Here is a 112,246-nt window from a genome sequence, read left to right on the forward strand (position 1 = left end):
GCTCGTCCGCACGCCGTTCCGGGCTCACGGAGAGCAATCCGCCCCGCCCTTCACCTCTCGTGCACGACGCTGCCGCGTCCACCGCAAGCCCGGCTCGCGAACATGACGACCACACGATCGCCCCTCAAGAATGAGCCGGGATGAGCGACACATACGACAAATCCGAATTTCGGTAAAGTGGAATATTTTCGAGGAAGGCGATTGACAGGCCAGCGAAACAGCGCGGACGACGGCTGCCCGCGAGCAACGAAGAGGGGCGGTGCCAAGGCACCGCCCCTCGCGAATCCGGAAAACGCCTTCCGCGGATCAGGGCGAAAACGCCCGCCTAATAAGGCTGGTAATAGTGCGGCGCGCCATAATAAGGACCGCCGCCGTAGTAGCCGGGGCCGCCGTAATAGGGACCTGGCCCATAATAATAGCGGTTCTCGTAGTAGTCGCGACGTCGCTGCTCGGCGATCACCCCTCCGATGATGCCCGCCGCCGCGCCCATGAAGGCGAGGCCTGCTGCACTCGGTCCGCGTCGATGGTAGTGACGACGACGGGCTGCGCTGAAATCGGTGACGTCGGCGGAGGCCTGACCTGCCGCGGCAGCCTTTGGGGACACCGCCCGGGCCGGACCGGAGGATGCCGCAGCCGAGGGCGACACCGAGGTAGCGAGCAATGCCATGCCTGCAAACGCAGCCAGGACCGCGTTGCGGCCGGCTGCGGAAATCGTCGGTCCATCACTCATCTTGATCTTCCTCTGCATCTTCCTCTGTTCTCGCCCAAAACGTACGCAAGCAAACAGTCTACAACACGCGCAAACCATTGAAATGGTTTCATGATCGCGGCGATCTGCCACGCTTTGAACAATTGTAAACCGAACGATCAGGTCCAGCTTGAACCATTCAACCTGAGCGGTTAATGAACAGCCGCGCCGTTTCTCGGTCGCCGTAAGCGTTTCACGTGAACCAACGCATCAACCGACGTCGTCGGGATCGATGCCATTTCCAGGGTTCAACGTGATCGACGCGTCCTTTTCCTCGAAAGAAGTCAGATGATTGCGGTTCGCAAACTGCCGGCGCGCTATGCGCCGATCGTCATGCCGTTCGTGCTGTCCATTCTCATGACGGCGGTGGTCTCGGTCATATCGACGCTGCGAAGCCTCGGCGCAACGCCGGCCTTCCTGGCGACCTGGCCAGGCGCCTGGGCGCTGTCCTGGCTCGTCGCGTTTCCGACGCTGCTCATGGTCCTGCCACTCGTCCGCCGGATCGTGGCCTGCCTCGTCGCGGCGCCACCCGGCCGATAGCCGATCCTTACGAGAGCGCCCCAAGCACGCCCCTCGTCGCCTTGTCGATCTCCTCGACGTAGCGGCGACGGGCGAAGCTCTCGGTGAGGAAGCCGACAACCTTGCGGCTGTCGGTGGAATCGACCACGGCCAGCATCTCGGCCTCGGCCTCGTCGAACACCGCCATCGCCGATTTCACGTTCATTTCCGGGATCAGCACGATGTCGATCAGGCGGGCAAGCTCGATCACCTGGATGTCGTCGGCGATGCTGTCGAGATCGTTGGAGAACAGGTCAGGCAGCATGACCAGCCCGACATATTCGTCCGCATTGTTGACGATCACGATTCCGGGCCGCGAGCCCAGCGCGAACTCGCGGCGGACCGCAGCGATCGTCGTGGTCGAGGGCACCTTACCGACGTCGGAGCGCATCAGCCGCTCGACCGTGAGATTGCGCAGCCAGCCAACGTCGTTGGCGCTGCGGATGGTCTCGCCGCGCAGATGCAGCCGCCAGGTCGAGAAGGAGTGGCCGAACATGAAGCGGACGCAGATCGAGGTGACGATGCAGCCGGCGAGCACCACGGCGGTGACGTCGACATTGCGGGTCATCTCGAGCACGAGGAACGACATCGTCAGGGGGCCGCCGACGATGGCGACACCGAGCGTCGCCATGCCCGTCAGCATCGCGACCAGCGGATCGATCGCGAAGTTCGGGCTGATGAGCAGCAGCACCGCGGCAAAGAACTTTCCGATCAGGCTGCCGACGAACAGCGAGGCGAAGAACAGGCCGCCGCGGAAGCCCGAGGCGAGCGAGATCAGGCAGGCCGTCACCTTCAAGGCGATGACCAGCGCGATCAGGCCGATCGTCATCTCGTGAAAGAGATCGAGCACCATGGCGCCGTGGCCGGCTGCCAGCACTTGCGGCGTGATGATCGCGAAGCCGCCGACGATGAGGCCGCCGATCACCGGACGCAGCCAGACCGGCATCCAGGCGAACAGGCGCTCGAACATCGGCGAGGAGCGCATCACGGCGATGCCGACGCCGCTGGTGACGAGGGCGAGCCCGATCAGTGCCAGATACTGCTCGACGCCGACGGCGCTGACCTTCGGGATCTCCAGCGAATAGGGTGCACCGCCCAGCCATTGCGCGGTCAGGGCGCCCGCCAGCGAGGCCGCCAGGATCGGCGCGGCGCTGCCGACCGAATAGACGCCGACGATCAGCTCGCAGGCGTAGAAGGCGCCGGTGATCGGCGCGCCGAACGCCGCCGCGATCGCGGCCGCCGCGCCGCAACCGACCATCAGGCGCAGATCGTTGCGGCGAAGATTGAAGAACTTGCCGAGCAGCGAAGCGATTCCCGAGCCGATCTGGGTATAGCCGGCCTCGAGGCCGACCGAGGCGCCGCAGCCGTTGGAGATCAGCGTCTGGCTCGACACCACCACGCTGTCCCGCATCGACAGATTGCCGCCGCGTAGCGCATTGGCCTCGATCGGATCCACCGCGTTCGAGATCTTCATGCGCCGCCGCGACCATTCCATGATGCCGAGCGAGAGCCCTCCGAGCGCAGGTGCGATCAGCGCCGCCCACGGGCTGACGCTCTCGTGAGCCGAGAGGTGAACATCAATGGGAATGCCGTAGATTACCACATGCGCGAGCTGGGCAATCTGGGCCATCAACGTCACGACCGAGCCCGCGAGCGTACCGATCACGAGCGCAAGCGGGATCAGGTAGAACTCGTTGCTGCGTAGCAGGGCGCGCAGCCGAACCATGGTACGGTTCGTCCCCTTGCGATCGACGAGATGCCTGATCCGCACGAACACCCTCTGCCCGCCCCTACCGTTCCGCCAGTCCGTAGCCGGCCATGCGCTGGCGGACCCGCTCGATCTCGTCGCTGGAGAGCAGCGGCGGCCGTCCGATCTGGAGGCAGCCGTGATATTGCCGCGCCAGCGTCTCGACCTCGACGGCGAGCCACATCGCCTTGTCCAGCGTCTTACCGATCGCGATCATGCCGTGGTGGTCGAGCAGGCAGGCAAGCCGGCCTTCCAGCGCCCGCACCGCATGTTCGGAGAGCTCCGCCGTCCCGAACGTCGCATAGGGCGCGCAGCGGATGCTGTCGCCGCCGGCCGCCGCGATCATGTAGTGCACCGGCGGAATCTCCATGCCCATGATCGCCAGGATGGTGCAATAGGTCGGATGGGCGTGCACGACGGCATTGACGTCGGGCCGCGACTTCAGGATGTCGCGATGGAAGCGCCACTCGCTCGAGGGCTTCTGGTCGGGCGCGTGGGCGCCGTCCATGGTCATGAAGACGATCTGGTCCGGACGCATGGCCTCATAGGGCACGCTGGTCGGCGTGACCAGGAGCCCGTCCACATGCCGGACGCTGATATTGCCCGAGGTGCCCTGGTTGATGCCGAGCGCGTTCATGCGCCGGCAGGCGTCGATAATGGCCTGTCTCTTGGCGAGCTCGTCCGCTGTCATCGACATGTCGCTTTCCTGTCGAGGGCTTGTTGGATCGAGTTACGTCAAAGCCACATGACAGTGCAAGCGAAAGCGTCCCGAATCCCGTGACACTCCGGCCGAACGCGATAGCAACAGGTTAACAGATTGTCGCAGCTCTAGCAGGCCGGTCCGGACCGCCGCGACCCCGTTGATGAGTGAACTGCACGGAATAGGCGGCGAGCAGCATGCAGAGCACGCGCGAGAGCCATAACAAAAGTTAAGTCCGGTGCGGAGGCAATGAGATCGAACGGTGCAATCGCAAAGCAACCATTCCCCACGATTGCCGTTTCACTGTGCATCGATACACGAACAGAAGCAGCCGAATCAATTGCACGAGCCCCGTTCCAGAATTGATCCGCACGATCCCGTTGCCTGCAGCCGTTGGGCGCTTCGATTAGGGACAAACGTCAGAGAGCTCAAGGCGGCGATTCATCAATTCGGCAGAGCAGCGGATGCCGTGGCGTACGGCCTTCAGCAATGGCGGCGTAGCGCCTCGCGTTGGCAGTGGCAGGGGCGCAGCCGCGCGCCGCAGGTCGGCATTCTCTCCGATTCCATGATCGCGCGCGGTGAGCAGCTCGCCTCGGTTGCACTGATCTGCGTCAATGCCGTCGCTCTCGTCGCCGGGGCCGTGCCACGCATCCTGCCCGTCGCGCCGGCATCTGATGTCGATGCATATCTCGATGGCCTCGACGGTGTTTTCGTCGGCGGCGGGCAGACCAATGTTCATCCGTCGCGTTATGGGCGAATGGCCGATGAGACGCGCGACGGCCCGTTCGATGAATTCCGCGACGAGGTCGCGCTGCGCCTGATCCCGCGGGCGCTGGCGCGGGGCATCCCCACTCTGTTCGTCTGCCGCGGCCTCCAGGAGCTGAACGTCGCCTTTGGCGGCACGCTTGCGAAGGAGCCGGACGATTTGCCCGAGGACCAACGCCATGGCACGCCCGAGGCGGACAACGAGGACGCCCGCTACCGGTTGCGGCAGAAGGTGACTCTGCGCAAGGGCGGCGTCCTGCAACAGATCTGCGGCGCGGATTCCATCACCGTGAATTCGCTGCACATCTTCCTGATCGCCGATCTGGCTCCGGGGCTCGTCGCCGAGGCTGTCGCTGAAGACGGCTCGATCGAGGCCGTCAGCGTCGAGGGCGCGAGCGATTTTGCCCTCGGCACCCTCTTTCATCCGGACTATTGGGCGAGCTCCGACCACGCCTCGGCGCGCGTTCTGTCAGCCTTCGGGGACGCGGTTCGCCGGCACGCGAAGGCGCAGGGGGCAGCGTAGACCATGCACCGCTACCGCTTCGGCATCGAGGAAGAGTATTTCCTGGTCAACCGCCAGTCCGCGGCGCCGCGATCCGAGCTGCCCAAGCCCTACATGGCGGCGGCCCAGAAGCAACTCGGCGAACGGCTGACCACCGAAATCCTGCAATCGCAGATCGAGGTGGCGACCCCGCCGCTGACGTCTTCGGCCGATGCGCTGGCCGAGCTCGCGCATTATCGCTCGGTTCTGACCGAGGTCGGCAAGGACCACGGGATCGGAATCGTCGCGGCCGGCACGCACCCGCTGGCTCAACCGCAGCAGCAGCGCATGACGCGCAAGCGCCGCTACAGCAAGGTCATCAGCGACCTCGGAATGGTCGGCCTCGGCAACCCGATAAGCGGGCTGCACGTCCACGTCGAGGTGCCCGAGCCCGACCTGCGCGTCGAGATCATGCACCGCCTGGTGCCGTTCCTGCCGCTGCTGCTGGCGCTCTCGACCTCGTCCCCGTTCTGGTGCGGCTACCCCACGGGATTGCTGGGCTATCGCAATGCCGCCAATGACGCCCTGCCCCGGACCGGGTTTCCCGAGATGTTTCGGAACCTGGCCGAATACGAGACCTATGTGAAGGCATTGGTCGATGCGGGCATCGTCCCCAACGCCACCTATGTGTGGTGGGCGCTGCGGCCCTCGCTCCAGCATCCGACCCTGGAGCTGCGCATCACCGACTGCTGCACGGCCATTGCGGACTCCGTGGCGATCGCGGCCCTGTTTCGTGCGCTGGTCCGGCACGCGGTGCACCATCCCGATCTGAACGCCACCTATTCGGCCGTGCACCGCGCACTAGTCGAGGAGAACCGCTGGCGGGCCCAGCGCTACGGAACCGACGGCACCTATATCGATCTGGTGTCGTTCGAGCCGATTTCATTTCGAAGCTGGCTCGAGGCGGTGATCGCCATGCTGGCGCCCAACATCGCGCATCTGGGCATCGAAGACGATATCCAGCATCTCAAGACGATCCCCAAGCGCGGCACTTCGGCACATCTTCAGCTCGAATATTTCCGTAGCTTGAGGAAATTCGGCCGGTCGCCGCGGGAAGCGATCGGCGATGTGACGAAATGGCTGCGGACCTCGACCGAAGCCGGTGATTTCGCCGCCCGGGGCGGCGAGCCGAAGGCGCCTCCGGCGCGGCAACCGCTGGCGGATCCGGTCTGACGCCGCAGGCGCATGGAACGACGTTTCGGCCGCCGACTTAGCTCAGCATGACCGCAATGGACATCGGTGGAGACTATCATGAGCGACAGCGGAGTTAGCATGCTGCTGGGCCATGCGTCGGCCCAGATGCTTTGGCTCTGGTTCATCGGCGCGTTCGTGCTCGGCGGAGTCCTCGTCTACGGGGTGATGAAGGCCGGCCACCTGCGCCGCGGCGAGCGGGCACGCCTCGATCGCGCGACGGAAGAGCGGCAGCGCCAGGAAGACCCCTACAAGCGCCCGACCTGAACAATCGCCGCGAACGCCGGTTGCAGTTTGGAACTTTCGTTCTCCGCAGGTCTTGATCGCCCGAGGATTGAGGAAGGCGACGCCTTCCTGTGGCACCTCATGAGGAGGACGTATGGCTAAACGAACGAAGAAGCGCACGACCAGGAAAACCGCGGCGCGCCGACCGCGACAGGCGCCGAAGATGCTCAGCGACCTGTTTCTGGCGACGCTGAAGGACATCTATTTCGCCGAGAACAAGATCATCAAGACCCTGCCCAAGATGGCGAAGGCGGCGCACTCGAAAGAGCTCTCAGCCGCCTTCAACAAGCACCTGCGTGAGACCCAGGGCCAGGTCAAGCGGCTGGATCAGGTCTTCAAGATGCTGGGCAAGCCTGCACGCGGCAAGCCCTGCGAGGCCATCAACGGTATTGCCGACGAGGGCGCCGAGATCATGAAGGAGTTCAAGGGAGCGCCGGCGCTGGATGCGGGACTGCTCGCGGCCGCCCAGGCGGTCGAGCATTACGAGATCTCCCGCTACGGCACGCTCCGCACCTGGGCCGAGGAGCTCGGCATGCAGGACGCGGCAAGGCTGCTCCAGGAGACGCTGGACGAGGAAGAGGCGACCGATCACGCCCTGACCGAACTCGCCACCTCCGTGATCAACCTGGAAGCGGAAGAAGAGTACCGGGCCGCGGCCTGACCCGCATCCCCTGCCAATGACGGAACGTCGCGGTCCATGCCGCGGCGTTCGTTTGCCTGGACGCACGACGGCGCATATGGCCCATCGGCGCCACGCTCTGGATTTCCCCGGAACCAGCCCCATATGCAGGCTTTCCCACCCTGAGCCCGCATCATGCAACCCAAAAATCCCTTCAACTGGATGCTCTCCGAAGCCCTGGACTCGCTGACCCGCGCCGATCGGCTGCGCCAGCAGTTCGGTCGCCAGGAAGCCTGCTGGGAGCCGCCGATCGACGTGCTCGAAACCGAGCGTGAGCTCCTGATCCTGGTGGCGCTTCCCGGCGTCAATCCGGACAATGTCGAGACCGTCATCCATGACGGCGTTCTCGTCATCTCCGGTCAGCGCACCCTCCCGCCGGAGCTTCGCAAGGCCCGCATCCATCGGCTCGAGCTGCCGCAGGGGCGTTTTGAGCGCCGCATTGCATTGCCCCTCGGCCGGTACGCGATCAGCCGCTTCGTGATGGACGGCTGCGTCGCACTGCGCCTCGCCAAATCCTGAGGTCGATCATGGCCAACGAACAGATGAACAACGAACAGACCAATAACGACGTGAAAATCCCCGAGGACGCGCTGATCATCATCCCCGTGCGCGAGATGGTGCTGTTTCCCGGCGCCATCGCGCCGATCACGATCGGCCGCGCGAAGTCCATCGCCGCCGCGCAGCAGGCGCTGCGCGAGCAGCGGCCGATCGGCATCGTCCTGCAACGCAGCCCTGAGACCGAGGAGCCCGGGCCGGACGACCTCTACAGGGTCGCCACCATCGCCAACATCGTGCGCTACATCACCGCGCCCGACGGCACCAACCACATCGTCTGCCAGGGCGTGCAGCGCGCGCGCCTCCTCGACTTCCTGCCGGGGACGCCGTTCCCGGCCGCCCGCTTCCAGCAGATCCCCGAGCCGACCACGACCTCACCCGAGATCGAGGCGCGCGCGCTGAACCTGCAGCGTCAGGCGATCGAGGCGATCGAGCTGCTGCCGCAGGCGCCGCCCGAGCTGGCCGCGGTCTTCCAGGGCACCAGCGCGCCCGGCGCGCTGGCGGATCTGGCGACCTCCTTCATGGACATCAAGCCGCAGGACAAGCAGGAGGTGCTGGAGACCATCGACCTCGCCCTGCGCGTGGAGAAGGTGTCGAAGCACCTGGCCGAGCGGCTGGAGGTGCTGCGCATCAGCAAGGAGATCGGCCAGCAGACCAAGGCCTCCTTCGACGAGCGGCAACGCGAGGCAATCCTGCGCGAGCAGATGGCGACCATCCAGCGCCAGCTCGGCGAAGGCGACGGCAAAGCGGCCGAGGTCACCGAGCTGACGGCGGCGATCGCCAAGGCCAACATGCCCCCGGAGGCGGAGGCGCACGCCAAGAAGGAGCTGCGCCGCTACGAGCGCATGCCGGAAGCCGCCGGCGAAGCCGGCATGGTCCGCACCTATCTCGACTGGCTGATCGAGCTGCCCTGGGCGCTGCCTGCGGAGAAGCCGATCGACATCAAGGAGGCGCGCCGCATCCTGGATGCGGATCATTTCGGCCTGGAGAAGATCAAGAGCCGGATCATCGAATATCTGGCGGTGCGCAAGCTCGCCCCGCAAGGCAAGGCGCCGATCCTGTGCTTCGTCGGCCCGCCCGGCGTCGGCAAGACTTCGCTCGGCCAGTCCATCGCACGCGCGATGGATCGCCCCTTCGTGCGCGTCAGCCTGGGCGGCGTGCATGACGAGGCGGAGATCCGCGGCCACCGGCGCACCTATATCGGCGCGCTGCCCGGCAACATCATCCAGGGCATCAAGAAGGCAGGCAGCCGCAACTGCGTCATGATGCTGGACGAGATCGACAAGATGGGCCGCGGCGTGCAGGGCGACCCTTCCGCCGCCATGCTGGAGGTGCTCGACCCCGAGCAGAACGGGACGTTCCGGGACAATTACCTGGGCGTGCCCTTCGACCTGTCGCGCGTGGTGTTCATCGCGACCGCCAACATGCTGGACCAGATCCCGGGTCCGCTGCTGGACCGCATGGAGCTGATCAGCCTCGCCGGCTACACCGAGGACGAGAAGCTGGAGATCGCGCAGCGCTATCTGGTGCGGCGGCAGCTCGAGGCCAATGGCCTTTCGGCCGATCAGGCTGAGATCGAGCCGGAGGCGCTGAAGCTGGTGGTCAAGGGCTATACCCGCGAGGCCGGCGTGCGCAATCTCGAGCGCGAGATCGGCAAGCTGTTCCGCCATGCCGCGGTGCAGGTCGCCGAAGGCACCGCAACGAAGGTCGTGATCACGCCGAAGGACATCGCCACCGTGCTCGGCCAGCCGCGCTTCGAAGGCGAGATCGCACTGCGCACCAGCGTTCCCGGCGTGGCCACCGGCCTTGCCTGGACGCCGGTCGGCGGCGACATCCTGTTCATCGAGGCGACGCGTGTGCCCGGCAAGGGCGCTCTGATCCTGACCGGCCAGCTGGGCGACGTCATGCGCGAGAGCGTGCAGGCTGCGATGACGCTGGTGAAGAGCCGAGCTCCACAGCTCGGCATCGATCCGCAAGTGTTCGAAAAGAGCGACATCCACGTTCACGTCCCAGCGGGCGCAACCCCGAAGGACGGGCCGAGCGCCGGCGTCGCGATGTTCACGGCGCTAACGTCCCTGCTCACCAATCGCACCGTGCGCAGCGACACCGCGATGACCGGCGAGATCTCGCTGCGCGGCCTGGTGCTGCCGGTCGGCGGCATCAAGGAAAAGGTGGTGGCTGCGGCTGCTGCCGGATTGAAGCGGGTGATGCTGCCGGCGCGGAACAAGCGGGATTATGACGATATCCCGAAGAGCGCGCGGGACGATCTTGAATTCATCTGGCTGGAGCGCGTCGACGAGGCGATCGCCGCGGCGCTCGAGCCGACCGAGTTCAAGGTCGAAGCTGCGGAGTGAATGCGATGAAGAAACTGCTGGAGAAAGCGAAGAGATCGCGGAAGACGCAGCGGCTGCGTCAATTTCTCGATCGCGCGATCGACCGGGTTCGCGATGCGCTTGCGGCACCTGCGCCGCGGCTCCAACCCATTCCGGTCCGGGTGAAGCGCCGCAAGGGTTGAGCCCTCCGTCCCAGGCCCTCGCGGCTGCCCCAAACAAAAAGGCCCCCTCGACCCGAGGGGGCCTTCGCGTCGTTAGCCCACGGCGTCCTTGGCCGCCTTGACCGGACGGGCGCGGACGATCTTGCGGGCCGGCTTGGCCTTGAACATCATCTCTTCACCCGTGAACGGGTTGGTGCCCTTGCGCGCCTTGGTGGCGGGCTTCTTGATGACCACGAACTTGGCGAAGCCCGGCACCAGGAACAGGCCGTTCTTCTTGAGCTCCTTGTGACCGACGTCGGTCAGGGTCTCCATGACGTTCTTGACGTCGCGCTTGGAAAGCTCTGTGGCGGTCGCAATCTTTTCGATCAACTGCGATTTGGACATTTGGGTTGCCATCGTGTCTCCTCTGATTCGTGACGGCTGCATATTAGACCAACCGGCGAAGGCCTATAGCCTTCTGCACAGTTTTGTCGCGATTTTACGGGCTTTTCTGTCCCCCTGTGACAAAAAACCCTGCTTTTTAGCTACTTCCGGAGCGGGAAGAACCTCGGGCAGCGGTTTTTGCCTTGTTTCAAAGGCCCGTACGCCATCCTGCTAAAACTGATTCGCAGCTTTCGACAAGCGACGACCGGCCTCTTTGTGAAAGGCCGGTCGTGTTTCACCCTGAAAAATAAGGGTCGGATCGCAGGTCGCCGGTCTTTCTCCCCATAAATACAGCGAGAAAGTGAGGGGGCAACTGGCTAGACGCGTTCGATGATGATGGCCGGCGCCATGCCGCCGGCGGCGCACATGGTGACGAGCCCACGCTTGAGGTCGCGCCGTTCGAGCTCGTCGAGCACGGTGCCGATCAGGATCGAGCCGGTGGCGCCGATGGGATGGCCGAGGGCGATCGAGCCGCCATTGACGTTGACCTTGGCGCGGTCGAGCTTGAGGTCGCGGATATATTTTTCCGCCACCACCGCGAACGCCTCGTTGATCTCGAACAGGTCGATGTCGTCGATGGTCAGGCCCGCCTTCGCCAGCACTTTGCGGGTCGCCGGCACCGGCGCGTTCAGCATCAGGGTCGGCGAGTCCCCCATGTTCGCCATCGCGACCACGCGGGCGCGCGGCCTCAGGCCGTGTGCCCTGGCGTAAGCCGGCGAAGCCAGAAGGATCGCGGCAGCACCGTCGACGACGCCGGAGGAGTTGCCGGCGTGATGCACGAAGTCGATCTTCAGATCAGGATATTTCTGCAGGATCAGGCTGTGATAGGTCGTGCCCCTGTCGTCGAGCGCGTAGTCGGCGATCGCCGGGAATGCCGGCTTCAGGCTGCTGAGGCCCTCCATCGTGGTCTGCGGCCGCGGATATTCCTCATGGTCGAGCGCGAGGCTGCCGTCCTCGCGGTGGACGGGCACGAGGCTCTTCTTGAAGTGGCCGTTCGCGATCGCATGCGCGGCGCGCTTCTGGCTCTCCAGCCCGAACGCGTCGACATCCCTTCGCGTGATGCCTTCCATGGTCGCGATCGCATCGGCGCAGACGCCCTGATGCGACTGCGGATGCCGCGCGCGCAGGCGCAGATTGCCGCCGTCCATCATCATCGGACCGCCGCCGCGGCGTCCGTCCATCGACATCATCTCGCAGCCGCCGGCGATGACGAGGTCCTCAGTGCCCGCCATGATCGAGCTCGCGGCCATGTTGACGCTGGTGATGCCGGAGCCGCAGAAGCGGTCGAGCGTCACCGCGCTGGCGCGCACGTCGTAGCCGGCATCGAGTGCGGACATGCGGCCGAGATCACCGCTTTGCGTTGCGACCTGCGCGCTGCAGCCCCAGACGATGTCGTCGACGTCTGCCGTATTGATGCCGGTGCGATCGGCAAGCGCGCGCAGCACGGTTGCCCCGAGTTGCTGCGGATGAATCCCTGAGAGCGCTCCCTTGCCGGCCTTGCCGATGCCTCGCGGGGTCCGGCAGGCATCGATGATCAGCGCGTCAGCCATTGGCGTTGTCCTCTCGTTTATGGGTGTTGGGACGGTTTTGAATAAGGGGAAGAGTGGAGTCAATGCGCGGCGCTGCACGCCTTCTCCCGCCCTCAACCGGATTTTCCGCTACGCGAAAGCCTCAGCGACGTCGGGGCCGGGCTTGTCTCGGCCATCCACGCTTTACTCGGGGCAGGAACAACGTGGATGCCCGGGACAAGCCCGGGCATGACGATCTCTCAGGTGGCTCTAGATGGAAGAAGACCGCTACACCCCCGCCGCGTTCTTCGCGATCACGTTGCGGTAGAAGCTGGCGCTGAGTTTGGGGGTGCGAACCTGGGTGTCGAAATTGACATGGTACAGCCCAAAACGCTTGTTGAGGCCATAGACCCACTCGAAATTGTCCATCAGACTCCAGAGGAAATAGCCGCGCACCGGTACGCCCTCGCTGGTGGCGCGCTCGAGCTGGGCGAGATAGTTGCGCAAATACATGATGCGATCGGTGTCGTAGATCTTGCCGTCCGGCGTCACCGCATCGTCGCCGGATGCCCCGTTCTCGCTGATGTAGATCGCGTCTGTTTTCCATATCTTGGCGGCAAGCTTCGGCACCCAGTAGATCGTCTCGGGCCCGACGCGCAGCCAGTCCGAATTCATGTGCGGAAACGATTTCGGGATCGGCAGCGGCATGAAGCCCGCGCCCTTGTCGGAGGCCACGACGTAATTCTGTGGCGCGTAGATGTTGAGACCGAGGAAGTCGACCGGCGAGGAGATGATCTTGAGCTCCGCATCGGTGAATTTCGGCGCGTTGGGCCCGGCGAATTTCAGGAAGGCGTCGGTATAGCGCCCCGTCATGATGACGTTGAGATAGCCGGCATTCATCTCGCGCAGCGCGATCTCCGCGGCGCGAACGTTCTCCGGCGTGTCGATCGCGGGCGCGCAGGCATCGACGTTCTCGGCCGGCCCCACCCTGGTGCCGCGGCGGCCGTGAGCCCGCACCGCCTGCACCGCGAGCCCGTGCGCCAGCGCGCTGTTGTGCCTGATCTGGTTGATATCGGCTTGCGGCAGCGTCAGGCCCGGCGCGTCGATGCCGATGCCGTAACCGAAATAGACGAAGCGGCCGCTCTCGTTCAGCGTGAACACGTTCTTGACCCGGTCGGTCAGACGCTCGGCGACATAGGCCGCGTAATCGCCAAAGATCTTGCAGGTTTCCGTCGAACGCCAGCCGCCAAACCGGTCCTCGAGCGATTGGGGCAGGTCCCAATGATAGAGCGTCAGCCACGGCTCGATGCCGTTCTTCAGGAGCTCGTCGACGAGACGATTGTAGAAGTCGAGCCCCTTCGGGTTGGGCTTGCCGTCGCCGTCCGGAAACAGCCGCGGCCAGGCCACCGAGAAGCGATAGGCCCTGCAGCCGAGCTCCTTGATGAGCGCGATGTCCTCCTTGTAGCGGTGATAGTGCTCATTGGCGCGGTCGCCCGTGGTGCCGTCCTCGATCTTGCCGGGGATGCGAACGAACTTGTCCCAGATCGAGGGTCCTCGCCCGTCCTCGTCGACCGCGCCTTCCACCTGGTAGGACGAGGTCGCCGTGCCCCAGACGAATCCCGACGGAAAGCTGCTTCCACCGCGCGGCGGCCGAGCCGGCTTGGCTTCGGCTGCGTCGAGCGCGCCAGTCATCCCGGCTGCGGACAGCCCCGCGATCTTCGCAAGCTGGCGACGCGAGACCTTGTCCGTCATGAATGCTTCTCCGCTTCCGGGTTGTTGCGGACGCACAATGGCGAGTCGTGGGCGGTTTGAAAAGCAAGCTTTGGCGAAAGCCGGATACAGAATCTGACCGTCTTGGCGCGACATATGGATGCGGGCCGGCCGACGCGCTTGCTTCCGCTCAGCGCAAGCGCTTCGGCAATTTTCGCAGCTTGTCGGGATTGAACGCCGGCACCTGCTCGGCTCGTTCGCGTGCGGGCGGCTGCTGTTCCGTCAGAATGAGCGTGCCGTGGAGAATCATTCCCGGCACCTGCTGCGCCGTCGCGGTGTAGCTCGCGATCCTGCCGGGGCAATATCCCTCGATGGCCAGCGTGAGCTCATCTTCGATGCCGAAGACCGTCGAGCGCCCATCGGTATGACGCTTCGTCGATACGGTCGCAGTGAAGCGGTCGCCATCGACCGTGCAGGAGCCATGATACGTCATCAGGCTGTCACGGCCCCAAATCTGGCCGTCTGCGACGTGAACGATCCCGGTACCCTGGTCGAGCGGCGTCCTGTACCACGCCGCGTAGGTGCCGTCCTTCAGCATGGGAGCAGTCTCTCCTGATATTCCCACGCGGACCATTGGCATCATTTAACGCCAAGAAACAGTTAATGACCCTGCCCGTGCCAATCCGGTCTTTCCTTGCGCAGCTCGGCCTCGAGCTCCTCGATGATGCTGTGAAGCAGATGCGCGGCAAGCGGGTCGGTCACTTCGCGCTCCAAGTGGCGGTAACGCGCGATCAGGAACTCCTGCTCTTTCAACTGGCGTTCTGTCATCAGATGGGCCCTCCGACAAACCGACGCGGAGAGGACCGAGCAGTTTCATTAAAATTTTCAAACCATTTTCTATGGTTTCTGATGGGTTAAAGGCGCCAGGCTTCGCCGGCGGGGCCGGCGGTAGCGCCGCTCATCGTGCGTTCGCGAAACCGCGCGATCGCCTGGAGCAGGATCGGGCAAAACAGAACCGCTTCAGGCAAGACCCGGAGCCTCTGCACCGCATAGAACCCGCGCCGACCCGTAAGAGCACGGACACCTGATCTGAGGCAGCAAGCGATCAGAAGGAGCCTCGCAATGACCGGGAGCACCGCACCCATGCGCAATCCCTCGTCCAGGGGCCAGCCGCCCCTCCCCGGCGCACAACCCGTCGACATCGCCACGACCGAGCGGCGCGCCGCCGACTTGGAGATGGCGCGGGTGCTCAGGACCGAACCGACCCGCATGGCGCTGGACGCCTCCGGCGCCGGGATCGCGTACTGGAAACACGATCCATTGCATGACGTCGTCGAGCCCATGAGCCACCACGTGATCATGGCCTATAACGGCGTGATGCAGCGCATGGAGCGCCGGTCGGGAAAATCGGTTTCGATCGGCACGTTTCGTCCCGGAGTCGTGATCATCATTCCGGAAGGATCGAGCTCCCGATGGGACATTCCGAAGCCCGTCGATGTCGTTCAACTCTATCTTCCGAATGCGACACTGAAGCGCGTTGCCGGCGAAGCCGGATCGCAGGAGCGGCCGACCTGCTGGAGCGGACGGCGCACCCCGACCCCATTACATCCCGGCTGCTCTTGAGCGCAGCGGATGCGCTCGACGGCAATGGCGTCCTGGATACGCTGTTCCGGCACCAGGTGACGGATCTTCTTGCCACCCGCGTCCTGGCTGCGCACACGGGCTCGCCGGTCGCGTTCCAACCGACCATGGGCGGGCTGTCGCCGAAGGTCCTGCTCCGCGCGATCGAACGGTTGCGCTCGGACAGTGATGCGGACGTCTCGCTCGATGCGCTGGCGTCCGAGGCCGGCCTCTCGCGCTTTCACTTCTGCCGCGCCTTCAAGGAGAGCACCGGACTCTCGCCGCATGCCTGGCTGCGCCAACACCGGCTCGAGCAGGCCATGAAGATGCTGCGGGAAAGCGACGACCCGGTCGTCTCGATCGCTGTGGCGCTTGGCTATTCCTCGCAGACGGCGTTCGCCGCAGCCTTCAGGAAGCTCACCGGCGAAGCGCCGAGCGAATGGCGCAGGCGCATGCGTTAGCAGCAATCGCTCGATGGCGACAGCAATCGCTCTGGGGCAGCGGCACGCCTGATCGGTTAGACCATCACCATGTCCAATCCCACGACGGAGGCAAATGATGATCGGGAAAGGCTTCGTCCACCGGCTGGCAATCACCTCATCACGCAAGGGTCTCGCCACCGCGGTCGTGTACGGACTTACGCTGACTGTTCGCTTCACTTCAGCAACAGGTGACGACATTCCGCCGCAATCGGCACAACGCGCCCACCCGGTGATTTCGGTGATCACCGGGGACAGCTTCCGCCTGCCCTATCAGGACTGGAGCCGCAAGTCCGCGCGGTCGATCGTCTTTCGTCAGGGCTGGCCGCCCGGCTGTCCGCTCCAATAGGCGTCAGCAAGCTCGCTTCAACCATTCGCATCGTCGCTGACCGCAACAGCACTTGCCGCGAACCCGCAGCGGCGGCGGCAACGCGCCTGTGCCCAGGAAGATCAACCAAAGGAGACCGTCAATGCGACTAGTCATCATCGGCGCCGGCTTCGCCGGCATGTATGCCGCCCTTTCCGCTGCCCGCCTTCGCGATATCCAGGGCGTCTCGCCCGACGAACTCGAGATCGCGCTGGTCGCACCCGAGCCGACGCTGGTCGTCCGCCCGCGGCTCTACGAGAAGAATCCGGAGACCTTGACGGCACCGCTCCTCGATGTGCTCGAGGCGATCGACGTCACCTATGTTCAGGGCAGCGTCGAGACGGCCGAAACCCAATCCCGCATGGTGAGGGTCGCCACGGCCAAGGGCTCCAAGGAGACGCTCTCCTACGATCGGCTCGTGGTCGCCACCGGGAGCCGGCTGTTCCGCCCGAACATCCCGGGTCTTGCCGAGCACGGGTTCAGCGTCGACTCGCTCGACGATGCGATCGCGCTCGACAGGCACCTGCATGGGCTTGCCAAGCGGCCGGCCGCGAACGGGCGCGACACGGTCGTCGTCGCCGGCGGCGGCTTCACCGGCATCGAGGCGGCCACTGAAATTCCGGCGCGGCTCCGCGCAATCCTGGGGACGAACGCCAAGACTCGCGTCATCATCGTCGAGCGCAACAGCGCGATCGCACCCGACATGGGTGCAGGCCCGCGACCGATCATCGAGGGCGCCCTCCACAAGCTCGGCGTGGAGACCCGCCTCGGTGCCGGCGTCGCCTCGCTCGACGAGTGCGGCGTCACCTTGTCCAGCGGCGAACACATCGAAACCGAAACCGTGATCTGGGCTGCGGGTATTCGTGCGGCCCCTCTGACGGCGCAAATCCCTGCCGAGCGCGACAATTTCGGCCGGCTGCTGGTCGATCGCTGCCTGCGGGTGCCAGGCGTCGAGGGCGTCTTCGCGACCGGCGATGCGGCCCGCGCCGCGTGCGACGACGAGGGCAATTACGCACTGATGTCCTGCCAGCACGCCACGCGCCTGGGCGCCTTTGCGGGCAACAATGCCGCAGCCGAGTTGCTCGGCGTTCCGACCAGGCCCTACCACCAGAAGGCCTACGTCACCTGTCTCGATCTCGGCGAAGCCGGCGCACTGTTCACCCGCGGCTGGGATCGCAAGGTCGAGATGGTCGGTGATGTCGCCAAGAAGACGAAGCAGGAGATCAACACGGTCTGGATCTATCCGCCGAAGGCCGAACGCGCCGCTGCACTCGCGTCAGCCGATCCGGAACGCGTGACCAGCCTCTAGCTAGTGCGCGACGCCATGGCAGGCGGCGCTCCCCTGGCGGCGCCGCCTGCTCAAACAAAGACCAGCCAGAACAAGAACCGCAACAGGAGACCAACATGAACCTGCACAACACCTCCTCCCCCGCGACATTGAAGCCCGAAGAGCTTGTCCCGTCGCGCTACGCGCTGAAGGTCGGCGACATCGACGTGCTGGTGGTGAGCGACGGCGTGCTGCCGCTACCCTCCGAGATGTTGGCGCACAATGCCGACCCCGCGGTCCGCGCGGCCTGGCTGGAAGACATGTTCCTGCCGCCGGACGCGTTCGACTGGGCGTTGAACGTGGTCGTGGTGCGTAGCGGAGCGCAGACCATTCTGATCGACGCCGGGCTCGGATTGGACCCGGACCTGCACCTCCCGCGAGCCGGGCAGCTGGTCAAGCGACTGGAGGCCGCCGGCATCGATCTGGCATCCGTGACCGACGTGGTGCTGACCCACATGCACATGGACCATGTCGGCGGGTTGCTCGTCGAAGGCGTGAAAGACCGGCTGCGTCCGGACCTGCGGATCCATGTGGCAGCCGCCGAAGTCACGTTCTGGGAGTCGCCCGATTTCTCCCGCGTCTCCATGCCGCCGGGATTCCCCGACGCGCTTCGACAGACGGCCAAGCGGTTCGCGCACGAATATCACAACCAGCTCCGGACGTTTGAAGCCGAATTCGAGGTCGCGCCGGGGGTGGTGGTCTGCCGCACCGGCGGTCACACCCCCGGGCACAGCGTGGTCCGCCTGACCTCCGGCGGCGAGCGACTGACATTCGCCGGTGACCTCGTGTTCACCGTCGGGTTCGAACACCCAGACTGGCACAACGGCTTCGAACACGATCCCGAGGAAGCCGCCCGCGTCAGAGTGAACCTTTTGCGGGAGCTTGCGGCGAACCGCGAGCTGCTGGTGGCCACGCATATGCCGTTCCCGTCCGTCGGTCATGTCGCTGTCGCCGGCGACGCTTTCCGCTGGGTGCCCGTGTCCTGGGACTATTGAGCCTCGTGCGCCCCGTGCTTCCTTCTCCTTTTAGGAGAAGGAAGCATCAGCGCTTGCTGTAACTCAGAACGTCACCCGCATTCCCGCGTAAAATGCCCTTGGCCTCGCCGGGCTCAGCGAGCGCGGGTCGACGAACTCCGCGCCGCCATTGGTGAAGTTGGGCAGGGCCTCGCGGTCGAAGAACTGGCCGTAGGTCGCGTAGCGCTTGTCGAACACGTTGTCGACGCGGCCGTAGAGCTGGATGTTCTTCGTCACCTGGTAGGAGGTGTGGAGATTGAACACCGTATAGGACGGCAGCTTCGCGAACTGGTTCGACTCGTCGCCGACGATGTATTGGCTGGAGACGAACAGGGCGTTGCCGCCGACCTTCCAGACATCGGTCACGGCGTAGTCGACGCCGACCTTGACGCGGTGGCGCGGGATCGCGGGGATCTGGTTGCCGGGTCTGACCTGGATGGTCTCGGTGGCGTCATCGGCGAACGGGCTTTCCGAGCCGAGTTCGAGCGGATCAAGGAAGCGCGCATCGACGAAGGCGTAGCTCGCCTGGAATTGCAGCGTGGGCGACTTGATGTTGACCTCCGCTTCCAGCCCTTGCCGCCGTGTCCGGCCGACATTGGTGAAATAGCCAAAGCCCGTCCGCCCGACGGCGGGCACCGCTACGATGTCGTCATGGTTGGTGGCGCGAAAGCCGCCGATTTTCCATCCCAGCGTGCCGATATTCAGCTCCCTGGTGCCGCGGAAGCCGGCCTCCACCGTTTTGGAGACGACCTGCTTCAACGGCGGATCCGCAACCAGGAAGGCCGCGATGAGACAGGGCCGGGCGGGATCCGCACAGCCGAGCTCGAGCGGTGTCGGCACGCGGTTGGCCTCGGAATAGCCGGCATAGGCGGTCAATCCCGGCGTGATCTTGTAGGTGCCGCCGATCATCGGATTGAAGCGGGTATAGGTGTGATCGCCGTTCAGCGCGGTGCCGAGCTGGTCTTCCAGCGAGATCCGCGCCGCGTTGAAGCGGCCGCCGCCGGTGATGGCGAAAGCGTCCGTGACGTTGAACGTGTCCATCGCGTAGAGACCGTTGTATTGATTGACGGTCCGCAACGAGACGGGGCCGGCAACGGGATCTGCCGCGGGAGTCGCCCCCAGGAAAACACCGCTGCCGCTGACGACGTAGTTCTCTCCCATCGATCCGAGCTCGGAGCTGGCGTTGTAGCGCGTGGTGCTGGCGTCATAGGTTGCGCCCATCACGAAGCGGTTGTCGTGACCGAACAGTTGATCGGTGTTGGTGGCCTGCCCTGACACGCCGAACGTGGTCGAACGGATCGAGCTCCGGTCGATCGCGCCCAGGATCGTTCCCGGCGCGAAGGGGTTGGCGAGTTGCACGCCGCCCGCGCCGTTGGCGGGTGTGGTGTCGTCGCCGAAGCAGAGCAGCGCCGCATCTGCAGCGCACTCCTCCACGTCGGTTGGATTGCCGTCGACGATGTTCTGCTCGAACCTGCGCACATGGGCGGTGCCTTCGAGCGTCCAGGTCGGCGTCGCGTCGGCCTTTCCGGTCAGGTTGAGATAGCCGACGCGGTTGGCGGTGGTCTGCGGTGTGGTGTAGGTCGCGCCCCAATATTTATCCAGCAACTCGGCCGGGACGGTGGCGCTGGCGCCGAAATTGTTCTTTGCGACACCCATGTTGGCGTGGAATTTGCTGTCGCCGGCCTTGTAGCCGACATCGCCGTAGAAGCGCCGAACGGTCGATTGCGAGAAGTTGCGGAAGCCGTTGTCATGCAAGCCTTCGAGCGCGGCATAGACGGCGTAGTTCTTGTCGACCTGCTTGCCCCATTGCGCCGAGCCCTGGATGCGGCCGAACGAGCCACCCATCACGTCGATCTCGGCGCCCTGATAGGTGAAGCCGTCCTTCATTTGCAGGTTGATCGCGCCGCCCAGCGCGTTGAGGCCGAAGGCGGGATTGTTGGTCACCAGCGTCACCGACCTGATCGCGGCGGTGGGAATCAGGTCCCAATTGACGGCGTCCGAGAAGGCTTCGTTGATGCGGACGCCGTTCTGATACACCGCAAGGCCTTGCGGCGTCCCGGTCACGGGCGAGGCGACGAAGCCGCGGAACTCGACATCAGGTGTGAACGGATTGCCGGTGACTTCGCTGATGTTGATGCCGGCGATATTGTCGCGCAGGGCGTCGGTGACGTTCAGCGAATTGGTGCGCCTAATCTGGCTGGCATCGACGGCATTGATCGAAGACGGAACCTTGTCGACGTCGAGGCCGCGGCCGGTACCCGGCGCGGTTGGAAAGACGTATAGGCGTGTCCTTGGACTGGCGGAGCCCGGCGCCCCCACGCGTGCGATTGGTCGCGATGGCGCGGCGCGTCTCGCCGCCGCAGGCGGTGGCGCCGCAACCTCGACCGGCGGCAGGTTCTGGATGTTGGTCTCCTCGTCCTGCGCGGCTATCGCGCTGGTCGCAACAACCATTCCCGTGGAAACTGAAATGATGACCAGACCACGAACGCCCATTCTTGCCCGCCTCCACCCGTATCGTCCTGCTCTCTCGTTTCCCCGCCGGTTGGGCGAACGATACAGGCCAACAGCCGAAGAGCACCAGCCGTAAAGTGTCCGCCCGGTCCGGAGCTTAAATTCCCGATAAAATCGGGAATTATTCCCGATCCACCCAGCGGCGTGCGCGCGCCTCATCGGGATCGGCTGGGAACTATTCCCGGCCGCCGCGAGACTTTTTGCCGAACTTCGCGAAAGACCTTCGTGCAATCCTTGGCTCGACATCGCGATCTGATCGCGAGTCATTCATCCGTAGACTCACCCCGCCCTCCTGGGCGGGGTGCCTTTACGGCAAGCAAGAATACAGGAGGACATGATGACGTTGGGGGAACGCTTTTCCGTTCGATATTCATCGGCTCGGCCAGGTAGCCTCGCCTTGGGTCTTCTCGCAGGCTTGGGCCTCGCCGCATTCATCACCGCCGCGCCTGCACAGGATTCGGCAAAGAACCCGACGCCGGAGAGCATCAAGGCGATCACCTCGCAGGTCGACGGCGCCTACATCAAGGCCAACGCCGCGACTTCCAACAACTGGCCGACGATCGGTCTCGACTACGCCGAGACCCGCTTTTCGAAGCTCAATCAGATCACGAGCGCCAACGTCAAAGGCCTCGGCCTAGTCTGGACCTACAATCTCGAATCCTCGCGCGGGGTCGAGGCGACGCCGGTCGTCGTCGACGGCATCATGTACCAGACGGCCTCCTGGAGCGTCGTGCATGCCATCGACGCGCGCACCGGCAAGCGCATCTGGACGTTCGATCCGGAAGTCAATCGCGAGCTCGGTTACAGGGGCTGCTGCGACGTCGTCAACCGCGGAGTCGCACTCTACAAGGGCAAGGTGTTCGTGGCCGCCTATGATGGCCGCCTGATCGCGCTCGACGCGGCAACCGGCAAGAAGGTCTGGGAAAAGGACACGCTGATCGACCACGAGCATTCCTACACGATCACCGGCGCACCGCGCGTCTTCAACGGCAAGGTCGTGATCGGACAAGGCGGCGCCGAATATGGCGCGCGCGGCTACGTCACCGCCTACGATGCCGAAAGCGGAAACCAACTCTGGCGCTGGTTCACCGTCCCCGGCGATCCGTCGAAGCCGTTCGAAGACGAGTCGATGGAGAAGGCGGCCAAGACCTGGGATCCCGCCGGCCAATATTGGCTCAACGGCGGCGGCGGCACGCCATGGGACACCATCACCTTCGACCCCGATCTCAACCTCGTCTACATCGGCACCGGCAACGGCTCGCCCTGGAATAGGAACGTTCGCAGTCCCGCCGGCGGCGACAATCTCTACCTCGCCTCGATCGTGGCGCTGAACGCCGATACCGGCAAGTATGTCTGGCATTATCAGGAGACGCCCGGCGACCACTGGGACTACACCTCGACCCAGCCGATGATCCTCGCCGACATCAACATCGACGGCGCGCCGCGCAAGGTGATCCTGCACGCGCCCAAGAACGGCTTCTTCTTCCTGATCGACCGCACCAACGGCAAATTCATCTCGGCGAAGAATTTCGTCGATGTGAACTGGGCCACCGGCTACGACGTCAACGGCCGCCCGATCGAGGTGCCGGCCGCGCGTGGCGACGCCGCGTACGACTCGATCCCGGGACCCTACGGCGCCCACAACTGGCATCCGATGTCGTTCAACCCGCAGACCGGGCTGGTCTATCTGCCGGCGCAGAACGTGCCGCTGAACCTCATTCCGGAAAAGAAATTCAAGCAGAATGCCGCAACGCCGGGCAAATTCGGCGGCGCCACCGGCTGGAATGTCGGCTTCGTGCTCAATGGAGAGCCGCCCAAGAGTCTTCCGTTCGGACGCCTGATCGCGTGGGACCCGGTCAGACAGAAGGAAGCCTGGCGGGTCGAATACCCCTCGCCATGGAACGGCGGCACGCTGACCACGGCCGGAAACCTGGTGTTCCAGGGCACGGCGGATGGACGCTTCGTCGCCTATGACGCGATGACCGGCAAGGCGCTGTGGGAAACACCGACCGGCACCGGCGTCGTCGCGGCGGCTTCGACCTACATGCTCGATGGCGTGCAGTATGTCTCGATTGCCGTCGGCTGGGGCGGAGTCTATGGCATGGCACAGCGGGCGACCGAGCGGCAAAGCCCTGGAACGGTCTACACGTTCGCGCTCAACGGCAAGGCACCGCTGCCGGAGTTCGTGAAGTACCAGACCGAGGGCCTTCTCCAGGGCGTGAAGTACGATCCGAAGGACGTGCCGGAAGGAACGGCGCTCTACGTCGCCGCCTGCGCCACCTGCCATGGCGTGCCCGGTGTCGACAAGGGCGGCAACGTCCGCAACCTCGGCTACGTGCCGGCGGAGGAGATCGCCAACCTCAAGAACATCGTCTTCAAGGGGCCGTTCCGCGACAAGGGCATGCCGGACTTCACGGGCAGGCTGACCGAAGCCGACGTCGTGAAGATTCAGGCATTCATCCAAGGCACGGCTGACGCAATACGGCCGAAGAAGTGACGCGGCGATACGGCTGCGGCAGGCATTGCCGCAGCCGGCTCATCCGACGCACGCGGCACGCTTCAATGCTTTGGAACATCATGCATTTCAGAGAGATCCATTGAGTCCCATACTCGTCGTCGACGACCATCCCATCATCGCCGAGGCCTGTCGTATCGTGCTGGGGGAGGTCGAAGATGTGGTCGCTGCGCGCGACGTGCCGAGCGGCTATGAAGCATTCCTGGAGCACCGCCCTGGGGTCGTCATCCTCGATTTGACGTTTCCGGGAGAAGCACTAGGCGGTGTCGACTTGCTGCACCGCGCGATCTTGCCGGCGGAGAAGACAGGTCGAACTGACGCGCGACCACCTGATCTATTGCAGGAGCTGAAGCAGCGCGCGTCCGGCAGGCGTCTTCAGTTCTTTCTCATCCAGCGTTCCGTCGTGATCCGGATCGGCTGCCTCGAAACGCTGCGAGACGACGGCGAGATATTCATTCACCGAAAGCGTTCCATCGTGGTCGGGATCTGCTGCAGCGATCTCTTTGGCGGATAATCTGCCCCGCAACTCCCGCACGTCCAGCGTGCCGTCGTGATCCGGGTCGAGCCTGGCGAAAAGCGCCGTCGCTGCCCTCCTGACCTCGATGTGGTCCAGCGTCCCGTCGCTGTCGGTATAGAACTTCCTGACAGGATCACCGCGGGAAGCTGCCAGCGCAGATCCCGACACCATCACGACGGCCAGAATCGAGACCATCCATCGGCCAGATTTCGGCATTTCGAGCTCTCCCGGAGGTCGTAGACGTCACATTCAGATCAGGACGAGGCGGTCGGAATCAAGGCCTCCACGGTCAAGCCGGCATCGCCGGAGACGACGTTGAGCGTGCCGCCCAGCGCCAGGATCCGCTCACGCATCCCGACGAGGCCGAAGCCGAGCTTCTGGCCCGGCTCCATCCCGCGGCCGTTGTCGCTGACCCGCACCCGGGCGCAGCCGCGGCCGTCGTGAGCCATCTGCTCCACCGGTTCGATGACGACATTGACCGAGGTCGCACCGGCGTGCCGGAACACATTGGTCAGCGCCTCCTGCACGATCCGATAAATGGTGAGATCGGCGGTCTCGCCGGTTGCGCCCAGCGCCGGCGAGATCACGGTCTCGATCGCGACGTCGGGATGCGACTCCCGCCACAGCCGCGACAGGGATTCGAGCGCCTTGCGCAAGCCGAGCTCGGCAAGGCCCACGGGCCGAAGGCGCTCCAGCACGCGGCGGTTGAACTGCTGGAGTGCATTGATCTGCTCCAGCATGGCGCTGCCATGCTTTCGCACGGCATCCGCACTCGGGTCGCGTCCCTCCGCCAGCTTGGCCAGCGCGCTCGCATGCGCGCGCAGCGAGAACAAGTAAGGCCCGAACTCGTCATGGAGCTCGCGCGCAATCTCCTTGCGCTCGACATCCTGCAGCGATACCGCACGCTCGGCAAGACGCCGCTTGTCCTCGACCGCCGCACCAAGCGTTGCGGCAAGGTGGTTGAGCTTGGTGCAGATCGCGGCGAGCTCCGGCGCGCCGCCCGGCGCGACACGGGCGTCGTAATGTCCGCCTTCGAGCTTCCCCATTGCCTCCGCCAGCGACTGGAGCGGCGCCAGCGCCCGGCCGACCACGTTCATCATCAGGAAGAACAGAGCGAGCGCGATCACCGAGCCGACCTCGAGCTGGGTCACGATCCCGTCCCAGATCTCGGCGATCTCGTCGTCGGGATGCGAGGTGATCACGAGTGAGGCGGGCTTGCCATGGATCGAGACCGGCACGCTGACCGCGGTCTGCTCGGGATGAACCAGGGCGACGAACCAGGCCGGCGGCGCGCGCGTGTCGGCGTCGGCGTCAAGCCGGGGGGGCGTCAGCGGCTGGCCGCCGGCGCCCCGGAGCGTAATGCTGACATGGCGCAGACGGCTGAGATCGCGTGCGATCTGGTTGAGCCTGGCATCCGGATCGGGAGCCTCGTTGAGATCCGCCACGATCATCTCGATGAACTCTCGGGCAAGGCGGATCACGCTCTGGTCTTCGGCCTGCACGCGCGGCCCGGCTTCCGCGACCTGCCGGCCGATATTGACGGCGAGCCCCAGCGCCAGCAGCAGCGCCAGCAAGAGGTTGATGCGCCCGCGCAAGGATAAATTCTGCCACATTGGTATCGCCTATGCCTCGCGAAGGATGCCCGCACCTGTCCGATGGCGTTGACAGAGGCGAAGCGCCCGATATCTAATCGGAAGCGTACAGCAATCCCAGCCGGGTTGCATGAGGCCACATGAGGCGCGCAGCTCCTCATGCCGGCAACATGCGGCGCAAGACAGGCAAATTCCAACACGGGAACGCGCTGTCGCGGGGAACGCCTATGCGCATTCTGATCGTCGACGATCATCCCATTGTCGCCTCCGGCTGCCGTGCCGTGCTGGCCGACGAGGGGGAGATCGAGATTTTGGAGGCCGCCGACGCCGAAGACGGCGAGTGCGTCTTCATCGTCGAACGTCCCGACCTCTGCATCATCGACATCAACCTGCCGACCGTCTCAGGCTTCGAGCTCGCGCGCCGCATCCTCGAGCGCACGCCCGAAGCCCGCATCATCATGTTCAGCATGAACGACGATCCTGCTTTCGCCGCGCGGGCGATCGAGTGCGGCGCCAAGGGCTATGTCTCCAAGACCGGCGATCCCGACGATCTCGTCCAGGCGATCCGCGCCGTCGGCGGCGGCGGCACGTACCTTCCGACCGCGATCGCGCGCAGCATCGCCTTTGCTGGGCCGACTCTGGCGCAAAGCCCGCTGTCGAAGCTGAATGCCCGCGAAATGGAGATCCTGCGGTTGCTCAGCGCCGGCAAGAGCCTGTCCGAGATCGCCTGGCTGGTGCAATCGTCCTACAAGACGGTGGCCAATACCTCGTCCATCATGCGCCAGAAGCTCGGGGTGAAAACCTCCGTCGAGCTGGTGCGGCTGGCGATCGACAGCGGCGTCGCCTGACGACGCCGCAAATTTCGGTCACATAAGCGCTGCAATGTTGATGTCGTGAGATGCCACGGAGTTTCAGGCATGACGATCCAGACCGTCTCGACGAATAAATCCTACGGCGGTGTGCAGGGCGTCTATCGCCATGCAAGCCAGGCGACCGGAACCGACATGGTGTTCTCGGTCTACGTTCCGCCGCATGCGGACGACGCCAAGCTGCCCGTGGTCTGGTACCTCTCCGGGCTCACCTGCACGCATGCCAATGTCACGGAGAAGGGCGAATTCCGCAAAGCCTGCGCCGACCTCGGCCTGATCTTCGTCGCGCCCGATACCTCTCCGCGCGGGCCGGATGTGCCTGGTGATGCCAACAACGCCTATGATTTCGGCCTCGGCGCCGGCTTCTATGTCGATGCGACGCAGGAACCGTTCGCGCGCAATTATCGGATGTGGAGCTATGTCACCGACGAGTTGCCCAAGCTGGTCGCGGAAAACTTTCCGGTCGACGCCAAGCGGCAATCGGTGATGGGACACTCGATGGGCGGCCACGGTGCGCTGACGGTTGCGCTGCGCAACCCGCACCGGTTTCGCGCGGCAAGCGCGTTCGCGCCAATCGTGGCGCCTTCGCAGGTGCCTTGGGGCATCAAGGCCCTGACCGGCTATCTCGGACCGAACAAGGATTCCTGGCGCAACCACGATACGGTGGCGCTGATCGAGGACGGTGCGAAATTCTCGGGGTTCCTGGTCGACTATGGCGATGCCGACAATTTCTTGAAGGAGCAGCTCAAGCCGGAGCTGCTCCAGGAGGCCTGCACCAAAACCAATATCCCGCTGACGCTGCGCCGGCAGGTGGGCTACGACCACAGTTACTATTTCATCTCGACGTTCATGAGCGACCACCTGCACTGGCACGCGGCAAGATTGACGGCGTGATCTCTGCGCGCCATGCCTTCTTCCTTCTCCCCTTGCGGGTGAAGGTGGCGCGAAGCGCCGGATGAGAGGTATCTCTCCGCGTCCCAAGGCGTGAATTGGATTCGCGGAGACATACCCCTCACCCGGCTCGCCGCTTCGCGGCGAGCCGACCTCTCCCGCAAGCACCCCGCAAGCACACCGGCGCTCGCGGAGAGAAGAACTACTCCGGCCTTCCAAAATTCGGCGCCAGCAGGCGGTTGCGGATCAGGTAGCTCATCGTGCGCGACCAGGATTCGTCGGTGTTGCCGCGCATGTCGGCGCTGGCGACGGTGATCATGTTGCCGGTCTTCACGTCGCGCAAATAGATGTTGAGATTGATGATCAGGTTCGAGACCTTCTGCACCAGGCCGGTGATCTCCAGGTCGGCGCCGAGCTGGCCGGCGAGCTTGAGATCGCAGCCGCCGCAGGCCTGCAGATTGGCGTGACGGGCGGCATCCCGAACCGGCGCGATATCGAGCACCTGGAACTTGCCTGAATCTGCCAGTTCCTTGCGCAGCTGCTCGCTGATGCGCTCGAGCCGCGCCTGCTCGGGCTTCGAGCCGTAGAACTCGCCCGGCAGGCTGGTGTCGATCAGCTCGAAATCGAACACCGCGAGTTTCGGCGGATCTGCAAGCGCGACCGAGCCCGTCAACAGCAAAGCGGCGAGACATATCAATGCTCGCATGATCGTGAATCCTGGTCTCGCGCGCGCGAGGACGAAATGCGGGGTTGCAAGGCGGGCCAAATCGGTCATGCTCGAAGCAGAAACAATTCTCCACCGGCGGTCAAGCCGGGGAGAATGCCTGGAGGAAACATGATTCGATGGTTGGTCGGCCTGATCGGCTGGAGTCTTGCCGCAACGAGCGCGCTCGCGGCCGACCCCGTCACGATCGGCGTCGGCTATCTCGGCACCGCCGGCACCAGATCGACGCTGTCGCTGGTCGAGCTGCCCGCCGAGAATGACGGCCTCGCCGGCGCCCGCCTTGCCATCGAGGACAACAACACCACCGGGAAATTCCTCAACCAGCGTTTCGCGCTGGAGGAGCGCCGCATCAAGGAAGGCGAGGACGTTGTGCAGGCGGCGACCGCACTCGCCGAGAAGAACGGCTTCATCGTCACCAACCTGCCGGCCGACGCGCTGCTGAAGATCTCGGACGCCTTGCGGGAGCGCGGCACGCTGCTGTTCAACGTCGGCGCTATCGACGAACGGCTGCGCGAGGCCGATTGCCGCGCCAACGTCATCCATACCGCCCCGACCCGTGCCATGCTGGCGGATGCGCTCGGCCAGTATCTCGTTTGGAAAAAGTGGTCGCGCTGGCTGCTCGTGGTCGGCTCGCATGACGAGGACAAACTGTTCGCCGACGCGCTCCGGCGCACCGCCACGCGGTTCGGCGCCAAGATCGTGCAGGAGCGCACGTTCGAAGACAAAGGCGGCGCACGCCGTACCGATAGCGGCGTGACGCTGATTCAGCGCCAGATGCCTGTCTTCACCCAGCAGGCGCCGGCCTACGACGTGCTGGTCGCGGCCGACGAGAGCGAGGTGTTCGGCGCGTACCTGCCCTATCGCACCTGGGATCCGCGCCCCGTCGCGGGCTCCGCCGGCCTCGTGCCGCGCAGCTGGGACGCCGCGCAGGACCAGTGGGGCGCGATCCAGATGCAGAACCGCTTCTTCAAGCTTAATTCGCGGCGCATGACCGCGCTCGACATGCAGGCCTGGACCGCGGTGCGCATGATCGGCGAGGCCACGTCGCGCACCAATTCCGGCGACGTCAAGAAGGTGACCGATTTCATCAAGGGCCCGGATTTCTCGGTCGCCGCGTTCAAGGGCACGCGGCTCACCTTACGCGACTGGAACTTGCAGCTGCGCCAGCCGATCCTGCTGGTCGACGGCCGCATGGTGGTGTCGGTGTCGCCGCAGGAAGGTTTCCTGCATCAGGTCTCCGAGCTCGACACGCTCGGTTACGATCGCCCGGAGAGCAAATGCAAGCTGAAATGAGCGATGTGAAATGAGTCCAAGCTGGCACCGTAACGATGCTGCGCCCCCTCCCCCGCTTGCGAGGGAGGGTTGGGGAGAGGGTGTCTCCACAAGCGACGGCCCCCGAGAGGAGAGAGCCCTCTCCCGCATCGCATCTTGCGATGCGATACGACCTCGCCCGCAAGCGGGGGAGGTGAGGACCGCCCGCGGACGGAGATCGCACCTGCTAAGAGCAGCGTTGCTGATGGTTCTGGCGACCGCCGCAGCGCCCGCGTACGCGTTCATCGCCTATGTCTCTAACGAGAAGAGCAACACGGTGTCGGTGATCGACACCGACAGCTGGACCGTGACCAAGACCATCAAGGTCGGCCAACGCCCGCGCGGCATCGATTTCACGCGCGACGGCAAGTTCGTGATGGTCGCGGTCGGCGACGACGACACCATCCAGGTGATCGACGCCAAGACACAAAGCGTGGTGGACAGCTTGCCCTCCGGACCCGATCCCGAGCTGTTCGCCCAGGATGCGGCCGGCAAGATCCTCTATGTCGCCAATGAGAACGACAACACGGTAACCGTGATCGATCTCGAAAAGCGCGCACGCATCGGCGACATCCAGGTCGGCGTCGAGCCCGAGGGCATGACCATCAGTCCCGACGGCAAGACGCTGATCAACACGTCCGAAACCACCAACATGGCGCACTTCATCGACACCGCCTCGCGCCAGATCGTGGCCAACGTGCTGGTCGACGCGCGTCCGCGCTTCGCCGAGTTCAAGCATGACAGTTCGGAAGTGTGGGTGTCCTCGGAGATCGGCGGGACGGTGTCGATCATCGACCCCAAAAAGCGCGAGGTGATCGGCAAGGTCACTTTCGAGATCCCGGGGCTGCGGAAAGAGGCGATCCAGCCCGTCGGCATCGGCATGACCAAGGACGACAAGACCGCCTTCATCGCGCTCGGCCCCGCCAATCGCATCGCCGTGGTCGACGTCGCCACGCGCAAGGTGACGAAATACCTGCTGGTCGGGCAGCGAGTCTGGCACGTGGCGTTCACACCGGACGAGAAGTACCTGCTCACCACCAATGGCGTGTCGAACGACGTCTCGGTCATCGACGTCGCCGCGCAAAAAGTGATCAAGACCATTCAGGTGGGCGAACTGCCCTGGGGCGTCACGATCGCGCCATGACCAGCCCCGCCCCGATCGCCGAACCACACGACGCCGCACCAAGGCCTGATCCCGTCGTCGTACCGGCGCTGGCGATCGAGGGCGTCAGCCACGCCTATGCGCCGCGCCGCGCGCTGATGGACGTCTCCTTCAATGTCCGGCCCGCGAGCTTCACTGCACTGCTTGGGTTGAACGGCGCCGGCAAGAGCACGCTGTTCTCGCTCGTCACACGCCTGTTCGGCATCCAGTCCGGCCGTATCGCCATCTTCGGCCATGACATCAGCAAGAGCCCCGGCGAGGCGCTGCGGCTGTTGGGGGTCGTGTTCCAGCCGCGTACGCTCGATCTCGATTTGTCGCTGACCCAGAACCTGCTCTATCACGCCGCCCTCCACGGCATCAGCCGCCGCGAGGCCGCCGCGCGCAGCGCCGAGCTGCTCGGCCGCATCGGGCTCGAAGAGCGCGCCGGCAGCAAGGTGCGCGATCTCTCCGGCGGCCAGATGCGGCGGCTGGAAATTGCGCGGGCGTTGCTGCACCGGCCCCGGCTGCTGTTGCTGGACGAGCCGACGGTCGGCCTCGACGTCAAGGCGCGTGCCGACATCATCAGCCATGTCCGCCAGCTCGTGACCGAGCAGGGCATCGGCGTGCTCTGGGCCACGCATCTGTTCGACGAGATCAATCCCGCTGACGATCTCGTGGTGCTGCATCAGGGCAAGGTGCTGGCGAAGGGGCCGATGAACCGCGTCATCGCGGAGGCCGGCGCGCAGGACGTCAACACCGCCTTCATGCGCCTAACCGGCGCGCAAGTGATGCCGGGAGGCGGCGCATGAGCAGCATCACCACGCGTGACGCCCCCCGCGGCTTCTCGGTCCAGGAGTACCTGACCTGCCTCACCGGCATCGTCTGGCGCGAGGGGCTGCGTTTCCTGCATCAGCGCGAACGTTTCGTCTCGGCGCTGGTGCGGCCCCTGGTGTGGCTGTTCATCTTCGCCGCCGGCTTCCGCCAGGTGCTCGGAATCTCCATCATCCCGCCTTACGAGACCTACATCCTCTACGAGGTCTATATCGCGCCTGGGCTGATGGCGATGATCCAGCTCTTCAACGGCATGCAGTCCTCGCTCTCGATGGTCTATGACCGCGAGATGGGCAACATGCGCACGCTCCTGGTGAGCCCGTTGCCGCGCGGGTTCCTGTTGTTCTGCAAGCTGCTTGCGGGCACGGCGGTGTCGCTGCTCCAGGTCTACGCATTTCTGCTGATCGCCTGGCTCTGGGACATCACCCCTCCGGCCCCGGGGTATCTTACCGTGCTGCCGGCACTGATCCTGTCCGGATTGATGCTGGGTTCGCTCGGCATGCTGATCTCCTCGGGCATCAAGCAGCTGGAAAACTTCGCCGGGGTGATGAACTTTGTCATCTTCCCGATGTTCTTCGCCTCCTCCGCCCTCTATCCGCTCTGGCGGGTGCAGGAGGGCAGCCCCTATCTGTACTATCTCTGCGAGGCTAATCCGTTCACCCATGCGGTCGAGCTGATCCGCTTCGCGCTGTATGGGCAGATCAACTGGATCTCGCTAGGGGTGGTGGCAAGCTGCACAATCGTCTTCATGGTCGGAGCGATTTTGGCCTATGATCCCTCGCGCGGGCTGGCGCGACGCGGGCCTGCGGGAGGCGAAGGATGAAGGTCTGGTTCCTGGCTGCCATGGTAATCGCGCTGGCCGGCACGGGCGCGCGCGCGGCCGATCCGCGCTATCCGGACTGGCCTTGCACCCAGGCCAAGGTGCCGGAGATCTCGCTCGCCGCCGTGTGGGCCGGTCCGCCGCTCGGAGATGTCCAGAGCAAATGGAAGGACGACGCCAAGGTCAGCGCGCTGGTCGCAAAGCTGTCGGCGCGCAAGACGCCGCTGGACGAGGCCGAGAAATCGGTGAAGGAGTTTCTCGCCGCGTCTGCGAGCGACAAGACCACGAATGCAAAGCTGCTATTCGCAGGCCTGTTCGACACGCTCAACGCCCAGCGCTCCCAGGTCATGAACGGGCTCGAACGCGTCAGCCGCAAGCAGCGCGAGGCCGCCGACGAGATCCGTGAGGAGACACTCCAGCTTCAAGCGCTGCAGGGCGCAACGCCGCGCGACGAGGCCAAGGTCGAGGCATTGAGTAACGAACTGATCTGGAAGACCCGCATCTTCGAGGACCGTCACAAGGTCGTGCGCTTCGTGTGCGAGGTTCCAACCTCGATCGACCATCGCCTGTTCGCGCTCGGCCGCGTGATCCAGCAGGAAATGGAATAGCGGCGGCCATGCTGACGGCTTCCGCGAAAGTTCCGGCAATCGTTAACCTTCTGCCGCGCTATCTGCCGGAACCAAATCGATCCAGGATGCCTTGTCGAAGTGAACCCCTTACGTCGGGAGGCCTTGATGGGAACAACAAAATTCATCTTCGCGGGCACCGCGGCCCTTGGCTTGCTCGCATCCAGCGCATTTGCCGAAGACATGACCGGAATGATCAAGCGGATCGACCGTCTCAACGGCACGATCTTGATCGAGCAGGTGCAGAAGGGCACCGTCGGCGCCAGCTCAGGCAGCGCTGGCGCGCTCCAGGAGTACAAGGCCAGGGACGCCGCGATGCTGGATGCTGTTCATGCCGGCGACAGGGTGAGCTATTCTGCGACCGCCACGAATGGCACGGGGACGCTGACGAAGCTGCAGAAGCAGAAGTAATAGCATTGGTTCGACCTCTCTCCGCTTGCGGAGAGAGGTCGCTCATCTTCGCTTGATCACTGTTGCTCGGGCCGCGGGTCCGGCTGCGCCTCATCGGTCGGAAGCTTCGCGCGCTCCCAGCCGTCAGTGCCGTCTGGGTACCAGGCGACGTTGGAATAGCCGTTGGCCAGCGCACGCTTGGCGGCGTTCCAGGACATCCAGCAGTCGGCGAGGCAATAGATCACCAGCAGTGCGGCCTTGTCGCCGCGTGATGCGCGCGCGAGGCCGCGCTGGAGATAATCATCCATGGCCGGCGGCAGCGTGCCGTAGCCGGTGTCGGGCAGCCAGATGCTGCCCGGAATGTTCCGGCGCGGCGCATCGCGCCACACCGTGCCCTCGGGAAGGTTTTTCGGTTTCGGCGGGCGCGGCATCACGTCGACGAACGCGCCGGTGTTTGCGCGCCAGATCGCTTCCGCCTCCTCGGTCGTCAGCACGCGCGCGCCGGCAAGCGTCGCCGGCACCGGCGCGCGATAATTGTCGGTGCGATAGCCTTCGGGCTCGAACGGCTCCTGCTGCTGCGCCAATGCCGGTGCCACGAGCAGAGCAACGGCGATCACAGCGGCAAGCGGCCGTCTCATGGCGTCTTCTTGGCCGCCTCCGCGCCGAGCGGCCGATTGCTGTCGTCCAGCAGCGGTACGCCGAAATCTAGCAGTATCTTGTTGATCTCGCCCTGGCTCTCCTGGATCAGCTTGTTGAGCTGCCGCTTCCAGTTCTGGTCGGCAGGACGCACGCCCATGCCGATGCGATAGACCAGCTTCGGCCCGGTGGTTTCTTTCACCAGCGGCGTGACGTGAAGCGAGGATCCTGCCTTCTTCGCATGGTAACCGGCCATCGGGCCCCACAGCACGCCGGCGTCGATCTTGCCCGCGGCAAGGTCGTCGATCATCGCCTGCGCCGAATTGTCGAAGCGCGTGTCGATCATCAGCGGATAGGGCTTTGCATCACCCATCAGGCCCGCCAACGCCATGTTGGTCGCAGGCGGCGTGCCGGCGACGATACCGATATGCTTGCCTTTCAGACGCGCGTCTTCGAGCGTATCGACATCCTCGAGCCCGCTGCCGGCCTTCGAGACCAGCGCATAGCTCGTGCGGTAATAGGGATTGGTGCCCTGCACGAGGTCGTCACCTTGCGGGAAGCCCATGATGACGTCGCAGCGATGCGCACCAAGGGTCATTCGCACGAAACCGCTGGCCTGCGGAAAGAAGACGTAGTCGAGCTTCTTGTGGAGCTTGTCCGCAAGAAACTCGGCGAGCTTGTTCTCAAACCCCTCGCCCTTCTCGTTGGAGAACGGCAGATTGCGCGGATCGGCACAGACACGCAGCACCTTGGGATCGACCAGCTCGAATGAGAGATCGCCGGTCTCGTTGGTCTGCGCGACGGCAACATCGCCGAACGCACAGGATGCGACCACGACCCATAGTGAAAACAACCAGCGACGATGTCGCCCGACCTCCGTCATCGCGCTTCCTCCTCGTTTTGGTTGGATGTTATCCATGCAACGCATGACGCGCCATGTGGGCCAACTTTGTGCTGGCCTTGCTTTGCTGCAGTGCAACGAGAAGACCCCCTTTTGAACTGAGGCAGAAAAGTGTCTCGCATCGCTCCAATGATCGCAGCCTTGTGCCTGCTCCGGGCAACGCTAGCATGCGCCTGGGCAGCCGAATTGCCTGTGAGCGAAGTCGCACCGGGAATCTTCGTACACTCCGGGACCATCGCCCTGATGACCCGCGAGAACGAAGGTGACATTGCCAATGTCGGCTTCATCGTCGGCGATGAGGCCGTGGCCGTGATCGACACCGGCGGCAGCCTTCGCGAGGGCGAGGCGCTGCTGGCCGCCGTGCGGGCCCGCACGTCCAAGCCGATCCGCTATGTCATCAACACCCACGGCCATCCCGATCATGTCTTCGGCAACGCCGCCTTTGTTGCGGAGGGGGCGAGCTTCGTCGGGCACGGCAAGCTGCCGCAGGCGCTCGCGGCGCGCGGGCCGTTCTATCTCGACAATTTCCGCCGGATCATGGGCAGCGAGCTGATCGATCCCGTCAAGATCATTGCTCCCGCCCTGCTCGTGACCGACACGATGACCCTCGATCTCGGGTCGCGCCGCCTGAGCTTGCGCGTCTGGCCGGCCGGACACAGCGACAGCGACTTGATCGTGTACGACGAGACGACCAGGACCCTGTTCGCTGGCGACCTCGTCTTTCTCCGCCACATTCCGGTCATGGACGGCAGCATCCGCGGCTGGCTCGAGACATTGAAGCGGCTTGAGGCCATCCCGGCGCTACGGGTCGTTCCCGGTCACGGCCCCGTGAGCGACTGGCCCGCGGCGCTGATCGATGAACGGCGCTACCTGTCAACGCTGCTGTCCGACGTTCGCACGCTGAACAAGAACGGCGACCCGATCCGAACCGCCGCCGACAAGGCGGCCGCCTCGGAACGGCCGCACTGGCAGCTGTTCGACGATTACAATGCCCGCAACGCAACTGCAGCATTCTCTGAAATTGAATGGGAGTAGCGGGCGCGCTAGGCTGTTGCCAGCGACTGTTTCGTCCGAGCGGGATGATGACCATGACGGAATGCACACGCCGCCTGACACTCACCGCCCTCCTGCTCGGCCTCGCTTTCGCGATGCCGGCGCAGGCGGAAGAGGCCTACGATCCCTGGCCCGGCCTGGTGCAGGACATTTTCAAGAGCCGTCCGATGAATGACGGCAGCGCCGTCATCGGCATCGAGATGCCGTATCGCGCCGAGGACGCGGCCATCGTGCCGGTGACCTTGCGCAGCAAGCTGTCGCCCGGCGATGCGCGGCGCATCCGTTCAATCACGCTGGTGATCGACCGCAACCCCGCGCCGATGGCGGCGAAGTTCGAGCTCGGGCCGGACGCCAATGTCACGGAGATCTCGACGCGCGTGCGCGTCAACAACTACACCGATGTCCACGCGGTCGCCGAGCTCAGCGACGGTCAGCTCTATGTCTCCAAGACTTACGTGAAAGCGTCCGGCGGCTGCTCGGCGCCGGCAGGAAAGAATGTCGAGGAGGCCAGGAACCGGCTCGGCCAGATGCGCTACCGGCAATTCGCGCGCGAGGAGGCACCGGCGAGCCGCGTGCGCGAGGCGCAGATCATGATCGGCCATCCCAACAATTCCGGGCTGCAGATGGACCAGGTGACGCAGCTCTATATTCCCGCCTTCTTCATCAACCAGTTGAAGCTGACGCAGGACGACAGCCTGGTGCTGTCGATGGACGGCGGCATCTCGATCTCGGAGGATCCCAATCTGCGCTTCACCTATGTCTCCAACGGGGCCAAGCGTTTCCGCGCCGAGGCGAAAGACACGGACGGGCACGTGTTCCGCAACGAGTGGGATGTGGAGAAGCCGGGGACGTGATAGCGAGCCGTCATTCCGGGGCGGTCCGCAGGACCGAACTCTGGTGTGCAATCGCGCACCTGAGAATCTCGAGATTCCGGGCTCGCGCTTGGCGCGCCCCGGAATGACGGCAGCAAACTAAAAACACCTCACCTCGGCTTCCGCCTGCGCGCGGCGCAGATCGTTCACTGCCGAGTTCGCCTGCTCAGACGTGCGGAACTGGACGCCGAGATTGCCGCGCACTTGCGACATGCTGAGCGCGGTCTCGGCGGTGACATAGCGCTCGTAGGGCATGATCGAAGCCACCACGTCGATCGAGCAGGAACATTGCTCGATCGCAGCCCGCGTCTCGCCGTTGGCCTTCATGCAGCCATAGACGTATTCGGCGCGCGCCGAGGTAGGATAGTCATTGGCCTCCTCGGCCCGTGCCACGCACGTGGTCGCAGCCAGCATCACACATGCGGCGACAATCGGTCGTAGCTGTCCCGCCAGATTCATGCGCATCCTCCCGCTGGTTGCGACCAAGGCTATGCTATGCGTATTGTCCTGAAAAGGCACTCTGTCAGAGGAAACGGCTCACAAGGTGATGAGAGCACTTGGTGTGACTAGGGTATTTGGTCGAGCATTGGCGCTCGCGACGACGCTGGCGCTGACGTTGGCCGCGCCCGGCCGTGCCGCGGACGCGATCCGCCTTGCGGTGCAGAAAACCGGAACATTCTCCTGGGAGCTGGCAGCGATCCGCGCGGGCGGTCTCGACAAGGAGGCCGGCCTGTCGCTGGAGGTCACCGAGCTTGCGAGCACCGAGGCCGGCAAGATCGCGATGCGCGCCGGCAGCGCCGACATCATCCTGTCGGACTGGCTGTGGGTGTCGCGCGAACGCGCGCTCGGCGCCAAGCTCACTTTCTATCCCTACTCCAGCGCGCTCGGCGCGGTGATGGTTCCGGCCTCATCGTCGATCAAGTCGCTTGCCGATCTCAGGGGGCGCAAGCTCGCCGTCGCCGGCGGGCCGATCGACAAGAGCTGGCTGCTGCTCCAGGCGCGGATGAAGCAGGACGGGATCGACCTGAAGTCGGAGGCAACCATCGCCTATGGCGCCCCGCCCCTGATCGCCGCGAAGGCGCTCGATGGCGAGATGGAAGCGAGCCTCAACTTCTGGAATTTCTGCGCCCAGCTCGAAGCCAAGGGTTTTCGCCGCCTCGCCGGCATCGAGGACATCCTGCCGAAGCTCGGCGCCAAGGGGGCTGTCTCCGCCGTCGGCTATGTCTTCGACGAGAGCTGGGCCGCGGGCCATCGCGACGCCGTGGCGCGCTTCATCGCGATGACCCGCAAGGCCAAAGAGCTGCTGGCGACCTCGGACGCGGTCTGGGACAAGGTCGCGCCGCTCACCGGCACCAGCGATCCGGCCGTGCTCAAGACCTACCGCGACCGCTACCGCGACGGCATTCCGCGCCGGAGCATCGACGACGAGGAAAAGGACGCACGCGTGCTCTACCGCGTGCTGGCCGAGATCGGCGGCCGCGATCTCGTCGGCCCTGCGGCCGAGCTCGATCCCGGCACGTTCTATCACGCAGTCCCCGGAGACTGAGGTGCTGCGTCTTCTCTCGTTCGCCCTGTTTCTAGCAACCTGGTGGACCGCCGCGCTGTTCGTCGGTGGTGCGAAGCTGCCCTCACCGCCGGCCGTGCTCCAGGTGATGATCGCGGAAGCCTCGTCCGGCGCGCTGTTCCTGCATCTCGGCGCCACGCTGGCACGCGTCACGCTCGCCTTCGTGTTGGCGATGTCGCTCGGCAGCGCGATCGGCTACCTGATGGGCCGGGTGAGGCTCGCCGACCGGCTCGGCGATCCCTGGCTGATCCTGCTGCTCAATTTGCCGGCCCTGGTCGTGATCGTACTGGCCTATATCTGGGCCGGCCTCACCGAGGCCGCCGCGATCGCGGCGATCGCCATCAACAAGCTGCCGACCGCCATCGTGACCTTGCGCGAGGGCGCCCGCGCGCTCGACCGCTCGCTCGACGAGATGGCGAGCGTGTTCGCGATGCCGCGCTGGCGCGCCTTCCGCCACGTCGTGCTGCCGCAGCTTGCGCCCTATATCGCGGCCTCCGCGCGCTCCGGGCTGTCGCTGGTGTGGAAGATCGTGCTGGTCGCCGAGCTCCTGGGTCGTCCGAACGGCGTCGGCTTCGAGATCGGCGTCGCCTTCCAGCTGTTCGACACGCCGCGACTGCTGGCCTATTCCCTGACCTTCGCCGCCGTCGTGCTCGTCATCGAAACCTTGCTGGTGCAGCCGTTCGAAGCCCGCGCAAACCGATGGCGGCCCCGTGCGGCTTGAGGTCGAGATTACAGGCAAGTCCTTCAGGAGTGCTGCGGGCGAAACGCACGAGGTGCTGGCGCCGGTCCAATTCGCGCTTCAATCCGGCGAGGTCGGCGTGCTGATCGGCCCGTCCGGCTGCGGCAAGAGCACGATGCTGCGCATCATCCTCGGCTTGGACCACGACTTTGCAGGCCGCGTCGCGCGACCGCCAGAGGCGCGGATCGGCATGGTGTTCCAGGAGCCGCGCCTGCTGCCATGGCGCTCGGTCGAGCAGAATGTACGGCTTGCGGCACCGGAGGTTTCCGACGCGAAGCTGTCAGAGCTGTTCCGGATCCTGGAGCTGGAAGCGCATCGCGGCCACTTCCCCGGCGAATTGTCGCTCGGCCTTGCCCGCCGCGTCGCACTGGCCCGCGCCTTCGCGGTCGAGCCCGATCTCCTGGTGCTCGACGAGCCCCTCGCCTCGCTCGACGACGCGCTCGCGGGCCGCTTGCGCGACGAGATCGCAACGCTGGTCGCGAGCCGTCCGGTGATGACGCTGCTCGTCACCCACAGTCTCGACGACGCGATCCGGCTTGGCGACCGGCTGTTCTTCCTGTCGCCGCGCCCCGCGCGGATTATGCGGGAGGTGCCGATCGCCATCCCGCGCGCCGCGCGCAGCGAGGCCGAGATAGCGGCGATCAGGAGCGAGCTTGCACGGCGCATCCAGGCGGAACAAGGCGACGTTGACGCCGGGCGGGATGTCTCATAGGCAACCGCGCGAGGCCCGTGCTAAATTAAGCCGCAGCGGAGTCTGCCGATGAAGCGAAGGATCGCCCTGACGGCACTTGGCCTTGCTTTGCTCGCGACAACGATGCGCGCGCAGGACATGATGCGCGATCTCGATCTGACATCACCCGCCATGGTCTCCGCCGAGATGAGCCGGCAGGAGGTCGAGGCCGCGCTGGCCAAAGCGACCCCCGGGGCCCCCGCCGATTTGACCGGCAAGCGGTTATCGGGGCTCGATCTCAGTGGTCTCGACCTGGCCAACGCAATTCTCCGTGCGGCACGGCTCAACAAGACGAAACTCGCCGGTGCCCGGCTTGATGGGGCGATCCTCGATCAGGCGTGGCTGCTGGATGCAGATCTCACGGGCGCGAGCCTGAAGGGCGCCAACTTGTTCGCGTCACAGATGGCACGTGCTCGCCTCGACGGCGCCGATCTGACTGGTGCGCGCGTCACGGCAGATCTCACCGGCGCGAGCATGGTCGGCACGTCGATCGCGGATGCGCATCTCGGTGCCGACATGCGCAACCAGTCGATGGGGCTGATGCGCGCGGTGCTGAGATCCGCAAATCTGGAACGGCTGAACGCGCGCAACGCCGATTTGTCACGCGTCGACCTTGAATTCGCGGTCCTCAGGGGTGCCGACCTGAGCGGTGCATCGCTGAAGAACGCCCAACTCGGCGGAGCCGACCTGACCGGCGCCATCGTCACCGACACCGATTTCGACGGCGCCGATCTCGCCTCGGCGAAGCTGATCGCGCCGAACGGCCTTGACCGCGCCAAAAATTTCGACAAGGCAAAGAACCGCGAACGCCTGATCAGGGAATGACGGCGCGCCTGTGGGAGGACTGCTTGATGCGTTTGGTTCTGGCATTGATCGCGTTGTTGACGCTTGCCGGCGACGCCGCCGCGCAGGCCAAGGGCAAGGGCGTACGGCTCTGGAACCTGACGACCGAGACGATCTCCGGTTTCCAGCTCGCGCCGGCCGGCAAGACCGACTGGGGTCCGAACCAGTGCTTGAACGACAAGGACAAGGAGGTCGACCATGACGAGCGGCTGCGCATTACCGGCATCGAGCCGGGCCGCTATGACGCGAAGGTCAGCTATCCCAATGCGCGGCAGTGCATCGTCCGCGACATCGAGATCAAGGCGGATGCGGTGTTCTCGATCGCCGACAAGGATCTGAAGGACTGCACGAAGTAGCGCTCGACCGATCCCTGCGCCTTATGCCCTGTCGTTCCGGTGTGGGTATTCGCAGCGCCACCGCACCGCTTGCCACTTCGGATGCTCGCCGACCCATTGCGCGATATAGGGCGGCGCGGCCATCACGCATTGGCGGGGCGACCCGGAATAGTTGAACACCAGATGCTGCTCCTCGCAGGTCGCAGGCGAGAGCACCGCACACACAGTCACCACCAGGTCAATCGGGTTCATGCCAGGATCCTCTCGCAAGGGGCGCTGGAGATTAGCACGAAAGATTACGTTGCAAAGGAGGGAGAAGTTTCAGGCGGACGTGAGGAATGGCGACGGGAACCGCTTCCGCTCCTCGCTGCTCTGGCGAAGCAAACGCCGAATTCTCCAGAGTCATGGCCGTGCTGTCCCCGCCATGACGATCCCGCAGCTAGAAGTTGATCCCGAACACCATCCGGGCCTGGTGCCGCTCGTAATTGACGAGGTCGAGATTGCCGCCCGATCCGGCCGGACGCCCCCAAGCCTGCATGCTCCAGCTCAAGGTCAGCCGCGAGCGCTCGGATAGCTGAAAATAGGCGGTGGGGCCGACGAACAGGGCCTGGCCTGCGAATTCTCCGAGGCCGATCCCCTCATATTGCCGGAAATAGCGCAACTCCCCACCGAGCAGCACATTCGGCCGCACGCGCACCAAGCCGGCAAACGCCGCGCCGATCGTTGAGCTCTTTTCGGATACCCCTCCAACCTCGAAGCGCGCCCATTCCGGCTGATAGATCAGGTTGAGGGCGCCGATGGCGAAGTTCGGGATGAGCTCGCGGTCGAAGGCTAGCGTGAACTCGGTGCCATACATTCGCCCTTTCGCGCCGCTGGTCTCGTCAATGCGGTCGCCGTGTAGCTCGGCAGCGATGGTGAGGCCGAACGGCGCGCGGCGGCGATCCAGCAGGCGATAGCGCAGGTCGAGCGAGGCGCCCTGGAAGTTGAACTGGCGGCGGTCGTCGATATCAGGGACGCCGGTGATGTCGTGCAAGCTGGCAGTGCCGCCGAGTTCGATACGAAAATTCGGCAGTGGCACGATCTCGATCTCGACCTCGTGCTCGAGTGCGCGATAAGCCGCCCCGCCTTTGCCGACGCGCCCTGTCGTTTGGGTCTGGAATTCGCGCTCGCCGACATTGCCGACATCGGTGCCGATCATGAAGCCGAAGATATGCTCGGTATCGAAGCCTTCCTCGGCGCTGCTGCGTGCCGGCGCCAGCGCCAGCGCGCACCCGATCACCATCCAGAACTTACAGGTTCTTCCGCCCATCCCGTGCCCCGAAGGCGCGCGCCGCTCTAAACGGCAGCAACGCTCGCCGAGCATCAGCGTAACACACTGCCGCGGAGCATGGTCGAGATTCTCGTGGGGATTGAAGCCTGCATGTGCGGCTGCGCGTCAATCGCGAGGCACGGAGCGCCAGGTCGGGGCCGAAACCAACACTGCCGCGGCTTCGACGGCCTTCGCCATCGAACCCGCGGCAGGTCGTCAGTCTTACTTGCGCGCAGCGCAGGCGTACATGTTGATTTCCATGCCCACCGGCACTTCCACGATCTTCGGAGCTTTCCAAGCCATTCGGGGTCTCCCAAGGTATTGAGCGCGACATCGCGCGGCGCAAAACGTAGGGCTGCCTCAGGTGCAGTTCAAGCCTCGATTCGACTGCCGAGCGCGTCTGTGTCGATTCTTCGCGGCTGCATTTCTCTCCCGGACAAAGCCACTTCCCTCTTGGTCAAACACGACCAGCGAGACAATAACTTGTGCAACGCACCGCGCGTCGAACGACAACGGCGCCGTCAGCAGCCCTTGTCGGCCATTTCGGCATTCGGCTTGGCGCCTTCGGCGCGCTGTGCCGCCGTCGGCTCACTCTGCATTTGCCGCTGCGCATCCTCGGACGAAGCCGGCGTTTCACCGCTCGCCCGATTCATCGTGCTGGTCGGCGGATGCTGGCTGGTATCGCTCGTCGAGCTGGACGAGTGCGATTGAGCGGAGCCCACGGTGACCGGACCAGAACCAGCATCCTTGTCGGTTTTGTCGGTGCTGGCGCTTCCGGTGTTGCACGGGCCGGCGATGGCAACGCCGGCGCTCAATGTCAGGATCGCGCAGGCGGTAAGAACGGAACGTTTCGTGTTCATCTGCATCTCCTCTTCGCCTGCCGCGCAGCCCCGGCGCCAGGCAGGACGTTGCGGAGAAAACAGGCCGAGCAGCCCGATGTTCCCGAGCGTCAGGCCGGAATGATCGCAAACCTGCCCTCGTCACGTCAGTTCCGATTGCGGCGCTCACCGCAACAATTTCAGCAGGGCGCGACCTGGGCGCGAGTTCAGCTCCTTCGCATCCAGCGTTCCGTCCTTGTCGGGATTCGCCGCATTGAAGCGTTGCTCGACCACGGACAGATATTCGTCGATCGTAAGCGTGCCGTCCCGGTCAGGATCGGCGGCGGCAAGTTCTTTCGTTGTCAATCGCCCTCGCAATTCGCGTGCATCGAGCGTGCCGTCGCGATCGGGGTCGAGCTTTGTGAACAACGCGGACGCCGCTTTCTTTACCTCGGCAAGATCGAGCGTGCCGTCATTGTCAGGATCGAACATCTTGATCGCGTTTCCGGGAGCCGGCCACGCCGGACTGGAGAGCAATGCAATCGCGAGGGCAAGCGCAGCTGGGCGAAACGAAATCATCAAGACCTCCCACACAGAGAGCCCCGGGTCGGGGCGGACAGAAACAAGATAAATCCACAAGCGCACGCCGGTTCAAGTCCAATTGCAACTTGCACGCGCCACAACTCGCGGAACACCTAACGTCCACCAAGGCCGCCGGCGTCCGGAGGCGCTTCGTGTCGTGGATTTCCGCAGCGTCTCCGCGCAAGTTGGCGTCCGTTGCGGTCAGGTTTTGTAGAAGTGACTCGCTCCCCCGCCCGATATCGGCACGGCACTTACGACTTTCGTATTGACGAGTTTTGCTTTCGGGCGGAGTGTTGCAATCGCAGCGTCAAAAGGCGCGCATATTGGGAGGAACGGATGAAACGCTTTGCGATGGCCGCAGGCCTCGTCATGCTTGCGTCGACTTGTGCAAGCGCACAGACCACCGAGCAGCTGGTCAAGGGCGCCACCGACACATCGAATGTTCTCAATTACGGTATGGGCTACCATCTGCAGCGTTTCTCGACGCTGAACCAGATCAACAAGGATACGGTCAAGAATCTCGTCCCGATCTGGAATTACAGCTTCAATGACGATCGTAGTGAGGAATCCCAGCCCCTTGTCTATCAGGGCGTCATCTACGTCACCTCGCACAATGCCACCATGGCAGTCGATGCCAAGACCGGCAAGCAGATCTGGAAGAGCAAGATCGAATATCCCGCCGAGACGCCCCGGATCGTCTGCTGCGGCATCATCAACCGCGGCGCTGCGATCCATGAAGGCAAGCTGTTCCGGACGACGCTCGATGCGAACGTGATTGCAATCGACGCGAAGAACGGCAAGGAGCTGTGGCGGCAGAAGGCGGCCGACATCAAGGAAGGCTATTCCATGACGGTGGCCCCGCTGGTCGCCGACGGCGTCGTCATTACAGGCGTCTCAGGCGCCGAGTTCGGCACCCGCGGCTTCATCGACGGCTGGGATCCGGCAACCGGCAAGCACCTCTGGCGCACCCACTCGATCCCTTCGCCGGACGAGCCCGGCGGCGACACCTGGAAGGGCGACACCTGGAAGCTCGGCGGCGGCTCGACCTGGATCACGGGCTCATACGATCCTGAGCTGAAGACTGTCTATTGGGGCATCGGCAATCCCGGCCCGTTCAATTCGGCGGTACGGCCCGGCGACAATCTCTATACCTGCTCCGTCCTGGCGATGGATCCCAAGACTGGCAAGATCAAGTGGCACTACCAGTTCTCGCCGAACAATCCGTTCGATTACGACGCGGTCGCAGAGATGGTCCTCGCCGACATGAACGTCGAGGGTAAGCCGACCAAGGTGCTGATGAATGCCAACCGCAACGGCTTCTTCTACGTGCTCGACCGCACCAACGGGAAGCTGCTCGCGGCCAATCCTTACGTGAAGGTCAACTGGGCGACCGGCATCGACATGAAGACGGGGCGCCCGATCGAGACCGACATTTCCAAGGACGCGCGGGAGGGCAAGAAGGTGACAGTCTATCCCTCCATCCTCGGCGGCAAGAATTGGGAGCCGATGTCGTTCAATCCGCAGACCGGCCTCGCCTATGCCAACACGCTCACTTTCGGCGGCAAGTACAAGGCGGAGCCCGTCACCTTCAAGCAGGGTGAATGGTATCTCGGCATGGACCTGACCGATCCCTGGGAGTTCGGGGACGGACCGCGCGGCTACCTCAAGGCGATCGACCCCATGACCGGCAAGGCCAAGTGGGAGGCGCCGAGCGACATTCCGCGCTTCTCGGGCGTGCTGTCGACGGCCGGGGGCGTCGTGTTCTCGGGTCAGCTGACCGGCGAGTTCGAGGCCTTCGACGCCGACACCGGCAAGAAGCTCTGGCAGTTCCAGACCGGGTCCGGCATCGAGGGACAGCCAGTGACCTGGCAGCAGGATGGCGTGCAGTATGTTGCGGTGACGAGCGGCTATGGCGGCGTCTACTCGTTGTTCTCCGGTGACGAACGGCTGGCTCAGGTGCCGCCCGGCGGCTCGCTCTGGGTCTTTGCGGTCAAGCAATAAGCACGACACGATGCTGAGAGAAGTATCACACAGGACGGTGGCGACGATCGCCACCGTCGCGGTGCTGACGGTCGCGCTTGCGGCGACCGTTCGCGCCGCGGATGACGCAACCGGCAATCCACTGCAGGCGCAGATCGACCACGGCAAGTCGACCTATGCCGAGAAATGCTCACACTGCCATGGCCCCAACCTGATGAACTCCGGTACCATCACGCCAGACCTGCGCGTCTTCCCCGACGACAAGACGCGCTTCGTGACGACGGTCAAGAACGGCAAGAACAACAAGATGCCGCCCTGGGGCGACATCCTCAGCGACGACCAGATCGGGGACCTCTGGGCCTTCATTTCCAGCCGGAGGAAGCCATGAGCGGCCGGCGCGTTGCATGGAGCGTTGCGGCCTTTCTATCCACGATGGCGTCGGGCGCTTTTGCGGCAGACGATCCCCTGAAGATCTGCCTCGACGAAGACCGGCCGCCGCTCTCGGTGCATCACCGCGGTCAGCCGGAGGCCGGCTTCGACGTGCTGCTGGCCAAGGCGATGGCGGAGCGGCTCGGACGGCCGCTGGCGATCCAGTGGTTTGAGAGCAGGCTGGACGAGGATTCGAGCCCGCAGCTCGAAGCCAACGCGCTGCTCTCGGATGGGCGCTGCTCGCTCGTCGGCGGCTACGCGCTGACGCAGGATTCGCTCGTCGCCCCCGGGATGAAGACGGCGCGCTTGCCGGATTTCGCCGGGGCCACACGCGACGATCGGCGCCGCCGCGTCCCGCTGGGCGTGCTCGCGCCGAGCCGGCCTTACGTCTATTCCCCGATGACGGTGGTGCTTGGGCCGAAGGCCCGCGGCCGCAAGGTCGGCCACATCGGCGATCTCGCCGGCCTTCGTCTTGCCATCGAAAGCGGGTCGCTCGGCGACGCCATCCTGATGAACTTCGACAAGGGCCGATTAATCGACAACATCACCCATCTCGTCCCCGGTCGCGACGACCTCCTCGACGCGCTCCAGCGCGGCGACCATGACGCGACGCTGATCGACCTTGCCCGTTTCGACGCCCATCGCGCCGCGCACCCCGACACGGCGATCACGGCGTCCGGCTACTACTACCCGATCGGCGCCAATCGCGGCTATGTCGGGCTCGCCAGCGATGGCGCGCTGATCGAGGCCGTCAACAAGGCGCTCGGCCAGCTTGCTGCCGAAGGCAAGATCGCCGAATTCGGCAAGCAGGCCGGGCTCACCTATCTGCCGCCGCGGGAGCCAGCGATTCTGGGCGACGTCTGGACGCAAATCATTCAGCGGTGATTGCAAGGGCGCTCATGTCCCGGACGGCAGGCAGTGACGCTCCGCAGGGCCTGCGGCGTCACGCTACGCATTTCGCTGCGGCCGACGCCACGCGCAGCAGCACACCGTCGTAGTCGCGTTGCGCCGGGTCCCTGCGGGCACGAATTCCCTGTGCGCTGCGTCCGCATCCCGGAGTGAAAGATGGATCCGATGCGCCAATCTGTCTCGCCTGCCGGGCATGCCAGGCGCCAGCATGATGCAGTAGGTTCCGCAAAAATCCGGGAGAGAATCATGTCCGCCAAACTCGATCGCCGCCACTTCATCGCCGCCGGTACCACCGCACTGGCGATGCCATTCGTCGCACGCGGCGCCTCGGCGCAAGGCACATCACAAGGCACCTGGCCTGCGCGGCAGATTCGCATGATTTGCAGCTATCCCGCCGGCGGACAGACTGACCTGCTGGCGCGCGCCTATGGCGAATTCATCTCCAAGCAGACCGGCAAGACCGTCGTCGTCGAGAACAAGCCCGGCGCCTCCGGCGCAATCGGCACGGCCGAGGTCGCCCGCGCGGAGCCCGACGGCCACACCATCCTGTGCTCGATCTCGACCACCTACATCATGAACCGGGTGGTGATGAAGAATCCCGGCTACGACATGGACAAGGATCTGATGCTCGTCAGCGTCATTCCGGGCGCCGGCCTGTTGCTGGTGGCGAACCCGAAGACGGGGATCAAGACGCTGGAGGATTTCGTCGCTTTCTCGCGCAAGAGCGGCAAGGTGAATTTCGGCACCTACAGCGCGGGCTCGGCTCCGCACATGACGATCAACGAGCTCAACAAGCAGTACGGCCTCAATATCGAGCCGGTCCATTATCGCGGCGAAGCGCCGATGTGGACTGGCATGCTCGAAGGCACGCTCGATGCCGCCATGGGTAGCTACACGGCCGCGCAGTCGGTCCTGCAAAGCGACCGCGGCACCGTGTTCGCCGTGCATTCGAAGAAGGTCGACGCGATCCCGAACGTGAAGACGTTGCCCGAACAGGGCGCGACGTCAAAGTTCTTCACCGTCAGCGGGTTCACCGGATGGGCCGTGCCGAAAGCGACGCCGCAGCCGGTAGTCGATCGCATCGCCGAGCTCTGCGTCGCCGCCAACAACGATCCGAAAGTGAAGGAGGTTCTCGCGACCTTCGTGCTCGAACCCGCAATCGGCTTCAAGGAAACCAATGCGCTGTATCAGCGCGAGCTGCCGATCTGGATCGAGAGCGCGAAGTCATTGGGCCTTGAGCCGGCCTGACCTTCACGCCATGGCCGGTAGGCCGGTTGCTCGCTTTCCGGCCCGGAGTCCGACCAAAGCCCAGTGTCGGAAGCGCGTTTTCCCGTTATGATTGTACCCTTCTGCGGACAAGGAGGGCCGATCCCATGACACCGGATGCCGTCGCCGTCGCCGTTATGATCATCCTGCTCTTTCCGATGAGCTATTTCACCCTGGCATCGCCGGCCTTCCTTCTGGTGAGGCTCGATATCCAGCCTGTCGCCCAATTGCTGCGCGGAATGTTCAACGCTCATTTTCTGGTCATGCGCGCCGTCGGCATCATTGGGACGGTGGCTCTCCTCCTCGATGGCCGCCCGCTTGCTGCCGTTGGCGTCGGCATGATAGCAGCCCTGGCGATTTGGGGACGACGCCGCTTCATGCGACGGGTAGACGACCAGCTCAGAGCGAGCGACGCCGGGGATGCCGATGCTGCACGACGGTTGCGCCGGCTGCACTGGAGCGTGATGCTGGGGAACGCGGTGCTGCTGGTCGCTTTGGTGGCCGGCATTCCCTACATCGCAACGTCGGCGTGAGCTTCAGCCTGCGCCGCGCGCGTGGTTCGCTCAAGACGTCTAATGCCCGCCCGAATTCACGGCACCCTGCTGCGACTTATGGATCGAGGACGGCACCACGCCGAAATATTTCCGGAACACCCGGCTGAAATGCGACGAGCTGGAGAAGCCCCAAGAGAACGCGACGTCGGTGATGGTCTTGCCGGCGTGGGCCTCGAGTTCCTGGCGGCAGTTCTGCAACCGGGCCTGCCAGATGTAGTCGCTCACCGTGGTGCCGCGCTCCGAGAACAGCATGTGCAGATAGCGCTTGGAGCAGCCGAGCTCGGCCGAGATCTGGTCGATGCACAGATCCGGATCGCGCAAGTGCTCGCGGATGAAGAACTGCGCGCGCACATACATCGCCTCGGGCCCGACACGATCGAACATCGTGTCGGCTTCGCGCAGCGGCAGCAACAGCAGGTCGATCAGGGAATCAGCGACGCCGACCGCGCTGTTCGCTGACAGCTTTGCCGCCTCGTCGAAGGTCGCATGGACGAAATCATGGGCGATCCGCCCCGTGCCTGTCTTCGAGGACAGCTTGCAGGCGGGCATCCGCTGCGATGGGAAGCCGCGGTCGCGCAGCAGTGCCTTCGGCACGATCACCACGTCGTGACGCGTGAAGGCCGGGCTGATGATCGAATGCGGGCAGGAGACATCATAGGCGATGATGTCGCCGGGGTTGATTTCGATGTGGCGGCCTTCTTGTTCGAAATAGGACACCCCGTAGGTCTGGAAGTGGATCTTGATGTACGGGTGTTCGTTGGCCTTGGCGCGCGCCAGCGTGTGCGCGATGCGATGCTGGCTCACCTCGATCTGGCAGAGCTTGAGGCGCGAGACGCTGGTGTAGTCGATGCGACCTTCCAGCGAGGACGCTTCCAGTGGATCGACGTCGAAATGCCCACACAGGCTCGTCAGCCCGTCGATCCAGCTCTGGATCTGCCGCTTCGGCGTCATTCCGGTCGTCGAGAGCGTGTGAATTGTGTCGGACATTAATCCAGCCACTGGTTTGATCCGGAGATTCGACGCGAATCGCGACCAGCGCTGCCGGAGCCCTCAGCCGTGATTGCGCGACGTTTACCTCGAATTTGAGCGATCTTGTGGAACAAGCGCCACCGTTCCATTGCCACCCTTGAAGCCATAATCCTCCGCCTTAGTTGCAGCGCCGTCAAGGGGAACCTGAGCGTTGAGCGCGGCCCGCCGCGGCGCGGAAACAACTGAATTCGCTACTGCAAAATCAAAATCTTTGTCGCCGTGCGCTGTCGAGCAAACCGGCTTCTCTCTTGGGCAAGTTTCCCAATGGCGAAGGCGTTAGGGATTGCGGCAGGAACAACAAGAACGGGCCGCTCCTGCACGTGGACCCGTGGCTCTCATCAGGAGGAGGAAACAGCCCAGCATCGTTTCTGGTCCCAATCGTGACCGCCCTGCACGAGCAGAACGCCGGACGAGGAGCCCGGTGATTGAACAATGGTTCGGAAACAATAAACGAGATCAACGGAGGAATGACTATGCGCAAGGTGCTACTGGCGACCTATCTAGGCTCAGCGGCGGCTCTCGCCGCTGGCAGCGCTGCAGCCAATGACGAGCTGATCAAGATGTCGCAGAACCCGAAGGACTGGGTGATGCCGGCAGGTGACTATGCCAACACCCGCTATTCCAAGCTGAACCAGATCAACGCTCAGAACGTTGGCAAGCTCCAAGTCGCCTGGACGTTCTCGACCGGCGTGCTGCGCGGCCATGAAGGCGGCCCGCTGATCATCGGCAACATGATGTACGTCCACACGCCGTTCCCGAACAAGGTGTACGCTCTTGACCTTTCCAACGAGAACAAGATCGTCTGGAAGTACGAGCCGAAGCAGGATCCGAACGTCATCCCCGTGATGTGCTGCGACACAGTCAACCGTGGCCTGTCATACGGAGACGGCAAGATCATCCTGCATCAGGCCGACACCAACCTCGTCGCGCTCGACGCCAAGACCGGCCAGGTGGCATGGTCGGCGACCAACGGCAACCCGGCGAAGGGCGAGACCGGTACATCGGCGGCGCTGGTCGTGAAGGACAAGGTCCTCGTCGGCATTTCGGGCGGCGAATTTGGCGTGCAGTGCCACGTCACCGCTTACGACCTCAAGAGCGGCAAGCAGGTCTGGCGCGCCTACTCCGAAGGTCCCGACGATCAGATCAAGCTCGATCCCGTCAAGACGACGTCGCTTGGCAAGCCGGTCGGCCCCGACTCCTCGCTGAAGACCTGGCAGGGCGACCAGTGGAAGATCGGCGGCGGCTGCACCTGGGGCTGGATCTCCTACGATCCCGCTCTGAACATGGTCTATTACGGCTCGGGCAACCCCTCGACCTGGAATCCGAAACAGCGCCCCGGCGACAACAAATGGTCGATGACGATCTTCGCGCGCGATGCCGACACCGGCATGGCGAAGTGGGTCTACCAGATGACGCCGCACGACGAGTGGGACTATGACGGTGTTAACGAGATGATCCTCACTGATCAGCAGATCAACGGCCAGAACCGCAAGCTGCTGACGCACTTCGACCGCAACGGCCTCGCCTACACCATGGACCGCGAGAACGGTGAACTGCTGGTCGCCGAGAAATACGATCCGAAGGTGAACTGGACCTCCGGCGTCGACATGAACAAGAGCTCTCCGACCTATGGCCGTCCGAAGGTGCTCGACGCAGCTTCGACGGACAAGGCGGGCGAGGACGTCAACGTGAAGGGCATCTGCCCGGCCGCGCTCGGCACCAAGGACGAGCAGCCGGCAGCCTACTCGCCGGACACGCAGCTGTTCTACGTTCCGACCAACCATGTCTGCATGGACTATGAGCCGTTCAAGGTGAGCTATACCGCGGGCCAGCCCTATGTGGGTGCGACGCTCTCGATGTACCCTCCCCCGGGTGAAAGCCACATGGGCAACTTCATCGCCTGGGACGGCAAGACCGGCAAGATCGTGTGGTCGAACAAGGAGCAGTTCTCGGTCTGGTCGGGTGCGCTCGCAACGGCCGGCGGCGTGGTGTTCTACGGCACGCTCGAAGGCTACCTGAAGGCCGTCGACGCCAAGTCCGGCAAGGAGCTCTACAAGTTCAAGACTCCCTCCGGCATCATCGGCAACGTCACCACCTATGAGAACAATGGCAAGCAGTACGTTGCCGTGCTCTCCGGCGTCGGTGGCTGGGCCGGTATCGGTCTGGCGGCGGGTCTGACCGACCCGACCGCAGGTCTCGGCGCAGTCGGTGGCTACGCCGCCCTCAGCAACTACACGGCGCTCGGCGGCACGCTGACCGTGTTCTCGCTCCCGAACTAGGCCCTTCAGCATCGCTCCGGCGCGTGGATCACTCCACGCGCCGGCTCGTCTCCACCGAACGCCTGCCGAGGAAACAATCTCTTGCGTAAAATCTGCTTTGTCATTGCTGCCACGATCTTGGTCGCGTCCGGAGGACTTGCGGTCGCGGACGGCCCGGGCGACCCCACCGCCGTGAAGAAGGAAGACGACGGGAAGTGGCTCGATAAGGAGGGCAATCCCACCTACAAGATTTCGGCCGATGGCACCGTGGACTGGTTCACCTATTCCGGCTACCGCCGCTATCACTCCGACTGCCACGTCTGCCATGGCCCCGACGGCATGGGCTCCACCTACGCGCCGGCGCTCAAGGATTCGGTCAAGAGCATGAGCTATGGCGACTTCCTGGGCGTGATCGCCTCCGGCCGCAAGAACATCTCGACCGCGCAAGAGAACGTCATGCCGGCGTTCGGCGACAACCCGAACGTCGCCTGCTACATGGATGATCTGTACGTCTATCTGCGCGCCCGCTCCACCGAAGCATGGGGCCGGCAGCGTCCCGCCAAGAAGGAGGAGAAGACAGAGGCGTACAAAAAGGCGGAAGACGCCTGCATGGGTAACAAATGAACGTTACGAGGACTGCCGAGACCACGTCTTGGCTCCCTTCGAGATCTGAGGAGTCTGACTATGAAAACACGTGCCGCCGTCGCCTTCGAGGCTAAGAAGCCGCTCGAAATCGTCGAAGTCGATCTGGAAGGCCCAAAGGCCGGCGAGGTCCTGGTCGAGATCAAGGCCACGGGCATCTGCCATACCGACGCCTACACGCTCGACGGCTTCGACAGCGAGGGAATTTTCCCGTCGATCCTGGGACACGAAGGAGCGGGCATCATCCGCGAGATCGGCCCGGGCGTGAGCTCGGTGAAGCCGGGCGATCACGTCATCCCGCTTTACACGCCGGAATGCCGGCAGTGCAAAAGCTGTCTTAGCCAGAAGACCAATCTCTGCACCGCGATCCGTGCGACACAGGGCAAGGGCGTGATGCCTGACGGCACCAGCCGTTTCTCCTACAAGGGCAAGCCGATCTACCACTACATGGGCTGCTCGACCTTCTCGAACTTCACCGTGCTGCCGGAGATCGCGGTTGCCAAGATCCGCGAAGACGCGCCGTTCGACAAGAGCTGCTACATCGGCTGTGGCGTCACCACCGGCGTTGGCGCCGTGGTCAACACCGCCAAGGTCGAGCCCGGCGCCAACGTGGTCGTGTTCGGCCTCGGTGGCATCGGCCTCAACGTGATCCAGGGCGCCAAGATGGCTGGCGCCGACAAAATCATCGGCGTCGACGTCAACGACTCCAAGGAGGAGTGGGGCAAGCGGTTCGGCATGACCCACTTCGTGAACCCGAAGAAGATCACCGGCGACATCGTCCAGCATCTCGTCGGCCTCACCGACGGCGGCGCCGACTACACCTTCGACTGCACCGGCAACACCACGGTGATGCGCCAGGCGCTGGAAGCCTGTCATCGCGGCTGGGGTACCTCGATCATCATCGGCGTCGCCGAAGCCGGCAAGGAGATCGCCACCCGCCCGTTCCAGCTCGTCACCGGACGCAACTGGCGCGGCACCGCCTTCGGCGGCGCGCGCGGCCGCACCGACGTGCCGAAGATCGTCGACTGGTACATGAACGGAAAGATCCAGATCGATCCGATGATCACCCACGTGCTCAAGCTCGAAGAGATCAACAAAGGCTTCGATCTCATGCACGAGGGCAAATCCATCCGTTCAGTCGTCGTGTTCTAGCTCGAAAGACATCACACCAAGGAGGATCGACCCATGACTGTTGCACTCCATCCCTCGATCGACAACGGCATCAAACAAGGCAGCGGCAACTTCGCAGGCGGCACGCTGGTCTGCAAATGCACGGACCACCCGGTCAAGGTCGGTATCAAGGGCGACGTCGCCCACAACCACGCATGCGGCTGCACCAAGTGCTGGAAACCGCAGGGCGCGACCTTCTCCGTCGTCGCCGTAGTACCGCGCCAGAACGTCACCGTGCTCGAGAACGGCGATAAGCTCCAGATCGTCGACCCCTCAGCGGTGATCCAGCGCCACGCCTGCAAGGCCTGCGGCACGCACATGTACGGCCGCATCGAGAACAAGAACCACCCGTTCTACGGCCTCGACTTCATCCATCCCGAACTGTTCCAGGAACAGGGCTCGCAGGCGCCGCAATTCGCCGCCTTCGTCTCCTCGGTGATCGAATCGGGCGTGAAGCCCGAGCAGATGGCGGGCATCCGTTCGCGGCTGAAGGAGATCGGCCTCGAGCCCTATGACTGCCTGTCGCCGGCACTGATGGACGCGATCGCGACCCATGTGGCGAAAGCCAAAGCCGCCTGAGTTGGGCCGCCGAACCTTCGCCGGTCTCCCTATCCGCTCGCTGGCGCCTGTCGCTGCCAGCGAGCCGGACCGGTCGCCGTCCCGGGACCAGCGCGGCTATGCCGCCACCCGTATATATGAGGGCCGTCAGTTCCTCAGTCCTGGTCTCTGAATGACTGCGCAGGGCCGCTTCGTGCTTGAAGTTCGCGGTGCTTGCGTTTCTCCCTCCCTCGACTGAGGCATCCTGCTTCGTCCGCGCGGTCTTCCTGGCGGACGAAGCTTTTTTGGTTGGGCCCGTTGCGCAAGCGTGCCGCGCGATGACCGCGCCCTGCTTTTGACAAACCATCGATGCAATCTTTTCCCGGTGAGAACACTCGGCTGTGAACGCCGGGCCGGAGCGATCTCTGTTACGATCGCGCCGTCACGATGCCGCGCGAAATACAATCAATGAAGAACAAGACGGGAGGTATCGAAGACATCCAGACATCGCCATTGGCGTTCCTGCCCCTCCGGGATTTGCCCGCGCGGGATGACGGCGGAATGCGGCGAGACGACGCGCGAACCGTCGCCCACCGGCGTCGGCGAACTTTGAATTTGGCATGCTTATGAAGAGCGAGGGACGATCATGATCAAGGTGAAGATCAACGGCCAGGAACAGAGCTGGGACGGCGACCCGGATCTCCCGCTACTCTGGTTCCTGCGTGACGAGGCCGGGCTGACCGGCACCAAATACGGCTGCGGCCAGGCCCTGTGCGGCGCCTGCACCGTGATCGTCGACAAGGAGGCCGTGCGGGCCTGCATCACGTCGGTGAATGACGTCGCCGGACGCGAGGTCACCACGATCGAGGGATTGCATCCCAATGGCGATCACCCGGTGCAGAAGGCCTGGCGCCAGGTCAACGTGCCCCAATGCGGCTTCTGCCAAGCCGGCCAGATCATGCAGGCCGCAGCCCTCCTGATGGAGAACCCAAAGCCCTCGCACGACCAGATCCGCGAGGCGATGTCCGGCAACATCTGCCGCTGCGGCTGCTATCAGCGCATCGAGAACGCCGTCCATCTCGCATCGACGGGAGTGTGACATGAACTTCATCGACAATCACCGCAAGCTTCGCGGCTTCGAGAAGCATATCAGGGTCGAGAAGGTCTCGCGGCGCAGCATCCTGAAGGGGCTCGGCGTCACCGGCGGCTTCGTCCTCGCCGCCCCCGTGATGTCGCGCCAGGCGTTCGCCTATGAGACCGGCGCCGGCAAGATGCCGCACGGTGTCGTGGTCGATCCGCGCGTATTCGTTTCGGTCGCCCCGGATGGCATCGTCACCATCGTCGGGCACCGTTCGGAAATGGGCACCGGCGTGCGCACCAGCCTGCCGCTGATCGTGGCCGAGGAGATGGAAGCCGACTGGTCCAGGGTCAAGGTGCAGCAGGCTCATGGTGACGAGGTCAAGTTCGGCAACCAGGACACCGACGGCTCTCGCAGCACGCGGCACTATTTGATGCCGATGCGCCAGATCGGCGCCTCCGCCCGCACCATGCTGGAGCAGGCCGCGGCCAAGCGCTGGGGCGTACCGGCAACCGAGGTCAAGGCGGTCAACCACGAGGTCGTCCACAGCGCCAGCGGCCGCAAGCTGGGCTTCGGCGAGCTCGCCGCGGACGCAGCCAAGGAATCGGTGCCGAGCATCGAAGGTCTCAAGCTGAAGGACCCCAAGGACTTCCGCTATCTCGGCAAGGGGCAGGTCGGCATTGTCGATCTTCATGACATCACTACCGGCAAGGCGCATTACGGCGCGGACGTCCGCTTGCCCGGTATGAAATACGCCGTGATCGCGCGGCCGCCGGTGACCGGCGGCAAGCTGGTCAAGTTCGAGCCGGACGAGGCGCTGAAGGTGCCCGGCGTCGAGAAGGTGATGCAGGTGCGCGGCTGGCCGTGGCCTTCGAAGTTCCAGCCGCTCGGCGGCGTCGCCGTGATCGCACGCAACACCGGCGCGGCGATCAAGGGCCGCGATGCGCTGAAGCTGACCTGGGACGACGGCCCCAACGGCAAATACGAGTCCGTCGCCTATCGCAAGGAGCTCGAGGAGGCCTCGCGCAAGCCCGGCCTCGTCCTGCGCCAGGAGGGCGATGCGGACGCCGCCCTGAAGGGCGCCGACAAGGTCATCGTCGGCGAGTACTACATCCCGCATCTCGCCCATGTCAGCATGGAGCCGCCGGTGGCGGTTGCCGACGTCAAGGGCGACAAGGCGGAGATCTGGGCGCCAGTGCAGAGCCCCGGCGGCACGCGCGAGGACGTCGCCAAGACGCTGGGCATCCCCGAGGCGAACGTCACCGTCAACGTGACGCTGCTCGGCGGTGGTTTCGGCCGCAAGTCGAAATGCGACTTTACGCTCGAAGCCGCGCTCCTGTCGAAGGAGCTCGGCGCACCGGTGAAGGTGCAATGGACGCGGGAGGACGACATCCATAACGGCTTCCTGCACACCGTCTCGGTCGAGCGGATCGAGGCCGGCCTCGACAAGAGCGGCAAGGTGATCGCCTGGCGCCACCGCAGCGTGGCTCCCAGCATCGCCTCGACCTTTGCCGCTGGCACGGTGCATCAGGCGCCGTTCGAGATCGGCATGGGTCTCGTCGATATGCCCTTCGAGATCGCCAACATCTCCTGCGAGAATCCGGAAGCGGCCGCGCATACCCGCATCGGTTGGTTCCGCTCGGTCTCCAACATCCCGCGCGCCTTCGCGGTGCAATCGATGGTCGGAGAAATCGCGCAAGCCACCGGCCGCGATCAGAAAGACATGCTGCTCGAGCTGATCGGCTCGCCTCGCATCGTCAAGCCGAACGTAAAGGACCTCTGGAACTATGGCGAGCCCCAGGAGAGCTACCCGATCGATACCGCGCGCCTGCGCAAGGTGGTCGAACTGGTCGCCGAGAAGGGCGAGTGGGGGCGCAAGGTGCCGAAGGGCCACGGTCTCGGCATCGCCGTTCACCGCAGCTTCGTCAGCTATATCGCGACCATCGTCGAGGTCGCCGTGGACGACAAGGGCAAGCTGACGGTGCCGCGGGTCGACACCGCGATCGATTGCGGCACCTATGTCAACCCCGAGCGCATCGCCTCGCAGATCGAGGGCGCTGCGATCATGGGGCTCAGTCTCGCCAAATACGGCGAGATCACCTTCAAGGACGGCAAGGTGCAGCAGAAGAATTTTGACGACTTCCAGGTCGTCAGGATGGACGATTCTCCTGTCTTGACCAACGTCTACATCGTGCCGCCCGGACCCGATACGCCGCCGAGCGGCGTCGGCGAGCCCGGTGTTCCCCCGTTCGCTCCGGCCCTGATCAACGCGATCTTCGCGGCGACGGGAAAACGCATCCGCGCTTTGCCGATCGGCAAGCAATTGGAGGCGTGAGACGGAACACAAGCGGCCTCACGCCGTTTGCATCGATCTGACAGGAGCAGTTCGATGACCAACATCTCAAAGGCGCTCGCAGTCTCATTGCTGTCGGGCGCCTTTCTTTTGCCGGCTGCGGGCGCATTCGCCCAGAACAATACCAGCCCGCCGACAACAGCGACGCGCCCCACGGGACCGGATCAGAACTCGCTTCCCAACGCCAATGCTCCGCCCGCGTCGACCACCCAGACCACGGGGCAGCACAATCCGGATCCGAAGGTTCGGGAGATGAACCAGAAGGAGAAGGACAAAGTCGAGCGCGCGGGCAAGTAGTGGTTTTGCGCCTGCGCACGACGCCCATACAAATACGGCGGACGTTTCCGTCCGCCGTATTCGCCACCCCCCTGCTGCTCCGCTTCTTTCGATCCGCCCGCGGAGCTATTTCTTCAGGGCGAACACCCAGATGACGCCACCCTGCGGCACGTTGGCTTCGATGCCGATATTGTTGGTCACGAGTGCATCCTGGATGCGCTGCGCGTCCACACCCCAGCCCGACTGGATCGCGATGTACTGCGTGCCGTCGATCTCATAGGACACCGGCATGCCAACGATGCCGGAGTTGGTCTTCTGCTCCCACAGGAGCTCGCCGGTCTTGGCGTGAAAGGCTCGGAAGTTGCGGTCGTTGGTGCCGCCGACGAACACGAGATCGCCCGCGGTCGCCGTCACCGAGCCGAACAGCTGCGACTTCGGGAAGTTGTGCTGCCACACCTTCTTGCCGGTGGCGGGATCCCAGGCCTGAAGCTCGCCGAAATGATCCGCGCCCGGCTTCGTCTTGAGGCCGATGTCCTCCGGCTTGGTGCCGAGCCAGAGCTCGCCAGGCTTGAGCGGGACCTTCTCGCCGGTGAATCCGCCGCAGAAATTCTCGTTGGCGGGCACGTAGACGAGACCGGTCTTCTGGCTGTAGGCCGCCGACGGCCAATCCTTGCCGCCCCACAGCGACGGACAGAACTCGACGCGTTTCCCGATGACTGGCTTGTGCGCGGGATCCACGGTCGGCTTGCCGGTCTCGTCGATGCCCTTCCAGACGTCGGTATAGACGAACGGCCAGCCTGCGACGTAGTTGATCTTGGTCGGCGTGCGCTCGAGCACCCAGAAGATCGCGTCGCGTCCCGGATGGACCAGGCTCTTGATGGTGCGACCGTTGCGTTGCAGATCGATCAGCATCGGCGCCTCGACCTCGTCCCAATCCCAGGAATCGTTCTGGTGATACTGGTGATAGGCCTTGATCTTGCCGGTGTCGGGATCGAGCGCGAGCACCGATGCAGTGTAGAGATTGTCGCCGGGATGGGTCTCGCCGGGCCACGGTGCCGCATTGCCGACGCCCCAATAGATCGTCTTGGTCTCCTTGTCGTAATTGCCGGTCATCCAGGCCGACCCACCGCCGTTCTTCCAGTCGTCGCCCTGCCAAGTGTCGTGACCGGGCTCGCCTTCGCCGGGAATGGTGTAGGTCCGCCACAACTCCTTGCCGTCCTTGGCATCGTAAGCCACGATATATCCGCGCACGCCGAACTCGCCGCCGGAGCCGCCGACGATGACCTTGCCGTCGACGATCAACGGCATCAGGGTCATGTACTGGCCCTTCCTGTAGTCCTGCACCTTGGTATCCCACAGCACTTTGCCGGTCTTGGCATCGAGCGCGACCACATGGTCGTCGGTGGTGGCGAGGTAGAGCTTGTCCTCCCACAGGCCGACGCCCCGGTTGGTCGGATGCAGCTGGAACAGATCGTCAGGAAGCTGCCGCTTGTAGCGCCAATATTCGTCGCCGGTCTTCGCGTTCAGCGCGATCACCTGCCCCATTGGGGTCGTCACGAACATCGCGCCATTGTTGACGATCGGCGGCGCCTGATGGCCTTCGACCACGCCGGTGGCAAAGGTCCAGACCGGCGTGAGGTTCTTCACGTTCGATGTGTTGATCTGGTCGAGCGGACTGTAGCCCTGCCCGTCATAAGTGCGCCGATAGAGCATCCAATTGCTTGGCTCAGGATTTTCTAATCGCTGCGCGGTGACCGGAGAGTAATTCTCGATCGGACCTGATACGGCCGCGGTCGAGGCAAGACACGTGAAGGCGACGAAGCCGGACAGTAACCATTGCTTCCTGGTCATGGAAGTTTTCATGGACGTTCCCCTTTTTCATCCGTTTGAATTCTTGTTGTGAATTCTTGTCGTTCTTGTCGTCCGCCCATCGGCGGAGGCGGCCTCTCGTGACGCGGGCATGGCCCGCAACCGTCCATCATCCTGGCTGCGCGCCACCTACCTTTCCGACGAAATTGCCGGCGACGCTGAGCGATCCGTCAGCCAGCGTCAGAGGCAACGCCGCGAGCCGTCGCGGCGCCGGTCCGAACACGACCTGCGCGCCCGCGCGCGGGTCGTATTCGGAATTGTGGCACATGCACTTGAACACCTCCTTGTCGCCGACATCGCTCTTCACCCAGGCGGTGACAGGACAGCCCGCATGCGAGCAGATCGCCGAGTAGGCGATGATGCCGTCGACGGCACGCGCGCGAGTCTTCTCGTCGAGCTCGGCGGGATCGAGCTTGATGATCAGGATCTCGTTGAGCCGCGAGGCGCTGCGCACCACCGATGTGTTGGGATCCTTCGGCCAGGCATGGAGCGGTGGCCCGCCGGCCTTTAGATCGGTTACGGTGATAATTTTCCCCTCCTGCTCGCCTTCGGAGAAAACGAGCAGATCGCCCTTCTGCGGCCGTTCGTCGGAGCCGGGCGGATCCTCGCCTGCACGCGCCGGCGGGGAACATCCGAGGCACGCGGTGGTCGCAAGGGCGCCGAGTAGCAGCGTCCGCCGCGTTTGCTCGGTGCCCGCGTCGGCTTCAGCTTCCGCAATGCTCTCGGATCGTGATGAATTGACGTTGAACTGTGCGCTTGACATGCCCGCTAGCAGGCGCTGGAACTCTGCCGAAAACAAGGCAAAGAATTGGCACTGCAGTGCATCAATATGGCTTTGCTCGCAATGATTGAGCGATACTGAACGCGTTCAAGCGCGTTTTCGCAAATTCTACATCGCATCACGCGAACAGCATGATGATTTTGCAGATCAGACCGATGACGTTGGAATTGGTGCAGCGCGCCATCGCGAATGCGAAGCGCACGTTTCTCAGGCAGGCATTTTGTATTCACGACCTGAGCACGTGACGCGGCGATGCGATACGACCCGCGACAGTCGCCGAAGCCATCTCGAAGCTGTCGGCGATACGACGCGCCCTGTCGATGAACAGCGCAGCCGCCGCGGGCGGGCAGACCTCGCGCGCGGTCTGCTCGAACAGATCAAGCCAGCGGTCGAAATGATCTCCCACCAGATTCAGCGGCAGATGCGCCCGCATCGGCGAGCCATGATAGCGGCCGCTCATCAACACCACCGAGGACCAGAAGTCCTTGAGCCTGGCGAGGTGCTCGTCCCAATTCTGCACGATGGCGAAGACCGGACCAAGTATCGCGTCCTCTCGCACGCGTCCGTAGAAGCGGGTGACGAGTTCCCCGATCATTTCATCGCTGATCCCGGTGCGCTCCATCGCATCCTGGGTCAACAGGTTCCGCCGCGCAACCGCAGCCTCGCGCTCGGCCTTCAGTCGATCCGACATGTCCCTTGCTATCCGTTCTATGTTCCCGCAGGCCGTTCAACAATGTCGGACAATTGCGCACGGCGTCTTTGTCGCAGCGCAAATTGCGGGATCTGGCGGCGGACGCTCGAGTGTCCGCCGCCGATGCCTTCATCAGGCGCTATAGGTGTAGAAGCCCTGCCCGCTCTTGCGGCCGAGATGGCCGGCATCGACCATCTCCTTCAGCAGCGGGGCTGGCCGGTATTTAGGATCGTTGAAGCCTTTGTAAAAGACCTCCATCACCGAAAGCATGGTGTCGAGCCCGACGAGATCGGCCAGCGCCAGCGGCCCGATCGGATGGTTGCAACCGAGCTTCATGCCGGCGTCGATTTCTTCCGCGGTTGCGATCCCCTCCTGGAGCGCGAAGATCGCCTCGTTGATCATCGGGCACAGGATGCGGTTGACGGCGAAGCCCGGGCTGTTCTTTGCCGTGATCGCCACCTTGCCGACGCGCTTGGCGAAATCCAGCGCCTTGGCATGGGTGTCGTCCGAAGTCTGCAAGCCCCGAATGAGTTCCAGCAGCGCCATCACCGGCACCGGGTTGAAGAAGTGCATGCCGATGAACCGGTCGGGACGGTCGGTCGCCGCAGCGAGCTTGGTGATCGAGATCGACGACGTGTTGGTCGCGACCAGTGTGCGCGGCGACAGCGTGGCGCAGAGATCCTTCAGGATCTTGACCTTGAGCTCCTCGTTCTCGGTCGCGGCCTCGATGACCAGATCGCAACCCGACAGCTTCGACCGGTCGGTGGCGCCGGTAATGCGCTTGAGTGTCGCCTCGCGGTCAGCCGCCGACATCTTCTCCTTCTTGACCAGCCGCTCGAGGCTGCCGCCGACGGTCGAGAGGCCGCGGTTCACCGCCGCATCGGAAATATCGACCATCACGACCGAAAGCCCGGCCGCGGCGCAGACCTGCGCGATGCCGTTCCCCATGGTCCCGGCCCCGATGATGCCAACGGTTTGGATCATTGCGTCACATCCTTCATCTTTGCGGGCGAACCAGGAGCGGCCCGGCCCATTGTTCCTGCATCAGGGTCTAGCACCACCACCTGGCGGGTGCGACCTGATCCTGTCCTTTCCTTAGTGCATTCACGGGCGGAATAAAGCCGTCCACCGCCGCGTCGCGCCGGGATGTGGGCTCTCCTGCCCGAAAGTGCCGGATTCTGCGCCCTGCGGCCCCCAAGGCCCAGCGAAGGCCAGGCATCGGGCGCCCGATTCAGGGGGACAAAAGCGCACCCTGAGCGCCCCCCTGAATTGCAACCTCTTGATTGTGGAAACCGCAGCGGCCAGAACCGACGCAGTTGCCATCCGAGGATCCCCATGGAGGATTCGGCCTGCCGCCAAGGCAGGCCGAAGCTGTCAGGGGCAGGCTGCCGAGGACGAAGGATTTCGCGATGGACGTGACCAGGACCACCGGCATCGAGCCGGCGCAACAGCGTCAGGCCGGATGAACGATTTCGCACGATCCATCGGTGCCGCTTTCACGCTGATCGGCGAAGCCGACGCCGAGCTGCTGGGCATCGTCGCATTGTCGGTCCGGGTCAGCCTGACCGCCAGCATCGTCGCGCTCCTGATCGGCGCACCGTTCGGAGCCCTGCTTGCGATCACCCGTTTCCGGGGGCGTCAGGTTATCATCATTCTGACCAATGCATTGCTCGGCCTTCCGCCGGTCGTCGTCGGGCTCGCCCTCTATCTCCTGCTGTCGCGGTCCGGCCCGCTCGGGGCTGCGGGCTTGTTGTTCACGCCGGCTGCCATGGTGATCGCACAGACGCTGCTGGCCACGCCGATCGTGGTGGCGCTGGTGCATCGGCCGGCAAGCCTGCTGTGGGCGGAGTATGGCGACCTGGCGCGGATCGACGGACTGTCGGCCCTGCGCAGCATGGCCCTGCTGTTCGCGCTCGGCCGGACCTCGTTGCTGACGGCCTTTCTCGCGGCGTTCGGGCGCGCCATTGCGGAAGTCGGCGCGATCATCATCGTCGGCGGCAACATCCGCGGCTTCACCCGCACGATGACAACAGCGATCGCACTGGAAACCAGCAAGGGCGACCTGCCGCTGGCGCTCGGACTGGGGCTGATCCTGCTCGCGCTCAGCGTTGCAGTCTCGACCATCGCCTTCGTGCTAGTGGGACGCATTGGGGAAAAATAGCTGCTCGCCGCCGACCTTGTACCCGGCGATCGCTTCCTGCCCCTTCGGCGAAACCAGCCAATCGACGAAGGCCTGTCCGTCCTTCGCCTTCACACTCGGATGCTTTTCGGGATTCACCAGCATGACGCCGTACTGGTTGAACAGCCGCTTGTCACCCTCGGTCAGGATAGCGAGCTCGCCACGGTTCTTGAACGATAGCCAGGTGCCGCGATCCGACAGGAGATAGGCGTTCGACGAGGACGCCATGTTCAGCGCCGGGCCCATGCCCTGACCGATTTCCCGATACCAACTGTCCTTCCCGGCGCCGAGGTCAATGCCCGCCTCTTTCCAGAGCCTCAGCTCGGCCGCATGCGTGCCGGACTTGTCGCCGCGCGAGATGAAAGTCGCCTTTGCCGCCGCGATCTTGCGCAGCGCCTCGACCACATCCTTGCTGCCTGATATCCGCGCCGGATCGCTTCTGGGCCCGATGATGACGAAGTCGTTGTACATGACGTCGAACCGTTTTACGCCCTGCCCTTCGGACATGAACTTGTCCTCGGCGGGCCTGTCATGGACGAACACCACATCGGCATCCCCGCGCCGTCCGATATCCAGCGCCTGGCCGGTGCCGACGGCGACGACCTTCACGCTGATCCCCTCGGCCTTCGAGAACAGCGGCAGCAAATGGCCGAACAGCCCCGACTGTTCCGTCGAGGTGGTCGAGGCCACGGTGATGGTGCGATCCTGTGCGAATGCGATGGTGGACCAGAGCAGAACCGCTCCAATTGTGGCAAGCTTCCTCATGCGCCGTCCTCGACCAGACAATGACAGTTCTGAATAGCCGCTGGCGACGACGACGGGAACCCCTTGGACAGGTCCGCAACGAATATTGACGCGAGGGGCTGCGCGCGTTGCCAGGAACGTCGGCGGCGCGGGCCGGCTGTCCGGAGATGTAACGTCAAGGAGAATCCGATGAAGAAGATCATTCTGGCATCCGCATGCATCATGGTGCTGGCGACAGGTGGCGCCTTCGCGCAGACACAACCCGTCCCCGGCGCACCCGGTCAGAGCGACGTCGGCCCCTCGTCGCGAGGCCCGGCGACCAAGGGAATGACGACCGGACGTGCATCGAACATGCAGAACGAGGCCAGCGACAGCAAGGGGCGCGCAGTCGCCATCCGCCGGTGGCAGCAACAGCAACAATATGGGAAGCCAGGCCGGCGGCAGCGCAGGCTCCGGCGGCGCCGGCTCCGGCAAATGAACCAAGGATCGAATATCCGGGAGCGGAGGGCTATCCCTTCTCCAAGCAGCGCGTCGATTGGAGGAATCGCGAACCGCATTCACAAGGCGGGGTGCAATTCACCCCGCAGAGCGGATGCGTGATGTTCTGCAATTGGTCCTCCCTACATTGACACGGGCGTGACGGCCGGGGCAAGTTTTCTCATTGCTGGCGAATCAGCGATTGCCTCACGCCGAGTACCTCTTGGACAACTCCCAGTGCTTTCGAGACTGATATCGCTGCTGCGCCGCATCCCCGCGGTGAACTGGGCGTTTACCCGGCTTCGGCCCTTGCCGCACGGCGGCAGCAGTGACGTCGCTCCGATCACTACAGACGCTTCGCCCGCCATCATCGAAGAGGTCGCGGCCACTGCTCAAGCTCCAATTGCCGAGATCAGTACCGTCGCGGGGCGCGACGACGCTGCCCCCGCGACCCAGGCTCCGGTCGCGGAGAACGATGCGGCTGTGTCGGTCGTCGCGGAGAATTCGTCCGACGATATCCGTACCAGCGACGGCTCATCTCCGGAGAGAGTGGCGGACATGGACGCGCCCGCGCCGCCGCCCGTCGCCGAGGAGGTGTTGGCTTCATCGCCCGACGCGGAGAACGAGCCGGTTGCGGATGCTGATCTCGCCATCATTGACGATGCATCGCCTGCCGAAATCGATTCCGTCGTCGCGGAAGAGGTTGTGGTTTCATCATCAGACGTCGCGACCGCTTCCACTGACGTCGCTGATGCCGTTATCGAGGCTGCCCCCTCGTCCAACGTTTCCGCCGAGGTCGAAACGGTCGCCGTCGATGCAATCCCGGTCCTCCTCGGCGATGCCAATGGCGTCGCGCCTGACGTTTCTGAAACCAGAGCCGACGGTAATCCAGCGCTCGTCGTCGACGTCGCGCCAGCCCCTGCAAACGGTGTTCCACTCGTCACAGCCGTTGCACCGGCGGCCAACGAGTCAGGCAGCGTTGTCATCGAGATCGAACCGGCTCCGGCGCTCGAGTCTCCTGCTCCGGAGATCCGCAGCGCACCGAAAGCTCGCGCGAGACCCCCAGAACCCGGCGATCGCGCCGCGCTGATCCGGCAACGCTGGGCGGAGACCGGAATCAGGATGTGGAATCCGCGACTTCACGGCACCGGCGAGGCCGCGCTGAACATCCAGGGAAGCGTCGGGCTGCTGCCGCCGGCGCCCGGCGAGACAATGCCGCGCTACGACAAGCTGGAATTCAAGATGCTCGGCGGGCAGATCGTCTGTGAGGGTGTCATCGTCGAGGCGCCTGCGCAAGCGAGCCATCGCAGCTTTACGCGACTCGCCGAGCCGCGGAACATCGACCGCGTCCGCGAACCGACGCGGGAGCGTCAGGCCGTTCTCGCCTGATCCTTTCTTCTGGGAACGATCCCGATGTGCTAGGCTGATGTCCCGACATGGGAGATCGCACATGCGCGCAAGGCCGTTGCTTCTGGTCGTGATCGCCTTCTCCATCTCACAGCCAGCGCTCGCCGCGGGCAAACGACCGCGTCCTGCAGCGACCGCCGTTCCCGCCACCGATCCGGCTGCGCCCTACAAGGCCGATCGGCTCTCTTCCTCGCGCGGAGCGACGATCCTCGACACGCCCGGCCAGACCACCGTGCTGACGCGGCAGGTCCTCGACGACATGAACGCGACCAGCCTGAGAGGCGCCATGCGCTCGACCGCCGGCGTGACGATCGGGCGCTGAAGCATACACGTTCGAGCGACGGCAACGCCCGACCAAAACGACAAGCACCTGGACGCGCGCGCTAGCCAGCACCATGGTTAGCAGGCTGTAGCAGCGGCGGACAGCTTGGCCGAGAACGCTGCCCTTGGCGCTGATATCCTTAACGCGGCCTCACCAATTGCACGGGCCGGAAAGTCCTGAGGTCGCGCGCAACCTGTGCTGGCACTCCGCGCTTGGCCCGATCTAACGCGCCCTTTACCCGCGCCGTGCAAGATCGCCCGCGTTTTGAAAGGATGCGGGGCTCGTATTTCAATGCCTGTTGTCGATTTGAAGTCTCATCTTGCCGCCGCAACGCGACTGTTTCGCGTACCGGCCGACAACCCCGACCTGACCCGCGCACAGTTCGACGCGTTCTCCAAGCAGATCCCGCTCCTCTACTTCATCCTGATCAGCAACACGATCGCGGTCGCCTACACCTATGTGAACGTAGCGCCGGACTGGCTGACGATGATCGTGCCAAGCGTGCTGACCGTGCTCGCAGGCTTACGGACCTTCTGGTGGCTGCGCCAGCGTCACATCGTGCGCAGCGACGCCGACATCCTGCGCAATCTGCGCACCACCAACTGGCTGGCCTTGCCGATCGGCGCCGGCTTCGCCGCCTGGTCCTTCGCACTCTATCCCTACGGCGATTCCTTCGCCAAGAGCCAAGTCGCCTTCTACATGGCGGTCACCGTGATCGGCTGCATCTTCTCGCTGATGCATCTGCGTTCGGCGGCCTTGATCGTGACGCTGATCGTCGACGTGCCCTATGTGCTGTTCTTCTTCGCAACGGGTGAGCCCACTTTGAAGGCGATCGCCGTCAACAACCTCCTGGTTTCCGGGGCGATGGTGACGGTGCTGTTCATCTACTATCGCGACTTCGCCGATCTCGTCGCCAGCCGCAAGTCGTTGCTGGCGCAACAAGCGGCGACGCAGGCGCTCTCGGACGAGAACTTCCGCCTTGCCAATCTCGATTCCCTCACCGAACTGCCGAACCGCCGCCGCTTCTTTGCCGAGCTGTCAAGTGCCTTTGCAGATGCCGAACGCAGGAACGTTCGCGTTGCGGTCGGCATCATCGACCTCGACGGCTTCAAGCCGATCAACGACAATTACGGTCACTCCGTCGGCGACCCTGTCTTGATCGAGGCGGGCCGGCGCATCCGCGAGGTCTGCGAGGGCTTTGGTCCGCAGCGCGTGGAGTTCGCCCGGCTCGGCGGTGACGAGTTCGGGCTCGTCGTGTGCGGCGACCCCGACGACGTGGATCTATTGCGGCTCGGCGAACACATCGGGGGCCAGATCAAGCTGCCTTACCAGCTCGACACCGCCCATACCGGGCTGTCGTGCTCGATCGGATTCGCATCCTTCCCGAACTCCGCGACGACGTCGGAAGAGCTCTACGAGTGTGCCGACTACTCGCTCTATCATGCCAAGCGCCATCTGCGCGGCCGCACTGTGATCTTCTCGAGCGAGCTCGAGGCCGAGATCCGCAGTCGCGTCGTTATCGAGAATTTACTGCGCACGGCCGATTTCAGCACCGAGATGGATCTGGTGTTCCAGCCGATCGTCGACGCCATGAGCGAGCACACCGTCGGCTTCGAGGTTCTAGCCCGCTGGCGCAGCGCTCGCCTCGGCCTGATTTCTCCGGCCGATTTCATTCCGGCCGCCGAGCGTATCGGTCTGATCCGCCCACTGACGCAAGCGCTGCTGGTGCGCGCGCTCGCCATTGCCAGGACATGGCCCGATCACGTCCGCCTGTCGTTCAACCTCTCCGCTCACGATGTCTGCGCGGCGGAGGGCATTTTGCCGCTGATCTCCATCATCGAGAAGAGCGGGTTGCCGCCGCATCGGATCGACTTCGAGATCACCGAGACCGCCGTGACCTTCGACTTCGTGCGCGCGCAGCAGTCGATCGCGATGTTGAAGGCAATGAGCTGCGGCATTTCGCTTGATGATTTCGGCACCGGCTATTCGTCGCTGAGCCACGTGCATCGGCTGCCGCTCGACAAGATCAAGATCGACCGCAGCTTCGTCTCCGACATCAACGAAAATCCCGTCAGCCACAAGATCATCAAGTCGCTCACCGGCCTGTGCGACGACATGGAGATCGCCTGCGTCGTCGAAGGCGTCGAGACCCGAGCCCAGCTCGACAGCTTGCGCCGGCTCGGCTGTGACTTCATCCAGGGCTACTATTTCGCGAAGCCCATGGCGGCAGTTGCGATTGGCGACTATCTGGCAAAGGAAGGCCAGCGCCTCGAAGGCACCAGGGCCAAGGTCGTAGCCTAAAGTCACACTGCGCAGTAGCGCTCCTGGATATCCTTGTCCGCGAGCAGCGCCGCCGCGCTGCTCTGATGCACGACCTCACCTTGATCAATAATGACGGCGCGGTCGGCCAGCCGCAACGCCCATTCAACGTTCTGCTCCACCAGCAGCAGCGTCTTGCCCTCGTCGCGCAGGCGGCGGAACAGCACGCCCATCTCCTCGACGAGGACTGGCATGATGCCCTCCGAGGGCTCGTCAAGCAGGATCATTCTGGGCTTTGCGATCAGCGCGCGCGCAATCGCCAGCATCTGCTGTTCTCCGCCCGAGAGCGTCACGCCCTCCTGATCGAGACGCTCCTTCAGGCGCGGGAAGGTCTCGGCGATCTCGTCGATCGCCGCGCGCTCCTCGATATCGGCGCCGGCCGCGACGAGACCGAGCCGCAAATTCTCGCGCACGGACAGGCCGGAGACAATGCGGCGTTCCTCGGGCACGTAAGCGAGGCCGAGATGGAAGCGCTGATGCGCGCGGAGCGGCAACAATTCACTGTCGGCGAAGCGCACGCGGCCCGTCGCCCTTGGCATCAGGCCCATCATCGCGCGCAAAGTCGTGGTCTTCCCGGCGCCGTTGCGGCCGACCAGGGCGACCACCTCGCCCGGGTCCACATGCAGCGAGATGCCATGAAGGACATGGCTGGTGCCGTACCAGGCATGGAGATCGTCGATTTCGAGCAGCGCGGTCTCAGCCATAGCCTTCACTCTGTCCGAGATAGACCCGGCGGACCTCCGGATTGCTCCTGATCTCGTCGGGCGCGCCGTCCGCCAGCAGGCGGCCGTGATGCAGCACCACGACTCGCTTACTGAGCCCCAGCACCATCTTCATCTTGTGCTCCACCAGGAGCACGGTGCGCTTGTCGGCGAGGCGCTCGAGCAGAGCGACCATGTCCTTGGTTTCTTCCGGCCCCATGCCGGCGGTCGGTTCGTCCAGCAGGAGCAATTCCGGCTCGGCGACCAACGCGATCGCGATCTCCAGTGCGCGCTGCTGGCCATGCGACAGGAATTTCGCCAGTTCGTTCCGCCTAGCCAGCAGCCCGACTGCGTCGAGCGCGGCGTCTGCGCGCCCATTCAGTTCAACGAGCCGGGCGCGGTTGCGCCAGATGTCGTAGCTTACGATCAGCGCCTGGGCTGCCACGCGCACGTTCTCGTGCACGGACAGATCCGGAAAGATGTTCGTGATCTGGTAGGAGCGCGAGATTCCCTGATGCACGAAGCGATGCTGCGGCAGGCCGTTCAGCTCACGACCCCTGAAATGCAGCTTGCCCGAGGTCGGCGTCAGCGCGCCCGAGAGGATGTTGAAGAAGGTGCTCTTGCCGGCGCCGTTCGGCCCGATGATCGAAGTCAGCTGTCCGGCCGCAAAGGACACGGTGATGCCTTCGAGCGCGACGAAGCCGCCAAAGCGCTTGCCGATGCCTTCGGCGCGAAGCAATTCACCACTCATCGCCGCGCCTTTCCGATGCCGAGCGCATCGAGCAGCGTTCCCCAGATGCCCTTGGGTAGGAACAGCACGAACAGCACGAAGATCGCACCAACGATGATTTGCCAATGCGGCGTCCAGAGCGAGATCACGTCCTCCAGGATCAGGAAGCTGGCAGCACCAACGAACGGCCCGAAGAAGCTGCTGGCGCCGCCGAGCAACACCATCATCACGATCATGCCCGAGGTCTGGTAGTGCAGGATGTCCAGTGGCACGATCGACAGATGCAGTGCCAGCATGCAGCCGCCGAGCGATGAGATCGCGCCCGACAGCATGAACACGACCAGCTTGCTGCGTTCGACGTCATAGCCGCAGGCCCGTGCCCGCTGCTCGTTCTCGCGGATCGCCTCGATGACGGCCCCAAAAGGTGAGTTCAGGATGCGCGACTGGAACCACATCGCGAGCGCCGCGAACGCCATCAGCACGTAATATTTGTTGACGGGATCCAGGAAATTGACCTGAAGGCCGAACAGGCTGATGCGGTCGACCGTGAAGCCCCGCAGCCCGTTCTCGCCGCCGGTGAAGGAGGCCGCCTGGAGCGCGACGTAATAGACGAGTTGCGCCAAGGCCAGCGTTACCATCGAGAAATAGATGCCGCGGGTGCGCGTCGAGACCACGCCGATCGCGGCGGCCAGGCAAGTGCTGAGGAGTACGGCAACCGGTACGGCGGCGAACCAGGGCATGCCGTAGCGTCCGATCGCGATGCCCGTGAAATAGGCGCCTGCACCGAAGAACGCCGCCTGGCCAAACGACAACAGGCCCGTGTAGCCGAACAGCAGATTGTAGCCCATCACCACCACGCCGTAGATCAGGACGTTGACGGCCAGCGCCTTCGATGGCAGCAGCCAGGGCAGCAATGCAAGCACGGCAATGGAGAGCAGAACACGCTGGTCGAGGAGCCAGCCGAGCCCGCTGGAGGCGGGTTTGGTGAGCGCTTCGCTACTCGAAGGTCCCGTCACGCGGTCCTCCCTCTCACGCCGAACAGGCCTTGCGGGCGGATCAGCAGCACCACCGCCATCAGCGCGAACATGACGATGGTCGCCATCTCCGGCGCGAACAGCGCCACCATGCTGATGGATACGCCGACCATGAGACCAGCTACGACTGCGCCAACGATCGAGCCGAGCCCGCCGATGACGGTCACCACGAAGGCTTCCGCCAGAACCAGCGAGCCCATCTCCGGATTCACGCTGCGCATGGGCCCGGCGAGCACGCCGCCGAGCGCGGCAAGCCCAACGCCGAGCCCGAAGATCGCGAGCCAGACCCGTCCAATATCGACGCCCAGCACCTGCATGATGGTCGGATCGCGCGCGCCGGCGCGCACGATCAGGCCGACGCGGGTCTTCTCCAGCGTCAGCCAGAGCGCCAGCAGCACCACCGCCACGAGCACGATGACGAACAGGCGATAGCGCGGGAAGAAGCCGATTCCGAGATCGAGCACGCCGATCAGCTGCGGCGGCGTCGGAAAAGGAATGCCGTCACTGCCGAACACGATGCGCACGCCCTCGACCAGGATGTAGCTGAGGCCGAAGGTGAGCAGCAGCGGGTCGTCGATCGAGCGTCCATACAGTCTCCTGATCAGCACGAACTCGATCAGCATGCCGAAGGCGCCGATCAAAATAGGTGCGAGCAGCAGCCCCCACCAGAAGCTCCCAGTGAGCGATGCCAGATACAGCCCCGCATAGGCCCCGATCATGAACAGCGCGCCGTGGGCGAAGTTGACCACCCCGAGCATGCCGAACACGATCGTCAGCCCAAGCGCAGTGATCACCAGGACCGCCCCAAGGGCGATCCCGGAGAGAAGCTGCATGATGATCAGCGACAGGTCCATCGTGACAGGCTTCAGGTCGCGTGGCCGAGTTCGCTGCAGCTGCGCAGCATGTCGTCGGTCCCCGCGTCGTTGGCCAGGATCGCGAACAGATCGTTCTCATTTACCATGGCGGACTTCTTCTTGGACTCCAGCACCAGCACCGACTGCACCGACTGGTGGTCGCATTTCCGGTAATGCTGCGGGCCCTTGGTCAGATCATATTGCAGCTTCTCCAGGGCATCGACGACCTTGTCGGTCTCGGTGCCGCCGGCGGCCTGCATGGCGGCCAGCAGCGATCCGACGCCGGAATACCCGTAGGCGCCATAGTCGGTCGGAATCGCCCCGCCGTTGGCGGCCTTGAACGCTGCGTTGAACGCGGCCGCCGACTTGCTCTGCGTCTCCAGGCCCCAATAATAGTTGGCGCCACCGACCACGCCCTCGAACACGTCGGGACCGACCGCGAGCCGCTGGTTGTGCAGGATGACGGGCACGACGATCTTCATCTGCTGCTTGACGCCGAAGTCTACGGCTTGCTTGATGGCGTTTGCCTGGTCACGGCCGAAATTGGAGATGCACAATACATCCGGCCGCATCGACATCAGGCGCGGCATGAAGGTGGAATAGTCGGCGGCGCCGAACGGATGCAGGATCTCGCCGACACTGTCCGCACCGATCACGGTCTGAGCGCGCTTGAAGCCGCGCAGCATCTCGTGACCGTACGCATAGTCGGCGACGAGATGAGCGACCTTCATCCCCTTCTTCAGCGTCTGTCGTGCCACGGCCGCGGTCGTCATGTGCGGGTTCAGCGCCTCGTGAAAGGTATATTTGCTGAAGTCCTTGGCCTCATTGATGGTGTCGGACTGGCTGATCGAGACGTAGATCACGCCGCGGGCGCGGGTGACCTCGTTGACCGCCAGTTGCACCGCGCTGGAGAGCGCGCCGACCACGGCATGGACCTTGTCCTTCTCGATCAGCTCGAGCGTGCGGGTCGCGGCTTCACCGGCATTCAGCTTGTCGTCGCGCACCAGCAGCTCGACCTTGCGGCCGGCAACGCCACCCTTGTCATTGACCAGCTTCACCGCGAGCTCGGCGCATTTGACCTGATCGCGCGCTTCGGCAGCGAACGGCCCGGTCAGCGGCGTGGGGAAGCCGATGCGGATCGTCTCGTCGGCGGCGCGGCCGAGCCGCGGCATGGCGGGCAGGGCTGCGCTGGCCGAGAGGCCGGCGAGCGTGGTGCGGCGGGTTATCTTCGGGGTCGAACCGGATTTGGGCATGATTTCCTCCAACTGTCTTTTTTCTAGAAACGCTTCAGGGCTTTCAGGACTTTGGTCGGCGTAATCGGGATCGCATTGATCGTGGCAGCGAACGGCGCGAGCGCATCGTTGACGGCATTGAGCACGCAGGCGGACGCTGCCGCGGTGCCGGCCTCGCCGACTCCCTTGGCGCCGAGCTCGGTATCGGCGGTCGGCGTCTCGACATGGGTAATGAGGATGTCGGGCATCTCCATCGGCATCGGAACGAGGTAGTCGGCGAGCGAGCCGTTCACGAGCTGGCCTGTGTCGCTGTAGCGGCATTCCTCGAACAGCGCCGCGCCCAGCCCCTGCACGATACCGCCGCGCAGCTGCTCGTCCACCAGCATCGGATTGATGACCCGGCCGCAATCCTCGACGATGAAATGCTTCAGGAGCCTGATGAATCCAGTGTCGACATCGACCTCCAGCGAGCAGCCTTGAATGCCGTTGGTGAAGGCGAATGGATAGCCCTGCGGCGCAAAGTGGTGGCTGACGGTAAGTTGTGCCTGCGTGCCCGGCGGTAGCGTATCAGAGCGGAAATAGGCGATGCGCGCGATCTCCGCGATCGGCATCCGCTGGTTTCGCGTGCCTGCGTCGACGACCTCGCCATCGACGATGTCCAGCGCCGACGGTTGCTCCTGAAGGATCAGCGCGGCGATTTCCAGAATGTTGCGCTTGAGCGCGCGCGTCGCCTGGAGCGCGGTCTCGCCGCCGATGCCGGCGCCGCGGCAGGCCCAGGTGGCGCCGCCATGCGGCGTCACCTCGGTATCGCCGGTGATGACCTTGACATGCTCCTGCGCTAGGCCGAGCTGATCGGCCACGATCTGACTGATGATCGCCTCGGTGCCCTGCCCCTGCTCGGTGACCGAGATCAGGCAGCGCACCTCGCCCGACGGCGTCAGGCTGACGATCGCCCCGTCCTGCGAAGAAATGCGTGCGCCGCCGACGCCATAGAACGCCGGGCTGGGATTAGTGATCTCGACAAAGGTGGCAATGCCGATGCCTCGGTAGACGCCGCGCTTGCGCAACTCTGCCTGCTCGGCACGCAAGTCGTCGTAGCCCATCATCTCGTGCAGGCGCTTGAGGCACGCCTGATGCGACAGTGCCTCGAAGCGGTATCCGGTCGGCGACGTCTGCGGATAGGCATCATCGGCGATCACGTTCTGCGCGCGGATGGCGAAAGGATCGAGGCCGAGCTTCGCCGCCGCCATATCGACCATGCGCTCGGTGACGGCGCAGGCGATGGGATGGCCGACGGCGCGATACTGGCTGGTCTGTACCTTGTTCTGGAAGATCACCTCCAGTGTGGCGCGGTAGTTCCTGAAGCGATAGGGCGCACCGATCAGGCGGATTACCTGATTGCCCTCGACCACGCTGGTGCGTGGATAGGTCGAGAACGCGCCGATCGCGGTCAGATCCAGCACGTCCATCGCGAGAATCTCGCCCTTGGTGTCGAGCGCCATGCGGGCGCGGACGCGGTGCTCGCGGGCGTGAATGTCGGAGACGAACGACTCGATGCGGTCGGCGACATACTTCACGGGACGGCCGAGTAGGATCGAAAGGCCGACCACCGCCATGTCCTCGTGATAGACATGCAGCTTCATTCCGAAAGAGCCGCCGATGTCGGTCGCGATCACGCGAACACGGGCTTCCGGGATGCCATAGTGGCGCGAATAGAGGTCTTGGAACTGGTAGGGCGTCTGGGTGCCATGGTGCACGGTCAGCATCCCGGCGGCGGGATCATAATCTGCGACGATGGCACGCGGCTCCAGCGTCACCGCGGTATGGCGGCCGAAGAAAAATTCCTCCTCCACCACATGGGCTGCATGCGCGAAGGCGTCATCGACGGTGCCGCTGTCGAGCTGGCTGCGGAAGCAGATATTGCTCGCGCTGCCGGGATTGACCTGCGGGCCGCCGGCCTCACGTGCGACGTCGATGTCGACGACAGCGGGAAGGTCCTCGTAGTCGACTTCGATCAGCTCCAGCGCATCCTCGGCGATCGCACGGCTCTCGGCGACGACGGCGACCACCGCCTGTCCGGCCCAGACCACGCGATCCAGCGGCAGCGGCAATTGCGGCGCGGATGTCATGCCCTTGAAATGATCGAGTGTCCCGGTCCAGGCCGTGCAGATCTTTGCGAGATCCGCACCGGTCGCGACGAGATGCACGCCTTCCAGCACACGCGCCTCGTCGGCATTGATCGAAACGATCGTCGCGTGGGCACGCGGACTGCGCAGGAACGCAGCATAGAGCATGCGCGGCAGACGGAGGTCGCTGACATATCGCCCGCGACCGGCAAGCAGACGCTTGGCATTCGGCCGCGGCAGGGAACGGCCGATGTAGGAATTCGGGCGGTCGAGCGAGGTCAGAGGCGCCGTCATCTCGCGTCTCCGACGCTGCGTGCTTTGGCGACAGCGTCGATGGCGTCGACGATGGCTTCATAGCCGGTACAGCGGCAATAATTTCCCGACAATGCATCACGGATCGCCTCGCGGCTCGGCTGCGCCATCTGCGAGAGCAACTCGTGGGCGTTGACCAGCATGCCCGGCGTGCAGAAGCCGCATTGCAGCGCGTTGCGGCGATGGAATTCGGCCTGGAGGTCGGCGATCGCTCCACTCTCGGTGAGGCCCTCGATCGTATCGATCCTGGCGCCATCCGCTTGCACGGCAAACATCAGGCATGAGTGCACGGCGCGGCCGTCGACCTGCACCAGGCAGGCGCCGCAGGCCCCCATTTCACAGCCGACATGCGTACCGGTCAGCTCCAATTCGCCACGCAGGCAATCGACCAGCGTCTCGCGCGGAGCGACTTCGCAGGCGACCTTGCGGCCATTGACGACGAAGCGAACGCGCACAGTCTCGTCGGCCTCGTCCAGGATGGTTTCTTCAAAACCGCTCATCCCGCCTCTCCGAGACGGCCGAGCAGACGACCGAGCAACACGCGCGCGAGGTGCAGCCGCATGGCCGGCGGCACCTCGTCGTTCTCGGGCGGCGCGAGATCACTCTCGAGCGCCGCCTGCGCAGCAGCGATACGTTCCGCATCGAGGCCGAAGCCGATCAGGGCCGCCTCAGCGCCTTTCACTCGCGTCGGCGTATTGCCGACGGAGAAGAAGGAGATGCGGATGTCGTCGATCCGATCGCTCGTGAAAGTCGCAAGCATGCCACAGCCGACCAGCGCATAATCCCCGCGCCGCCGCGCCAGTTCGTCGAATGCAAAGCGCTGATCGGCCTTGAACAACGGAACGTAAATTGCAGTGATCAGCTCTCCTGGCTGTAGCGCCGTCTCGAACAGGTCGACGAAGAAGTCGTCGGCCTTCACGCGCCGACTGCCCGAGGAACCGGCGATCTCGATCTCAGCATCCAGCGCCAAGGTCATCGCGGGAAATTCGGAAGCCGGATCGGCCAGTGCGACGCTGCCCCCGAACGTGCCGCGGTTGCGGATTGCGGGATGGGCGACGAAGGGAGCCGCGGCATGCAGCAGTGGCGCAAATTCCGCGATCAGCGGCTCGCTCAGCATCTCGCAGTGGCGCGTCAGCGCGCCGATGCGCAAACAGGCGCCTTCGCGCCTGATGCCGCGCAGCTCGGCGATATGCGTGATGTCGATCAGCAGCCGCGGCGCCTGGAGCCGCAGCGACAGCGCCGGCACGAGGCTCTGGCCGCCGGCGATGAAACGCGCATCGTCCCCGGCGCGCGCGTGAGCGTCCAGCGCCTGGTCGATCGTTGCAGCACGAAAATAGCTGAAAGCCCTCGCCTTCACTGCCGTTTCCTCGAAATCCATCGGCTCATCAGCCGGGAGCCAGATTTGTAACCATCTGGTCTCAAAATCCTGACACGCCGCTGGGAGGCGGTCAACAGGAAATGACCATTTGGTTACAAATGCAGCTTGGGCTATGAAGGCACCCAGGCGTACGATTCAGCGACGAAATGGCCCGAAAAGCGCAGAAAACGGCGAAACGACCGGTCCGCAAGCGGAGCGAGACCGGCAACAAGTCTGCGCCAAAGCGCCGCAATATGCGCGCGGCGGATCGAGAGCGCGCGATCGTGGACGAGGCAATCCGATTCTTTGCGGAGCGCGGCTTCGAAGGCCAGACCCGCGAGCTAGCCAAGCGCATGGGCATCACGCATTCGGCGATCTACCGTCACTTCCCCAGCAAGGAGGCGCTGATCGAGCGGGTCTACCAGGACGTCTATCTCAGCCGCTGGTCACCCGATTGGGGACCGATGATCCGGGACCGAGCCTTGCCACTGGAGGCGCGGCTCACCCGTTTCTATCTCGACTATGTCGAGCGCGTTTTCGAGTACAATTGGGTGCGGATCTTCGTGTTCTCCGGCATGAAGTCGTTCGGCATCACCAGCCGCTATCTCGACATCGTCCGCCGAGAGGTCATCGAGCCGGCGGCCGCCGAGCTGCGCCATGAGCTGAAGCTGCCCGACGCAAGAGATCATGCACTGAGCGAACGCGAGACCGAGCTGTTTTGGGGCCTGCACGGCCGCATCTTCTATCTCGCGATCCGTAAGTTCATTTACGCAACGCCGATCCCGCCTGATCTCGGCGCCATCGTCCGCGACGCCGTCCAGACCTTCATGGACGGCGCGAAGACGACGATGCCAAAACTGGTAAGCAGTACGCCCCGGCTCGGCGCTTGACTTCACCTACTTTGCCAAACTCGGCAGATCGAGGCCGTTGGTGCGCGCGCAGTCGATCGCCGTCTCATAGCCCGCATCGGCATGGCGCATGACGCCGCTCGCCGGGTCGTTCCAGAGCACGCGCTCGATGCGCCTGGCGGCTTCCGTCGTGCCGTCGGCGACGATCACCATGCCGGCGTGCTGGGAATAGCCGATGCCGACGCCGCCACCATGATGCAGCGACACCCAGGTCGCGCCGCTGGCGCAATTGAGCAGCGCATTGAGCAAGGGCCAGTCGGACACGGCGTCCGAGCCGTCCTTCATCGCCTCGGTCTCGCGATTGGGGCTCGCCACCGAGCCACTGTCGAGATGATCGCGGCCGATCACGATCGGCGCTTTCAGCTCGCCCCGCGCCACCATCTCGTTGAAGGCGAGACCGAGGCGATGGCGATCACCGAGGCCGACCCAGCAGATCCGCGCCGGCAGGCCCTGGAACTTGATGCGTTCCTTGGCCATGTCGAGCCAATTGTGCAGATGCTTGTCGCCGGGCATCAGCTCTTTCACCTTGGCATCGGTCTTGAAGATGTCCTCGGGATCGCCCGAGAGCGCGGCCCAGCGGAACGGCCCGATGCCGCGGCAGAACAAGGGCCGGATATAGGCGGGGACGAAGCCGGGGAAATCGAAGGCGTTCTTCAGGCCCATGTCCTGCGCCATCTGGCGGATGTTGTTGCCGTAGTCGAGCGTCGGAATGCCCTGCGCGTGGAAATCCAGCATGGCCTGGACATGATCGACCATCGAGGTTTTCGACGCGCGCTCGACTGCCTTCGGATCCGAAGCGCGTTTCGCCTCCCAGTCGGCCAGCGTCCAGCCCTTCGGCAAGTACCCGTTGATCGGATCATGCGCGCTGGTCTGGTCGGTGACGATGTCGGGCTTGACACCACGGCGGACCAGCTCCGGGAAAACTTCCGCGGCATTGCCGAGCAAACCGACCGAGACCGCCCGCTTCGTCTTCGCGGCCTCCGCCATGATCGCGAGCGCCTCGTCGAGCGTTGCGGCCTGGCGATCGAGATAGCCGGTGCGCAGGCGCATCTCGATGCGGCTCGGCTGGCATTCGACCGCGAGCATCGAGGCGCCGGCCATGGTCGCGGCCAGCGGCTGCGCGCCCCCCATGCCGCCAAGGCCCGCGGTAAGGATCCATTTGCCGGCCAGGCTGCCGCCATAATGGCGTCGACCGACCTCGACGAAAGTCTCGTAGGTGCCCTGCACGATGCCCTGGCTGCCGATATAGATCCAGGAGCCGGCCGTCATCTGGCCGTACATCATCAGGCCCTTACGATCGAGCTCGTTGAAATGATCGAGCGTCGCCCAATGCGGCACGATGTTGGAGTTCGCGATCAGCACGCGCGGCGCGTCCGCATGGGTGCGGAACACGCCGACCGGCTTGCCGGACTGAACCAGCAGCGTCTGGTCGGCTTCGAGCTTGCGCAAGGCCGCAACGATCCGGTCAAAGCTCTCCCAGTCGCGTGCGGCGCGGCCGATGCCGCCATAGACCACGAGCTCGCTCGGGCGCTCCGCCACATCCGGATCGAGATTGTTCATCAGCATGCGCAGCGGCGCTTCCGTGAGCCAGCTCTTGGCGCTGATGTCGCTGCCGCGGGGCGCGCGGATAGTGCGGTCATTGTCCAGTCGGCGGTTCATGCGGACCTCTTCAGACGAGTCTCGGAAACGGATCAGTAGGAAGCTGGGCGAGCGCGGCAGCTGGAAGCGCATCGGCTTCGATCAATGCAGCGGCCTTGGCGAGATCGCTAGCCATGTAGCGATCGGCACCAAGTGCCGGCACCTGCTCGCGCAAGGCGGCGATGACGGCAGCAAGCGGCGCGCTGGTCGCATGCGGCGCGCGCAGCGTGATGCCTTGGGCGGCGACCAAGAGCTCGATGCCGAGGATGGCGGCGAGGTTGTCGGCCATATCGGACAGGCGCCGCGCGGCATGTGCGGCCATCGACACATGGTCTTCCTGGTTGGCACTGGTTGGTGTCGAGTCGATCGAGCAGGCAGCTGCGCGCTGCTTGTTCTCGGCATAGAGCGCGGCCGCCGTCACCTCGGCGATCATGAAGCCGGAATTGATGCCGGGATCGGGGGTGAGGAACGGCGGAAGTCCGAAGTTGAGCGCGGGATCGACCAGCGTGGCAATGCGCCGCTCGCTGACCGCGCCGATCTCCGCCAGCGCCAGCGCAATGGCGTCGGCAGCGAAGGCGACCGGCTCGGCGTGGAAATTGCCGCCGGAGACGATCTCGCCGGTCTCGACCAGCACCAGCGGATTGTCCGTGACGGCGTTAGCCTCCACGATCAGCGTGTGCGCTGCCTGCGTGATCAGGTCGAGCGCGGCGCCCGCGACCTGCGGCTGGCAGCGCAGGCAATAGGGATCCTGCACGCGCTCGTCGCCTTCGAGATGCGAGAGGCGGATGTCGCTGCCATCGAGCAGCGCCGTCAGCGTCGCCGCCGCGGCGATCTGACCGGCATGGCCGCGTAGCGCCTGGATCTCGGGACGGAACGGCGCCGTGGAAGCCATCGCCGCATCGACCGACAATGCGCCGGTCACGAGCGCGGCGCAGGCAAGGCGAAACGCACGCAGCACGCCTGACAGGGCGTAGGCGGTCGAGAACTGCGTGCCGTTGATCAACGCTAGGCCCTCCTTGGGGCCGAGCGTCAGCGGCGAAAGGCCCGCAGCTGCCAGCGCTTCAGCGCCGGACACGGTTTTCCCGTCAACGATCGCCTGGCCTTCGCCGATCATCACGGCGGTCATATGCGCAAGTGGCGCGAGATCGCCTGAGGCGCCAACGGAACCCTGCTGCGGCACGAGCGGCGTGACGCCCCGCGCCAGCATGTCCTGAAGCTGCTCGATCAGCTCGCGGCGCACGCCGGAGGCGCCACGACCGAGAGAGATGATCTTCAGCGCCATCATCAGGCGGACGATCGGCTCCGGCGTCGCAGCGCCGACGCCGCAGCAATGCGAGAGGATCAGGTTACGCTGGAGCCGCGCGGTCTGATCGGGCGGAATGCGCTTCGAAGCCAGCTTCCCGAAGCCGGTGTTGATGCCGTAGACCGGCGCATCGGCCCGCGCCGCCTTCGCGACGATCTCCGCCGCCGCCTCGACGCGTGACCAGAACGACGGATCGAGCACGACGGGCGCACCGTCGAGCATGCGCGCGAAATCATCGAGACCGACCGTCCCCGGTTTGACGACGATCACTGTGTTCCGCTCCGTCACGCTCCCCTCCACACCCGGCGGTGCAGCGGATTGAAGCCGATGCGGTAGACCAGCTCGGCCGGGCGCTCTATGTCCCAGATCGCAAGGTCACACCATTTGCCTGCCTCCAGCGTACCGGCCTCCTCGAGGACACCGAGCGCGCGCGCGCCTTCGCGGGTGACGCCGGCGAGGCATTCAGCCACAGTCATCCGGAACAGCGTAGCTCCCATGTTCATCGCGAGCAGCAGCGAGGTCAGCGGCGAGCTGCCGGGATTGCAGTCGGTTGCCAGCGCCATGGGAACACCATGCTTGCGGAACGTCTCCGCCGGCGGCTTCTGCGTCTCGCGAATGAAATAGAACGCACCCGGCAGCAGCACCGCAACCGTGCCGGCCTTCGCCATTGCGGCCGCACCGGCCTCGTCGGTGTGCTCCAGATGATCGGCCGAGAGCGCCGAGAATTTCGCGGCCAGCGCGGCACCGCCAAGATTCGAGAGCTGGTCGGCATGGAGCTTGACCGGCAGTCCAAGTCCCCTCGCCGTTTCGAACACCCGCGCGGTTTGCGCGGCCGAGAACGCGATGCCTTCCATGAAAGCGTCGACGGCATCGGCGAGGCCCGCCTTCGCAACCGCCGGCAGCATCTCCTCGCAGACGAGATCGATGTAGCGATCCTTGTCGCCATCGGCTTCGACGGGCAGCGCATGCGCGCCGAGGAAGGAGGTGCGGATCGCGACCGGCCTCTCGCGGCCAAGGCTGCGCGCGGCCGCGAGCTGCCGCAACTCCGTTTCGGTGTCGAGACCATAGCCGGATTTGATCTCGATCGTGGTTGCACCTTCGGCGATCAAGGCATCGAGCCGAGGCAACGCGCTTGCGACGAGCTCGGCCTCACTTGCCTTGCGCGTCGCTGCCACGGTCGAAACGATGCCGCCGCCCGCGCGCGCGATCTCCTCGTAGCTCGCGCCCTTCAGGCGCAGCTCGAATTCATGCGCGCGATCGCCGCCATAGACCAGATGGGTGTGACAATCGACGAGCCCCGGCGTGATCCAGCGCCCGTCGCAGTCGATCCGTTCGGCCGCATCGGCGTCCACCGAAAAATCGGCCTGCGCACCAGCATAGACGATCCTGCCGCCGCGGGCGGCGATGATGCCGCGTTCGACCTCGCCGAGATCGGGGCCGTCACCTCGCAGCGTGGCGAGGCGGGCATTGTGCCAGATCCGGTCGAAGCGTTCTGCCATGCGGGTATCCATTCGGCGTCGGATGCTTGACTTATATGTCTAGACATATAATCGTAACGCCGTTCTGTCCAGCCGGCGTGTAACCATGACACGACTGCATTTCGCTTCCGCGCTCCTGCCTTCGGGCTGGGCCAATGACGTGCAGGTGGTCATCGCCGCCGGCGCGATCGCGGAGGTGACGGCGGGCGTGCAGCCTGGCGCCGGCGACGAGCGCCATCAGATCGCGCTTCCGGGATTGGCGAGCCTGCACAGCCACGCCTTCCAGCGCGGCATGGCAGGGCTTGCGGAGCTGCGCGGCGACAGCACCGATACCTTCTGGACCTGGCGCGAGACGATGTATCGCTTTGCGCTGGCAATGGCGCCCGACGACGTCGCGGCCGTGGCGGCGCTGCTCTATGTCGAGATGCTCGAGCAGGGTTTTACCCGCGTCGGCGAATTCCACTATCTGCACCACGACCGCGACGGCTCGCCCTACGCTGACCCCGCCGAGATGGCCGTGCGCATTGCACAGGCCGCCGAAGCCTCGGGCATTGCGCTGACGTTGTTGCCAAGTTTCTATGCGCATGGCTCGTTTGGAGGCGCAGCGCCGCATGCCGGACAGCGCCGTTTCATCTGCTCGGTCGATCAATTCTCCGCATTGGTGGCGGCCTCGCGCCGCGCAATCAGCGCGTTGCCTGGCGCCAATATCGGCATCGCACCGCACAGTTTGCGCGCGGTTACGCCGGACGAGCTCGCCGCGATCATTCCACTCGCCGATGGCGGGCCGGTGCACATTCATGCGGCCGAACAGGTGAAGGAGGTCGAGGATTGCCTCGCCTGGTCGGGCCGGCGTCCGGTGCAATGGCTGCTCGAGCATGCACCGGTCGATCGGCGCTGGTGCCTCATTCATGCGACCCACATGACGGGTGAGGAAGTGACGGCGTTCGCCAAGACCGGTGCGGTGGCGGGCCTCTGTCCGATCACGGAGGCGAGCCTCGGCGACGGCACTTTTTCGGCGCGGGAGTTTGTCGACGCCGGCGGCTTTTTCGGCATCGGTAGCGATTCCAACGTGTTGATCGGCGCCGCTGACGAATTGCGCCAGCTCGAATACGGCCAGCGGCTCAAGCACCGCCAGCGCAACGTCCTCTCCGGCGGCGCAGGTCGCTCCACAGGACGTTCGCTGTTCGACGGGGCACTCGCCGGCGGCGCGCGGGCGCTGGCGCAACCGGCCATCGGCCTCACACCCGGTGCACGCGCCGACATCGTCACGCTCGACACGGCGCATCCATCGCTGGCAGGACGAGCGCACGACGCGGTCATCGACGGCTGGATATTTTCTGCCGGCGGCGCCGCCATCGATTGCGTCTGGGCCGGCGGCCGCAAGGTGGTTGAGGGCGGTCAGCATGGATTGCGCCAAGCCGCGCGCGAACGCTTCAACGCGGCGGTGCGGAGGCTCGTCGCATGAGCCTCGTGACCGATGCCGACAAGCCGACGCTCTACAAACGCATTCGCGCCGACATCGAGAAGCGCATCCTGACCGGCGAGTGGCCGCCCGGCCATCGCATTCCGTTCGAGCATGAACTGGTCGCTCGCTACGGCTGCTCGCGCATGACCGTGAACAAGGCGCTGTCGGAGCTGGCACAGGCCGACCTGATCGAGCGGCGGCGGCGTGCCGGCTCCTTCGTGCGCCGGCCGCAGCATCAATCGGCGGTGCTCAAGATCGCCGACATTCGCGCCGAGATCACCGCGCTCGGCCGCTCCTACGGTTACGAGCTGATCGGCCGCAAGCTGCGCACCGCGACCGCCGCCGACCGCGACCGTCTCGGCGTGAACAAGGCCGGCAAGGTGGTCGCGATCACCTGCCGCCATAGCGCCGACAACGTGCCCTTCGCCGTCGAGGACAGGCTGATCGATCTGTCGTCGGTGCCGGATGCCGCGACCGCGGACTTCTCGCGCGAGCCGCCCGGTTCCTGGCTGCTTCACCATGTCCCATGGACAGAAGCCGAGCACACGATCAGCGCCATCGTTGCGGACGATCACACGGCGGACGCGCTCGCGATCGCCGTCGGCGCGCCCTGTCTTGTCATCGATCGCTACACGTGGCGCAGCGCACGCACGATCACCGCCGTGCGCCTGCTCTATCCCGGTGACTCTCACCGCCTTGTCGCGCGATTCAAGGGAGGCTGAGAGGATATGTCGGCACAAATCGTGCAACGCTTCGCGGAATCGCCCATATGGGCCGGCAAAGATCAACAGGACGTCAAACCATCGATCGGCAAGAGGACGATAATCATGCGTAGTTCGACAGTATTTGCGACAATCATCGCTCTCGCGGCCTCCACTCCGGCGCTCGCCCAGGACGTCAAGGTCGGCATGGGCATTTCCGGATGGACCGGCTTTGCGCCGCTGACGCTGGCGAAGGAGGCCGGCATCTTCAAGAAGAACGGCCTCGACGTCACCATCAAGAAGATTCCGCAGAAGGACCGCCACCTCGCCATCGCCTCCGGCGACATCCAGTGCGCCGCGACCACGGTCGAGACCTGGATCTCCTGGAACGCCAACGGTGTTACGACCAAGCAGATCTTCCAGCTCGACAAGAGCTATGGTGCCGACGGCATGGCCGTGCGCAACGACGTCGCCGCGATCAAGGACCTCAAGGGCAAGACCGTCGCCGCGTCCGCACCGGGCACCTCGCCCTATTTCGCGCTGGCCTGGATGCTGAAGAAGAACGGCCTCACTACGAAGGACGTCACGGTGGTGAACCTCGAGCCGGCCGCGGCGGCGCAGGCCTTCGTCTCCGGCCAGAACGACGCCGCGATGACCTATGAGCCATATCTGTCGACGGTGCGTGCCGCGCCCGACAAGGGCAAGATCATCGCCACCACGCTCGACTACCCGATGGTGATGGACACCTTCGGCTGCACGCCGAAATTCCTCACCGAGAATCCGAAGGCCGCCAAGGCGCTCGCCGACAGCTATTTCGAGGCGCTCGACATGATCGCCAAGGATCAGGCCAAGGCCTACGAGATCATGGGCGCCGACGTGAAGCAGACCGGCGAGCAGTTCGGCAACTCGGCGAAATACCTGCGCTGGCAGGACAAGGCCGCGAACCAGAAGTTCTTCGCCGGCGACTTCCTGACCTTCAACAAGGAGGCCGCCGAGCTCCTGCTCGAGATCGGCATCATCAAGGCTGCGCCGAAGGTCGAGGACCTCTACGACGCCAGCTTCATCAAGTAACTTTCTTCGAGCTGCCGGTTCCGCCAGAGGCGGAGCCGGCGCTCTATTCGGATTCACAATTTGATGCGTCCTCTGGACCCTGTTACATCGAGGCAGCGCGCGGCCTACGGCCTTGCGTTCTTCGTGCTGTTCGTCGCCCTCTGGTCCTGGGCGACGTTCGGCGGCCATGTGTCGAAGACCTTCCTCGCCAATCCGTTGACCATGGTTCAGGAGGGCATCGAGCTGCTCACCAAGCACGGCTTCCTGTTCGACATCGGCATGACGATATGGCGCGTCGTCGGCGGCTTTGCGCTCGCCGCGATCATCGCGGTGCCGCTCGGCGTGCTGATGGGCGCCTACAAGCCCGTCGAGGCCTTCCTCGAACCGTTCGTGTCGTTCGCGCGCTATCTGCCCGCTTCCGCCTTCATCCCGCTCCTGATCCTGTGGGCCGGCATCGGCGAGCTGCAAAAGCTGCTCGTCATCTTCATCGGCTCGGTATTCCAGGTCATCCTGATGGTCGCGGTGACGGTCGGCGCCACGCGGCGCGATCTGGTCGAGGCGGCCTATACGCTCGGAGCGAGCGACCGCGGCATCATCCGCCGCGTGCTGCTGCCCTCCTCCGCACCTGAGATCGCCGAGATCCTGCGGCTGGTGCTGGGCTGGGCCTGGACCTACGTCATCGTCGCCGAGCTGATCGGCTCGTCCTCGGGCATCGGTCATATGATCACCGACAGCCAGGCGCTGCTCAACACCGGCCAGATCATCTTCGGCATCATCGTGATCGGCCTGATCGGCCTGATCTCGGACTTCCTGTTCAAGGCGTTCAACGCCTGGCTGTTTCCCTGGAAGCTCGCATGACGACGCTCAAGATCGAACAGGTCTCGCGCACCTTCCCGGCGCGCCACGGCAACGCGCCGACCAGGGCGCTGGAGCCGACCGACCTCGTCATCGGCAACAACGACTTCGTCACCATCCTCGGCCCGTCCGGATGCGGCAAGTCCACGCTGCTGCGCATCGTCGCCGGCCTCGACCGCCCGACCAGCGGTCGCGTCACGCTCGACGGGCGCGAAGTGACCGGCCCCGGCGCCGATCGCGGCATGGTGTTCCAGTCCTATACGCTGTTCCCCTGGCTGACCGTGCGCGAGAACATCGCCTTCGGCCTGCGCGAGCGCGGCGTGCCCGAGGCGGAGCGCAACGGGATCGCCGACGCCTTCATCCGCCAGGTCGGATTGTCCGGCTTCGAGAACCATTGGCCCAAGCAGCTCTCCGGCGGCATGCAGCAGCGCACGGCGATCGCGCGTGCGCTCGCCAATGATCCGAAGATCCTGCTGCTCGACGAACCCTTCGGCGCGCTGGACAACCAGACCCGCGCCTTGATGCAGGAGATGCTGCTGGGAATCTGGGAGCGCGACCAGAAGACGGTGCTGTTCGTGACCCACGACATCGAGGAAGCCATCTTCCTCGGCAGCCGTGTCATCGTCATGAGCGCGCGTCCCGGCCGTATCAAGGCCGAAATCAATGTGGACCTGCCGCATCCGCGCTCCTACAAGATCAAGACCACGCCGGAATTCATCCAGCTCAAGGAACGGCTGGTCGAGGAGATTCGCACCGAGGCGCTGAAAGTTGCCGAACATGCCTGACACCCAGCCCCGCGCCGACGGAATTCGCGTCCTCGCCGACCTTCATGCGCTGCGCGCAATGGGCGCCTACAAGACCGGCGTGCACAAGCCGACCTTCTCCGAGCCGCACAAGCTCTCTCTGGAATGGCTCGTCCAGAAGCTGCCCGAGGCCAACCTCTCCGCAACGATCGACGGTATCGGCAACGTTTTCGGAACCAGCGCCAAGCCCGGGCCGAAGCTGCTGGCGGGCTCGCACCTGGAAAGCCAGAACTACGCCGGCTGGCTCGATGGCCCGCTCGGCGTCGTCTACGCGCTCGAGGCCGCGAGGGTTCTCAATCCGGCCCCCTCTGTGAATGGCGCCGTCGAAGTTGCCTGCTGGTGCGACGAGGAGGGACATTTCGGGCATTTCCTCGGCTCGCGCTCCTATGTCGGCCAGGTAAGCGAGGCCGATATCGACGCCGCGCGCGACCGCACCAGCGGCCGCACCATGCGCGATGCACTTGCCGAGATGGGGCTCGCCGGGCGTTCGCGCATCACCGCTGAGCCCGGACGGCACGTCGGATATCTCGAGGCGCATATCGAGCAGGGCGACACGCTCGAAAGCGGCCGCCTCGCGATCGGCGTGGTGACCTCCATCGTCGGCATCTGGCAATACCAGATCAACTTCGCTGGCGAGCAGAACCACGCCGGCACCACCCGGATGGCAGTACGCAAGGATGCGGGCCTGGCGCTGGCTAAATTCTGCGTCGCCATTGACCAGCGCTTTCCGGCCGTCTGCGGCCCGCGCACGGTCTGGACCACCGGACGCATCACGCTCGATCCGGGCGCGCCGAGTATCATTCCAGGCGCAGCAGAGATGCTGTTCCAGATCCGCGACGACGATCCGGCTGTGATTGCGCGGCTGGAGCAGTTGCTCCGGACCATGGCAGCGGAGGCCAGCGCGAACGGTCCCTGCAGTGTCACCGTCGAAAAACTCCGCACAGGCGCGCCCGCGATGATGAATTCCGCCTTTCAAGACGCGATCGAGGCGGCGGGCAAGGCCGTCGCCGGCGGCCGGTCCATCCGCATGCCGAGCGGCGCGGGGCACGATGCGCAGATGCTCGCAACCGTCATGCCCGCCGGAATGCTGTTTGTGCCATCGATCGGCGGTATCAGCCATCACTGGACCGAGAACACCTCCGATGCGGACATCATCACCGGAGCTGAGGTGTTCGTCGAGGCGTGCCGGCGGATTCTTGGGAGTTAGCGTGGCGCCCGGAGCGCGACCGAGAGTTTGGCACCCGCTCTCTTCAAATCGTCATTGCGAGCCAACGGGTCCGCGCAGAGCGCGGCCCCGTTGGCTCGCAATGACGGAGTACGAGGTAGCAGCATCGCTCTTCCCTCTTGCGTTTCGGATCGCAGACATGCCTTCGATCTCGCGGCTGATTCGCCCGAGCTTTGCGTGGTCACTCCGCCCTCTAAGCCAAGAGGGCACAGGGAAGGCCGGGTGCCGACAGGCACCCGCGGTCCGCTGCGCAAAAGGTGCACGCAGAAAACCGCACAGCAGCATACAGGTGGTGCCGATCACTCGGCCTTCCCTGCGCGATGGTCGGACGGCTTATACCGTGCTCTCCCGAGAGCCGAGTTCCTTCTGGCCTCCCTCGCCCCAGCGAAATTCACCGGCGCCGCGCCGGTTGACTCAACTGCCGCATCCGCAAGAGCTTGACCGTAGCAACGACGGCCAGGACCACACGGTTTTGCCGTACGCGCGGCTCGCTTGACCCCACCGGCTCCGACGACGTTGTGCACGTTGCCATCGAAGACCGTCGGGACGAACCTGTCAGCGCCGCTCGTCCGCACGCCGTTCCGGGCTCACGGAGAGCAATCCGCCCCGCCCTTCACCTCTCGTGCACGACGCTGCCGCGTCCACCGCAAGCCCGGCTCGCGAACATGACGACCTCACGATCGCCCCTCAAGGATGAGCCGGGACGGGCGACACATACGACAAATCCGAATTTCGGTAAAATAAAAAATTTTCTGATCGTGGGATTGACATGGGGCGACACAGGTCAAGACATGGGTGAAGCGGAAGCCCGATGAGCGCAAGGGTGGGCGCGAAACGCCGCTTGAGGACAGGCTTCGTAGCAGGGGATCTTCGCAAGCGAGTTCCCGGTGTGACTTCGCTCACCGGGCCATCAGAGCATGCGACGTACATTGTGTCGGCCGCGGCGGTACGGGCACGTCTCGGACATAAAGCCGCGGCATTTGTCGGGTTTGTGCTCCGTCCCGCCTCTGCTTTTCTCCGGAGTTCTCATGTCTTCTGCCGATCGGCCGGCCACCCGCCTTGCGACGAGGCTTGCCTTCCTCGTCGCGGGCTTCGGCATCGCGTGCTGGGCGCCGCTGGTGCCGTTCGCGAAGGCGCGGCTCGCGGTCGACGACGGCGTTCTCGGGCTGCTTCTGCTCAGCCTCGGCATCGGCTCGGTCATCGCGATGCTGCTGACCGGCGTGCTCAGCGCGCGCTACGGCAGCAAACCGATTATCATCGCGGGCGGGCTTGGTCTAACGTTGGTGCTGCCATTGCTGGCCATCGCGGCGTCGCCCGCAACGCTCGCGCTGGCGCTGTTCGTCTTCGGCGCCGCCCTCGGCTCGATCGACGTCGCCATGAACATCCACGCCGTGGAGGTGGAGCGCGCCGCAGGACGCCCGCTGATGTCCGGTTTTCACGCCCTGTTCAGCATCGGCGGCTTCGCCGGATCGGCGCTGGTGACAGTGCTGCTCTCGCTGCAACTCGGCGCACTCGCCTGCACATTGATCTGCTCCGTCCTGATGCTGATCGCCATGTTTGTGGCCTGGCCGCGCCTGCTTCGCTCGGTGCAGGCGCAGGAGGGCCCGTTGTTCGTGCTGCCGCACGGATCGGTGCTGCTGCTTGCGCTGCTCGGCGCCATCACCTTCCTCGTCGAAGGCGCAATGCTCGATTGGAGCGCACTCCTCGTCATTGGCGCGGGGCTCGTCACCGAGGCGCAAGGCGGAGCCGGCTACATCGTGTTCTCGATCGCGATGACGATAGGCCGGCTCGGCGGCGACGCGGTCGTTGCGCGCATCGGCGACCGCACGACATTGCTCTGGGGCAGTCTCATAGCGATCGCAGGTTTTGTGGTCCTGCTCACGGCGCCCGTCGCCGCGGTCGCCCTCGGCGGATTCCTCCTGATCGGGCTCGGCGCGTCGAACCTCGTGCCGGTGCTGTTCCGCCGGGCGGCGCGACAAACGGTGATGCCTACCGGGCTTGCGGTCGCGGCGATCACGACTGCGGGATACGCAGGGGTCCTGATCGGGCCCGCCGGCGTGGGCTTCGTCGCACGTCTTGGCGGATTGCCAATGGCATTCTGGCTGCTGGGTGCATTGATGGGCCTCGTCACGCTGTCGGCGCGGATCGTCACGGCGGAGCAGCGCCAGATGTCGCGCGTCGATGCGTGAGCGGCCTTGCGCCCGAATTTATGGACGGGAGAGGCGGGATTGCCACCGGCCGCAATGGTCCCATGCATGTGCGCGTCCAGGGCCATCATCCTGGCATGCCAACCTAAACCCTTCTTTCACAGGCACTATTCCGGCGGACCCAAGCAAACCAAGACCATCTGCGCCGGTCTGTCTGCCATGCGGCTTTCGGCCAGTTTACTGGACGCGTCGTTCTGCTAGATCACAACACGATACCTTTTGACTCCCGTGGAGGGGGCAATGGCACGTGCAGGCTCACAGTAATCACGACTCGCATATTTCGTTCGGGCCATTTCGGCTGTTTCCAAAGTCCCGGCTCCTGGAGAAGGAAGGGGAGCCGCTTCACATCGGCGGCCGCGCCCTCGATATTCTGATCCTGCTTGCCGAGCGCCCCGGTGAAGTCATCGACAAGAGAGAGCTGGTCAAGCGCATCTGGGCCGACGTGAATGTCGACGAGGGCAGTCTGCGCTTCCACGTCGCAGCGCTGCGCAAGGCGCTCGGCGATACCGGCAAGTCGACCCGTTATGTCCTCAACGTGCCCGGCCGCGGCTATTGCTTTGTCGCACCGTTCGCTCAAGAAGCTCCGCCGGTCGCCTCAGCCGCAGCCGAAATCACCCGTCCTCGCTCCCTGCCTGCTCAGCTCGCAAAGATGATCGGGCGAGAGGAGGTCATCGAGAAGATTTCGAACGGCTTGACCCTGCATCGCTTCATGACAGTGGTCGGCCCGGGCGGCATCGGCAAGACTACCGTCGCCGTCGCGGTCGGGCATCGCCGCTCGGCGGATTTCGGCGGACGCGTCTTCTTCGTCGATTTCGGTCCGCTGCGGGACGCCGGCCATGTCACAACCACCATCGCCTCGGCCCTCGGACTGACCGTGAACTCGGAGGACCCCACGCCGGCCCTCCTGACATTCCTGAGGACCGAACCGACCCTGCTGATCCTCGACGGTTGCGAGCATGTGCTGGATACGCTGGCTCCACTCGTGGAGCGCATCGTTCGCGAAGCGCCGCAGCTTCGCGTTCTCGCAACCAGCCGTGAGTCGTTCCGGAGCGACGGCGAGCGGATCTTTCGTCTGTTCCCGCTGGATTGTCCGCCGGAGCGAGAGGGCCTGGATGTCGCCGAGGTTCTCGCCTACCCTGCGGCCCAGCTTTTCGTCGAGCGCATCGCGCAGAGCGCGGGTCCGTTCCAGCTCAGCGCGGAAGAAGCGCCGCTGGTGGCGAGCATCTGCCGGCGCCTCGACGGCATTGCGCTGGCGATCGAGCTCGCGGCGGGCCGTGTCAATGCGTACGGCATCGCCGGAACGGCCTCCCTGCTCGACAGCCGCTTTTCGCTGCAATGGCGGGGGCGGCGCACGGCCGTGCCGCGGCACCAGACCCTCGCCGCGGCCCTCGACTGGAGCTACGACCTCCTGCCTCCGACGGAAAGCGCCACCTTGCGGCGACTGTCGGTGTTCGCCGGGCCATTCGCGCCGGAGGCCGCCGCCGCGGTCGCGTCCGGCGAGGGCTTCAGCACCTCGGAGACCTTGGAGGCGATCGACAGCCTGGTCACCAAATCGCTGATCTCTCCGTCGGGCTCGCGGACGCTACGCTATCGACTGCTCGACACCACACGCACCTACGCGCTCGGGAAGCTGAACGAGCTCGGTGAATACAGGACGTTTGCGCGGCGCCATGCCGAGCATTTTCGCGATTTGTTCGAGCACGCCGAGGCCGATACATCGACAAAGCTGCCCGAATGGCTGAACATCTATTCGGGAGAGCTGGACAATGTGCGCGCCGCGCTGGATTGGGCTTTCGCGCCCGACGGCGATACAAGGCTCGGTATCGCGCTGACGGCGGCCGCGATCACCCTTTGGGTGCGCCTTTCGCTGTTCGCCGAGTGCCGCGAGCGCAGCAGAACGGCACTGGCGGCGCTCGGAGACGGCGGGGACAACGACCGCATCCGCATGCAGTTGCTGTCGGCACTCGGCTGGTCGCTGATGTATGGCGAGGGCCGCGCGCGCGAGGCGCGCCCGATCCTGGAGACGACTCTCGAGCTGGCGGACAGGCTCGACGACAAGGATTTCCGGCTGCGCGCGCTCTGGGGACTATGCATCGACCAGTTCAACAACGGACAGTTCGGCAACGCCCGTGCGTTCGCCGATCGTTTTGCGAGCGCGGCGGCGAACTCTCCCGACAAGTCCGACGTCATGCTGGGCGACCGGCTGACGGCTGTCGCGCTGCACTATCTCGGTGATCAGAATGACGCGCGGCAGCGCATCGACCGGGTCAATGCATCGCTGCACTTTCTGGCGGAGAAGCCCAAGATCTTCCCGCTCGATCTCAGGATCTCAACCCAGTATTTCCGGGCCCGCATCCTGTGGCTGCAGGGACTCGCCGACCAGGCGCAGGCGCTGGCGGCAAGAAACATCGAGGAAGGCCGAGCCAACGGCCACGCCCTGACCTTCTGCAGCGTGCTCGGCCAGGCCGCATGCCCGATCGCCTTCTGGGCCGGCGATCTCGACGCCGCGGAACGCCACGGCCGCGAGCTGCTTGAGCACACCGATCGGCACGCGATCCGGCTGTGGGGCCTGTGGGCAAGGGCCTTCAATGCGGCAGTCGTCGCCAAGCGCGGCGACGTCGCGATCGGCCTGCCGCTGCTGCGCGAAGAACTCAATCGCGCCGGAGATGCACGCTTCCTGCCGCGCTTTCTTCCCCTGCTCGGCGAGCTTGCGGCCTGCTTTGGCGAAGCCGACCAGGTCGATCGCGGCCTCGACGTCATCGGTGACGTCCTGACCCGTTGCAACGACCGGCAGGAGCTCTGGTACCTGCCTGAGCTGATCCGCATCAAGAGCGAGTTGATGCTCAGAAGCGCGCGGCGTTCATGGGACGCCGAGGCTCGCTTTGGCGAGGCCATGGATATTGCCGTCCAGCAGGGCGCGCGCTTCTGGGAGCTGCGCTGCGCGATCAGCCTCGCACGGCTCAAGATGGGGGCCGGCCGGAGTGCGGAAGCTCTGGCCATTCTGAAGAATGTCTCCGGATCGTTCACGGAGGGCGCCGAGATCGCCGACATGCGCACCGCGCGCGAGTTGATGGCACAACTCCGAAACTGACGGCGCCGCCTCGCCCCCAGCAGCAGCCGAGGGTGCACGTTCACAAGTTGGTCGTCATGCCCGGGCTTGTCCCGCCTGCGCGGCCGAAGCCGCTTCGGCGAGGCGAAGGCCGGGCGTCCAAGTTCTTTGTGCGACGTGGCAAGACGTCGATGGCCGGGACAAGCCCGGCCATGACGTCGTGGAGGGTTCGATTTCTCCAACTCTCTCTATCATAGGCCCTGAGCGGCAGCCGCACGCCGCGGCAGCTTCCAGTCGGGCCGGATGAAGTGGCAGGTGTAGCCGTCAGGATAGCGTTCGAGATAATCCTGATGCTCCGGCTCGGCCTCCCAGAACTCGCCAGCGGGAGCGACCTCGGTCACCACCTTGCCCGGCCAAAGGCCCGACGCCTCGACGTCGGCGATGGTGTCTTCGGCGATCTTCTTCTGCTCGTCACTGGTGTAGAAGATCGCGGAGCGATAGCTCGTGCCGATATCATTGCCCTGGCGATTGAGCGTGGTGGGATCGTGGATCTGAAAGAAGAACTCCAGCATCCTGCGGAAGCTGGTCTTTGCGGGATCGAAGATGATCTCGATCGCTTCGGCATGACCTTCGTGATTGCGATAGGTGGCATTCTTGACCCGCCCGCCGGTGTAGCCGACGCGGGTAGAGACCACGCCCGGCTGCTTGCGGATGAGATCCTGCATGCCCCAGAAGCAGCCCCCGGCCAAAACTGCGCGTTCTGTCGTCATCTGTCCGCTCCCAATTGATCGCTCTGCCCGTTCTGCATCCCGCCAAATATATGCTTTCGGCCGCCCGGCCGAAAGCCGTGCATTGCGCCCGTGTCCACCCGGTTCCTAGAACCGGATGGACCCAAAGCAAACGCCCGTCTCTAGCCCAGCTTGGCGTCGAGCGTGATGGCGGCATTGAGCACCTTCGACACCGGGCAGTTCTTCTCGGCCTCGCCGGCGAACTTCGCAAAGCCGGCCTCGTCGAGGTTCGGCACCCTTGCACGCAAGGTCAGGGCGGACTTGCTGATCTTGAATCCCTTGCCTTCGGGCTCGAGCGTCACCGCGGCTTCCGTCGACAGCTCGTCCGGCGTGAAACCTGCCATCTGAAGGCCAAAGGCCAACGCCATCGTAAAACACCCTGCATGGGCCGCCGCGATCAACTCCTCGGGATTGGTCCCCTTCTCGTTCTCGAAGCGGGTCTTGAACGAATAGGGCGTCTGCGCGAGCACGCCGGATTCACTCGTCAAATGGCCGGTCCCATCGCGACCGGTGCCTTTCCAGACTGCCGTTGCCTTGCGGATCATCTCAAATTCTCCTCGTTTGATTTCAGCACCGGCGCTCGGTACCGGTGAAAAGCGACATTGGCACGACCGCCCGTCACCGTTCCAACCGGCCGAACGCCGCAGCGGTTCCGTCAGCTAGGTGCCGATCTGCCCGACGTGGAAACCGAGCCGGTTCTCGACATCGCCCGCGCGGTGGAAGCCGCGCGCCATCAGCGCCCTGATCCGGCTCTGGCTCGCAGGCCGGCCGAGCGCCGCCAGGAACGCATCCCACTCCGGCTTGATCTCGGCATCGGACGGCAGGCTCGCAACGTCGACGAGGCGCTTGGTCTCGGTGATCGCTTCCTTGTCGAAGGACGCGATGCGCATCGCAAGCGCCTCGACGAAACCGTCGAGCTCGGCATCCGGCAAGGACCGGTTGACGTAGCCATAGCGCTCGGCGAGATCCCCGTGGATGTCGTCAGCGCCGAGCAGCACTTCGAGCGCGCGGCCGCGGCCGATCAGGCGCGGCAACCGCGCCATCGGCCCGCCACCGGGCACGAGGCCCGCGCCGACCTCCCATTGCGACAGGATCGCCTTCTCGCGGCTGGCAAAGCGAATGTCGCTGGCGAGCGCGAGCTCGCTGCCGACGCCGGTGGCGCGGCCCCGGATCGCGGCAATCGAGACCACCGGCGCACGGCTGAGGCGGACCAGCATGTCGGGCAGCGCCTGCAGGCCGGTCGGCCCGGGCGGGATGCTCAACGACTCTTCCAGCGGTGCGAGGAAATCGTAGTGGGTAAGGAAGAAGCCCTCGACGGCGCTGTCGAACACCACAACCTTCACGTCCGGATCTGTCTCGATCGCCGTGACGATGTCGCCCAGCAGCGGAAGCTGCTTCGGCCCGAAAATATTCACCGGCGGCATATCGAAGGTGACGCGCCAGTATGACGACAGCCGGCGCTCCAGCCGGATGTCACTGGTCGTGACATTGCGTTCGGGACGGTTCATCTCTTGTACTCCCTGATGCATGTGTTCGCGCTTCAGATCGATTGCCGCAGCGGACGGAACGCGGTGCGCATCTCCGCACAGAACAGTGCGGGTTGCTCCCAGGCGGCGAAATGTCCACCCTTGTCGAGACGACTGTAGTGGATCAGCTTGGGATAGGCCTTCTCGGCCCAGCTCCGCGGCGCAGCGTAGATCTCGTCCGGAAAGACGCTCACAGCGACCGGTATCTTGACGTGCTTGGGCGCGAAGAACACCAGCTTGTTCTCCCAATAGAGCCGCGCCGACGACACCGCGGTGTTGGTGAGCCAATAGAGCGTGATGTTGTCGATGACGTCGTCCCGTGACAGACCTTCGGTCTTGCCGTCGAAGACGCGCGCGATCATTGCGGCACTGCGTGCGTCGTGGTCGAGCATCCAGGAGGCGAGACCCGCGGGCGAATCCACGAGGCCGTAGAGCGTCTGCGGCCGGTTCGACATCTCGATCGCGTAGCCGAGACCATGCTTGTAGAAATCGTCGAGCTGGTCGTAGGCGATGCGCTCGTCGGTCGAGAGATCCGGCGGCCGCGCTCCGCCCGGCTGAAGCGCTCTGGCGATGTCGTCGGGGACGGTCGCGGGCATGTTGGTGTGGATGCCGAGCAGCTCGGGCGGTGCGATCAGCGCCATCTGCTCGGTGACGGCATTACCCCAGTCGCCGCCTTGTGCGACATAGCGGCTATAGCCGAGCCGCTTCATCAGCACGATCCACGCGCGCGCGATGCGCTGGGGATCCCAGCCGAGCTCCGTCGGCTTGCCCGAGAAGCCGTGGCCTGGGAGCGAGGGGATCACCAGATCGAACGCATCCACGGCGCTGGCGCCGTGCGCGGTCGGATCGGTGAGCGGTCCGACGATCTTCATCTGCTCGATGATAGAGCCGGGCCAACCATGTGTGACGATCATCGGCAGCGCATTCTCGTGCCGCGAGCGGACGTGAATGAAATGGATGTCGACACCGTCGATGTCGGTGACGAATTGCGGCAACGCGTTCAGCCGCGCCTCGATCCTGCGCCAGTCGTAGTCGCTCTGCCAGTAGCGCACGAGCGCCTGCACCGTCTTCAGCTGCACGCCCTGCGATTGGTCGGTAACGATCTCGCGATCGGGCCAGCGTGTGGCCGAGAGGCGACGGCGAAGGTCGAGCAGATCCGCCTCGGGCACGTCGACGCGGAAGGGGCGGATTGCGCCGCTCGCAGCCGCTTTTGCCGGCTGCAGCGGCAGCAGGCTCGACACGCTGGCGGCAACCGCGACCATCGCGGCCTGGCTCAGCAACTGACGGCGGTCTGGGTTGAGGATGTCGGGCCGGATTTGGGTCGTCATTTCTGGATCTCCCTTGCTTCGACCGGTGTCGTTTCGAGCGCGACACGTCGGTTCGTCCTGTGCAAGACGTTGGCACGGGCCATTCCGATTTGCGCGTTATGGCTCGTTAGGCCGCGTTAGCCCTTGCGAGTCCGCGCGATGAACCAGAACGGGCGAAACCGATGTGGCGCGGCGCGCGACGACATCAGTCGTCGCGCGCCGTATCGGCCAAGTCAGGAGATGCGCTGGCTGCAGTTCACGACGGCAGCGGCTGGCCGGCCTGCTCGCGGACGATATAGTCGGCATACCAGTCCGGCCAGTTCTCGTCGTGTCCGCCGGTCCGCGTCTCGTGCTCGCCATGCGCGGCCGCCGCGCGGCGCAGCGCCGCCGCCAGATCGGTCGTCGAAGCGAATGTCGTGGCGCCGCTCGCGATGCGCCCGGGCAGTCGTGTCGTGACCTCCTGGAACAGCCAGCCATTGCCGTCGGGGTCGCTGAACGATGCGAACGAGCTGTAGCTGCCGCGCTTCGGATCGGCCCCGCCGACCCGAACGCTGCCGAACAGATACGGCTCGTCGGGTCCGGCATGAACGTCGCCGGCACCGTGGAATGGCGCGCTGACCTCGACGCCGCGGTCGAGCAGGTCCTGCCGGGCGGCTTCGAGATCGGAGACGATCAGGTACAGGCCTCGCGCCGAGCCGGGCGCTGCGGCCGTCACGTTCCTGCCGAAGATCACCGAGCAGGCCGAGCCCGGCGGCGTGAACTGGATCACGCGCCAGTCCTCGCCCGACGAGAAATCGGCGTCCAGCCGCCAGCCGAGGCGCGCGTAGAACGCCTTGGCCTGGTCGACGTCGGACACGGGGACCACGACGATCTCGAGCTTCAAGTCAACGCTGCGCGATGTCGATGGCCTGGTGCCGGTTTCGCGATCGATTTCGATGGCTGTCATGTTGAACTCCCTGATGTGAGACGCGGTGCAGACGCTGAAGGGCTCATGGGACAGTCGGCATCACGATCGTCACCCGCGTGCCGCCCTGCCCCGCCTCGCCGTGCAATCGCGCATGGATGCTGCGCGCGAGCCCTTCGAGGATCCGGCTGCCGGTGCCCTGAAGCGGGCCGGTCGCACCAATGCCGTTGTCGGCCACCGTGCAGAGCCAGGCGCCGTCGCGGTTCGCCAATTCGATGCGGATCAGCGCATCGGTTCTGTTCGGGAAAGCGTGCTTTGCCGCATTGGTGACCAGCTCGGTGAGCATCAGCGCGAGCCGATGACATTGAGCGGCCGGCAGCCCCCCGCTCTCGATCGCGGCTTCGCAGCAAATGCCTGCCGGCTCCAGCACCGCTTCGGAGAGGGCTCCACACAGGTTTTCGAAGAACGGCTCCACGGCGACTGCCGATGGATCATCGTTGTCGGACAGGAGCTGATAGAGCCGGCCGAAGGCGACGATGCGCCGCTCGAGCCGGTCCACCGCCTGCGACACATCCCTTTTACTCGCGCGCGTGAAGTCGCGGCGGACCGACGCACCGAGCAGCGTCAGCGTGTTCTTCATGCGATGATGGGACTCCCGCAGCACGAGTTCCCAATCACGCGACTGCTCATCGAGACTGGCGACGAATTGAGGTCGAACGACGTGGTCATTCGGCCGAGCACCGATACCGGACATTATAGCCTCCCCGTTGAAGCAGGATCTCTCTCAACGGCCATACTGGATGCACCGCGTGCGTTTTGCCCGTTAGACGTTGCAAGATTCTGTTATGATCGGCGGCGCCAGAATCTCGCGGCCGGCACCGGTGCCTCGAGGGTCAGGTGCGCTGACGAATTGTCGCGGTCGCGTCGTAAACTACTCGCGTTTAAGCAAAATTTGCCACGCACGTCCCGCTGCGATCAGCGGTCGCCACGCGATTTCGCCACTTTCGGCCGGTTTACTGGACGCCTCGATCTGGTAATCAAATTGCAGACTTCAGCTCATTGACTGGAATTGTTGGCCCGTGCCGGACACTAACGAGCAGGATTCGGTCATTGCCTTTGGGCCGTTCCGCCTGTTCGTGAAATCGCGGCTGCTCGAAAAGGACGGCGCCCCGCTTCACCTCGGCGGCCGTGCGCTCGACATCCTGATTTTTCTCGCCGAGCGCGCCGGAGAGGTCATTGACAAGCGGGAGCTGATCAAGCGCATCTGGGCCGACGTGAACGTGGACGAAGGCAGCCTGCGCTTCCACATCACGACGCTGCGCAAGGCTTTGGGCGATGCCGGCGAAAGCTCCCGCTACGTCGTCAACGTCCCGGGGCGCGGCTATTGTTTCGCGGCTCCGCTGCTGCGGCCTGTTGCATCGGAGAGCCGGACGAGCCCGTCCGCCGCTTCGCCTTCCTCGCTGCCCTCGCCGCTCGCGAAGATGATCGGCCGGGACGGTGCGGTCGAGAGGATTTCGGCCGAGCTTGCCCAGCATCGCTTCGTCACGATCGTCGGCCCTGGCGGGATCGGCAAGACGTCGGTCGCACTCGCTGTCGCGCAGGGCGCACTCGCGGCGTTCGGCGGCCAGGTGTGTTTCGTCGATTTCGGAGCGCTGACGGATGCCCGGCTCGTCCCCGGCACGATTGCAGCCACGCTGGGCCTGACCGTCAGTTCGGAGGACCCGATACCGGATCTGCTGACGGTCCTGCGCAGCCGGCGCATCCTGCTGGTGCTCGACAGTTGCGAGCATATCCTCGACGAACTCGCCCCTCTGGCTGAGCGCCTGGTCCGCGAGGCGCCGCAGCTGCATATCCTGGCCACCAGCCGCGAATCCTTTCGCGCAGAAGGTGAACGCGTCCATCGGCTGTTTCCGCTGGATTGCCCGCCGGAGCGCGACGGGCTCGGCATCGCTGACATCCTTGCCTATCCCGCAACCCAGCTCTTCGTGGAACGCATTGCCGAGAGTCTGAGCGAATTCGCACTCCGCGAGGAGGACGCGCCGCTCGTCGCCGAGATCTGCCGGCGATTGGACGGCATTGCGCTCGCGATCGAGCTCGCGGCCGGACGTGTGAACGCCTATGGCATTTCCGGGACCGCCTCGCTGCTGGACAGTCGCTTCTCGCTGCTGTGGCGGGGACGGCGCACCGCAATTCCGCGGCATCAGACCTTGAGCGCGGCGCTCGCCTGGAGCTATGACCTGCTGCCGCCGGCCGAAAGCGCCACGCTGCGCGGATTGTCGGTGTTCGTCGGGCCGTTCACGCTGGAGGCGGCGCTTGCCATCGCGTCCTGCCAGGGGATCAGCGAGCCCGAAGCCGCCGAGGCGATTTCGAACCTGATGTCCAAATCCCTGATCGCGACCTCGCCTGCGGAGCGCAGGCTGCGCTACCGCCTGCTCGACACCACCCGCGCCTTCGCTGCGGACAAGCTCGGAAGCGGGGAAGCGGACCGCGTCGCGCGCGCCCACGCCAAATATTTCCGCGACTTCCTGCACGACATCGCGGTCAAATCCAGGGGCATGCAGAGCGCGGGCGGTTTCCTGCCCTATGCCGACCATTTGCCGAATGTCAGGGCCGCGCTGACCTTCAGCTTTTCGGAGAGCGGCGATCGGACGATCGGCGTGGATCTGGCGGCCTCGGCGGCGCAGTTCTTCCTCGAACTGACCTTGCTGACGGAATGCTACCGCTGGACCCGGCAGGCTCTGGCGTCACTCGATATGAGCGCCGTGGACGGCCGCCAGGAGATGACCTTGCAGGCCGCGCTTGGCGTCTCCGTGATGTTCACGCAGGGCAACACCGAAGCGGTCCGGTCGGCGTTCACGCGAAGTCTCCAGCTTGCCCGGGAGCTCGAGGACCTGCACTGGCAGCTCTGGCTGCTGCGCGGATTGCACATCTACCTGACCAGGGTCGGAGATTTTCACGGCGCGCTCGGAATCGGCGAACAGGGCGAGAGCGTCGCGCGAAAACTCAACGATCCCGCCGCCACATTCAACGTCGAATGGATGCTGGGCGTCGCGCATCATCTGATCGGCAACCAGGACAAGGCGGTTCGGTTCTGCGAGAGCGCGATGGTGCACAATCCCGGCTCGCAACGGCTGAACATCGGCCATCTCGGGTATGACGACCGCATCGTTGCGCTAGTGGCGCTGGCGCGCGGACTCTGGCTCACCGGCCGGCCCGAGCGTGCGGTCGAGGCCGCCAGATACACCGTTCGCGAGGCCGAGTTGCTCGAACAGCCGCTGACCCTCGGCATCTCCCTGGTCTGGACGATTTACGTGTTCCTCTGGGTCGGCGACTGGGACAACGCCGAAATCCTGATCGAGCGGCTGATCGACCATTCGGCGCGGCACTTCCTCGGGCCCTATCACGCGGTCGGCATCGGCCAGAAGGGCGAGCTGTTGCTGCGCCGCGGCGACGTTGCCGCGGGCATCGAGCACCTTCGCCGCAGTCAGGCGACGTTGTACGCGACACGGCACCGGATCATGACGACCGTGTTTGCGACCGCGCTCGCGGAGGGTCTCGCTTCCCAGAATCAGCCCGACGAAGCCTTGCAGACGATCAACGAGGCGATCGCCCAGATCCCCGATCATGGGGAGTCCTTTGACATGCCGGAGATGCTCAGGGTCAAGGGCGACATCCTCGCCCGGTCGGGCAGCGCCGTGGAGGCCGAGAGCTGCTTGCGCGCATCGCTCGATCTGGCGCAGCGACAATGTGCGGTCGGCTGGGAGCTCCGAGGCGCGATCAGCCTCGGCCGCATCTGGCGCCAGGCCGGAAGAGCCGGCGACGCACGCGACTTGCTCGCCCCGCTCGTCGCGCGCTACCAGGAGGGGCTCCAGACCCGCGATCTGGTCGCAGCAAAGGGCCTCCTCGCCACCCTGAATTAACAGCATCTTCAACGAGATACCGCCGACGCACGCGCTCGCAAGTCCTAACAACTTCTAACACGCCAAGCCGCCGGCGCCCCGCCATGGTGGCGATACTTCATGGTGGATATGGCGGGACATGGCGCTTCTTGATGACGTAATCGATGCCAGCGGCGGCTTGGCCCACTGGAACAGCTTGAACCGGTTTACGCTGCACCTCTCCGTCGGCGGATCGCTGTTCTCCAGCGCCGGACATGCCCGGGAATTCAAGGACGTGACCGCGGAAGGCTCGACCCGCGCGCAGTCGCTCCGGTTCACCGGCATTACCGGGGGCGAACACTCTGGCTCCTTTCAACCCGACGCGATCACGATCGAGAGCCCGGATGGTGAAGTCCTGCGGACCTGGCGCAATCCGAGCCTCGCGTTTCCCGAGGTCGGCCTGCCTGCGCTTGCGGACGAACTGCACCTGGTCTTCTTCTGCGGAGTCGCGATCTGGACCTATCTGACCAGCCCATTCCTGCTCGCCCACCCCGATGTCAAGATCGAGGAACTGCCGCCTTGGCGTGAGGGCGTCGAAACGTGGCAGCGGCTTCGGGCACAATTTCCCCCGCACCTCATCACGCTCGCGCCCGAACAGGTTTTCTATTTCGACGAGAGCGCCCTGCAACGGAGGACGGACCACGATCTCTTCGGAATCAGAGTCGCGCATTACTCCTGGGCTCATGACAACTTCGGCGGCATCGTGGTGCCGACACTTCGACGCGCGCAGACGCTGCAGCCTGACGGAACGGTGATCGCCAAGCCCGTGCTGATGGACGTCGAAATCTTCGACGCCGTCTTCGAGTAGAGACGAGCACCCACGGGAGCGGCAACCACTCTGCATCTCAACGCCTAACAATACATAACGAGCCAACAGACGGCCTCGGGTGCAGATTGCAGGCGCGAGCAACCAACGACGTGTGCCATCGGAGCAATGACATGAAGGTTCCAGCTACCCTTGCAGTCTCGGCGGCCCTGGCCTGCGCGGCCATGCAGGCCTCGGCACAAGACCTGCGATCGAGCCGGCGTTCGATCAGCTATCATACCGTCGATATCCGGGGCCTCGAGATCTTCTACCGCGAGGCCGGGCCCGCCGACGCGCCGACCGTGCTGCTGCTGCACGGCTTCCCCTCCTCGTCGCGGATGTGGGAGCCTCTGCTGCCGCTGCTCGCCGACAGATATCACGTGATCGCACCTGATTATCCCGGCTTCGGCAACAGCAGCGCGCCGTCGCCATCCGCTTTCACCTACACGTTCGACAACATCGCCGGCGTGATCGGCGAGCTCACGACGAAGCTTGGTCTCGGCAAATACGTGCTGTTCATGCAGGACTACGGAGGTCCTGTCGGCTTTCGCATGGCGCTGGCGCATCCGGAACGTGTCCGCGGACTCATCATCCAGAACGCGGTGTCGCACGAGCAGGGCTTGAGCCCGCTCTGGGAAGCGCGTCGCAGGTACTGGGCCGATCCAGCACACGAGCTCGAGGCGCTCAAGGCCAATTTCACCTCGCTGGCGGCGACGCGTCAGCGGCACCTCGGCTCAACTCCGCACCCCGAACGCTACGACCCCGACACCTGGAGCGACGAATACGCCTTCCTGACGCGTCCCGGCCAGGCCGAGATCCAGACCACGCTGTTCCTGGATTACCGGACCAACGTCGCCTCCTATCCCAAATGGCAGGACTGGTTGCGCAAGACGCGGCCGCCGACGCTGGTGGTCTGGGGCAAATACGATCCGTCCTTCACCGTCGCCGGCGCCACGGCCTATCGCGACGATGTGCCGGAAGCCGAGGTTCACATCCTGGAGGCAGGCCACTTCGCGCTCGATGAAGCCACCGACGAGATCGCCGCGCTCGTTCGCAACTTCCTTGCGCGACTGGACAACGGCTAGGCCCGGGTTTCGGACAGCGCGTGATCAGGCCGACGATCCAGCATCAGCCGTGCCGCCTTGAGATCGGCAGTCCCGAACCCCTCGGAGAAACGGGCGTAGGTGCTGGCGAGCCGCTCAAGCGAATCTGGCGCACCCTGCCGGTCTCGCAGACACGCCAGCGACATCTCGGTTCGCAACCGCCAGGACAATGCGCCCTGGTGCTCGGCGAGCGTCGCCGACGCGATCAGACTTGCCTCGGCGGCTGCGAGATTCCCGTCATGGGCCTCGAGTTCTCCGCGCAGACGGAGCAACTCCGGCATGTCGAAGGCTCCGCCTTCCTGCTCGATCCGCGCAACGGTCTCGTCCAACAACTCCCGCGCTTCCGGCAGCCGTCCGAGTGCCGCCAATCCCTGCGATAGATCGGCGGCAAATGCCGATGCATAGAGTTCGTAGTGATCCGCGTGCAGACGCGGGAGCGCAGTTCGCAACAGATCGATAGCGCCGGTGATCTCGCCGCGGGCCAACATGGTCTGCGCCCGAAAGCCGCTCGCGACGGCTTCATAAGGGACGAGCCCGTGCAGGTTCGCATGCCTTGCAAGGCGGCCGGTCATGGTCTCGACGGAGGACCAGTCGCCAACCCAGCCGAACACCGAGGCGGACCAGCACAATGCGATACAATGCATGACCACGTCGCGCGGCGCTGACGCGCCGACGAGCGGGCGGATACATTCCAGCGCGCGATCGGGAAAGCCGCGCAGCCATAGCACGCGGGCGAGCGGAATCTGAGGCGTGCGCGAATAGGCGAAATGTCCGGGCTGCGTGCCGCGCAGCGCGTCATCGTCGCGCAGTCCCTCGTCGAGATGGGCCTGCGCCTCGAGCTGGTCTCCGGTGAGATGATAGGACACGCCGAGCAGCGCCTTGCTGCCGGCAACGCCCGCGGTATCGCCGATCAGGCGCGCGATCCGCTCGGCGTGACGCGCAGTTGGAACAAGATGCCGATAACCACCCGTCCGCCGGTAGAACATATTCAGCCGCGACAGCAGCCGGAATGTATTGGCATGGTCGGCGAGTGCTTCCGAAATCTCCAGCCCACGCCTGAGAGCCGCTTCCGCCTGCTCGCCGTTGCGCTCGGTGAACATGAGGGCATGACCAAGCGTCGACTGGAGCTCGAGTTCCCATCTGCCGGCCCGCTCGGCCACGTCGAGCGTTGTGAGTGCCCGATCGGACCATATGCGCGCTTCGCTCAGCAAACTGAGCTCGACGAACAGCCTCGTGCAGCTGCCCGCCAGCGGAACGCGCAGGCCGGCGCCGTCAGCATTGGCGTAGCTCCATGCCAGTGCCGCGCGAGCGTCGGCGAGCAGGCCCGCCCGCTCCTGCGCCCGGGACGCCGGATCGCGGCTGCCCGGCTCCGTCATGCCGGCTTCGAGCATGCGTTGGACATATCCGGCATGGCGGCGCGCGATCGTGTTGGCCTCGCCACTATCAGCCAGCTTCTGCATGGCATAGGCACGCGTTGCATCCAGCAGGCGATAGCGCCGCGACGCGCCGTCCGGCTGCGCCGACACCAACGACTTGACCACGAGTTGCTCCAGCGCATGAACGACGCGATCCTCCGTCGTCGCCGCGTCAGCCGCCACCGCGACCGCGCCCTGCAACGTGAAGGGGCCCGCGAAGACGGCGAGACGCCGAAACACGATGCGCTCGCTCTCGCCGATCAGACCAAAGCTCCAATCGAGCGTGGCGCCGAGCGTCTGCTGGCGCGGCGGCGCCGTTCGCCGCCCGCGCCATTCGAGCTGGAGATGGCTGTCGAGCAACACCGCCATCTCGCGCAATCCGTAGAGACCGACGCGCGCGGCAGCCAGCTCGATCGCGAGCGCGATCCCGTCGAGCTTGCCGCAGATCCGGACCAGGACGTCGGCATCCTCGTCCGTGATGGCGTCCCGATGGCCCGCCGCGACGGCACGGTCCACGAATAGCCGCGCAGCGGGATAATCCAGCACCTCGCCGACGCTGAGGCGGGCATCCTGCGGCGGGCCGGGCAAGGGCGCCAGCTCGAAGATCTGCTCCCCCTCCACCAGCAGCGATTCGCGGCTGGTCGCGAGAATGGCGACGCCAGGCGCCTCGCGGTAGATGGCTTCTGCGAGACGCGCGACCTCGTCGATGACATGCTCGCAGCTGTCGAGCACGAGAAGCAGCCGTTGGCCGCGCAGAAAATTGACGATGCTGCCTGCGGGGTCGTTGTGATGCACGACGAGGCCCAGTGCGGCGGCAACCGTGCTCGCGACCAGCGCGGCGTCCTGCAGCGGACCGAATTCGAGGAAATGGACGCTGCCCTCGAACCTGTCGCACATGTCATGAGCGAGCGCGGCCGCAATGGTGGTCTTGCCGATGCCGCCCGGCCCTCGGAGCGTGACAAAGCGATCGCGGAGCAGGCGCGTTGCCAGCTGGGCCACGACGTCGTCCCGCCCCACCATCCGGTCCAGGCGATGCGGCAGAGACGGTGGAGGGGCCGACGTTTCGGGCGACCGCGATGCCGGCACAGGCAGCCCGGCGCGTTCGCCTCGCCGCACCGGCGCAACGAAGCAATAGCCCCGGCTCGGGATGTTGGTGATGTAGCGGACGCCATCCTTGCCGTCGCCGAGCGCCTTGCGCAGCTCCGCGACATGGACCCGCAAGCTGATCTCCTCGACGGAGAGGCCGGACCACGCGTAGCTGAGAATCTCGTTCTTCGGCACCACCTCGCCGGCACGACTGACGAGCAGGCGCAAAATGTCTATCGCCCGGCTGCCCAGCTTGACAGGAACACCGTCCTTCTCCAGCAGCCGCGAGCGGAGCGAGAATGGTCCGAATGAGACGGCATCGAGATCAAGGATGGGCCCCGTGCCGCCACTGGGGCGGCCATGTCCTGCCGAAAGCTCGGTCACATCGCGCTCATCTTGACTGCTTCTTCGAAACGCGGCGCAACTATACAAGGCGCCACTGCAAGGTCCAGCGAAGGCGTTCAGCGGTCTCGCACCGGTGCGTCGGTCTACGCGATGCGCTCGCCTCTGGCCCCTCCTGTCCGCGCAAATGCATGACAAATTGGTTCTATTCAGCCCGTCTGCGACGAGCTGTCACACCTGATGCACGCCCACAGAATCTAACACTTCCTAATCACCCCTAACGGGCGTCCTGGCCAGCTCACGTTTATCCTCTCAGCATGGAAATCATTGGTTTGCGCGCCTGCCGGCCGTTGCAAGCGACGGCAAAACCAGGAGGGACGACGATGTCGAGCAACTTGCAAGTGGCGCATGCCTGGATTGATCTTCCGGCCTTCCCGCAGGATCATGGTGATCTTCGCCCTACACAGGCGATCGCCCGGGAGAGCCAATGGCGTCAGATCGATCGCGCTCCGGAGGACATGGCCGAAGACATCACGATCTCGCGATGGGATGATCCGCAGGGCACCTCGTTGCACGAAACGACGACACCGGACGATCGCTATTTCGTCGGCATTGCCCTGAAGGCCACGCGCGTGAAGCTGACACGGGATGGCCGGATCCTCTTCGAAGGCGCCATGCCGGCGGGGTCGCTTTACGTCACCGCCCCGTCGAAGCCGCTCGGCGCACAATTCCAGTCGCCGTGCGCATTCCTGCACGTGCACATCTCCACGGACCATCTTCCAGCGCACGCGGACGGGCTGAACGACCTCGTGCTGTTGCGCGACCCGCTCGCTGCCGAGCTCGCCAGGGCGCTGGTCGAACATGGTGATGCGGCGGATCGACAGTTTACGCGCTGTATCGGCCAGACCTTGGCGATGCATCTCACCCGGATGGAGTTGCCGCGCGTCAGGGTCAATGCATTGCCGAAATGGCGCTTGCGTCGCGTCGAGCAATACATCGCCGATCATTTCGACCGCTGCATCAGCCTGTCCGAGCTCGCCAATGTCGCCGGCCTGTCCAGGATGCACTTTGCGGCGCAATTCCGTGCCGCGACCGGCTATCGTCCCCGCGAATATCTGCTCACGCATCGGGTCGAGCATGCCAAGATGCTGCTCGCGACCACCGAGCGGCCATTGGCGGACATCGCGCTTGCCGTGGGCTTCAGCACACAGGCACATTTCTCGACCGTGTTCAAGCGGATCAGCGGTCAATCTCCGGCGCGCTGGCGCCTTGGCAACGTGGGCGGGCAGCTCGTGGTCGAAGCGCAGCCGAGGCAGCGCGCGTCTCTGGAGAGGGATTGGATCGCCAGCGCCGCTGCATAGCTGATCCGGCGAGCGACGGACGACGGGGATCCCGAGGCGCGTGCCTCAACTTGTGTGCTGCTCCCGATCTCGCCGCTGCAAGTCCTCGTGTCCCGGACGAGCTGCAACGCGCGAGCGTTGCGGCGCAGAGCCGGGACACAGAACGCTCCACTGTAGCTTGCGGTGAGATGGGCCCCGGCTCTGCAGCGCATCGTCGAAGAGACGCTGCGCTGCGTCCGGGGCACGAAAGCGCAATACCAACGGCCGCTACACCGGATCGAACGCCCGGATCGGCGGCAGATTGCCCGTGAACTTCTCCACCTCGACGGTCGTCAGCTGGCCGGTGCAGCCCTGCGCCAGGGACGAGGTGCCGACGTCGCGGGTCAGCACGTTCGGATTGCCGTGAACGCAAAGCGGCGCCTCGTCTTCGGGATCCATCGGATCGTACCACGCGCCGGTCGGAAGCTGAACCACGCCGGGCGCGATACCGTCGGTGACGTGGACGGCGGCAAGGCACGCGCCGCGCTCGTTGAACAGGCGAATGATGTCGCCATCCTTGATGCCGCGCGCGGCCGCATCAACCGGGTTCATACGCGCGACCTCCCGGCCGCGATGTTTTGCGGCAAGCGAATGTCCGCCGAAATCGAGCTGGCTGTGCAGGCGCGTCACCGGCTGGTTGGCGACGAGGAAGCACGGCGCGCCGGGCTTGGGCGTATCGGTCTTGTCGAGCCAGACCGGATGGCCGGGACAATCCGCATCGCCATGACCTGCGATCTTGGCCGAGAAGATCTCGATCCGCCCGCTCGGCGTCGGCAAAGCGTGATTGACGGGGTCCTCGCGGAAGCGTCGCAGCCGGCCGCCGTCGTCGGGCTGCTGCGGTACGACCAGGCTGCCGCGCGCCCAGAACTCGTCGAAACTTGGCGCTTCGAGGCCGCGCTTGGCCAGCGAGGCGCGGGTCGGCTCGTAGAGATGCTCCAGCCATTGCCGCGACGTGCGCCCTTCGGTGAAGGGTTCGCGCGCCCCGAGGCGTTCGGCAAGATCGGCAAAGATCTCGTAGTCGTCGCGCGCGAGTCCGAATGGCTCGGCGATCCGATGCATCGCGACCATGAGCGGATCGTTGCTGGAATAGCCGATGTCCTCGCGTTCGAGCGTCATCGTCGAGGGCAGCACGATGTCGGCGTGACGGGCTGTGGCGGTCCATGCGAGCTCGTGCACAACGAATGTGTCTACTTGCGCGAACGCCTTGCGCAAGCGGTTGATGTCCTGGTGGTGATGGAAGGGATTGCCGCCCGCCCAGTAAACCAGACGAATGTCCGGATAGGTGCGCGTCTCGCCGTTATAGCGATACGTACGGCCGGGATTGAGCAGCATGTCGGCGATGCGCGCCACCGGGATGAAATCGGCAACACCGTTGCGGCCCTGCCCCAGCGTCGGCCCCGGCACGTCGTTGACGCGGCGGCCGTAATAGCCGATCGCACCCAACGAATAGGCGTAGCCGCCGCCGGGAAGGCCGATCTGGCCGAGCGCTGCCGCCAGCACCATCCCCATCCACACCGGCTGCTCGCCATGCTCGGCGCGCTGAAGCGAATGGGAGACGGTGATGAGCGCGCGCTTTCCGGCAAGACGCCGCGCCAGCTTGCGAATCGTATCCGCCTCCACGCCGCAGATTGCGGCGGCCCATTCGGCGTGCTTGGCCTGCCCGTCGTTCTCGCCGGTGAGATAGCGCAGGAAGACCGGCCACCCCTCGGTGTAGCGATCGAGGAAGGCCTGGTCGTGCAGGCTTTCGCTCACGAGCGTGTGGACGATGCCGAGCATCAGCGCAGTATCGGTGCCGGGCACGCAGGTCATCCATTCGGCGCCGGCCTCGACCGGCAGATCGTCGCGCAGCGGGCTGACCAGGACGAACTCGCAGCCGCGCCGGCGCGCAGCCGCCATCGCGCCGCGCTCGACATGCTTGCTGATCGAGCCACCGGCCACCATCGAGTTCTTCAGCGCCATGCCGCCGAATGCCAGCACGACCTCGGTGTGATCAGCGATCTGCTCCCAGGTGACGTTGCGCTTGGTAATATCCTCGTAGCCGGCCAGGATCTGCGGCAGCAGTACCGAGGACGCTCCGGAGGAATAGGAGTTGACCGAGCGCACATAGCCGCCCATCGCGGTGTTGAGGAAGCGATGCACCTGGCTCTGGGCGTGATGGAAGCGGCCGGCGCTCGACCAGCCATAGGAGCCGCCGAACACGGCGCCCGGCCCGCGCGTGTCGCGGATGCGGCACAGCTCATCGCCGAGGAGGTCGAGCGCCTTCTCCCAGCTGACGGAGACGAACTCGTCGCGGCCGCGGCGATCGTCGGGGCCCGGGCCGCGCTCGAGCCAGCCGCGGCGGACCGCCGGTTGGGCGATGCGCGCCTGGTGCCGGAGCGCGCCGGGAAAATTGTCGATGATGCCGTTCGGATCGGGATCGCCCGCATAGGCCCTGACCTCCAGCCCGCCCGCGCCCTGACGCGCGGAGAACACACCCCAATGCGAGGTATGCGGCTTGAACCCGTCCGACAGGTCGAGACCGGGGTCGGGAAAGCCAATCGTATCGTCCATCGTCTGATCCTTGTTCCGGTGCCGGCCTGCAATCGGGTGGTAATATACCGATCCGTTCCGGACGTCGTCGAGATCAGCGTTGACGGAAACGCTGGCCTGCCCCGCGCAAAATCCAGCTGAAGGCATCGCCAAGGCACGTGCGATGGCGGCGGTGACCTGTACCAGCCGAGAGCCGAGGGACTGGCCCGAACTGCCGATTCGTGTCGCTGCGTCGGCAAGGAGAATTCGTGGCGGGGGCGATGGTCGACCGCGGCATCCGCCAGGCACCAGAACCCGCACAGAGCGAATGCGTCATGCTGGCGGGCCTGACATCATCCGCGTGCGCAGCAGTCGACCAGCAGATTCCATATCCGCTGCGCCTCTTCTCTCTTGTGAGTCTCCGCTACTTGCTCCGCGCTCGACCGATCATCTGCTGCGATGGCGCGTGTTTCGCGCGGCGCGATCCACCGCTCCGAAATCGGGTCGTACCATTTTCCGATATGCATCTCAGTCACGTCGATCGGCTCACAGATCTGATCCAGGTGATTGCGCCTCCCGCGGCTTCATTCCAGCCATCCGGCAGCGCGCCACCCATTTCACCAATCAGGAGCTCGCGCGATCGTTCCCGCCCGCCGCGTCAGCTTGGCCGGGCCGGATGAAGTGTGCGCGGGTGCCGCTCGTGCAGTAACCGCGCAAGCTCCTCACGCTCCGTCGGACGTCCCTTCATGGCGGTCTCAAACAGCGCCTCCTGGATGTCGCGAGGCATGTCCCCCCACACGTCCATCGCCGCGCGTCCGAGCAGGCTCGCAAGATGGTCCACTCCATCGCTCATTTGGCTCTCCCGATCTGCACAAGGAATGGAACAGCGACGGCCGCGCGGCGTTCCACTGCCATCATTGTGAAAAGGAGGCGTCGTTTATGGGATTCTTCACCAAGGACATCAAATCGATGGAAGACCTGCTGCTGCACGGCATGCAGGACATCTATTACGCGGAA

The 112,246-nt window shown here is 64.7% G+C and carries 104 protein-coding genes and 2 pseudogenes (1 of these 106 cut by a window edge); 60 read left to right on the forward strand and 46 right to left on the reverse strand.

The window, feature by feature from the left end:
* Positions 1–325: 325 nt before the first annotated feature.
* Complete coding sequence (locus EHH60_RS23420) at positions 326–730, reverse strand: hypothetical protein (protein WP_124161787.1); 405 nt, start codon at positions 728–730, stop codon at positions 326–328.
* Between the two features lie 306 nt (positions 731–1,036).
* Between EHH60_RS23420 and EHH60_RS23425 the strand changes: the two genes are divergently transcribed.
* Positions 1,037–1,288, forward strand: coding sequence for a DUF2798 domain-containing protein (locus EHH60_RS23425; protein ID WP_008565736.1), 252 nt, complete (start codon positions 1,037–1,039; stop codon positions 1,286–1,288).
* A gap of 7 nt (positions 1,289–1,295) precedes the next feature.
* On the opposite strand, the gene EHH60_RS23430 is transcribed toward EHH60_RS23425, so the two are convergent.
* On the reverse strand, positions 1,296–3,083 hold the full coding sequence (locus EHH60_RS23430) for a chloride channel protein (protein WP_124161788.1): 1,788 nt from the start codon (positions 3,081–3,083) through the stop codon (positions 1,296–1,298).
* 13 nt (positions 3,084–3,096) lie between these two features.
* A complete protein-coding gene (locus EHH60_RS23435) occupies positions 3,097–3,750 on the reverse strand; it encodes an L-fuculose-phosphate aldolase (RefSeq protein ID WP_199751835.1) in 654 nt (217 codons plus the stop codon).
* A gap of 265 nt (positions 3,751–4,015) precedes the next feature.
* Here EHH60_RS23435 and EHH60_RS38810 point away from each other — a divergent pair.
* The 8 genes and pseudogenes from EHH60_RS38810 to EHH60_RS37660 all read left to right on the forward strand — a co-directional run.
* Positions 4,016–4,216 (forward strand): annotated as a pseudogene (locus EHH60_RS38810) (DUF3606 domain-containing protein); the annotation flags it as partial.
* A gap of 6 nt (positions 4,217–4,222) precedes the next feature.
* Positions 4,223–5,041, forward strand: coding sequence for a gamma-glutamyl-gamma-aminobutyrate hydrolase family protein (locus tag EHH60_RS23440; RefSeq protein WP_245454570.1), 819 nt, complete (start codon positions 4,223–4,225; stop codon positions 5,039–5,041).
* 3 nt (positions 5,042–5,044) lie between these two features.
* Positions 5,045–6,232, forward strand: a complete 1,188-nt coding sequence (locus EHH60_RS23445; protein WP_124161790.1) for a carboxylate-amine ligase — start codon at positions 5,045–5,047, stop codon at positions 6,230–6,232.
* 78 nt (positions 6,233–6,310) lie between these two features.
* The gene (locus EHH60_RS23450) at positions 6,311–6,517 is read left to right on the forward strand and encodes a LapA family protein (protein WP_124161791.1); all 207 of its coding nucleotides are present in this window, start codon (positions 6,311–6,313) and stop codon (positions 6,515–6,517) included.
* Positions 6,518–6,629: 112 nt separating this feature from the next.
* Positions 6,630–7,196 carry a YciE/YciF ferroxidase family protein gene (locus EHH60_RS23455; protein ID WP_124161792.1) on the forward strand — a complete coding sequence of 189 codons (567 nt, stop codon included), beginning with the start codon at positions 6,630–6,632 and terminating at the stop codon, positions 7,194–7,196.
* 153 nt (positions 7,197–7,349) lie between these two features.
* Positions 7,350–7,733: an Hsp20/alpha crystallin family protein gene (locus EHH60_RS23460; RefSeq protein WP_124161793.1), complete on the forward strand. Its 384-nt coding sequence runs from the start codon at positions 7,350–7,352 to the stop codon at positions 7,731–7,733.
* 8 nt (positions 7,734–7,741) lie between these two features.
* A complete protein-coding gene (gene lon, locus EHH60_RS23465) occupies positions 7,742–10,123 on the forward strand; it encodes an endopeptidase La (RefSeq protein ID WP_124161794.1) in 2,382 nt (793 codons plus the stop codon).
* A 5-nt stretch (positions 10,124–10,128) separates the two neighbouring features.
* Entirely contained in the window at positions 10,129–10,284 is a 156-nt protein-coding gene (locus tag EHH60_RS37660) for a hypothetical protein (protein WP_199751837.1), read from the forward strand.
* A gap of 72 nt (positions 10,285–10,356) precedes the next feature.
* Here the strand turns inward: EHH60_RS37660 and EHH60_RS23470 are convergent, their stop codons facing one another.
* From EHH60_RS23470 to EHH60_RS37665, 5 genes are all read right to left on the reverse strand, one after another.
* Positions 10,357–10,659: an HU family DNA-binding protein gene (locus EHH60_RS23470; RefSeq protein WP_025037698.1), complete on the reverse strand. Its 303-nt coding sequence runs from the start codon at positions 10,657–10,659 to the stop codon at positions 10,357–10,359.
* Positions 10,660–11,003: 344 nt separating this feature from the next.
* On the reverse strand, positions 11,004–12,236 hold the full coding sequence (locus EHH60_RS23475; RefSeq protein WP_124161795.1) for an acetyl-CoA C-acetyltransferase: 1,233 nt from the start codon (positions 12,234–12,236) through the stop codon (positions 11,004–11,006).
* A gap of 246 nt (positions 12,237–12,482) precedes the next feature.
* Positions 12,483–13,946, reverse strand: coding sequence for a GH1 family beta-glucosidase (locus EHH60_RS23480; protein WP_124161796.1), 1,464 nt, complete (start codon positions 13,944–13,946; stop codon positions 12,483–12,485).
* A 148-nt stretch (positions 13,947–14,094) separates the two neighbouring features.
* Positions 14,095–14,502 carry a hypothetical protein gene (locus EHH60_RS23485; protein ID WP_199751840.1) on the reverse strand — a complete coding sequence of 136 codons (408 nt, stop codon included), beginning with the start codon at positions 14,500–14,502 and terminating at the stop codon, positions 14,095–14,097.
* 62 nt (positions 14,503–14,564) lie between these two features.
* Positions 14,565–14,732, reverse strand: coding sequence for a hypothetical protein (locus tag EHH60_RS37665; RefSeq protein ID WP_199751842.1), 168 nt, complete (start codon positions 14,730–14,732; stop codon positions 14,565–14,567).
* 294 nt (positions 14,733–15,026) lie between these two features.
* Here EHH60_RS37665 and EHH60_RS23490 point away from each other — a divergent pair.
* The 4 genes and pseudogenes from EHH60_RS23490 (at position 15,027) to EHH60_RS23505 (ending at position 18,692) form a co-directional block, all read left to right on the forward strand.
* A pseudogene (locus EHH60_RS23490) lies at positions 15,027–15,985 on the forward strand (helix-turn-helix transcriptional regulator).
* Positions 15,986–16,079: 94 nt separating this feature from the next.
* Positions 16,080–16,352 carry a hypothetical protein gene (locus EHH60_RS23495; protein WP_124161798.1) on the forward strand — a complete coding sequence of 91 codons (273 nt, stop codon included), beginning with the start codon at positions 16,080–16,082 and terminating at the stop codon, positions 16,350–16,352.
* Positions 16,353–16,473: 121 nt separating this feature from the next.
* Positions 16,474–17,679: an NAD(P)/FAD-dependent oxidoreductase gene (locus tag EHH60_RS23500; protein ID WP_124161799.1), complete on the forward strand. Its 1,206-nt coding sequence runs from the start codon at positions 16,474–16,476 to the stop codon at positions 17,677–17,679.
* Positions 17,680–17,774: 95 nt separating this feature from the next.
* Positions 17,775–18,692, forward strand: a complete 918-nt coding sequence (locus EHH60_RS23505) for an MBL fold metallo-hydrolase (RefSeq protein WP_124161800.1) — start codon at positions 17,775–17,777, stop codon at positions 18,690–18,692.
* A 63-nt stretch (positions 18,693–18,755) separates the two neighbouring features.
* Here the strand turns inward: EHH60_RS23505 and EHH60_RS23510 are convergent, their stop codons facing one another.
* Positions 18,756–21,203, reverse strand: a complete 2,448-nt coding sequence (locus EHH60_RS23510; protein ID WP_124161801.1) for a TonB-dependent receptor — start codon at positions 21,201–21,203, stop codon at positions 18,756–18,758.
* A gap of 355 nt (positions 21,204–21,558) precedes the next feature.
* Between EHH60_RS23510 and EHH60_RS23515 the strand changes: the two genes are divergently transcribed.
* Entirely contained in the window at positions 21,559–23,718 is a 2,160-nt protein-coding gene (locus EHH60_RS23515) for a PQQ-dependent dehydrogenase, methanol/ethanol family (RefSeq protein WP_124161802.1), read from the forward strand.
* A 352-nt stretch (positions 23,719–24,070) separates the two neighbouring features.
* Here the strand turns inward: EHH60_RS23515 and lanM (EHH60_RS23525) are convergent, their stop codons facing one another.
* Both lanM (EHH60_RS23525) and EHH60_RS23530 read right to left on the reverse strand, forming a co-directional pair.
* On the reverse strand, positions 24,071–24,469 hold the full coding sequence (gene lanM, locus EHH60_RS23525) for a lanmodulin LanM (protein ID WP_124161803.1): 399 nt from the start codon (positions 24,467–24,469) through the stop codon (positions 24,071–24,073).
* A gap of 38 nt (positions 24,470–24,507) precedes the next feature.
* On the reverse strand, positions 24,508–25,866 hold the full coding sequence (locus EHH60_RS23530; RefSeq protein WP_124161804.1) for a histidine kinase: 1,359 nt from the start codon (positions 25,864–25,866) through the stop codon (positions 24,508–24,510).
* Positions 25,867–26,072: 206 nt separating this feature from the next.
* Between EHH60_RS23530 and EHH60_RS23535 the strand changes: the two genes are divergently transcribed.
* Together EHH60_RS23535 and fghA are read left to right on the forward strand one after the other, a co-directional pair.
* Entirely contained in the window at positions 26,073–26,693 is a 621-nt protein-coding gene (locus EHH60_RS23535) for a response regulator (RefSeq protein WP_124161805.1), read from the forward strand.
* Positions 26,694–26,762: 69 nt separating this feature from the next.
* Positions 26,763–27,608: an S-formylglutathione hydrolase gene (fghA, locus tag EHH60_RS23540; RefSeq protein ID WP_124161806.1), complete on the forward strand. Its 846-nt coding sequence runs from the start codon at positions 26,763–26,765 to the stop codon at positions 27,606–27,608.
* 199 nt (positions 27,609–27,807) lie between these two features.
* Here fghA and EHH60_RS23545 read toward each other — a convergent pair whose 3' ends face one another.
* A complete protein-coding gene (locus tag EHH60_RS23545; protein WP_124161807.1) occupies positions 27,808–28,380 on the reverse strand; it encodes a DUF3280 domain-containing protein in 573 nt (190 codons plus the stop codon).
* A gap of 60 nt (positions 28,381–28,440) precedes the next feature.
* Between EHH60_RS23545 and EHH60_RS23550 the strand changes: the two genes are divergently transcribed.
* The 6 genes from EHH60_RS23550 (at position 28,441) to EHH60_RS23575 (ending at position 33,469) form a co-directional block, all read left to right on the forward strand.
* On the forward strand, positions 28,441–29,622 hold the full coding sequence (locus EHH60_RS23550; RefSeq protein ID WP_124161808.1) for a lanthanide ABC transporter ABC transporter substrate-binding protein PedA1: 1,182 nt from the start codon (positions 28,441–28,443) through the stop codon (positions 29,620–29,622).
* Between the two features lie 223 nt (positions 29,623–29,845).
* Positions 29,846–30,784: a YVTN family beta-propeller repeat protein gene (locus tag EHH60_RS23555; protein ID WP_124161809.1), complete on the forward strand. Its 939-nt coding sequence runs from the start codon at positions 29,846–29,848 to the stop codon at positions 30,782–30,784.
* Entirely contained in the window at positions 30,781–31,590 is an 810-nt protein-coding gene (locus EHH60_RS23560) for a lanthanide ABC transporter ATP-binding protein PedB/LutE (RefSeq protein WP_124161810.1), read from the forward strand. Before EHH60_RS23555 ends, EHH60_RS23560 begins: the two co-directional genes overlap by 4 nt.
* A complete protein-coding gene (locus tag EHH60_RS23565) occupies positions 31,587–32,435 on the forward strand; it encodes a lanthanide ABC transporter permease protein PedC (protein ID WP_124161811.1) in 849 nt (282 codons plus the stop codon). The genes EHH60_RS23560 and EHH60_RS23565 overlap by 4 nt, the downstream gene beginning before the upstream one ends.
* Positions 32,432–33,040, forward strand: a complete 609-nt coding sequence (locus EHH60_RS23570; protein WP_124161812.1) for a hypothetical protein — start codon at positions 32,432–32,434, stop codon at positions 33,038–33,040. The genes EHH60_RS23565 and EHH60_RS23570 overlap by 4 nt, the downstream gene beginning before the upstream one ends.
* 126 nt (positions 33,041–33,166) lie before the next feature.
* Complete coding sequence (locus EHH60_RS23575; protein WP_124161813.1) at positions 33,167–33,469, forward strand: copper-binding protein; 303 nt, start codon at positions 33,167–33,169, stop codon at positions 33,467–33,469.
* Positions 33,470–33,525: 56 nt separating this feature from the next.
* Here the strand turns inward: EHH60_RS23575 and EHH60_RS23580 are convergent, their stop codons facing one another.
* On the reverse strand, positions 33,526–34,086 hold the full coding sequence (locus EHH60_RS23580) for a PQQ-dependent catabolism-associated CXXCW motif protein (protein ID WP_124161814.1): 561 nt from the start codon (positions 34,084–34,086) through the stop codon (positions 33,526–33,528).
* A complete protein-coding gene (locus tag EHH60_RS23585; protein ID WP_124161815.1) occupies positions 34,083–34,967 on the reverse strand; it encodes a substrate-binding domain-containing protein in 885 nt (294 codons plus the stop codon). The genes EHH60_RS23580 and EHH60_RS23585 overlap by 4 nt, the downstream gene beginning before the upstream one ends.
* A gap of 129 nt (positions 34,968–35,096) precedes the next feature.
* On the opposite strand from EHH60_RS23585, the gene EHH60_RS23590 reads away from it, so the two are divergent.
* Together EHH60_RS23590 and EHH60_RS23595 are read left to right on the forward strand one after the other, a co-directional pair.
* Positions 35,097–36,020, forward strand: a complete 924-nt coding sequence (locus tag EHH60_RS23590) for a quinoprotein relay system zinc metallohydrolase 2 (RefSeq protein ID WP_124161816.1) — start codon at positions 35,097–35,099, stop codon at positions 36,018–36,020.
* Positions 36,021–36,073: 53 nt separating this feature from the next.
* Complete coding sequence (locus EHH60_RS23595) at positions 36,074–36,892, forward strand: quinoprotein dehydrogenase-associated SoxYZ-like carrier (protein WP_199751848.1); 819 nt, start codon at positions 36,074–36,076, stop codon at positions 36,890–36,892.
* A 117-nt stretch (positions 36,893–37,009) separates the two neighbouring features.
* Here EHH60_RS23595 and EHH60_RS23600 read toward each other — a convergent pair whose 3' ends face one another.
* Positions 37,010–37,369: a hypothetical protein gene (locus EHH60_RS23600; RefSeq protein ID WP_124161818.1), complete on the reverse strand. Its 360-nt coding sequence runs from the start codon at positions 37,367–37,369 to the stop codon at positions 37,010–37,012.
* A gap of 88 nt (positions 37,370–37,457) precedes the next feature.
* Here EHH60_RS23600 and EHH60_RS23605 point away from each other — a divergent pair, with 88 nt between their 5' ends.
* The 5 genes from EHH60_RS23605 to EHH60_RS23625 are packed head-to-tail and all read left to right on the forward strand — an operon-like array spanning position 37,458 to position 41,142.
* Positions 37,458–38,456 (forward strand): ABC transporter substrate-binding protein, encoded by a 999-nt coding sequence (locus EHH60_RS23605; RefSeq protein ID WP_199751882.1) that lies wholly within the window; start codon positions 37,458–37,460, stop codon positions 38,454–38,456.
* A 1-nt stretch (position 38,457) separates the two neighbouring features.
* Complete coding sequence (locus tag EHH60_RS23610) at positions 38,458–39,195, forward strand: ABC transporter permease (protein WP_124161820.1); 738 nt, start codon at positions 38,458–38,460, stop codon at positions 39,193–39,195.
* Positions 39,185–39,925: an ABC transporter ATP-binding protein gene (locus EHH60_RS23615; RefSeq protein WP_124161821.1), complete on the forward strand. Its 741-nt coding sequence runs from the start codon at positions 39,185–39,187 to the stop codon at positions 39,923–39,925. Before EHH60_RS23610 ends, EHH60_RS23615 begins: the two co-directional genes overlap by 11 nt.
* Before the next feature lie 48 nt (positions 39,926–39,973).
* The gene (locus tag EHH60_RS23620; protein WP_124161822.1) at positions 39,974–40,768 is read left to right on the forward strand and encodes a pentapeptide repeat-containing protein; all 795 of its coding nucleotides are present in this window, start codon (positions 39,974–39,976) and stop codon (positions 40,766–40,768) included.
* A 26-nt stretch (positions 40,769–40,794) separates the two neighbouring features.
* Positions 40,795–41,142 carry a hypothetical protein gene (locus EHH60_RS23625; RefSeq protein ID WP_124161823.1) on the forward strand — a complete coding sequence of 116 codons (348 nt, stop codon included), beginning with the start codon at positions 40,795–40,797 and terminating at the stop codon, positions 41,140–41,142.
* Positions 41,143–41,163: 21 nt separating this feature from the next.
* Here the strand turns inward: EHH60_RS23625 and EHH60_RS23630 are convergent, their stop codons facing one another.
* The 5 genes from EHH60_RS23630 to lanM (EHH60_RS23650) all read right to left on the reverse strand — a co-directional run bounded on the left by EHH60_RS23630 (position 41,164) and on the right by lanM (EHH60_RS23650) (position 43,827).
* Positions 41,164–41,373, reverse strand: a complete 210-nt coding sequence (locus EHH60_RS23630) for a hypothetical protein (protein WP_124161824.1) — start codon at positions 41,371–41,373, stop codon at positions 41,164–41,166.
* Positions 41,374–41,560: 187 nt separating this feature from the next.
* Positions 41,561–42,430: a DUF6662 family protein gene (locus EHH60_RS23635; protein WP_124161825.1), complete on the reverse strand. Its 870-nt coding sequence runs from the start codon at positions 42,428–42,430 to the stop codon at positions 41,561–41,563.
* A 222-nt stretch (positions 42,431–42,652) separates the two neighbouring features.
* Positions 42,653–42,733, reverse strand: a complete 81-nt coding sequence (pqqA, locus tag EHH60_RS23640) for a pyrroloquinoline quinone precursor peptide PqqA (protein ID WP_012029362.1) — start codon at positions 42,731–42,733, stop codon at positions 42,653–42,655.
* 218 nt (positions 42,734–42,951) lie between these two features.
* Positions 42,952–43,296 carry a hypothetical protein gene (locus EHH60_RS23645; RefSeq protein ID WP_124161826.1) on the reverse strand — a complete coding sequence of 115 codons (345 nt, stop codon included), beginning with the start codon at positions 43,294–43,296 and terminating at the stop codon, positions 42,952–42,954.
* 138 nt (positions 43,297–43,434) lie between these two features.
* Positions 43,435–43,827, reverse strand: coding sequence for a lanmodulin LanM (gene lanM / locus EHH60_RS23650; RefSeq protein WP_199751885.1), 393 nt, complete (start codon positions 43,825–43,827; stop codon positions 43,435–43,437).
* Positions 43,828–44,166: 339 nt separating this feature from the next.
* Here lanM (EHH60_RS23650) and EHH60_RS23655 point away from each other — a divergent pair, with 339 nt between their 5' ends.
* The 5 genes from EHH60_RS23655 (at position 44,167) to EHH60_RS23675 (ending at position 48,947) form a co-directional block, all read left to right on the forward strand.
* Positions 44,167–45,831 (forward strand): methanol/ethanol family PQQ-dependent dehydrogenase, encoded by a 1,665-nt coding sequence (locus EHH60_RS23655; RefSeq protein WP_124161827.1) that lies wholly within the window; start codon positions 44,167–44,169, stop codon positions 45,829–45,831.
* 10 nt (positions 45,832–45,841) lie between these two features.
* Positions 45,842–46,198: a c-type cytochrome gene (locus EHH60_RS23660; RefSeq protein WP_124161828.1), complete on the forward strand. Its 357-nt coding sequence runs from the start codon at positions 45,842–45,844 to the stop codon at positions 46,196–46,198.
* Positions 46,195–47,124, forward strand: coding sequence for a substrate-binding periplasmic protein (locus EHH60_RS23665; protein WP_124161829.1), 930 nt, complete (start codon positions 46,195–46,197; stop codon positions 47,122–47,124). The genes EHH60_RS23660 and EHH60_RS23665 overlap by 4 nt, the downstream gene beginning before the upstream one ends.
* A 270-nt stretch (positions 47,125–47,394) precedes the next feature.
* Positions 47,395–48,396, forward strand: a complete 1,002-nt coding sequence (locus EHH60_RS23670; protein ID WP_124161830.1) for a Bug family tripartite tricarboxylate transporter substrate binding protein — start codon at positions 47,395–47,397, stop codon at positions 48,394–48,396.
* A 125-nt stretch (positions 48,397–48,521) separates the two neighbouring features.
* On the forward strand, positions 48,522–48,947 hold the full coding sequence (locus EHH60_RS23675; protein ID WP_124161831.1) for a hypothetical protein: 426 nt from the start codon (positions 48,522–48,524) through the stop codon (positions 48,945–48,947).
* A gap of 39 nt (positions 48,948–48,986) precedes the next feature.
* On the opposite strand, the gene EHH60_RS23680 is transcribed toward EHH60_RS23675, so the two are convergent.
* Positions 48,987–49,955, reverse strand: coding sequence for a helix-turn-helix domain-containing protein (locus tag EHH60_RS23680; RefSeq protein WP_124161832.1), 969 nt, complete (start codon positions 49,953–49,955; stop codon positions 48,987–48,989).
* 515 nt (positions 49,956–50,470) lie between these two features.
* Between EHH60_RS23680 and xoxF5 the strand changes: the two genes are divergently transcribed.
* The 7 genes from xoxF5 to EHH60_RS23720 all read left to right on the forward strand — a co-directional run bounded on the left by xoxF5 (position 50,471) and on the right by EHH60_RS23720 (position 58,332).
* Complete coding sequence (gene xoxF5 / locus EHH60_RS23685; RefSeq protein WP_124161903.1) at positions 50,471–52,276, forward strand: lanthanide-dependent methanol dehydrogenase XoxF5; 1,806 nt, start codon at positions 50,471–50,473, stop codon at positions 52,274–52,276.
* 81 nt (positions 52,277–52,357) lie between these two features.
* Positions 52,358–52,879 carry a c-type cytochrome, methanol metabolism-related gene (locus EHH60_RS23690; protein ID WP_370133634.1) on the forward strand — a complete coding sequence of 174 codons (522 nt, stop codon included), beginning with the start codon at positions 52,358–52,360 and terminating at the stop codon, positions 52,877–52,879.
* Between the two features lie 60 nt (positions 52,880–52,939).
* A complete protein-coding gene (locus tag EHH60_RS23695) occupies positions 52,940–54,049 on the forward strand; it encodes an S-(hydroxymethyl)glutathione dehydrogenase/class III alcohol dehydrogenase (RefSeq protein WP_124161833.1) in 1,110 nt (369 codons plus the stop codon).
* 33 nt (positions 54,050–54,082) lie between these two features.
* Entirely contained in the window at positions 54,083–54,646 is a 564-nt protein-coding gene (gene gfa, locus EHH60_RS23700) for an S-(hydroxymethyl)glutathione synthase (protein WP_028177984.1), read from the forward strand.
* 604 nt (positions 54,647–55,250) lie between these two features.
* The gene (locus EHH60_RS23710; protein ID WP_124161834.1) at positions 55,251–55,703 is read left to right on the forward strand and encodes a (2Fe-2S)-binding protein; all 453 of its coding nucleotides are present in this window, start codon (positions 55,251–55,253) and stop codon (positions 55,701–55,703) included.
* 1 nt (position 55,704) lies between these two features.
* Entirely contained in the window at positions 55,705–58,017 is a 2,313-nt protein-coding gene (locus tag EHH60_RS23715; protein ID WP_124161835.1) for a xanthine dehydrogenase family protein molybdopterin-binding subunit, read from the forward strand.
* A gap of 54 nt (positions 58,018–58,071) precedes the next feature.
* Complete coding sequence (locus tag EHH60_RS23720) at positions 58,072–58,332, forward strand: hypothetical protein (protein ID WP_124161836.1); 261 nt, start codon at positions 58,072–58,074, stop codon at positions 58,330–58,332.
* 105 nt (positions 58,333–58,437) lie between these two features.
* Here EHH60_RS23720 and EHH60_RS23725 read toward each other — a convergent pair whose 3' ends face one another.
* The 4 genes from EHH60_RS23725 to EHH60_RS23740 form a co-directional block, all read right to left on the reverse strand.
* A complete protein-coding gene (locus tag EHH60_RS23725) occupies positions 58,438–60,162 on the reverse strand; it encodes a methanol/ethanol family PQQ-dependent dehydrogenase (protein ID WP_124161905.1) in 1,725 nt (574 codons plus the stop codon).
* Between the two features lie 127 nt (positions 60,163–60,289).
* A complete protein-coding gene (locus EHH60_RS23730; RefSeq protein ID WP_124161837.1) occupies positions 60,290–60,943 on the reverse strand; it encodes a QcrA and Rieske domain-containing protein in 654 nt (217 codons plus the stop codon).
* 244 nt (positions 60,944–61,187) lie between these two features.
* Entirely contained in the window at positions 61,188–61,652 is a 465-nt protein-coding gene (locus EHH60_RS23735; RefSeq protein ID WP_124161838.1) for a group III truncated hemoglobin, read from the reverse strand.
* Positions 61,653–61,784: 132 nt separating this feature from the next.
* Complete coding sequence (locus EHH60_RS23740) at positions 61,785–62,636, reverse strand: 3-hydroxybutyryl-CoA dehydrogenase (RefSeq protein WP_124161839.1); 852 nt, start codon at positions 62,634–62,636, stop codon at positions 61,785–61,787.
* A gap of 478 nt (positions 62,637–63,114) precedes the next feature.
* On the opposite strand from EHH60_RS23740, the gene EHH60_RS23745 reads away from it, so the two are divergent.
* Positions 63,115–63,813, forward strand: coding sequence for an ABC transporter permease (locus tag EHH60_RS23745; protein WP_124161840.1), 699 nt, complete (start codon positions 63,115–63,117; stop codon positions 63,811–63,813).
* On the opposite strand, the gene EHH60_RS23750 is transcribed toward EHH60_RS23745, so the two are convergent.
* Positions 63,787–64,596 carry an ABC transporter substrate-binding protein gene (locus tag EHH60_RS23750; protein ID WP_124161841.1) on the reverse strand — a complete coding sequence of 270 codons (810 nt, stop codon included), beginning with the start codon at positions 64,594–64,596 and terminating at the stop codon, positions 63,787–63,789. The two genes, EHH60_RS23745 and EHH60_RS23750, sit on opposite strands and share 27 nt — an antisense overlap.
* Before the next feature lie 168 nt (positions 64,597–64,764).
* On the opposite strand from EHH60_RS23750, the gene EHH60_RS23755 reads away from it, so the two are divergent.
* From EHH60_RS23755 to EHH60_RS23770, 4 genes are all read left to right on the forward strand, one after another.
* The gene (locus EHH60_RS23755) at positions 64,765–65,175 is read left to right on the forward strand and encodes a hypothetical protein (protein WP_245454571.1); all 411 of its coding nucleotides are present in this window, start codon (positions 64,765–64,767) and stop codon (positions 65,173–65,175) included.
* Positions 65,176–65,361: 186 nt separating this feature from the next.
* Complete coding sequence (locus tag EHH60_RS23760) at positions 65,362–66,441, forward strand: hypothetical protein (protein WP_245454572.1); 1,080 nt, start codon at positions 65,362–65,364, stop codon at positions 66,439–66,441.
* 61 nt (positions 66,442–66,502) lie between these two features.
* Positions 66,503–66,781, forward strand: coding sequence for a Plug domain-containing protein (locus tag EHH60_RS23765; protein WP_124161842.1), 279 nt, complete (start codon positions 66,503–66,505; stop codon positions 66,779–66,781).
* Between the two features lie 291 nt (positions 66,782–67,072).
* Entirely contained in the window at positions 67,073–69,082 is a 2,010-nt protein-coding gene (locus EHH60_RS23770; protein ID WP_199751851.1) for a putative bifunctional diguanylate cyclase/phosphodiesterase, read from the forward strand.
* 2 nt (positions 69,083–69,084) lie between these two features.
* On the opposite strand, the gene EHH60_RS23775 is transcribed toward EHH60_RS23770, so the two are convergent.
* Genes EHH60_RS23775 through EHH60_RS23810 form a run of 8 tightly spaced genes read right to left on the reverse strand, consistent with a single transcriptional unit; the run spans position 69,085 to position 77,446 of the window.
* On the reverse strand, positions 69,085–69,804 hold the full coding sequence (locus EHH60_RS23775) for an ABC transporter ATP-binding protein (protein ID WP_124161844.1): 720 nt from the start codon (positions 69,802–69,804) through the stop codon (positions 69,085–69,087).
* A complete protein-coding gene (locus EHH60_RS23780; RefSeq protein WP_124161845.1) occupies positions 69,797–70,552 on the reverse strand; it encodes an ABC transporter ATP-binding protein in 756 nt (251 codons plus the stop codon). Before EHH60_RS23780 ends, EHH60_RS23775 begins: the two co-directional genes overlap by 8 nt.
* The gene (locus tag EHH60_RS23785; protein ID WP_124161846.1) at positions 70,549–71,547 is read right to left on the reverse strand and encodes a branched-chain amino acid ABC transporter permease; all 999 of its coding nucleotides are present in this window, start codon (positions 71,545–71,547) and stop codon (positions 70,549–70,551) included. The genes EHH60_RS23780 and EHH60_RS23785 overlap by 4 nt, the downstream gene beginning before the upstream one ends.
* The gene (locus tag EHH60_RS23790) at positions 71,544–72,419 is read right to left on the reverse strand and encodes a branched-chain amino acid ABC transporter permease (RefSeq protein ID WP_124161847.1); all 876 of its coding nucleotides are present in this window, start codon (positions 72,417–72,419) and stop codon (positions 71,544–71,546) included. Before EHH60_RS23790 ends, EHH60_RS23785 begins: the two co-directional genes overlap by 4 nt.
* 11 nt (positions 72,420–72,430) lie before the next feature.
* On the reverse strand, positions 72,431–73,672 hold the full coding sequence (locus EHH60_RS23795) for an ABC transporter substrate-binding protein (RefSeq protein WP_124161848.1): 1,242 nt from the start codon (positions 73,670–73,672) through the stop codon (positions 72,431–72,433).
* Positions 73,673–73,695: 23 nt separating this feature from the next.
* The gene (locus tag EHH60_RS23800) at positions 73,696–76,071 is read right to left on the reverse strand and encodes a xanthine dehydrogenase family protein molybdopterin-binding subunit (RefSeq protein WP_124161849.1); all 2,376 of its coding nucleotides are present in this window, start codon (positions 76,069–76,071) and stop codon (positions 73,696–73,698) included.
* The gene (locus tag EHH60_RS23805) at positions 76,068–76,589 is read right to left on the reverse strand and encodes a (2Fe-2S)-binding protein (protein ID WP_124161850.1); all 522 of its coding nucleotides are present in this window, start codon (positions 76,587–76,589) and stop codon (positions 76,068–76,070) included. Before EHH60_RS23805 ends, EHH60_RS23800 begins: the two co-directional genes overlap by 4 nt.
* On the reverse strand, positions 76,586–77,446 hold the full coding sequence (locus EHH60_RS23810) for an FAD binding domain-containing protein (protein ID WP_124161907.1): 861 nt from the start codon (positions 77,444–77,446) through the stop codon (positions 76,586–76,588). The genes EHH60_RS23805 and EHH60_RS23810 overlap by 4 nt, the downstream gene beginning before the upstream one ends.
* 254 nt (positions 77,447–77,700) lie before the next feature.
* Between EHH60_RS23810 and EHH60_RS23815 the strand changes: the two genes are divergently transcribed.
* Positions 77,701–78,336, forward strand: a complete 636-nt coding sequence (locus EHH60_RS23815) for a TetR/AcrR family transcriptional regulator (protein WP_199751854.1) — start codon at positions 77,701–77,703, stop codon at positions 78,334–78,336.
* Between the two features lie 6 nt (positions 78,337–78,342).
* Here the strand turns inward: EHH60_RS23815 and hutU are convergent, their stop codons facing one another.
* The 3 genes from hutU to hutI are packed head-to-tail and all read right to left on the reverse strand — an operon-like array spanning position 78,343 to position 82,794.
* On the reverse strand, positions 78,343–80,013 hold the full coding sequence (gene hutU / locus EHH60_RS23820; RefSeq protein ID WP_124161852.1) for a urocanate hydratase: 1,671 nt from the start codon (positions 80,011–80,013) through the stop codon (positions 78,343–78,345).
* 10 nt (positions 80,014–80,023) lie between these two features.
* On the reverse strand, positions 80,024–81,583 hold the full coding sequence (gene hutH, locus EHH60_RS23825; RefSeq protein ID WP_124161853.1) for a histidine ammonia-lyase: 1,560 nt from the start codon (positions 81,581–81,583) through the stop codon (positions 80,024–80,026).
* Positions 81,580–82,794: an imidazolonepropionase gene (gene hutI, locus EHH60_RS23830; RefSeq protein WP_124161854.1), complete on the reverse strand. Its 1,215-nt coding sequence runs from the start codon at positions 82,792–82,794 to the stop codon at positions 81,580–81,582. Before hutI ends, hutH begins: the two co-directional genes overlap by 4 nt.
* Positions 82,795–82,879: 85 nt before the next feature.
* Between hutI and EHH60_RS23835 the strand changes: the two genes are divergently transcribed.
* From EHH60_RS23835 to EHH60_RS23875, 8 genes are all read left to right on the forward strand, one after another.
* Entirely contained in the window at positions 82,880–84,238 is a 1,359-nt protein-coding gene (locus EHH60_RS23835) for a formimidoylglutamate deiminase (RefSeq protein ID WP_124161855.1), read from the forward strand.
* Positions 84,235–84,960 (forward strand): histidine utilization transcriptional repressor HutC, encoded by a 726-nt coding sequence (gene hutC, locus EHH60_RS23840; RefSeq protein WP_124161856.1) that lies wholly within the window; start codon positions 84,235–84,237, stop codon positions 84,958–84,960. The genes EHH60_RS23835 and hutC overlap by 4 nt, the downstream gene beginning before the upstream one ends.
* A gap of 105 nt (positions 84,961–85,065) precedes the next feature.
* The gene (locus EHH60_RS23845; protein WP_124161857.1) at positions 85,066–86,010 is read left to right on the forward strand and encodes an ABC transporter substrate-binding protein; all 945 of its coding nucleotides are present in this window, start codon (positions 85,066–85,068) and stop codon (positions 86,008–86,010) included.
* A gap of 63 nt (positions 86,011–86,073) precedes the next feature.
* Positions 86,074–86,847: an ABC transporter permease gene (locus EHH60_RS23850; RefSeq protein ID WP_124161858.1), complete on the forward strand. Its 774-nt coding sequence runs from the start codon at positions 86,074–86,076 to the stop codon at positions 86,845–86,847.
* Positions 86,844–87,629 (forward strand): ABC transporter ATP-binding protein, encoded by a 786-nt coding sequence (locus EHH60_RS23855; protein ID WP_199751857.1) that lies wholly within the window; start codon positions 86,844–86,846, stop codon positions 87,627–87,629. The genes EHH60_RS23850 and EHH60_RS23855 overlap by 4 nt, the downstream gene beginning before the upstream one ends.
* Positions 87,622–88,854 carry a Zn-dependent hydrolase gene (locus EHH60_RS23860; protein ID WP_124161860.1) on the forward strand — a complete coding sequence of 411 codons (1,233 nt, stop codon included), beginning with the start codon at positions 87,622–87,624 and terminating at the stop codon, positions 88,852–88,854. Before EHH60_RS23855 ends, EHH60_RS23860 begins: the two co-directional genes overlap by 8 nt.
* Positions 88,855–89,900: 1,046 nt before the next feature.
* Positions 89,901–91,061, forward strand: a complete 1,161-nt coding sequence (locus EHH60_RS23870) for an MFS transporter (RefSeq protein ID WP_124161861.1) — start codon at positions 89,901–89,903, stop codon at positions 91,059–91,061.
* Between the two features lie 265 nt (positions 91,062–91,326).
* Positions 91,327–94,170, forward strand: coding sequence for an ATP-binding protein (locus tag EHH60_RS23875; RefSeq protein WP_124161862.1), 2,844 nt, complete (start codon positions 91,327–91,329; stop codon positions 94,168–94,170).
* Between the two features lie 209 nt (positions 94,171–94,379).
* On the opposite strand, the gene msrA is transcribed toward EHH60_RS23875, so the two are convergent.
* The 6 genes from msrA to EHH60_RS23905 all read right to left on the reverse strand — a co-directional run bounded on the left by msrA (position 94,380) and on the right by EHH60_RS23905 (position 99,407).
* Positions 94,380–94,898, reverse strand: coding sequence for a peptide-methionine (S)-S-oxide reductase MsrA (msrA, locus tag EHH60_RS23880; protein ID WP_124161863.1), 519 nt, complete (start codon positions 94,896–94,898; stop codon positions 94,380–94,382).
* A 140-nt stretch (positions 94,899–95,038) separates the two neighbouring features.
* On the reverse strand, positions 95,039–95,461 hold the full coding sequence (locus tag EHH60_RS23885; RefSeq protein WP_124161864.1) for an OsmC family protein: 423 nt from the start codon (positions 95,459–95,461) through the stop codon (positions 95,039–95,041).
* A 114-nt stretch (positions 95,462–95,575) separates the two neighbouring features.
* Positions 95,576–96,424, reverse strand: a complete 849-nt coding sequence (locus tag EHH60_RS23890) for an enoyl-CoA hydratase/isomerase family protein (protein ID WP_199751860.1) — start codon at positions 96,422–96,424, stop codon at positions 95,576–95,578.
* Between the two features lie 32 nt (positions 96,425–96,456).
* Positions 96,457–97,770: an epoxide hydrolase family protein gene (locus EHH60_RS23895; protein ID WP_124161866.1), complete on the reverse strand. Its 1,314-nt coding sequence runs from the start codon at positions 97,768–97,770 to the stop codon at positions 96,457–96,459.
* Between the two features lie 235 nt (positions 97,771–98,005).
* Entirely contained in the window at positions 98,006–98,695 is a 690-nt protein-coding gene (locus EHH60_RS23900; RefSeq protein WP_124161867.1) for a VOC family protein, read from the reverse strand.
* A gap of 43 nt (positions 98,696–98,738) precedes the next feature.
* Positions 98,739–99,407 (reverse strand): sensor histidine kinase, encoded by a 669-nt coding sequence (locus EHH60_RS23905; RefSeq protein ID WP_124161868.1) that lies wholly within the window; start codon positions 99,405–99,407, stop codon positions 98,739–98,741.
* Between the two features lie 325 nt (positions 99,408–99,732).
* Between EHH60_RS23905 and EHH60_RS23910 the strand changes: the two genes are divergently transcribed.
* The 3 genes from EHH60_RS23910 to EHH60_RS23920 all read left to right on the forward strand — a co-directional run bounded on the left by EHH60_RS23910 (position 99,733) and on the right by EHH60_RS23920 (position 104,481).
* On the forward strand, positions 99,733–102,573 hold the full coding sequence (locus EHH60_RS23910; protein WP_124161869.1) for an ATP-binding protein: 2,841 nt from the start codon (positions 99,733–99,735) through the stop codon (positions 102,571–102,573).
* Between the two features lie 118 nt (positions 102,574–102,691).
* Positions 102,692–103,399 (forward strand): hypothetical protein, encoded by a 708-nt coding sequence (locus EHH60_RS23915; RefSeq protein ID WP_124161870.1) that lies wholly within the window; start codon positions 102,692–102,694, stop codon positions 103,397–103,399.
* A 131-nt stretch (positions 103,400–103,530) separates the two neighbouring features.
* Positions 103,531–104,481 carry an alpha/beta fold hydrolase gene (locus EHH60_RS23920; RefSeq protein ID WP_124161871.1) on the forward strand — a complete coding sequence of 317 codons (951 nt, stop codon included), beginning with the start codon at positions 103,531–103,533 and terminating at the stop codon, positions 104,479–104,481.
* Here the strand turns inward: EHH60_RS23920 and EHH60_RS23925 are convergent.
* On the reverse strand, positions 104,478–107,384 hold the full coding sequence (locus EHH60_RS23925) for an ATP-binding protein (protein ID WP_124161872.1): 2,907 nt from the start codon (positions 107,382–107,384) through the stop codon (positions 104,478–104,480). The genes EHH60_RS23920 and EHH60_RS23925 overlap by 4 nt on opposite strands.
* A 341-nt stretch (positions 107,385–107,725) precedes the next feature.
* Between EHH60_RS23925 and EHH60_RS23930 the strand changes: the two genes are divergently transcribed.
* Positions 107,726–108,703, forward strand: coding sequence for a helix-turn-helix domain-containing protein (locus tag EHH60_RS23930; protein WP_124161873.1), 978 nt, complete (start codon positions 107,726–107,728; stop codon positions 108,701–108,703).
* Between the two features lie 246 nt (positions 108,704–108,949).
* On the opposite strand, the gene EHH60_RS23940 is transcribed toward EHH60_RS23930, so the two are convergent.
* The gene (locus EHH60_RS23940; RefSeq protein WP_124161874.1) at positions 108,950–111,271 is read right to left on the reverse strand and encodes a molybdopterin guanine dinucleotide-containing S/N-oxide reductase; all 2,322 of its coding nucleotides are present in this window, start codon (positions 111,269–111,271) and stop codon (positions 108,950–108,952) included.
* Positions 111,272–111,887: 616 nt separating this feature from the next.
* Positions 111,888–112,082, reverse strand: a complete 195-nt coding sequence (locus tag EHH60_RS23950; RefSeq protein ID WP_124161876.1) for a hypothetical protein — start codon at positions 112,080–112,082, stop codon at positions 111,888–111,890.
* Between the two features lie 86 nt (positions 112,083–112,168).
* On the opposite strand from EHH60_RS23950, the gene EHH60_RS23955 reads away from it, so the two are divergent.
* Positions 112,169–112,246, forward strand: the 5' portion of a protein-coding gene (locus EHH60_RS23955) for a YciE/YciF ferroxidase family protein (protein WP_124161877.1). Its footprint extends 438 nt past the window's final position; the window shows 78 of its 516 coding nt (coding positions 1–78); the start codon lies at positions 112,169–112,171; its stop codon lies beyond the right edge, outside the window.

The sequence above is a fragment of the Bradyrhizobium sp. RP6 genome (assembly GCF_003837805.1).
Classification (GTDB): domain Bacteria; phylum Pseudomonadota; class Alphaproteobacteria; order Rhizobiales; family Xanthobacteraceae; genus Bradyrhizobium.

What these genes read in the sequence shown, in the direction of transcription:
- EHH60_RS23420 (WP_124161787.1), bottom strand. Translation starts at nt 730, where the DNA reads ATGAGTGATGGACCGACGATTTCCGCAGCCGGCCGCAACGCGGTCCTG.
- EHH60_RS23425 (WP_008565736.1), top strand. Translation starts at nt 1,037, where the DNA reads ATGATTGCGGTTCGCAAACTGCCGGCGCGCTATGCGCCGATCGTCATG.
- EHH60_RS23435 (WP_199751835.1), bottom strand. Translation starts at nt 3,750, where the DNA reads ATGTCGATGACAGCGGACGAGCTCGCCAAGAGACAGGCCATTATCGAC.
- EHH60_RS23445 (WP_124161790.1), top strand. Translation starts at nt 5,045, where the DNA reads ATGCACCGCTACCGCTTCGGCATCGAGGAAGAGTATTTCCTGGTCAAC.
- EHH60_RS23450 (WP_124161791.1), top strand. Translation starts at nt 6,311, where the DNA reads ATGAGCGACAGCGGAGTTAGCATGCTGCTGGGCCATGCGTCGGCCCAG.
- EHH60_RS23455 (WP_124161792.1), top strand. Translation starts at nt 6,630, where the DNA reads ATGGCTAAACGAACGAAGAAGCGCACGACCAGGAAAACCGCGGCGCGC.
- EHH60_RS23460 (WP_124161793.1), top strand. Translation starts at nt 7,350, where the DNA reads ATGCAACCCAAAAATCCCTTCAACTGGATGCTCTCCGAAGCCCTGGAC.
- lon (WP_124161794.1), top strand. Translation starts at nt 7,742, where the DNA reads ATGGCCAACGAACAGATGAACAACGAACAGACCAATAACGACGTGAAA.
- EHH60_RS37660 (WP_199751837.1), top strand. Translation starts at nt 10,129, where the DNA reads ATGAAGAAACTGCTGGAGAAAGCGAAGAGATCGCGGAAGACGCAGCGG.
- EHH60_RS23470 (WP_025037698.1), bottom strand. Translation starts at nt 10,659, where the DNA reads ATGGCAACCCAAATGTCCAAATCGCAGTTGATCGAAAAGATTGCGACC.
- EHH60_RS23475 (WP_124161795.1), bottom strand. Translation starts at nt 12,236, where the DNA reads ATGGCTGACGCGCTGATCATCGATGCCTGCCGGACCCCGCGAGGCATC.
- EHH60_RS23480 (WP_124161796.1), bottom strand. Translation starts at nt 13,946, where the DNA reads ATGACGGACAAGGTCTCGCGTCGCCAGCTTGCGAAGATCGCGGGGCTG.
- EHH60_RS23485 (WP_199751840.1), bottom strand. Translation starts at nt 14,502, where the DNA reads ATGCTGAAGGACGGCACCTACGCGGCGTGGTACAGGACGCCGCTCGAC.
- EHH60_RS37665 (WP_199751842.1), bottom strand. Translation starts at nt 14,732, where the DNA reads ATGACAGAACGCCAGTTGAAAGAGCAGGAGTTCCTGATCGCGCGTTAC.
- EHH60_RS23495 (WP_124161798.1), top strand. Translation starts at nt 16,080, where the DNA reads ATGATGATCGGGAAAGGCTTCGTCCACCGGCTGGCAATCACCTCATCA.
- EHH60_RS23500 (WP_124161799.1), top strand. Translation starts at nt 16,474, where the DNA reads ATGCGACTAGTCATCATCGGCGCCGGCTTCGCCGGCATGTATGCCGCC.
- EHH60_RS23505 (WP_124161800.1), top strand. Translation starts at nt 17,775, where the DNA reads ATGAACCTGCACAACACCTCCTCCCCCGCGACATTGAAGCCCGAAGAG.
- EHH60_RS23510 (WP_124161801.1), bottom strand. Translation starts at nt 21,203, where the DNA reads ATGGGCGTTCGTGGTCTGGTCATCATTTCAGTTTCCACGGGAATGGTT.
- EHH60_RS23515 (WP_124161802.1), top strand. Translation starts at nt 21,559, where the DNA reads ATGACGTTGGGGGAACGCTTTTCCGTTCGATATTCATCGGCTCGGCCA.
- lanM (WP_124161803.1), bottom strand. Translation starts at nt 24,469, where the DNA reads ATGCCGAAATCTGGCCGATGGATGGTCTCGATTCTGGCCGTCGTGATG.
- EHH60_RS23530 (WP_124161804.1), bottom strand. Translation starts at nt 25,866, where the DNA reads ATGTGGCAGAATTTATCCTTGCGCGGGCGCATCAACCTCTTGCTGGCG.
- EHH60_RS23535 (WP_124161805.1), top strand. Translation starts at nt 26,073, where the DNA reads ATGCGCATTCTGATCGTCGACGATCATCCCATTGTCGCCTCCGGCTGC.
- fghA (WP_124161806.1), top strand. Translation starts at nt 26,763, where the DNA reads ATGACGATCCAGACCGTCTCGACGAATAAATCCTACGGCGGTGTGCAG.
- EHH60_RS23545 (WP_124161807.1), bottom strand. Translation starts at nt 28,380, where the DNA reads ATGACCGATTTGGCCCGCCTTGCAACCCCGCATTTCGTCCTCGCGCGC.
- EHH60_RS23550 (WP_124161808.1), top strand. Translation starts at nt 28,441, where the DNA reads ATGATTCGATGGTTGGTCGGCCTGATCGGCTGGAGTCTTGCCGCAACG.
- EHH60_RS23555 (WP_124161809.1), top strand. Translation starts at nt 29,846, where the DNA reads ATGGTTCTGGCGACCGCCGCAGCGCCCGCGTACGCGTTCATCGCCTAT.
- EHH60_RS23560 (WP_124161810.1), top strand. Translation starts at nt 30,781, where the DNA reads ATGACCAGCCCCGCCCCGATCGCCGAACCACACGACGCCGCACCAAGG.
- EHH60_RS23565 (WP_124161811.1), top strand. Translation starts at nt 31,587, where the DNA reads ATGAGCAGCATCACCACGCGTGACGCCCCCCGCGGCTTCTCGGTCCAG.
- EHH60_RS23570 (WP_124161812.1), top strand. Translation starts at nt 32,432, where the DNA reads ATGAAGGTCTGGTTCCTGGCTGCCATGGTAATCGCGCTGGCCGGCACG.
- EHH60_RS23575 (WP_124161813.1), top strand. Translation starts at nt 33,167, where the DNA reads ATGGGAACAACAAAATTCATCTTCGCGGGCACCGCGGCCCTTGGCTTG.
- EHH60_RS23580 (WP_124161814.1), bottom strand. Translation starts at nt 34,086, where the DNA reads ATGAGACGGCCGCTTGCCGCTGTGATCGCCGTTGCTCTGCTCGTGGCA.
- EHH60_RS23585 (WP_124161815.1), bottom strand. Translation starts at nt 34,967, where the DNA reads ATGACGGAGGTCGGGCGACATCGTCGCTGGTTGTTTTCACTATGGGTC.
- EHH60_RS23595 (WP_199751848.1), top strand. Translation starts at nt 36,074, where the DNA reads ATGACGGAATGCACACGCCGCCTGACACTCACCGCCCTCCTGCTCGGC.
- EHH60_RS23600 (WP_124161818.1), bottom strand. Translation starts at nt 37,369, where the DNA reads ATGAATCTGGCGGGACAGCTACGACCGATTGTCGCCGCATGTGTGATG.
- EHH60_RS23605 (WP_199751882.1), top strand. Translation starts at nt 37,458, where the DNA reads ATGAGAGCACTTGGTGTGACTAGGGTATTTGGTCGAGCATTGGCGCTC.
- EHH60_RS23620 (WP_124161822.1), top strand. Translation starts at nt 39,974, where the DNA reads ATGAAGCGAAGGATCGCCCTGACGGCACTTGGCCTTGCTTTGCTCGCG.
- EHH60_RS23625 (WP_124161823.1), top strand. Translation starts at nt 40,795, where the DNA reads ATGCGTTTGGTTCTGGCATTGATCGCGTTGTTGACGCTTGCCGGCGAC.
- EHH60_RS23630 (WP_124161824.1), bottom strand. Translation starts at nt 41,373, where the DNA reads ATGAACCCGATTGACCTGGTGGTGACTGTGTGTGCGGTGCTCTCGCCT.
- EHH60_RS23635 (WP_124161825.1), bottom strand. Translation starts at nt 42,430, where the DNA reads ATGGGCGGAAGAACCTGTAAGTTCTGGATGGTGATCGGGTGCGCGCTG.
- pqqA (WP_012029362.1), bottom strand. Translation starts at nt 42,733, where the DNA reads ATGGCTTGGAAAGCTCCGAAGATCGTGGAAGTGCCGGTGGGCATGGAA.
- EHH60_RS23645 (WP_124161826.1), bottom strand. Translation starts at nt 43,296, where the DNA reads ATGCAGATGAACACGAAACGTTCCGTTCTTACCGCCTGCGCGATCCTG.
- lanM (WP_199751885.1), bottom strand. Translation starts at nt 43,827, where the DNA reads ATGATTTCGTTTCGCCCAGCTGCGCTTGCCCTCGCGATTGCATTGCTC.
- EHH60_RS23655 (WP_124161827.1), top strand. Translation starts at nt 44,167, where the DNA reads ATGAAACGCTTTGCGATGGCCGCAGGCCTCGTCATGCTTGCGTCGACT.
- EHH60_RS23660 (WP_124161828.1), top strand. Translation starts at nt 45,842, where the DNA reads ATGCTGAGAGAAGTATCACACAGGACGGTGGCGACGATCGCCACCGTC.
- EHH60_RS23665 (WP_124161829.1), top strand. Translation starts at nt 46,195, where the DNA reads ATGAGCGGCCGGCGCGTTGCATGGAGCGTTGCGGCCTTTCTATCCACG.
- EHH60_RS23670 (WP_124161830.1), top strand. Translation starts at nt 47,395, where the DNA reads ATGTCCGCCAAACTCGATCGCCGCCACTTCATCGCCGCCGGTACCACC.
- EHH60_RS23675 (WP_124161831.1), top strand. Translation starts at nt 48,522, where the DNA reads ATGACACCGGATGCCGTCGCCGTCGCCGTTATGATCATCCTGCTCTTT.
- EHH60_RS23680 (WP_124161832.1), bottom strand. Translation starts at nt 49,955, where the DNA reads ATGTCCGACACAATTCACACGCTCTCGACGACCGGAATGACGCCGAAG.
- xoxF5 (WP_124161903.1), top strand. Translation starts at nt 50,471, where the DNA reads ATGCGCAAGGTGCTACTGGCGACCTATCTAGGCTCAGCGGCGGCTCTC.
- EHH60_RS23695 (WP_124161833.1), top strand. Translation starts at nt 52,940, where the DNA reads ATGAAAACACGTGCCGCCGTCGCCTTCGAGGCTAAGAAGCCGCTCGAA.
- gfa (WP_028177984.1), top strand. Translation starts at nt 54,083, where the DNA reads ATGACTGTTGCACTCCATCCCTCGATCGACAACGGCATCAAACAAGGC.
- EHH60_RS23710 (WP_124161834.1), top strand. Translation starts at nt 55,251, where the DNA reads ATGATCAAGGTGAAGATCAACGGCCAGGAACAGAGCTGGGACGGCGAC.
- EHH60_RS23715 (WP_124161835.1), top strand. Translation starts at nt 55,705, where the DNA reads ATGAACTTCATCGACAATCACCGCAAGCTTCGCGGCTTCGAGAAGCAT.
- EHH60_RS23720 (WP_124161836.1), top strand. Translation starts at nt 58,072, where the DNA reads ATGACCAACATCTCAAAGGCGCTCGCAGTCTCATTGCTGTCGGGCGCC.
- EHH60_RS23725 (WP_124161905.1), bottom strand. Translation starts at nt 60,162, where the DNA reads ATGACCAGGAAGCAATGGTTACTGTCCGGCTTCGTCGCCTTCACGTGT.
- EHH60_RS23730 (WP_124161837.1), bottom strand. Translation starts at nt 60,943, where the DNA reads ATGTCAAGCGCACAGTTCAACGTCAATTCATCACGATCCGAGAGCATT.
- EHH60_RS23735 (WP_124161838.1), bottom strand. Translation starts at nt 61,652, where the DNA reads ATGTCGGATCGACTGAAGGCCGAGCGCGAGGCTGCGGTTGCGCGGCGG.
- EHH60_RS23740 (WP_124161839.1), bottom strand. Translation starts at nt 62,636, where the DNA reads ATGATCCAAACCGTTGGCATCATCGGGGCCGGGACCATGGGGAACGGC.
- EHH60_RS23745 (WP_124161840.1), top strand. Translation starts at nt 63,115, where the DNA reads ATGAACGATTTCGCACGATCCATCGGTGCCGCTTTCACGCTGATCGGC.
- EHH60_RS23750 (WP_124161841.1), bottom strand. Translation starts at nt 64,596, where the DNA reads ATGAGGAAGCTTGCCACAATTGGAGCGGTTCTGCTCTGGTCCACCATC.
- EHH60_RS23755 (WP_245454571.1), top strand. Translation starts at nt 64,765, where the DNA reads ATGAAGAAGATCATTCTGGCATCCGCATGCATCATGGTGCTGGCGACA.
- EHH60_RS23765 (WP_124161842.1), top strand. Translation starts at nt 66,503, where the DNA reads ATGCGCGCAAGGCCGTTGCTTCTGGTCGTGATCGCCTTCTCCATCTCA.
- EHH60_RS23770 (WP_199751851.1), top strand. Translation starts at nt 67,073, where the DNA reads ATGCCTGTTGTCGATTTGAAGTCTCATCTTGCCGCCGCAACGCGACTG.
- EHH60_RS23775 (WP_124161844.1), bottom strand. Translation starts at nt 69,804, where the DNA reads ATGGCTGAGACCGCGCTGCTCGAAATCGACGATCTCCATGCCTGGTAC.
- EHH60_RS23780 (WP_124161845.1), bottom strand. Translation starts at nt 70,552, where the DNA reads ATGAGTGGTGAATTGCTTCGCGCCGAAGGCATCGGCAAGCGCTTTGGC.
- EHH60_RS23790 (WP_124161847.1), bottom strand. Translation starts at nt 72,419, where the DNA reads ATGGACCTGTCGCTGATCATCATGCAGCTTCTCTCCGGGATCGCCCTT.
- EHH60_RS23795 (WP_124161848.1), bottom strand. Translation starts at nt 73,672, where the DNA reads ATGCCCAAATCCGGTTCGACCCCGAAGATAACCCGCCGCACCACGCTC.
- EHH60_RS23800 (WP_124161849.1), bottom strand. Translation starts at nt 76,071, where the DNA reads ATGACGGCGCCTCTGACCTCGCTCGACCGCCCGAATTCCTACATCGGC.
- EHH60_RS23805 (WP_124161850.1), bottom strand. Translation starts at nt 76,589, where the DNA reads ATGAGCGGTTTTGAAGAAACCATCCTGGACGAGGCCGACGAGACTGTG.
- EHH60_RS23815 (WP_199751854.1), top strand. Translation starts at nt 77,701, where the DNA reads ATGCGCGCGGCGGATCGAGAGCGCGCGATCGTGGACGAGGCAATCCGA.
- hutU (WP_124161852.1), bottom strand. Translation starts at nt 80,013, where the DNA reads ATGAACCGCCGACTGGACAATGACCGCACTATCCGCGCGCCCCGCGGC.
- hutI (WP_124161854.1), bottom strand. Translation starts at nt 82,794, where the DNA reads ATGGCAGAACGCTTCGACCGGATCTGGCACAATGCCCGCCTCGCCACG.
- EHH60_RS23835 (WP_124161855.1), top strand. Translation starts at nt 82,880, where the DNA reads ATGACACGACTGCATTTCGCTTCCGCGCTCCTGCCTTCGGGCTGGGCC.
- hutC (WP_124161856.1), top strand. Translation starts at nt 84,235, where the DNA reads ATGAGCCTCGTGACCGATGCCGACAAGCCGACGCTCTACAAACGCATT.
- EHH60_RS23845 (WP_124161857.1), top strand. Translation starts at nt 85,066, where the DNA reads ATGCGTAGTTCGACAGTATTTGCGACAATCATCGCTCTCGCGGCCTCC.
- EHH60_RS23850 (WP_124161858.1), top strand. Translation starts at nt 86,074, where the DNA reads ATGCGTCCTCTGGACCCTGTTACATCGAGGCAGCGCGCGGCCTACGGC.
- EHH60_RS23855 (WP_199751857.1), top strand. Translation starts at nt 86,844, where the DNA reads ATGACGACGCTCAAGATCGAACAGGTCTCGCGCACCTTCCCGGCGCGC.
- EHH60_RS23860 (WP_124161860.1), top strand. Translation starts at nt 87,622, where the DNA reads ATGCCTGACACCCAGCCCCGCGCCGACGGAATTCGCGTCCTCGCCGAC.
- EHH60_RS23870 (WP_124161861.1), top strand. Translation starts at nt 89,901, where the DNA reads ATGTCTTCTGCCGATCGGCCGGCCACCCGCCTTGCGACGAGGCTTGCC.
- msrA (WP_124161863.1), bottom strand. Translation starts at nt 94,898, where the DNA reads ATGACGACAGAACGCGCAGTTTTGGCCGGGGGCTGCTTCTGGGGCATG.
- EHH60_RS23885 (WP_124161864.1), bottom strand. Translation starts at nt 95,461, where the DNA reads ATGATCCGCAAGGCAACGGCAGTCTGGAAAGGCACCGGTCGCGATGGG.
- EHH60_RS23890 (WP_199751860.1), bottom strand. Translation starts at nt 96,424, where the DNA reads ATGAACCGTCCCGAACGCAATGTCACGACCAGTGACATCCGGCTGGAG.
- EHH60_RS23895 (WP_124161866.1), bottom strand. Translation starts at nt 97,770, where the DNA reads ATGACGACCCAAATCCGGCCCGACATCCTCAACCCAGACCGCCGTCAG.
- EHH60_RS23900 (WP_124161867.1), bottom strand. Translation starts at nt 98,695, where the DNA reads ATGACAGCCATCGAAATCGATCGCGAAACCGGCACCAGGCCATCGACA.
- EHH60_RS23905 (WP_124161868.1), bottom strand. Translation starts at nt 99,407, where the DNA reads ATGTCCGGTATCGGTGCTCGGCCGAATGACCACGTCGTTCGACCTCAA.
- EHH60_RS23915 (WP_124161870.1), top strand. Translation starts at nt 102,692, where the DNA reads ATGGCGCTTCTTGATGACGTAATCGATGCCAGCGGCGGCTTGGCCCAC.
- EHH60_RS23920 (WP_124161871.1), top strand. Translation starts at nt 103,531, where the DNA reads ATGAAGGTTCCAGCTACCCTTGCAGTCTCGGCGGCCCTGGCCTGCGCG.
- EHH60_RS23930 (WP_124161873.1), top strand. Translation starts at nt 107,726, where the DNA reads ATGTCGAGCAACTTGCAAGTGGCGCATGCCTGGATTGATCTTCCGGCC.
- EHH60_RS23940 (WP_124161874.1), bottom strand. Translation starts at nt 111,271, where the DNA reads ATGGACGATACGATTGGCTTTCCCGACCCCGGTCTCGACCTGTCGGAC.
- EHH60_RS23950 (WP_124161876.1), bottom strand. Translation starts at nt 112,082, where the DNA reads ATGAGCGATGGAGTGGACCATCTTGCGAGCCTGCTCGGACGCGCGGCG.